A 115,343-nucleotide genomic window follows, 5' to 3' on the forward strand; every position below is an offset into this window, starting at 1 on the left:
ATTAGGGCAGTGAATGAGCGTCATTCCATGACCCAGCATACAGGAGGCGCTTTTTGTTTTGCAAACCGCAAATTAATTCATTACAGGAATATCTCCCTCAATTAATTAATGTTTTCTTCGTTTTTCTCGCTTTTTCTCATGATTTCATCTTTGACGCACGAAGCGCTTAAGGATAATATTTGACGAAGAGTGAATATATGGGATTGATATGTTAGCGGGTTTAATTCATTACAGGAATAGCTCCTTCAAAAGATTATTTGTCCCCTATCTACCCTACCCCATTATAAAGATTCTTCCCAAAGACTTATTTACTAATTAAAAAGCATAAGTTGGAATACATATTGTTAACTTGTCAATATCGTTTTTACCAAAGTAAATGCTAGTAAACTACACTAGAGATTATATTCATTTTTCTACCAATTTTCAACATCAAGTTTTAAAACTTTACTACTTATAATTTTCAAATTTTTAAATTGTTCCGTTTTAGAATCGGTTTCGGTCGATATATGCCTTGTTTTAGTTAGTATATCGATCGTCTCATCCAGTAGGTTCTCTTCTCCTACGATATAATCAATCGTTAATTGGTTGATCCCAGCGCTGCTACCGTTTACTTTTACCTGTTTCCATAGCGTATGCATGATATCATTTCAGTATATCTTGTCAAACAGTACGTAAAACCGTCTATTCGAGTTTCCCTTAACCGCATAATCTTCGATGCCCTTCCCACCACCAAGTTATGCTATGCTGTTCTTACTTCAAAGAACAACTTAATGAAATTTTTTCTCCCCTCTCAACATTAAGGAAGGAAGTTCCAATGTTCTTCATATCTTCTTCCGTAATGACCATAGCACGGTTGAGAGATGTAAGATAGCGAATGTTTTTTGATCTTCCGTCATATGGGGGGGGCGATGAGGAGGGGGCGGAGGGTTTGGACCGATATGGAATCAATATATACCGAAGCCAGCCCGCTCTACCTTAAACTGCGCACGAATCTCCTTTTCAATTTTCCGATCGCTTACTTCGTCAAATCCACAAAAATCGTTTCCCTCAAGACCCACATGGCCGCATAAGCGACGGCCCCTATGGCCATCACAAGAAATTGCCAACCCGCCTTCACACCGAAATGGAACTGCTGCATGGAGCCAAACGGATACAAGAAATAAACGACGATCGACAACACCAGAGCTGATGGGTCGTTTACCGATCTCATCCATACTTCCGCCGTCATGATCTTGCAGATTTTTTTGCTGTACGACCGGAGAAGTACATAACCGGATAATGTATAACTGATCGAGGTGGCGTCAGGGCTAACCCTCCATGCGCCATGGGATGAACCAAGATTAGATTTAATCCGATATTGGCGAGGAAAGCGATCATCCCATTCACATCGTTTTTTGTATCTTGTAAAAATAAAAATGCGGGAATAAAATTCCCGCAAAGACGGCTCATCGCTTACGATCTTTCTAATGACTTTTTCAATTCTTCAATCTTCTCCAGCGGCAATTCTGTAATATCCCGAATAAAATTCACATCCATCCCCTTTAAGAGCATCTTCCGGGCATCTTCCATTTTTCCTTGCTCAATTCCTTTTTCAATCCCCTTTTCAATTCCTTGTTCAATCCCCTTTTCAATCCCTCTTTCATATCCTTTCTTCTCATAAGAGTTCATGATATTTAGAATCGCTGCACCTTCCTCTTGCGGCAGTTGCCCAATCTCTTCGCGCAATTTCCTCTCCTCCTCTTCGTTTAAGGTTAGATAAGTATCGAAGAATCCCGTAATCAGGTTGAGCCGAGCTGGATCTAGTTGTAGGCGTGTGATCATCCGTAGAAATTCCTTCTTCACTTCAACTCTCTCTTCTTTAGTATATCCCATTTTACTGAGAAGCGCAGCAGCGATTGGATGATCATAACGGAATTGAAGGACTTGAAGCTCCGGGAAATCAATGGTAAACGCATCCGGTTCATCATGTTTCTCATCATAGGAAAATACCGCAATGGGCAAAATCGGGCGGCGATGATTCTCATAAAGCCGGCTATAGTAAATGAACATCCGCTCATGAAAGTCATTCTGATAATAGGATTGGGCTTCAATATGGATGATGATGAGCCGATTCACCCCCTTGATCTTCGTTTCTACCAGAAGGTCAACCCTCCGTTCGCCTCCTTTCACCACATCGGTATAGACTTCCTCGGAAAGGAAGGTGACCGAGTCGAAGGAAATGAGAGGATGAAAATTTGGAAAGAACAACGAAATGAAATCTTCGAAAAAGATTTTAATCAATTCTTTAAATAAACGATCATGATGAATATACTCCGTCTTGCCCTGGTTGTCTTGCTTATGTTGTCTTGCTTATATTGCTGATTCTGTTTCTCCTCCACCGTTCATCACCTCACCGATACAATAGATAAAGCGAACATATATGCCTATATCGAGTATAGCGGATGAGGTGATGGATTGCAAACATATTTTCGGATTCTCGTCACATTCCCACTGTTCCTCCCGCTTTCCACTTTGTTGCGGAAATGGATAGTCACCGTTTCAAACATCAACTCCAAGGTAGGTTTCCGCTCTTCTTCATTGACGTTATCAACCTGGCACTGTAACTGCATAGTTCGTCCGAATGGTGGATGGATACTTCTTCAGCGACGTTATCAACCTGGCACGGTTGAGAGATGTAAAAGGAGGGTCGATGAGAAGGAGACGGCGAAGGGTTTGAACCACTATGAATCAAGATATTCCGAAGCCAGCCCGCTCTACCTTATACCACGCACGAATCTCCTTTTCACTTTTCCGAGCGCCTGCTTCGTCAAATCCACGAAAATCGTTTCCCTAAGGACCCATAACATGGCTGCATAAGCGGCGGCCCCTACGGCCATCACAAAAAATAGCCAACCCGCCTTCACAAGGAAATGGAGCTGCTCTATGGAACCAAGCGGATATAAGAAATAAACGATGATCGACATCACCAGACTGGATGCGGTCGTTTTACCGATCGTCATCCACACTTCCGCCGTCATGATCTTTCCGATTTTTTTGCCGAGCGACCGGAGAAGCAGATAACCGGATAATGTATAACTGATCGAGGTGGCCAGGGCTAAGCCCCCATGCGCCATGGGACGAACCAAGATAAGATTTAAAACGATATTTACGAGGAGAGCGATCACCCCATTCCACATCGTTGTCCTCGTGTCTTGCAAAGAAAAGAAAACGCGGGAAAATAATTCGTGCAAACCTAATCCCACAATACCCAGATTAAAAAAAATAAATGCGACCGTCGTTAGGTCCGTGTCCGCGGCATCGAATGCTCCTCGTTCAAAGAGAATTTGTATGATGGGACGGGCTAAAATGACCCCGCCAAACAGGATGGGAACGAGAACGATCATTAACACCCTCATGGCATATCTCGTTAGCCGCTTCAGATCATCCTTGCCCGCTTGACTCGCCTGTTCGGCCAGTTTCGGATACAAAACGGAAATGATCGATACCACAATGATGCCAAAGGCAAGTTGAGAGACTTTATTCGCGTAGTTTAAGGCCGAAATGCTCCCCTCCGACAGTCCGGAAGCAAGCATCCGGTCTACCAGCACATTGACTTGCCCTACCATGGTACCAATCAGAACGGGGCCTGTCATATGTAAGGTTTGCCTAAGACCCGGTTCCTTTAGATCAAACACGAATCGATACTTCCATTTCTCCTTCACCACACCGAATAACTGAAAGAGGGCCTGGATCAACACGGATAGAACGACCATCCAGGCGAACCCCTCGATGCCATAAGAGGAACCGGCGATGAGAAGATAAAAAATCACCACGAGATTGTACGGAATCCCGATCGCCGCAGGGATTAAAAATCTCTGGTTGCTTTGAAGGAAAGAGGTGAACAATGCATTGATCAACATAAATAGCAAAGACAACAACATGATTCTCGTGAGAACCACAGTGAGGGCCAAGGTATCGGAACTGAATCCAAAGGCGAACCATTTCACGATCTGAGGGGCAAATAGGAGGGAAACCCCTGTAATGATCAGGGTAAAAAACCCTAAGACGTTAAACATATTGTTAAAATAAACGGCCTTATGCTTTTCATCTAACCGGGTATAGACGGGAATAAAAGAAGTCCCGATTGCTCCGGCGACAACCGCAAATAAAATTCCTGGAATCGAAAAGGCGACAAAAAAAGCATCCGACTCATTGCTCGCGCCAAAATAGGCTGCAATGGCCGTCTCCCTTAAGAATCCCAGGATTTTGCTTGTTAACGTGATCACCATGATCCAGGCCGTTATTTTGATCGCTTTATTCCGATTCATAGGAGTGTATAACCTCAAAGGGGATTTTTTCCGCAAGAAATCTCTAAATGGATCTATCGCTTAGAAACATTAAGACGCTAAATTTCCGTTTCTTCTTTAATTTAGTCCGTATTGTACCTGTCATCGATAGATAAAAGGAACCGATGCCTTTTATTTTATCACATCGAAAAATCTCTTCAATCCATCCCGCCAATGGGGCATGGGAGGAAATCCATTGAGCCGCCCGGCCATATGATCCAGAACGGAATACTTGGGACGTTGAATTATCTCTTTATCTTTCTTACATATATATCACTTTTAAATATAATAACTAGGTCTGATTAAATTGAGAGAACATGTAGAGGTTTATGTTTAGAACTACTTGTATCAAATCTGTCTCATGTCCCCTTGAAGATAACCTGCCCCTCACACAACGATCATCATTTCCCTTATCACCCCATCGATCACCTCTTCGCTGGGAGGGATGGGATCGATATTTAAAACCTGATTCCTACCTTTCTCCATAATCTCCGTATCTATCATCAAATGTTTTAACTCCTCTTCCGTAATCACCATGGCGCGGTTCAGAGATGAAAGATGGCGGATCGTATTCTGATCCTCCATCATATGAGGACGATCGATGAGGAGAAGGGGACGGCGGGTTTGAACCGCTTCGGCGACGGTACCCCAGCCTGCCTTGGAGATAACAAGGTCGGATACGGCGATATAATGTTGGGTTTCCGTATATCCATCCGGAATGCGGATCACATGGGGGTGGTGAACCTGGGTATTGCTGGATACCACAAAAATAGTCCCTTCCGAATCCCATAGAGGGAGACTCCCCAGACCCACTTGATCGATCTTCATTCCGAGCCCAAAATAAACCACCTTTTTCTTCCCGTCCGGATTCAGTTCCCGCCGCAAGCGTGCCACTTCCCTGGGGCGGACGGATCGGCAAAAATATGGAAAGGGGGTCATCCTTTCCCTTCCCCAATCGGGTTCCTTCGCACCTGCAAGGGGCAGGAAGAAATCCATCTTTTGATACGCCTCCCGCATCCCCTGCAACTTCTCATCCGGAATGATCCCCTGATAGGCGGTATACCAGGTGAAATTGGAAATGCCCACGGAGGGAATGTGAAGATCCTTTGCCACCACAAAAGGAAAAGGGGAAATATCCGTAAGGAGGAGATCTACCTTGTGATCGGTGAGAAATCTTCTTTCCTGATCCAAATAAGCAGGAATTCCCTCCATATACCGGTCATAAGCCTCATTCATCCCGGCCATATCCACCTCAATGGAATCCTTTTGCAAAATGAAGCCCAGATCATTCCGCACACGACGAAAGGCAAGACGCCCCTTCTCCTCCCCATGCAATGAAGCCCGAATAAACGGAAGTGGAAAGGAAGTGGATATGATGATGTGAACATCTCGATCATGGGCCAAAAGTCTGCGAATGATCGCGATACTTCGAGCCGCATGACCATGCCCGTAGTCGGAGATGTAGTATGCAATGGTGAATATTTTAGTGCCCCCCTATTCTAAAAAATCCTGAGCTTGTCCGTTCTCATCATAGCCTTCCGTCCAAAATTTCCCATCATATCTAAACTTCATAATACAGTCCTCTGATCTCATTTCATATACTTTCCAGCAACGGGTAGGACTATAAAAAACCTGAACTTAAACAAAAGAATCAAGGATCATAATCCGAATATTCGATTTATCCGCAAAGCACAAAATCACAAAAAAAGGTGGGAATATCTCCCATACCGAATCTATTCAACTTGTTTGGATTCATCTTTTACCAAAGCCTGAACAACCTCATCCCACGTGGAGTAAATCCGCATAATATCCTCTTCGATCAATTCTTTCCCCTGTTGCACCTCGATCAATTCCATTTCGGTAAGGGCCCGAATCCCATGAGGTGTGCCTGGGGGGATCTGAATGACCTCTCCCGCTTGAACGGTACGAATCTCTCCCTCCATGGCCAACTCCCCTTCCCCACGGATCACCGTCCATGTTTCACTCCGTTTGAAATGAATCTGGTAAGTAATGTACTTCCCTTCATGAATCGCGATCCGTTTCGTTAGAACTTCCTGGCCGTCCTCGAAGTGAGTGTAATCCAAGATCCGGTACCAACCCCAGCGCCTCTCTTCATACATGGGCATTTGAACATGATCCTTCATCAATTCCTTCACCCTGGGGCTGGCCTCTTTGCTCGTGACCAAGATCCCATCGGGACTTGCGGCTACCACCACATCGGAGACTCCCAGGACGGCTACCGGCAAATCCAGTTCATTTACGATCCGGCTATTCTTCGAGTCCTCGCTTATCACTCCTTTTCCCAAAATGGGACTTCCCATCTCCTCCGTCAAGGTGTTCCATGTACCAAGATCCTTCCAAGCTCCTTCATAGGGAAGAACGACGATACGATCTGTCTTTTCCACAACCTCATAGTCGAAGCTAATGTTCGGGAGCCTTTCATATTGCTTCACCAGTTCCTCATACTGCAGCGGATAACTCCGCTCCGCAAGCCAACGAATCATCGTCCCCAGAGTAAAAGCGAAAACACCGGCATTCCAGAGGGCGCCCGCATCGATTAATTTTTGGGCCTCTTCTGCCTTTGGCTTCTCCCGGAAATGGCTGACAGAAAAATAATCCGATGCACTCTCTACCGTGAAGGGGTTTCTCCCTTCCAAACTTTTGCCAAACGGTACGATATATCCATATTTTTCGGAGGGAAAGAGTGGGCGAATTCCAATGAGGGCAAGATCCGCCCCGGAGCGTCTCAAGACCGGATCCAACCGTTTAACCTGCAGGAAGAATGATTCTTCCACATAAGGGTCTACAGGTAAAACGGCAACGGTTTCATCGGAAGACATCCTTTCTATGGAATAAAGATATACCGAAGCCAGGGCGATGGCGGGAAAAGTATCCCTCCGCTCCGGTTCTACGATGATGGAAACCTCTTCTCCCAAATGACTGCGGATCATCTCCCGCTGTACTTTGCCTGTCGCCACATAAGCAAATTCCGCTAAACCAACATTCTTTAGCTGACGCCAGACCCGCTGCACCATCGACTCCAATACCCCATCTCCCCGATCAAGGAGGCGCAAAAACTGTTTCGAACGGGAATCATTCGAAAGAGGCCATAGACGTTTACCGGACCCGCCGGACAATAATACGAGTTTCATCAGCATACTCTCCTAACCGGATAAAGACAGTTGTTTTGTTTCCAATATTGCAATGTTTTTATTCTCTTAAACTAAAACGAACCAGTTACCAACAACACTATAGTACTAATTTTTATGTCTTTATGTATGATGTTAAAAACCTCTTCAATCCATCCCGCCAATGGGGCATGGGAGGAAATCCATTGAGCCGCCAGGCCCTATGATCCAGGACGGAATACTTGGGACGCTTCGCAGGACGGGGAAAGGCTTCAGTGGGAATCGGTTCCACAGTAACCTGCATCCCAACCTCTTCAAAGATAGCCTTAGCGAATTCATACCAGGAACATGCTCCAGAATTGGAAAGATGATAGATCCCATACTTCTCCGTCTCTATCAAATGAAGGAGTGCCTCAGCCAGATCCACCGTATAGGTAGGGGAACCGATCTGATCATTCACCACCCGAACAGCGAGTTGTTCCTTCCCCAGTCGGAGCATCGTCTTTACGAAATTCGCACCATAAGCTCCATAAACCCAAGAGGTACGGACGATAAAAAAACGGGAGTGAAAATCCCGCACCATCTGTTCTCCCATCTCTTTGGAGGCTCCATACACATTCAGAGGAGCTGTCCGATCATATTCCAAATAAGGCTTTCCCTTCTCTCCATCAAAGACATAATCGGTGCTGATGTAGACCAGTTTCGCGCCCACCTCTTCGCTGGCCACCGCCACATTGCGAGTTCCCCAGCCATTCACTGCAAAGGCGAGATCCATTTCCTCTTCCGCTTGATCTACTTTTGTATAAGCAGCTGTATGAATAACTACATCAGGATGGACCTCCTCTATGCTCTTTTTTACCTCGAATTGGTCGGTAACATCTAATTCTTCACGTGAGAAGCCATAAACCTCATATGTTCTATCTTTTAACAGGAGCATTAGATCTTTTCCCAGCTGTCCACCTACTCCGGTAATAAGAACCTTACATTTCTTCTCAGATTTATTAGATGACATTCCTACTTTAATCACCTCCAAAAGTCTGATCAGAAAACCCAATTAATTCATATGTAATCTTTTTGTGATCATTGGCCCATCTCTTCGTTGTAAACTGCTTTTCTTGGATATATTGGAATGCTGTTTCACCCATGTATTTTCTTTTGCCTGGATTATTTAATAAATCTTCAATCGCTGTAATAAAGCCTTTCTTGTCCCCTACTTCAACCATAAAACCCGTCTCACGATCCAATACATAATCATCCATTCCGGGAACCTTCGTTATAATGATAGGTTTTCGTCTGGCTGCTGTTTCTAATACAGTAGTACATCCACTCACATGTTCATTATATTTCAAAGGAACGATAACAAGTATACTATTTTCATAAAGCCAGCGAATTTCCTTTAAATTTGCCTTTACGACTGTAATATTTTTATGCTCTCTCATTTCGTGAGCAAACGAGATATTTGCTGTAGCAAAGATAAAGTTTATTTTCCCCTCAAAATGATTTGCGATTTCCACTAACATATCTAGATCGCGATGCTTATCGGTTCCAACACTTAATACAAATGGAGTGGGAACATCCAAAGGTATTATATCTCCCTCGCTATATGAACTAATATTAATCCCAAAGGGGACATATTGAAGATGCTTTGAATCAATGCCAAAATAATTTTTAAATAAGTTCTTTTCAGTCTTGGCATGAAATATAATTTTATCAATGCTTTTTAACAACCAGCTAATGATTTTCTTCTTTAATGGTTTATATTCACGATAGTTATCTAAAAGCCAAACAAAACAAGAAATCTGTTTTGGCATTCTATGTTTTAAAATAGGTATTTTTTTATATAAGGCTATGGCTAAAGCATCTTTATCATAATGTGTCCATATAATATCGTTCCGATTAACTTTAAAAGGTAAGGAGAGAAAAGGATAGATTTTTTTTAATATAGGAATCCTTGAAAACCATCTCTTCTCAAATGAATCGGCCTCAATATATGTTATAGATAAATTATCATCCTCTGCCCATTGATATCCATAAGGGAGAGGATCATTCATCATATCTTGCTTATATTTCTCTCGCCAATCATCTAAATGAAAAAAGAAACTGCTAAGAAAGACTTTCACATTCTGCTTTTTTTTGAGATGATTTAACATTTTTTCTCTCTCCTTGTTGATCTTAAATCTCCTAATCTTGCTATTTCAAGGCCTAAACTTATTTTACCATCGTAATAATACTATACGCATCCAATTAGTTGATTCTTAATCATCACTTACTTCCCATCTCAAATGATCATTATAATCCAACCATAGTTTGTTTCAAAGGAGTGGTAAACATATGTCTGAGTCAAGTCATCGTGGGCACCTTCCCAAAATGATTTAAAACTTTTTTTGCCCTCTCTCACTTGGTAGCGCTTTCGTTTATCATCCTTTCATTTTCCATGCATGGTTTTCCTTTAATTTCCTCTTAACAATCCTTTTATAGCCCGACCCGTCGGATTGCTTTGCATAGGCCCCAGCAACAAGCGAATTGTCCCGTCAATACACCCTTTCGACTCTCGTTTCACTTCCCGTAACCACTGGCGTATCCGTAGACCACTTTAAAACCACCAACAGGGTGAGTACCATGGCCTGGTAATAAGAAGGTAACTCTCATTTAACTTAACTCCTCTCTTGTATTTGTAGCTTGGATATAAAAAATAAGTTTATAAGATAACGATAATTATTCTAATTTTAAAAAAATTTCTATTTTTAGTATTTATTTTGTTATACAACCTTCTGTATCTAATCCAATTATATTTCTGCATATTTATCAATGATTCCCGTATTGCTTCGCATAATACTCCTGATAATCCCCACTCTTCACCCGTTCCCACCATTCCCGGTTGTCCAGGTACCACCGGATCGTCTCCCGAATTCCCTTTTCAAACGTATATTGGGGTTCCCAGCCCAATTCCCTCCGGATTTTCGTGGGGTCGATGGCATAGCGGCGGTCATGTCCCGGACGGTCCGGAACAAAGCGGATCAGTTCCTCCGATTTTCCCAATTCCTTTAGAATCAATTTCACGATGTCGATGTTCCGCCATTCGTTATGCCCCCCGATGTTATACACTTCTCCCGGCTTTCCCCTCCTCAAGACGAGATCAATCGCCCGTGCGTGATCCTCCACGTGGAGCCAATCCCGAATATTTCCTCCATCTCCATAGACAGGCAAAGGCTTATTCTCCAAGGCGTTGGTAATCATTAAGGGGATTAGCTTTTCCGGAAAATGATAGGGCCCATAATTGTTGGAACAGCGGGTGATATTCACATTCATCCCATAGGTCTCATGGTAAGCCCTTACGATTAAGTCGGCGGAAGCTTTGCTGGCCGAGTAGGGGCTGTTCGGAGCCAGGGGAGTCTCCTCGGTAAAATATCCCTCTTCCCCCAGGGAACCATACACCTCATCGGTAGAAATCTGAAGATATTTCTTCACCCCAGTCTCTTTCGCCGCATCGAGAAGCGCCTGTGTTCCCAAGACATTGGTCCGGAGGAAGAGATCCGGCTCCATAATGCTTCGGTCCACATGAGATTCGGCCGCAAAATTAACGACCGTATCGATGTCATACTCTCGTAAAAGATATGCCACCAGTTCACGGTTCCCTATATCCCCCTTAACGAACCGGTAATGGGGATGGGATTCCATCTCACGGAGGTTCTCCAGATTCCCCGCATAGGTTAACTTATCCAGATTTAAGATGAAGAGATCAGGATCATTCCGTAGCATATACCGGATAAAGTTGCTTCCAATAAAACCGGCACCGCCTGTCACAAGAAGTCGCATCGTCATCCTCCAGATTTATCTATTTCCTTCATACCCACTCGTTTCAGTTAATATGAAGAGACGTTGATTATTAAAACAATTTCTCGACCTCACGCAGGAAAGGATGCTTCATATCCTTCTCCGATAAGACCGGATCCGATACCGGCCAATCGATGCCGATCTCCGGATCGTTCCATCGAATGCCCTTATCATGCTCCGGGGAATAAAATTGATCCACTTTATACAATACTTCCGTATTCCCGACCAACGTACAAAATCCATGGGCAAATCCTTTTGGAATAAGGATCTGGCGATAATTCTCAGCGCTCAATATTACCCCTACCCACTTTCCAAAGGTGGGGGAATCCTTCCTGAGATCGACGGCAACATCATAGATAGCTCCCCGGATCACCCGAACCAGCTTCGTCTGGGCCATCGGTTCCTCCTGATAATGAAGCCCCCGGATCGTCCCGGCTGCTACCGAAAGGGAATGATTATCCTGAACAAAACGAAAGGAGAAACCTAGCTCTTCCATCACCCGCTCGTTATAGCTCTCCATGAAAAAACCCCGCCCATCGCGGAAGACTCGCGGTTCAAATAGATAGACCCCATCCAATTTCGTCTCTAAGACCTTCATCATTCTCCTCCCAACAGGATTGAACTTTTTTCCCGCACCGGCAAAGTTAGAAGATATTTCCCGTACTCCGTCTTCTTCAACGGCTCTGCCAGACGAAGAAGCTGCTCCTCATCAATATACCCCATCCGATAGGCAATCTCTTCGATACAAGCCACTTTTAGGCTTTGCCGTTTCTCTATGGTCTCGATAAATTGGGAAGCCTCCAGAAGCGACTCATGAGTTCCCGTATCCAACCAAGCGAAGCCCCGTCCCAGAAGCTCCACATGAAGCTCTCCCCATTCCAGGTAAGCCCGGTTCACATCGGTAATCTCCAGTTCTCCCCTAGCTGAGGGGCGAATCGATTTCGCTACGTCAATTACCCGATGGTCATAAAAATATAATCCCGTGACCGCATAGTTGGACTTAGGGTCAGAAGGCTTTTCCTCAATGGAGACCGCCCGCATCTCCTCATCAAATTCGATCACTCCGAACCGCTCGGGATCTTTCACATAATAACCAAAGACCGTCGCTCCCCTCTCCCGGGAAGCAGCCCTCCGAACCAGATCGGTCAATCCATGCCCATAGAAAATGTTATCCCCCAAGATGAGGGCAACAGGATCCCCCGCTATAAACTCCTCTCCGATCAGAAATGCTTGCGCCAAACCATCCGGTGACGGCTGCACCACATAAGAGAGAGAAAGACCATACTCCCTCCCGTCTCCCAGAAGCTGCTCAAATCGGGGAGTATCCTGTGGGGTGGAGATAATAAGAATATCCCGAATTCCGGCCAACATAAGCACAGAGAGAGGATAATAGATCATCGGTTTATCGTAAATGGGAAGAAGTTGTTTGGAGACGACACGGGTTAAGGGATAGAGGCGTGTCCCACTTCCTCCTGCCAGAATAATTCCTTTCATGGAAATAGAAGGACTCCTTTCGATTAAATCGAATATGCACCCCTAATACAACAAACTCTTTCATTTCCATCTTCTTACTTTGTTTGACACTACATGCACCGTTAGATGAACAACGTAAATCTAAGACTTCATGGCTTTTCCTTACTTCCCCCATTTCTCTCTAATCACAAGGAAAAAGCTTCATCTCATCATGGTCTTCCTATCGTTTCTCAAATGATTCCCCTTTTTCTCTAACTGCTTTCATACACGCTCCACCATTGACACTAGTGTTCCTTCGACACGATCCAATACTCTCAAAAATGCTTAGAGCGGGAATAATTTGAGGGATGTTATAACCTTTTTTCCTAAACATCCTGATAATAAGATAAGTTTCACTAAAACTTCCTCCCACTAAAAAATATATTTTAAGTATACCTCTTGTTTACTTATATCCTTAAATATGGATCATTTACTTTTTAATAAATCCTATCTATACCTCTTTTTTTAGAATTTGAATGCATTTTATCTTTGGCATTGCTATAGAAATACCTGTTCCTTTCTCACAAATACGAAGTAAGTTAACATTGAGGTCACAATTAATCAAAAAATTTCATATTTCCAATTTAGATCCCAAATATACTATCATAATTTTTATAGACAGCCTCCTTGCTATAATATTTTAAATATAACTCATAGGCACCTTTCGATAATTTTTCATTCAACTCTCTATCTATAATTTTTTCCATTAGAGACGGATATTTCGATAAATTATCTTCAATTAAACAATTATCGCCATTCGTTACAGGAATTCCTTCTACACCATAACTAGTTGATATGATTGGTACACCTCTTGCAAGTGCCTCTAAGGTCTTTAGCTTTACACCACTACCGAATACCAATGGAATGATCATAGCACAACTCTCAGAAAAAAGAGTATCGAGATCTTCTACATACGTAAAATACTTAATATTAGACTTATGTTTGTAAAATTCTTCAAGAAGACGATTAGTAGGACTTCTCCCAATTACTAATAGCTCAACATTACTAATCTTTCGACATACTTGTGGAAATACTTTTTGTAAAAATTCTAAAAGGCTTACTTCATTATGCGGAATATTAAGTGCTCCGATAAAAATGAAACGAGGTTTACCATTATAATTTCTGTTTAATTTTTTCTTTATATCTACTAAAGGATAAGCGACTAATATTTTTGCATTATTTTTGCTAGATAATTTTTTTGCTTCTTCATTATTCAATAGAATAGACCTATCAAATAAAAGCGGTTGTTTATTTTCACTCTTTGTTATTAAATGCATTTCGGTTCTTAATAAATATTTTTGTATTAAATTGCTCCCATTAATTATGTCCCGCAAGAAAAAAGGAATAAATCGTTCAAAATTCCCTAAAACACTATTCCCAATAAATTTGCCATCTTCTATATTTTCAATCATTCTCTGATAACGAACAGAAAATAAATCATCCAGATAGAGAACGTTAGAACATTTATTTGAATAAAAAGAAAGAAATTGCCCCATACGTACCGTATCGTAAATAACTAGATTTGGATCAATAGATGCAATAAGCCGACGAATTTCTTCCTTAGTCTTAGGCGACCAAAAAACGGCTTCCTGTATCGATTTGGTTCTCAATATAAATGACTTTGTAATAACATTCCATATTTTCCGTAATATACCTATACCTTTTACAACAAAAACTTTTATTCCCTCATACTCAGTTTTGGATAAGTCTATCCTTAAAAAATCTCCAATTAGAATCCAATGTATATTTTGAGCACCGAATCTACTAATAAAATATTTTAAAAAACCTCTGAGTACAACTTTTTTTCCATTATCTACTGGATAAGGTATAATTGGTGAGATTATGACAATTTTAGTTTGATGAAGACCTCTTTTTGCTCTCATAATACACCTCCCTAAACAGCTCTACTAATTGATTTCTCAAACAATTACTATTAATAGATTCTAACCTCATTCTTCCTAATATTATAAGCCGTTTTGCATAATCAGGATTTTCTAAAAGATACTTTATTCCATTTGCAATAGATTCTATTGAAAATGGATCTACTAAATGCGCAGCATTTCCAGCAACTTCGCTCATTGGTGGGATGTTTGAGGTTATTACAGGAACTCCTGCACTAAATCCCTCTATAATTGGTAAACCATACCCCTCTTTCAAACTAGGAAAAACTAATATTGATGCTTTTGAATAAATAGAAACTATATCCTCGTCATTCACCCATCCTGGAAAAATAATATTATCCTCTTTATATCGCTTTGATATTGGGTTATCAGTTCCCATACCTAAGATAATAAGCTTTGTGTTTTTCAAGTTTAATAGTTTAAAAGCTGATATAACACGTTCAGTATTTTTATGCGGAGATATGCCACCAATATGCAAAATGATTTTCATACTATTATTACTCATTTTACTGTTGTTTGTATTTTTGTTTATTTTATTGTAATGATTTAAGAATAAAGTTTCAGCTGGTGTATTCACAACAATTGGTGATATTCCTATTTTCTTTTCAATATGTTCTTTGCTATGCATACTTACAGTAATAATAAATGGCCTTTTTTTCTTTATATTAATCAAAGATATTCTTCGATAAATATTCCCGATTTTTTGATACAATCCTCTTCCCAAATTTTCTTCAAAAATTAGATCGTGAATCGTCACTAAAACATACTTTGATAAATTGATAAAAGGGATGGTATTATTAGGACAAAATACAATATCAGGATTTACTTTTCTAACTGCTAACGGAAAGACGATTTGTTCCCAAATTGGATAAGGGGTATTAGTAAAGTATTTTATGGAAAAAAAGGAGGGCAAATCAAATCCTAAAGACAATTTAGTCTTATTGGGAATAGCTATGACTATCTCTAAATCATTTTCTTGATGCTTAGATAAAGCATATATTATTTCTTTTAAATATCTTCCAAGACCTCTTGGTTTATTGATCCAAATACCGTCAATTAAAATTTTCATTAGTTCATACACCCTTATCTATTGTATTTTTTCACTTAAAGTCTCACTTTTCTTATTATCTGAAATAAAAAATAGGTTAATATATCTACCCAAAAAAAAGTTACAAAAACCGCTATTCCGTTTCTTATGAGTTGAATAATGTTGATATAAATAATACTAAATAAAACAATTGATGAATAACTCCTTTTTGGTTTTTGATAAAGGGAAGTTAAGTAATATCCTAATGGTATTAGAAGAAAAAGACCAAAAAAACTAAAATTCGCATATAGTTCTGGGAGGATTCCAATTATTTGTTGCCCAATATCATTTCTAATTAATTCTTTTGTGAACCCAGCTAATAAATAATCTCCGACTATTGCGCTAGATCGTGGGATAATCTTAAAAATTGCTACTATAAACGATATCCCATAAAGATACCCTATCTGATCAGCAGTTTTTAAAACCTTGTACAACACATCAGCTCCATCGAAAAAATTTGTAGCTACTATCATCATTACTTTATTCAAATCTAATACGGTTAAATAATCAATGAAAGAACCTGCAAATTGACCATAATCTACAATGCCCTTATAATAACGATATAGTCCATAAACAAAAATAATAATAACTAATGCAAGCATCATAAATAAATAATAAATCAATTTGGGCCGCTTTTTACTAATAAAAGAATATATTAAGATCAATTGGGCCAAAAATTCTACTGCAAAAAATCTCCCGAAAAAGCTTAATATTATTAAAGCGAATATAAATTTTATTAATAAATTAAACGTAAACCTGTTGTGTTGATAATATTCATAAAAGAATATGTACTTTATTAAAAAAATAGGTGCTGTCAACCAAGTAAATCCTTGCATAAAAATTTGCCTTTTATCTAAATTATCCAGAAAATAGCTAACACTTCCAGCTGAAATTTGCATTATCATAAGTGTATAAATTCCAATAATAATATATACTAAATTAAAGATAATTTTACTGTATCCGGATGATTCATAATTTATTATAAGTGCTATTTTCTCTTCATTTGCTATTCCTCCTTTTTTCTTAATTACTAAACTCAATAAACATCCTATAGTAAACAAAAGATTGGATAATATACCAATCAAAACAATCCTCTCTGCATATGATTCTGGAATCCAACGAATATAAAGAAGAACAGGTAACAAAGCATATGAATATAGAGCTATTAAGACATTTATTAATACAATTGGACTTAGTATCTTTATCAATAAACCCACTCCAATCCTAGGCAATCAAATATCCTTTTTTTTAAGATGTACTTGTTCTCATGTAAGGTGATAGATAAACTTAAAAACCAATTTTTGGACTATGCCCCAAGATTTTTCTGACTAATTTAACTATGTAATCATAACCAGTTTTTTTTAGAATATAACCTATAATACAGTGAAAATAGAATATTGGCTCCTTACTCATTCCTACACTCCTAAAAGCTCTTATCATTTTTATATAGCTAGTAATTGGTAAACTTAATTGGTCTCTTATATAGGGATAAAAATAAATGCTAATATCCTTTTTTATAGCTTTATAAATGATTTTCTTCTCCGTATTGTCAATATAGTCCGCTATCTTTAATAGCCCTTGAATCATATGAACTCTTGATTCATATGTGTATTTCCCTGGTTTAAAGATTTTCTTTTCTACTTCAGAATTCCCAAAATCAGGTTCTATGCCATCTCTTGATAATGTTTGCACATCTGAGATATAATAACCACTGTGTGATTTTAATAACATACCTGCAAGATACATTTGATAATATAAATACCCATCAAATCTATCAGTTGCTATTTTGTTAGCTAGATCTCGTTTAAATACCAGTCCTGATAAAACCCCGACTCTTCGATAAAAAAATTTAATTGCATTTAATCCGGGGGAAAAAAGCTTGTCCTCTGGTAAATGCTTTATTGTATCTTGAATATTATCTGGTTCAAACAAAAAAATTTGATATGCTCTTGATATAACGGCTACATCAGGATGTTGTTCGACCACTTTTAGTATCCGCTCTATAGCTCCAGGCATCAAAATATCATCATTGCCCATGAATAAGCAATAATCACCAGAAGCTTTATCTAGGAGATTACGAATATTACCATCATAGCCAATATTTTTTTCATTTTCATAATACTTTATTTTATCACTATTATATCTAAGCTCTTTAATTTTATCCATAACGACATTACGAATTAACTCTCTCTCAGGTGATGCATCTTCACAAATCACTATTTCAAGTCCAGGATAGTCTTGAAATAAGATTGAATCAAGGAGTGGCTTCAAAAACTGATGTCTATTATACGCAGGAATACATACACTTACTTTAATCATCCTTTTAGCTCCTTTATTATTTTAGCAGGTATACCTGCAATTATACAATAATCTGGAAATATACCTCTTACTACACTATTTGCGCCAATTACGCATCCTTCTCCTATTTCTGTTCCTGCTAAAATTACAACATTGTCACCCACCCAACAGTTTTTTCCAATTTTTATCGCCCCAAAATCCCCTAATGGCCTTTTAGCGGGTGGTATAGACAACTGTTGAATGGTCAATTTTTGCTTGTAACTTCCATGGCTATGATCACCGATGTACACTTTACTACCAACTAGGGTTCCGTCCCCAATTACAATAGAGGTTACACAGCTTATATGAACAAAGTCACTAAATGATACGTTAGAACCAATTGATAACAAAGGTTCAAAAGATTGATTACCATAATTTATAACTGCCTCAATCCAGCAAAAATCACCAATTGAAACATTTTTACCAACTTTAAAATATTTTCCTCCTCGAATCTTAGAATGCACTCCGATTGATTTAAAATAAATACCAGACATAACAAAGTATAAAGAAGCCCTTATTCTCCTTTTTATAGAAATTATTTTTTCAAAAAAATAGTACAAGTGAATCATAATGTAGTACCTCCATTGGATTGCCGGAAAGGTTTATCTAAATTCATTTCATTTATTTATTATCTCTTTGTACAGAGTGAGGATTTCACTTGTATGCTCGGTTGGAGTCTTTGTGGGTTTTATCATTTTTGCCCATCTTAGACATCTTTCTAAAAAGTTTTCCGATGTGAAAATTTGTAAGAAATCCCGAATACCTTCAATAGACGGCTCAATGAGATATCCATTATAATCATGTTTTATAAAATCTGGAATACCGCCCATTTTTGTGCCGACAATAGGTATTCCAGCATTCAGAAACTCAAAAACAACTTGGGGCGCATTATCCTCCCATATCGGAAGAACGAGGCCAATATCGATTTTACTCAAAATATTTGATAGTTCAATTTGTTGATAGCTTCCATTGTAATATATATTACGTCTTTTTTTCAACTTTCTTTCGAAACCTCTTTCTAAACGCCCATTAATAACTATTTTATGCGGGGGAGGAAGTAAATCAGCAAGTGCAATTATTAAGTCAGCTCCTTTATGGCGACTAAAATATCCAATAAAGCCTAATGTTATTGACTCATGAATATTATTGCGCGGATAGGGAGAATATTGATTTCTAAATTCCTTTGTTGCACTTATGTTTCCTATATGACTTACGATAAATTTTTTATTAGTTAATCCATGTTGCATATAGATTTCTTTTACCCTAGATGAAACCGCAATTATAGCATCCATTTTAGGGAATATATTTTTCAAATACTCATGTTTTTCTTGATGTCCCGAAGTTTTTCCATTAAGTGGAAAGGGTATTTGATATACACTATCAGGTAATAATTTTCTGTACAGAAACTTTGAATATCGGTTAAGATCAGCTTTCTTTATACATATCTCGCAGGCTTTTCCATTAGCTGAATTAGTACATAAAGTTCCGTCAGGATGCATTAGATATATTCTATTACATATAAATGAATAATCATGCAAACTAATAATAACAGGAGCAAACTGTTTAAACGTTTCAAGAATTGACATTGGAAGATCTAGAATCATATGAACATGTATGATGTCTGGATTAATTTTTTTTAAAATCTTTTCGATAGTATGATTATCCTCATTAGCGGCAACAATGCTTGATAGATGAAATGGTCTTAATATAGTGTGCTCAAGTTTAATTCTTTTGAATTTAAAATTAGGATCGCCCAATGGTTTCGTTGAATCCAACACAAATACTTCATTTCCAAATTCTGTAAGCTCATCTGCTAAAGAACGAACATAATTTGTAATTCCACCATTAAAATTTATGTCAAAACCAGAACAGACGTGAAAAATTCTCATTCATTATCCTCCCGACTTAATCTCTCGAATGTAACTAAAGCTCTCTCAATGATATCATCCATATCATAATAACGATACTCTGCTAATCTTCCTAACAAAATAATATTCGTTAAATCTGCTGCATACTCTTTATACCTTTCATATTTGCTTTTTTCTTCATTCGTAAAGATGGGATAATATGGAATGTTTTTCCCGATTACAAAATCTTGAGGGTACTCCTTCAGGATTACGGTTTTATTACTCTTTATTGGGTGCATCTTTTTAAATTCGGTTATTCTTGTAAAATCATAATTATTAGGGTAATTGACTGTTGCGACTTCTTGAAAGGATTCCACATCTAATGTTTCAAATTTCAAATCTAATGACCGATATTTTAGTTGACCAAAACGATAGCTAAAAAGTTCATCAATCATTCCTGTAAAAATTACTTTCCCCTTAAATTCATTTCCAAACAAATAAAATTTTTCATCTACTAGATTTGCAACTTCTTTGTAATCTGTATTTAAAAGTAACTTTATATTCGGGTGATCTAACATTCTTTCAAAAATTTTTGTATAGCCTTCTTTCGGAAGAGCTTGATAGATATCATTAAAATAGCGATCGTCTCTTCCAATAAATACTGGAACCCTAGCGGTGACCGCTTCATCGATCTCTTCCGGGCTTTTCCCCCATTGTTTAGAAGTATAGTTTCGAAAGATTTTCTCATAAATATATTGAGCTAAAAATTGTAGATCCTGGTCTATAGACTTTTTCAACTCAAGGATTGGTACTTTCGTATTGTATTCAAAATTATCAAGAAGCTTTTTTTCCAATTTTACAGCTATTGTGTTAGGGAAGACTTCATATAGTGTGTTTAAATTAAATGGTAAGGTCACTTTTCTCCCGTCTACAAAAGCTTTCACCCTGTGATGATAAATTTCCCACTCTGTAAATTGGGAGAGATAATCCCAAACTTTTTTATTACTGGTGTGAAAAAGATGAGGCCCGTATTGATGAATAAGAATATTGTTTTCATCGCGGAAATCATAACAGTTACCACCTATATGTTTTCTTTTTTCTATGATGAGTACTTTCTTATTTAATTGTGTGGCAATTCTTTCTGCCATTACAGAACCGGCAAAACCCGCCCCAATAATTAGATAATCAAACATTTTTTAATTCTCCTTTGATAAAATTTATCCCTGATTTCTGTAGACATAGCAACATTGTTGAGGTAATAAATGTTTCCACTAATAATACAGATATCGCCGAACCGATATGCTGATATATTGGAACGAGTAAGATAGATAATATTAAATTTATGATACTTCCTGCTATAAGAATTCGGCTAAAGGTCTTTTTTCGATCAAAATTTAGCATCGTTTGGATTCCAAAGATATTACTTAGAAAAATAATAAATGGCAAAAACGAAAGAATTTTTACCACTATAATTGAGTGGAAATATTCCAGCCCAAGCAAAACGGTAACTAATGGTTCCGAAAATATAAACAGAAATAATGATATAGTGAACATTCCCATACCAAATAAAAGAGTAACTTTCCTAATAAATCGCAATCCCTCTATTTTTGATTGGTGAATTTTTTTACTGATATATGGATAGATAGATTGCGAAATGGGATTAAATAATCCTTGAACAGCTTGGATGATCTTCTCACCTGCTGCATAGTATCCCACTACCCTATTATTCGTGAATAACCCAAGGATAAATGTTGTGGATACGGTGTATAGGCTGACTGCAATATTTGATATAAATACGTGCCATCCTTCTTTCAGGTGATATACGATCGTTTTATATGACTGTAACTTAAAATGAATATCAAAAGTTCTTTTCACAATTATAAGTGACCAAAACCCGACAATGATGAATCCGATTGAGTTTAGTAAAGGAACAAGATAATAATCTTTTTTTTCTTTTACAAAGAAAAATATCGCTATTGTAAAAATGGTTTTTGCTAAAATATTTAAGTAAGTTATATACTTCATCCGCTCCATGCCTTGGAAAAACCAGACCGGAAAAAGGACTTGGCCGATTACCATTCCAAAGGTAAGATAATAAACGGGCCAATCTTTGGCAAACTTATTAAAACTAAAAACTAAAATTGTTAAAAGAATAAAGCTAACCATCATCAGCAAAACTTTAATCGTCATCACAGAGCTAAAGATCTCGTTAAGTTTCTCTTTATTATTTCTATGAATTGAGATTTCCCTTGTGGCGGTGAGATTGAAGCCATAATCGGTAATAATCTGAAAATAGGCGATTGTGGCGGTAGCAAAAGATAACAAGCCAAAGTTCTCAACTCCTAATACTCTCACCAGGTAGGGAAAAGTGACCAGAGGCAGAATGTAATTTGCCCCTTGGAGAATAGAGAGTGAAAAGAAATTGGCCAGTAATCTTTTCTTTTCTTCTGTGTTCACAAAACTCTTAACTTTAGCTAGCAAATCAATACGCTCCATCTCTTCTCAATACAGATGTTATTGTTTTGAGAAGTATTTTGATATCCATCACAATTGATTGATTGTATACATAATAGAGTTCTAGGTCAACTCGTTCAGGATAACCCACACCGCTACGGCCGCTTACCTGCCAGTAACCGGTGACACCTGGTTTCACGGAGAGGAAGTCTTCAATTTTTTCTCCATACTCCTTGAGTTCTTCGGTAACGACTGGGCGAGGGCCTACAAGGCTCATATCCCCTTTAAGAACATTGAATAGTTGAGGCAGCTCATCTAAGCTGGTGCGGCGTAAGAATCTTCCCAATTTCGTAATCCTCGGGTCTTCTTCCGGATCCAGCTTGTAGTTATTTTCAATATATTTCTTATAGAGAATCGGATCTTCTTTTAAACGTTGTTCTGCATTTGGGATCATCGAACGGAACTTGTACATATAAAAAACCTTCCCGTTTTTGCCTGTCCTCTTCTGTTTAAAGAAAACTGGCCCGGGGGAATCTATTTTGATGGCGATAGCGATAATGAGGAAGACGGGGCTGAATAGGATTAAGCCGATCAGGGAAAGGATCACGTCCATTCCCCTTTTCATAACCCTTTGCCATTCATCCATATTCCTCTTGTTCACTTCGACGAAGGGATAGGATTGTACCTGTTCGAAAGCAATCCGGGATGTAACCAGATCATAGAGTTCAGGAACGATCTTGATGGAGATCGGGGTGTTTCTTAAACTCTGAATCAAGCTTTGGATGTATTGCCGTTCAGAGGGGATAGATACTAGTAATTCATCGACTTCGTGCTGGAGGATGACCTGCCGGAAGTCTTTCAGGCTCCCTTTTATCTCCTCTCCAGTGACGGCATCATCTAAGAAACCCACCACCCGATATCCAAGGTGGGGGGTCTCTTTGATCCAGTCATATAGACTCCTTCCTACCTTCCCTGCTCCAATGATTAAGACGTTGTGAACCAATCTTTCCCGTTCGGTGAGGATGCGTAGAATTATGCGCTTTACTCCCTTCACCGACCAGGAGAGAAAAAGGAGGAGAAGAAAAAAGAGGAGGATGAGGGCACGGGAATAAACCACCGATACTTTTAGTAAAAAAAGAATGGCGATGGTGATCATAGCCGTGTTAAAGACCACTCTTGCCAAGCGGGTAAATTCCTCAACCCATCCATAAGGGGAACGGGTATGAAAGAGCCGCTGGTTCAAAGAGAATATCGTATAAAGCACCAGTATTAATGCAAATAGAGAGAGATACTCCTGGGTGATAGGTCCATCCATACGCCATTTAAAGAGCAAGAGGAAGAGGCCGGTTAGTAGAACGTACTCAATTCCAATAAAGAGGGCATTAACACTCGCTAAAAGTCTCTTTTTTTTCACTTTTTGTTTTGCCAGGGTATGTACCATCTTGACCGAATCAGGATAGACGGCCTGCGCCAGGGATGGTTCAGTTCTCATTCTCTCACCATCTCTTTCCGAAATGTCCTTCTCTTTATCTTCAAAAAAGCATACGGGCATTTTCGATCTGCTACATGATTCATATATTATGTTTCACCCGGTGAGGTGAAATAGAAGAATTTAATAATTTTATATAAAATAATCAATATGTATATGGGCATCAAACCCGCCCTCACGCTGCACCTTCGACGACCCGCGTCTAAGGTGAACGATGCACCCACAGCACAGCCGAGTGCCTCCCTTGATAGCGGTAAGGAGACATCACCGATAAGATGCTTTAAGATCATCTGCGATCATGTTGGTGGCGATTACCAGCCATGATCATTTCTATCATACCATCATTCTCGTCAAGTTTCTACAAAAATTTGATTCAAACATTTCTTTTTTGCAATATAACATATGGAAATCAATCACGGTCATTATTATATCATAACAGAAACGGCTCGGGGGACGAATCTCCATCCCGGCTAAAAAAATATGAAGTGGCGGCGGCGGCCTATCTTTTCCGGTTCGTTCACGGGGATGCTCTCCCCGGCAGCTACCTTCTCCGCGTTATCCTGAATTTCCCGGGCGAAGAGATCTCCCTCCCATTGTCTCAGCATCCGATAAGCACCGGATAACGCCGGGATGCGCGGGCCTGCCGCCTGGTGGGCATCGGAAGCGACGAGGTGAGCCAGGGAGTGGCTGAATAGATCCTGGGTGAAGCGTTGGGTCTCTTTGCCGAAGTGGCCTAGAAGACTGCCTGCGGTCACCTGGATAATCGCACCGGCCTTCGCCATCCGATATAACAAAAGGGGTTGGCGGCGGATCGCCATATTCCTCTCCGGATGGGGGATGACCGGTGTAATCCCAAGCATAAGGATCTCATAGATGAGCTTCTCCATATAATGAGGGACCGATTGGCTTGGAAGTTCCAGAAGGAGATAGTGGGAACGGGGATCCAGGGTGAGGAGATCCCTATTCGCCAGATCCTGCAAAAGCCCTTCATAAATGCGAATTTCTTGCCCCGGATAGATCTCAAGAGGAATCCCCTTGCTGCGAAGGATCTCGTTCGCCCACGCCGCTTCCTTCTCCACCTTATGCCTTGGGTTGAGATAGGTGCCGTTCTGGTGGTGGGGAGTGGCGACGATGCGGGTGATTCCATCCTGAACGGCAAGACGGGCCATCGCGAGAAATTCTTCCTCTCCCTTCGCTCCGTCATCCAGATCGGGCAGGATGTGCGTATGAAGATCGATCATCTTCCCCACCTCCTCATCGATCGTGTATTAAGCTTCTTTCCCATAATAGTAGTAATAATAATCCTTTTTTCGCTCCATTTTATTGTGGTTTAAGATCACGCCCAAGAGATTGGCATGGACGGTCTCTAAGAGTCCCTTTGCTTTCACGGCCATCTCCCGGTTTGTCTTGCCCGAATGGACGACGAGGATCACCCCATCCAGCTCGGAGGCGAGAATCTGGGCATCCGTTACGGCGATGACAGGGGGCGTATCAAAGAGGATGAGATCATAGGCGGATTTCATCTCTTCGACGGCCTGCTTCATCTTCTCCGATCCCAGAAGCTCTGCCGGATTGGGTGGTATAGGGCCGGAAGGGAGCAAGTGAAGCCCCTCCACGGAAGTTTCCCGGATAACCTCCTTCAAGGCAAATCCCCCCGCCAGGAGATTGGTTAACCCTAAGCTGTTTGGAACACGAAAGAAGTAGTGGAGCGTCGGTTTTCTAAGGTCGGTATCGACCAAGAGAATCTTCTTTCCGGCTTGTGCTAAGACAACCGCCATATTGGCGATGGTGGTCGATTTTCCTTCCCCCGGTCCTGAACTGGTGAACATCAGGGTATGGAGGGGTTTATCGACGCTGGAATACTGCAGGTTGGTGCGAATGGTCCGGTACGCCTCTGAAATAGGGGACTTGGGGAGAAGGAGAGTGACCAGTTTCTGGGCACGCTCCTTGTTCTTCCCCCGCTCCGATCTATGCCTCAATGGTTCTCTCCCCTTTCCTTGCAGGTTCCTCCAGGATTCGTCCCGACCGATTCGTCACGGGCGCCTCTTTCTCCTCGGAAGTATAACGGGGAGAGGGGGCTAAAGGTTCGATGATTCCTACCATCCCCAAGACAGGAAGACCCAGGTATTTCTCCACATCCGCTTCCGTCTTCAGGGTATTATCCATATACTCCAGAAGGAAGATCAAAAGGGTCGCAACCATGAGCCCTACGACAAAAGCGATCACCATATTGAGTAAGGGTTTCGGCTTCACGGGAGCGGGGTGATCCTCCACTTTTGCCGTAGCGAGAATTTGAACATTATCTACATTCATAATATTGGGGACTTGTTCCTGGAAGGTTAAAGCGATGTTATTGGCAATGGCAGCCGCTCTCCCCGGATCAGGGTCTTCGACGGTAATGGAGATGATCTGCGATTGTTTGACGGTGTTAACCTGGATCTTCTTCCTCAATTCTGCTGCGGTCAGGGGGAGATTCATCTGCCGGATCGTCTGGTCTAAGATGCGGGGACTGGTGATCACTTCGATATATGTCTGGATAATGTTCATGCTGAATTGGAGATCGCTCACGGTAAGAGGAGCCTTCGCCTCTTCTTTGCTGTTATTCACGAGCAGTTGCGTAGAAGACTGGTAAATCGGCGTCATGAAAAAGTAACTGATCATACCGGCAAACAAAGTGCTTAAGATAGAGATAAACCCGAGAATCCAGAATCTTTTTTTGATGATGTGGACGATTTCCCTGAGCTCAATTTCATCGTTCATCTCTCGGCCATCCTTCGTCGAAATTTAGGAACCTATCCCGTTAGAATGAATATAGGACCACGTGAAACTCCTAAATGGAGAGATTGGCCGGCCCGAGCGTCTCATCGGGCCGACGTTCACTCCACAGAACTCATTCGCTCAGGAATTTTAGTGCGGTAAGGAGACGTTTCAGGAGCGCGGCGCTCTCCGCCCGGGTGGAATTGTTTTTGGGATTGATCTTCCCATTGTCGCCCTTAAGAATTCCTTCTTTGGCGGCAAAGGCGATGTAATCCTTGGCCCATGCGCTTACCTGCGTGAGATCGGTAAATTTGGCCAGTTGAGATGCTTTCTCTTCATCGGTGAGAGAAATCTTCTTCCCTGCACCTTCATAGGCTTTGGCGATCATCTTGGCGGCTTCTTCCCTTTTCACAGGCGCATTGGGCCGAGCGGATTTATCCGGGTAACCATTCATGAGGCCCGCTTTGAAGGCCGCTCCCAAGTATCCGGCATACCAATCGGTTTCTTTGACGTCGGTGAATTGTTTTGCCGTGGCAGCATCTTCAGGAAGTCCCAGTGCCCGCACCAATAAGGCGGCGAATTCGGCCCGGGTTAAAGTCCCCTGAGGCACGAACGTGTTCTGGGTCCTCCCTTGGATCAGCAGTTTATTGGCCAAGAGTCTCACGTCGGCGGCGAACCATTGATCGCTTACATCGGTAAAGTTCTTCGTCGTTTGTACAACGGTATAGGCTTTATCGGTCTTTTTCAGGACGTGTACCGTGGTCTTCCCGTCCTTTACCTCGATGGTGGTTGGAACCGGGGTGACCTTAACGGTAGAGGAGGCAGCGGTTTGTACCGAATTGGCTTTAGCTGTTCCCCCTGTGTTTCCGCTGATTTCCACCCCTACAAGCTGTGCCGCCGGATAGGTACCCTCTAACGTGAGACTGCTTCCGAGATAGCCGGTAAATTGGCTGATCTCTACTTTCTTCTCTCCGGATACCACCACCAGTTTCGGTTGAAGCGGTGCAGCCAGCACGGCGGAATCCTTCCCCAACACACTCGCCACGGTCCCCTTCTCCGCATCGGTTCCTTTCACGAGAATCAGCCGAACCTGGGCGTTGGCGGGATCGATGCCTTGATTCATCGCAGTTTTTAATGCGAGGGCAAGTTCGGAGGCTTTGATCTCGATCGTGCCGCTCCCCGTCGAGAATGCGATGGAATTCTCCCCGTTATCCGCAGCCAGAGCCTGTATGGTTCCGGCCGTAATCACAGCCGTGGCCAGATCCGCCGTTTCCTTTGAGGTGAGAAGGAGGACGACGGGAGCTTCGCTGCCGACCGCCGCATTGAGAAGGGCGTTCTCATCTGGGAGAACCGTCAGCGTAGTTTGCCCGTTCTCATTGGTTTCCTTCTTTTCCGTTACAGGAACGGTTACCTGTTCGGCGGGAGTTTGGTCAGGGGTAGTGACACCTCCCCCACCGCCTCCTGCGGGAGGAGTGCTTTCACCGCCCGAAACGACGGTGATGGTGTCGGTGGCGATGGTGATATCATTGAAGACAAGGGCACGAACGGTGGCGGTACCTGCTTTTACGGCGGTTAATTCGTTTCCTGAAATGGTTGCAACAGAGGAATTATCGGAGACGAATTTCACCATCGAAGTGACCGATAGTTCGCCCACTGCCAATCGAACGGAAAAGTTTAGAGCGATCTTCTGCCCGACCGGAATGTTGGATTTGGAGAGATTGTCCGGATATACGATTCTAGCTTCCTTTTTTCTAGCAATTCCTTGAAGCACCGCGCTAATCGCACTATTATCGGGATCGATCTTCTCGGCGAGGCGGGTGCGGATATCAACCAAATCGTTTAAGCCGATCCCGATTCCCTCATACAGGGTCCCGTCCAGATTGGCGAAGGTTGATCCTGGTTTGGTAAGTTCGTTGATGGCATCTTTTATCACTTCGTCGATGGATTGCTTCCCTAATTCACCGGCAAGAAATTTATCGTCATTCGTCAATTTTTCTTCCAAAGCGGCGATGAAGCTTAAGAGTTGGTCCACCGTCAAGTCCTTGCCGAAAAGTTGATCGAATTCGTCGGCATAGTCCGAACGGAATTGGTTGATGTCATCAACCAACGTATCCGGATTGGTGTTGAGGACGAGACTGCCGATCTTCTTCGCCAGTTCAACGGTTTTACCTTCTATTTTCAACTTGCCGTCGACGGTGGAGATCAAGGTCTCTCCCAAAACGTAGGTCCAATCATCGTTCAGTCTTGCGAGAGCTTCCGAGACTGCCGTCACTTTCGCCTTTTCGTCTGCGTTTAACAGCCCATATAACGCTTTAAGACGGTTGGCCAATTCCTCCACGCTGGTCGAAGTGCTTTCGGCCGCATAGACAGGGTTGGTTACGTATGTAGGAGATGAGAGCGGCAATAGAGATGGCGAGGTTGAAAAAATGAGCCCCGCAGATAAGGTGAGTAAAAGTAACGATTTCTTATTACCCATGTTACCCCTCCGTTCAACTTTTTTTCTTAGATCTTAGGAACTAGTAATGAATTCACTAATTGACTTTTAGTATAAAGGTTTCTTAATAAATTTCAAGATATTTTTATTAAAAAAATGTAAAAATTTATTTTTGGTTGTCGTTTGAGAAAGCTTTTCCGAGAATTTCGTTCTTCTTTGCTTGGATTTTGTCGCGGTACGTTTTTTCAGCTTGTTCCGCCAGCGAAAGCGGGAGTTGGTTCGCTTTCAATTCTTCCCGCATTCCGTCAAGGAGTTTATAGAAGACCTTATCTACCTCCCCTTGTAACTTGTTCACTGCACTCATGTAACGGGAGGCAAACTCCGTCTTTGAAAAACCTGGGGTCCCTTGTTTTTCCCTGTATTCCAACTTGGCACCGGCAACCAATTCATCAATCCGTGATAGGGCGAGGCTCTCCAAACGTGAGAAAGCAGGATAGTATCGTTGATAGATTTGTTGTTCGGTGATCGGGTTTCCTTCAGATGATCCTGTTCCTTTACTCGAAGTTTCTTTGCTCGAAGAGGGGTTCTTCTCATTGTTTTTATTCTCTGAGAGGGAGGATTTCGTAGCAGAGGTTTCTTGGCTCGGGTTGTCCTTCGCATCTTTCATAGAACTTCCCTCATTTTCCTGCGCGGGTGCCGTTCCTGAATCGGATTGATTGAGGGATACCGACGATTCTAGAGGGGATCCCATCGGTGAAACCTCGGAGAGCACGGAGTCAAAATCAAAAAAGCCCATTTCCACACCCAAGTCCTTCTCCGTAACATCCCTGTGCGTCATACGGTCCAACCCTATCCAGGCGATTCCTCCCCCTATGAGTAGGAAAGCGAGGAAGGATATGCCCCAAAATTTCCACTTCTTCACCTTTTTCTTTTTCATTTCTTTACTCCCCATTTCGTCATTAAATCATTAAATCATTGTGTATGCATGGCAAGTGATGCCTTTTTTTAGAATAACTAAGAGAGATCTACCGTTCAATCTTTATTTTGCAGCAAAAAAAAGCCCGATGGCTCGATCCTTGTATTGCCATTCGGGAGCTTTGATCTTTCGATATAAAAGCTGATGAAAGTCAGAAATTACATGAGTACCATACACAGGTATGCCGCAAAAAACCAACACGAAAACTCTAGGAAGACAAGCCCATATTCTCCTCTTTCCCTCTCAGGCGGTGCATATTCTTGGAAAAATATTCGATGAGGAAGACGAGGAGAAGGGCGAACATGAGCCCCACCACGAAGGCGATCACGGCATTTAATGCCTTCTTCGGTGAGTCGGGCCGATCCGGCAAGGTGGCGTTTTCCACGAATTGGGCCTCTTTCATGTCGATCAGCCTCATCTCCGCATCCTGGATGCGGCTGATGGAATCTTTGATGTAAGCTTCGTCCCTCACGATGTAGTCGAGGAGGCGGACCCGGGAGATGTCCTTCTCTTCATTGGTGAGATTGCCGTTTGTTTCAATGGCGGTGAGGGCCGCCCGGTTCCGGTCCAGGCTCTTCGATGCGAGGTCCTTTTGCTCTTTCAAGGTCGCAAGAAGGTCTTCCACCAGTTTCTTTTTGGCCAGAAAGACCTGATCGCTCTTTTCCTTAAATACTTTCCCGATCTCCGCGGCGATGGCCTGGGCGGTTTTCGCATCGGAGTAGAAGACGTCCACCTGGAGGATGTTTTGATCCTTCTGGGCGGTTACTTCAATCGTCTTCTTAAATTCGTCCACCGTCTTATATTTCAGCTTGAGCCTTTCCATAATGGGAGTGAGGGTATCAGCGCTTAAGATTTCCTCTTTGGCTGCCAAAGGATTGGAATAAATCGGGTCTCCCATATTGCTTAAAACGATCTTTACGGTGGAGCTGTATGTAGGGGTCATGAAGAAGCTTATGCCATAGGCCAGTATCGCGGCAAAGATGGGCAGGAGTATCACCAGCCATTTTCGCTGCCAGATGATGCGGATCAGTTCAATCAGTTCAATTTCGTCGTCGTAGCGCTCCGTCATGATGTGCCTCCAAGGTTCGATCTTTTCCGTTTCCATTTTGCAGGAATCCTATTCCACCTTACATGGAAAACGGCCGGATGTCAATGCCCCATTCTCTTTTTTTAAGATTTTTTTATAAACGCGAACATCTAAAGAAATTTCATTAAGCATTGCATAAAGTAACTTTTCTCTAGATCAACTTGTTCGTTATCCCTTTCTTCTTCACCGACAATGCGGCCAATTAAAAAGATGAGTGAAGGGGCAGAGTGAAGTAGAAGGTGCTGCCCTCTCCCGGCCGGCTCATGACACCGATCGTTCCCCCGTGCCGTTCCACGATCTCCTTGCAGATGCTTAAGCCTAAGCCGTGGGATTTCATCCCGTTCCGGGGAGGAGTTCCCGCATAGAAGCGTTCGAAAATGCGGGACTTCTCCTTCTCGCCGATGCCGATGCCTGTGTCGGTCACCTTGACGAGCAGGTGCCGGTTGGCGTGGGGCATCTCCTCGGTCTGCGCCGAAATCCTGGCCGGTTGGTTCACTTCCTCCTCCACCCACTCGGCTTCCAGGGTGATGCTTCCCCCTGGGGGGGTAAATTTCACGGCATTATCGATCAGGTTCATCACCACCTGCCCGATGCGATGTTCGTCGGCCTCCACATATCCCTCCCTTTCCGGAAGGAGATACCGGAAGGCAATCCCCGCCTTCTCCACGGTGAGGGCGGCGCCGTCGCAGAGGGAGCGGAGCAGTTCCTTCGCCTCCAGCCGCCGCATGTTTAGAGGGACCTCCCTCATTTCCAGCTCGATCAGGTGAAAGAGATCGTCGATCAAACGGTTTAATCCCGTGAGCCGTTCCCGCATCCGTGCAAGATAATGAGCGGCCTCCTTCACATCCTTCACATGCCCCTCCAGGAGATAGTCCAGATAGCCCTGCACCATGGCCAAAGGGGAACGGAGATCGTGGGAGACGTTATAGAGGAGATGCTTCCGGAATCGTTCCATCTCCGTAAGGGTGAGATGGGTCTTCTCCAATTGCCCGTATGCCCGCTTCAGCTCTTCGGTCCGCATCCTCACCTCTTCCTCGATGCGGGCATAGAGGCGCGCCGTCTCGATGGAGATGGCCCCCTGCGCGCTTAATAGCGTCAGCACCTTCATCCCCTCTTCGGGAAAGGCATCGGTGATGAGATTATTCTCCAGATAGAGGAAGCCGATTCCTTTACCCCGGTGCTGGATGGGAAGGAGGAGAAGGGAGCGGCTGTCATGCTCCCGAAAGTAAGGATCGTCTGCGTAAAAGGGTTCTCTCCGGACATCGGCGGCGCGCAAGGGTTTCATGGTGTGGGGCTCTTTCAGCGAAAGGAAGCTTCCGAGAAAGGCGCGGGGGAGTTCCCCACACTCCGCTAAGGGACGCCCGGGGAGGAGGACCTGGACCGATTGGTTTTCATGTCCGGCCAGGGCGGCCACGATCCACTCCTCCCCATCTTTCAGGAGGAGGGCGCCCTTCCTCGCCGCTGCGTTTTTCAGATAGATCTCCATGAGCCGCCGGAAGAGGGATTCGGGAACCACCTCTTCCGAGATCGCCCGGGAGGCTTCCAGCAAGGCGTAAAGGTCGATCTGGGCGGAATCGTGCTTCACAGCGAAAAAATCCTGCGCCTCTTCTTCCAATTGCGATGCCTTCCTCTCCGCCCCCCACTTCCTGTAGGTGCTGATCGCCTCCCGGAGGAAATAGGAGGCCAGACGGCGGTCTCCCCTCTTCCTGTGGAAGCGGTAGGCCCGTTCCTTCGCGATCGCTTCATCCTGGATGATGCCGCTCCGTTCCGCTTCCCGAATCGCCCGGTCGTAGAGGAGAAGGGCGGGAATCTCCTTCCCCCGAAGCCGCATCCATTCCGCCTTTAGGAGGGTGGCCTTGTGGAGATAATTCTCCGGATTTTTCCTGCTCATGCGGGTCAATTTGCCCATGATCCGCCGGAGTTTCTTCCTGTAATGGCGTTTCTCTTTTCCGAGAGAGGAAGATGCTTTTTCGGCGTACAAGAGTCCCTGGTAGTAGAATATTTCAGGAATGTAGATAAAGATGAGGGATCGGCCGATCAATTTCTCCCCCTCTTCCGCTTCCCGAAGCGCTTCCTCCTGTTCACCCAGCATGTACATCATCATCAGATAGAAATAGAGATATGGGGGGTAAATGGAAGGTGACTTGGCGGGTGGGATGGCGGGTGGGGTTCCCCCCTGCCTCCCGGTGAGATAATCGATGCCGTTCAGCACAAAACGGATGTAATCCTTGCTTAAAGGAAATTGGAGCTGTTCGTCAAAGATCAGCTCTTCTTCCGCTTCCTGCCTCACCCTCTCTAAGGGGAACCCGCTCAGAAGGAGGGAGATGACCAGGAAGGAGGAGGTCGCCCCGGCGAGGGAGAAATAATCCGACTTCACGGTAAACTCTTTCGCTTTCTTCAAATACTCATAGCTTTCCCGAAAGGGATGGAGCCAATGGTTAATAAAGACCCCGTAGACGAAGTAGGTCCGGCCCAAAAGGGTATAATCTTCCCTCGATGAGGCCAGCCGGATCGCCAGGCGGCAAAACCGGTCCCCCTCCTGAAAGTCGCCGAGGCCTGCGCTGAGGAAGAGGGCATAATTATTGCAGGCTAAGACCGACATGTCGCTGTGGCCGTGAAGCATGGTGTAGCGGATCGCCTTCAGCATCAGGAGGCTCGCCAGATTCTGGTCCCGATGGAAGGCGGGGGAGTTCAGATGAATCAGAAGCTGCATGAGGAGCCGCTCCCTTTCCACCATCGGGGGGAGAGCGGGAAGATGCTCCGGCCTGCGCCAGAGTAGGACCGCTTTCGTCTTCACCCATTCCCGAACCACCGCCCATCTGCCGGGCTCGGCCGGGATCTTCAGGCCGAAAAGGGAGAGGCCGGTAATGCCCGCCTCCGCCGCTTCCCGATAATTCTCCGTATGGGTATGTAAGATGATGAGAAGGTGATAGACCCTCTGTTTTTCTTCCAGGGTGGACCCATGGGCCAGCGCCTCCTGAAAGAGGGCCTGCCCCTCCTCTTCCTCACCCAGGAGTATCGTTCCCTCCCCCAGTTCCAAGGCGAGCTCCATCGTGAGGGAGCGGTGAGGTTCTTCCCAACGATGGCCCGGGAGCAGCTCCCATCCGATCCGGAAAAACGTGACCGATTCTTCCAGGGCCGCCGCCCTCTTCGCCCGCCGTCCCGCCTCCAGGTTGAACCGGGCCAGTTCCAGGCGCTCCTCCTCCTTCACGATTCCTCTTCTTCCTGCGTTTAAATGGAGGATGGCTTCGTACCGCCGCTCCCCTTTTCCCTCCCCGGCGGTGAGGAGGAGCCTGCCGATCATTCGATGGATCTCTTCCCTCCTCTCCTCTTCCAAGAGGGAATAGACCACCTGGCGGATCCGGTCATGGAGGAACCGGTAGGTGGATTGAGTTTCTCCGCTTTCAGGAGAGTGCACGGGATGAATGATCCCCCCTTCGATCGCCTCTAAGAGGCGTTCTTCCACCTCCTTCACTCCTTCCCCCAGCGCGGAGGCAAGGAGCCCCACATCAAAACGAAAGCCGATGCAGGCCGCCGTCTTCAGCGCTTCCAAGGCGGCGGGAGAAAGGCGCTCCACCCGCCTGCCGATGAGGGTGAGAAGGTCATCCCCCACCGCGAGGGACTCCCACGCCACATGGGTCGCCCTCCATCCCCTCCCCCTTTCATCATAGGAGAGAAGCCCGTTCTGATAAAGATTCTCCAGAATCTGGATGATGTAGAGGGGGTTCCCGTCGGTCAGTTTCTTCACCCCGCGGGCGAGGGAATGAGATTCCTCCTCCTTGCAATGAAGCGTCTCGGCCACCAGTCTCCCGGTCTCCTCCAGCGTAAGCGGAGAGAGGGGGACCGGCAGGAGGGGAAGGGATTCTTTCTTCCCTACCTCGATCAGGCGGAGGAGGGGATGCTCCGGCGCAAGCTCATTCTCCCTGGCGGCCCCGAGGAGAAGGAGGGGGATTCCCTTCCCGTTCCGGAGAAGATGTTCCAGCAGATGGAGGGTGGCGGCGTCGGCCCATTGGAGGTCGTCGAGGAAGAGGACCAGGGGAGCCTCGGGCCGGGCGAGGAGGGAGAAGAGGGCTTGGAAGGCGAGATGAATCTTCTGCTGGCGCTCCTTCGGGGAGAGGTCGCTCGCCGCTTGATTGGTAAATGGCCTTTCTCCCTGATCCGCCGAAGGGCTTCCTGCCCAAGGATCTTCGCCGCGGGATCGATGCGCAAAACGGGAGGAGCCGGAGAGGGCACGAAGGCGTTCCCCCAGTTCAGGGAGATCCTCCAGGAAAACATCCAGGTAGCCCCCCAATCTGCTCTGCAAAATGCGAAGTTCCTCCACCGCCGGCTTCCTCGTCTCCCCCGCCTGCCCCCCCTCATCCATGAGCCGATCCAGCAGCCCGACGAGGGCCCGAAGGAGAGGTTCATAGGGGGAATGTCCTTTATACGGGTCAAATTTGCCCTCCAGGTAGACTCCCCTCTCCATCGCCAAGGGGGCGACGGTTTTCCAGACTAAGGAAGATTTCCCCACCCCGGCCATGCCGGTGAGGAGAAGCATCCTCACCCCTTTCTCGCCTGCTTCACGGTAGGCGGAGAGGAGGAGGTCCCTCTCCCTCTCCCTGCCATACAGTCGGCCGGGAAGGGAAAAATGGAGTCGGCGATCCTCCGCTCCTAGGGGGAAGGAAGAGATTCTTCCCTCCTCCTCCAAGAGGAGCTTCATCCGTTCCAGATCTTTATAAAGCCCCCAGGCGCTCTGATAGCGATCCTCCGGTTCTTTGGCCAAAAGCTTCAGCACCATCTCGGCTAGGGCGTGGGGAAGATGGGGCACCCGCTCCGTTGGAGGAAGGGGCGGGACGGCCAGGTGCGCATAGGCGTATCCGGGATAATCCTCCCGCTGAAACGGAGGCTCCCCCGTTAAGAGTTCATAGAAGAGAGCCCCTGCGGAGTAAAGGTCGCTCCGTTCATCGACGCTCCGCTCGATCCTCCCCGTCTCTTCCGGGGAGAGATAGGGCCAGGCGCTCTCCGGGATACGGGATTCCCGAAAGGAAGCCGCCCCTCTCGTGATGCGAGCCGCCGTCCCGAATCCCCCTACCTTCAGCTCATCCATCGGCAGGGAGACATAAAGGTTGCCGGGCCGGATTCCCCTGTGCAGGAAGCCCATCTTATGCAGGATATGCAAAGCCCTGGCCAGAGGGAGGGCGAGGGCGAAAAAGGTGGAAATGGTCAAGGGTTCCCCCTTTTTCAAGAAGAGGGAGAGGGGGAGCTTCCCCTCCTCTTCGTAGATGAAATAGGGGAGCCCTTTATGCCAAACCAGCCTTTTCGGGAGATAAAATCCCCCTTCCCGGGGCTCTGCCGGTCCGTCCGTCGGAGAGAGGCTCTCTTTGTGGGGATTGCTTTGCAGTGCCGTGCCGGTCTTTTCTTCCCGGAGGAATCCTTCGATTTCCTTCGGGGTAGGTTCCGTGAGCCAACCCCTCACCAAGACCGGCCGTTTCGTCCCCTTCTCCCGCCCCTGCCAGATCCCTTCTTTCCCCTCCCTGAGGATGAGCCGGTCCAACGTATATTCGGGCAACGCGATTGGATCGATCATGGCTCCTCCTTATTCCCGGTTCAGCTTATATCCCCAACCCCGGACGGTGAGGATAAAACGGGGGTTCTCCGGATCGGTCTCGATTTTCCTGCGAAGGTTGCTGATATGTACGTTAATCGTCCGGGTATCTCCCAAACTCTCTTTTCCCCAGAGGGCTTGGTAGAGTTCCTCCTGGCTAAAGATTTGTTCCGGGTGCCGGGCCAGGTAGACGAGAATTTGAAATTCCTTCGCCGAGAGGGGGATGGGATTGCCGTTCTTCATGACGAGATTTCGGATCAGATCAATCTCCAACTCTCCGAAGCGGAGGTAGGTCCCGTTCTCTTCCTTCTCCTGATCCTTCTCCTCGATTTTTTCCCGGAGGATGCGGTTTCGGCGGAGATGGGCCCGGATCCGCACCAGAAGTTCCGCCATGCTGAAAGGTTTGGTGACGTAATCATCCCCACCGGTGCTGAGGCCCATGATCTTATTCATTTCATCCTGGCGGGCGCTGAGGAAGATAATAGGAACGTCGGTAAATTTGCGCAAGGATTGGCAGAGTTCAATCCCGTCCACGCCCGGCATCACCACATCGAGGATGATGAGATCCGGGTTGTAGGTTTTGGCTGCGGCCACCACCTTTTCCCCTTCCGTTACGGAAAAGGTCTCATACCCGTTTTGGGTCAGGTACAACTTGATCAATTCTTGAATATCCGGATCGTCGTCCACGATCATGATCCGTTCTCTGGCCATCTCATTTTCTCCTAATCTTAACGTACTAGTGAATTTTCTATCACAATTTTATCATATGTAAGGGGTTCATTCCATTGTCAAATAGATCTTAAAATGAATTTTCATTCTTTTTATGTTTGAAAAGATGGTTGAGGTGCGTTTGGCGCTATGGGAATGATCCGCTGCGAGAAGAACGCAAAGAGAAGGCCAGCCCCTTGCGGGGCTGACCCGGATTTGATTCCTTCGGTCGTTCCGATCCGGATTTCATTTCTGAGGAAAACTTTACTTCCCGATCAGGGCTAGCGCCTTCAGGATGACGGAGGTGGCTTCGGCCCGGGTGGTGTAGGCGGCCGGATCAAAGCGGTTGCCGCTGCGTCCTTGGATGAGGCCGTTTTCGACGGCGGCTGCCACCGCCCCTTTCGCCCACGCCGGAATCCGATTGGCATCGGAGAAGGTGAGCATCGCTCCGTCATTGGCCGGAAGTCCCAATGCCCTTACGATCATGACGGCCATCTCCACGCGGGAAATCGGGTTGTTTGCCTTGAAGGTGCCGTCGCTATACCCATTGATGACTCCTTTCTCGACGGCTCCGGCCACATAGGTGCGGGACCATGTGGGGATCGACGGAAGGTCGTTGAAGGAAAGATTTCCTTCATCTCCGGCAAGTCCCAGGGCTTTGCCGATCATGACGGCAAACTCTGCCCGGGTGACCATCCCGTCGGGATGGAAGGTGTTGTTGGGATAGCCATTGACGAAGCCTTTCGCAACGCCTTCCATGATGGCCGCTTCCGCCCAGTGGCCTTTTACATCCGTGAACGATGGAACGGAAGGTTTGCCTTCGCCTTCTTTCTTCACTTCGGCGAAGACGGCAAAGTAGGTAAAGTGGTTTACTTCCAGGGTAATGCGGTTTTCCTTTGCCTCGCCTCCCAGCTTCACCCATTTCTTCTGCACTTCGTCGAAGTAATAGACCCCTACCGGGTGGTCCGCCGCTTTCGCCGTGTCGTAGGCGAACGTTAGGCGAACCGGATGGTTGAACGTTACAGCCTTGTCCGTGGTGATATCGTAGATGGGGCTTACCAGGAGCAGTTCGTCTTCCGGCGGGAGGGCGGGGAAAGTATCCACTTTTTCGACCGTGACCTCCACCGTCCTGTCGAACGTCCCCTTCGGCACCTCCACGGTGGCTTCATCGTTTAGGGATACGGTGCCGCGATCGCCGCTCACGATGGTCTGGGTGGCCTTCTGAGAGGTGTTGGTTCCGCCGCCTGCAGAGCCGCCTCCGCCGATGATGCTTCCTCCACCGCCGCCACCGCCTCCGCCGCCACCGGTACCGCCTCCGCCGCTTCCTCCGCCGCCGCTACCACCGCCGCTGTTCGGAGGTGTGGGCTGTTTCACGATGGTTAAGGTTCCGCTGATGGTGGGGAGGTTGACTCCCGATGCGACGGTGATCTCTTGGATCGTTCCCTTCGATCCTTCGATCACCACGCCGCTCATGTTCACCGCGATCTGGTTCAGGCTGCCGGTGGTGTTGATGGTGAACTTACTTGCCTGGTTCACCGTGGCGGTTCCCGTCAGGGAGGTGCTGCCGTCCAAGACGATATGGACATTCTTTTTGTTCACTTCCATATCGTTCAGGATGGAGTCGGTGAAGGTGACGGTATCGGGCGCCCCGCCGTTTACGATCACTTTCCCTTGTACGGTGACATTCCGGGCGGTGAAATCTTGGTCCACCTGTTCGTCAATCACCAGGTTGCCGGTGATGGTTACGTTTTTCAGGATGGCATTTTCGCCGGTTACCGTCAGATTCCCTTGGATGGTGACGTTTTGCAGGGTGATGTTATCTCCCGTGAGGGTGACGTTGCCGGTCACCTTGGCCGTCTTACCGTCGGTTGGCCCGTAGGTGGTCTCCCCATTATCTAAGACGACATCCCCCGTATAGTCGCTGCCGTTTAGAAGCGCCGCCTCTCCTGGGGTATCGACGCGGACGGTCGCCTGGGAAACCTCGCTTTCGTTCCCCGCTTGATCCACCGTCTTCGCTTCGATCAGGGTGGTGCCGCTTGCGGTGATGGAGATCTTGTCCGTTTCGCTATAGGGCTGCCATGCGGTCCAGTCTTTATCCCCCGTCTTGGTCCGGTAGAGGACTTTGTCCACTTCGCCCAGGGGATCGCTTCCTGCCGTGAGGGTGACTAGGACGTTTCCGGAGGACCATCCCGATGGTGCCTGTATCGCAGGCGCTGTCGGCTTCGTCCGGTCGATCTTCACCAGGATGGAGTTGGATAGATCGCCGATATTTCCTGCGTTGTCCAAGGTGCGGGCGATCACTTCATGAATACCTTCGGTGTCAAGGAGGATTCTTACTCCAGGATCGTAGTCGGTCCAGGTGCCGTCCGCGCCGATCTTGTATTGGCTCTTCGCCACACCGCTTAAGTTCGGTTGATCGACGCCATCGGTGAGGGTGAGGATCACGGCCTCTTTCGTCCAGACCCCCGGGGTGTAGGAACCACTCTCTAGAGTGGGAGACGTAGGCTTCGTCCGGTCGATCCGGACGGTGTAGGCGGCGGCAGCGCTCTCGTTGCCCACCTGATCCACCGTCTTCACGGAAACAACGGTTTCCCCTTCCCCATCGACGGGAATGGTAAATTTGCCTGTTCCGACGACCGTCTGTTCCGATCCATTCCCTACGGTATATTTCGTCCCGTAGGTCCCGCTTCCATTATCCGTTCCGGGGGTGATCTCCACCAAAACGCTTCCCGGCTGGTTGGTCCAGCCATAGACGGCGGAGGTTACAACGGCCGGTGGAGGCGCGGTCTTGTCGATCTTGACGGTGACGGGGCCTGCCTCGGCGCCGATATTTCCTGCGTTGTCCAGGGTGCGGGCGTAGATCTCAAAGCTGCCGTCCTGGTTTAACGGGATTCCATCCGTTGGATAGTCGGTCCAGGTGCCGTCTGCGCCGATCTTGTATTGGCTCTTCGCTACACCGCTTAGGCCCGGTTGATCGGTTCCGTCGGTGATGGTGACGGTCACGGCCTCTTTCGTCCAGGTTCCGGGCGCATAGCCGCCGGTGCCGATCGTCGGTTGAGACGGAGCCGTCTTGTCGATCCGGACGATGTAGGTGACAGGATCGCTTTCGTTCCCCGCTTCATCCCGGGTCACGGCGGTTACGGTGGTCTCTCCTTCGGTATTGAAATCATACCGAATCGATGGCGTTGCCTTCGGGAGAATGGAGGATTGGCTTCCCCAACCGGTTACCGTTTCCTTGATGCCGCTTAACGCATCGGTGCCATGCGTCACCGTGAGCTCTACCTGCTGATTGGCCCAGCCGGTCGGCGTGAGCGTCAGAGTGGGCGATGCCGGTTTGGTCTTATCGATGTTGATGTGCAGGGGACCTGCTTCCACACTCGAGTTGCCGGCCTTGTCCAAGGTTCTGGCGTAGAGGAGATATTGGCCTTCCTGATTGAAGAGGATGCCACCTGACGCAGGATCATAGTCGGTCCAGGCGCCTTCTGCGCCGATCTTGTATTGGCTCTTCGCCACACCGCTTAAGTTATCGGTTCCATCGGTCAGCGTGACGGTCACGTCGCCGTTCGTCCATTTGCCGTCGGGATAAGAGCCTCCGCCGTATGCGGCGTTGATCGCCGGCGCATTGGGGCGAGTCGTGTCGATCTTCACCGTATAGGAAGCGAGGCTTTCATTGCCCACCTGGTCCACGGTGCGGACACGGATGTTGGCCACGCCGTTGATGTCGGCATCTTTTCCTGCGATGGAGATGCTGCCGTCCGCGCCGCTGAAGGTGACCCAATTTCCTCCATTCACCTGATACTCCGTCCTGGCCACGCCGCTTCCGCCGTCGGTTCCGCCGGTGACATCAAGAAGGACGGGAACGGTGTTGGTCCATGCTCCATCAGATACCGTGGATGCAACGGAGGGTGCGGTAGGCGATTTGTTATCGATCTTGACGGCGACGGAAGTCTCCGTCTCGTTCCCGGCATTGTCTTTCGTCCGGGCGTAGAGGGTGAGTGAGCCTTCCGCATCGGCGGGAAGGTCGGCGGTTAGATTCCCTCCCGTATAGGGAGTCCAGGTACCGCTTGCTCCCACCTTATAAACGGTTTCCGCCACTCCGCTTAAATCATCGGGGCCCTGGGTGATGGTGAAGGAGATCGGACCCTTCTGCCATCCGGTCGGGGCATTGATGACGGGAGCGGGGGGCGCGGTCTTGTCGATCCTGATCGTAACGGGAGCGGAAGATGCGACGGTATTTCCCGCTGCGTCCGTAACCCTGGCGTATATCTCCTGCACTCCCGGGGTGGAGACGGTTACCTCTCCGGTGTACTCGGTCCAGGTGCCGTTCGCGCCGATCTTATACTCCAGCTTGGCGATGCCGCTTCGGTCGTCGGAAGCTCCCTCGAGGGTGAAGGTTACATCCCGGTTGGTCCAGCCGGTTGTGCTCGGCATCACGGTGGGCGGAACGGGAGCGGTCTTATCGATCTTCACCTGGCCGGTGGCAAGGGAGCTTTCATTCCCGGCGTTGTCCACCGTCTTGGCCTGGATGGCGGTGATCCCTTCCGTGGCTACGGAGAAAGGAGTGGTATACGGGGTCCAGGTTTTCCCGCCGTCGGTGCTGTAGAGGGTCTCCTTCACTCCGCTTTTCCCATAGCCTAGCGTGTCGGTTCCTGGGTTGAGGGTGACGGTCACATCCCCATTCGTCCAGTTTTCCGTACTCGGCTGGATGGAAGGGGGGGTCGGAGCGGTGATGTCGATCTTCATGGTGTGTTCCGACACAGGGCTTAGATTTCCTGCTTTATCCATGGTGATCGCCTTAATCGTCACCGAACCTTCAACGCCTTCCGGCAAGGTGATGTTTCCTCCGGTGGGAACATCGGTCCATTGCTCCACATAGCCATTCACCATATATTGGCTCTTTAACACTCCGCTGGACTTGGTTTCATCCGTCCCGTCACTGCCGTCGGTAATGGTGAAGGAACGCTGATTGGTCCATCCGTCGGGAGCATTGATGGTTGGAGCACCGGGAGGAGTCCGGTCGATCAGAACGACACGGTTGGCCGTTCCGCTGATGTTGCCGGCTCCGTCGATGGCTTGGGCATAGATGGTGACGCTCCCCTCGTATGGGTCAGGTACGTTGATGCCTACCGCGGGATCGGAGGGGACATAGTCGATCCATGCTCCATTTACATCGAAGCGATATTGAAGCTTGGCCACGCCGCTGTTTTTCCCGGTCGGAAGGTCTCCCTGATCGGCCAGAGTGAAGGCGACTTCGTTTGCCCAAGAGGTAGTGCTGGGAGTAATCAGCGGAAGCTTGGGAGCGGTCTTATCATACCGGGCGATGACCGGGGTGCTAGGATCCCCCACATTTCCGGCATTGTCGATCGCCCGGGCATAGACCATCGTCTCTCCTTCTTGATTGATGGAGACGGCGGTTCCGGGATAATCGACCCAGTTGGTGCCGTCGAAGCTGTACTGGTATCCTTTGATGCCGCTTCCCCCGTCATCCGTCCCCCCGGTTATGGTGAAGGCGGGGATGGTATTGCTCCAGCCGTAGGTGATGCCGGAGACGGTGGGAGGGGTCGGTTTTACCCGATCGATCTGGACTGTGATGATGACCGGTTGGCTCTCGTTCCCGGCTTTGTCCACCCCGATGGCCCAAATCGTCGTCGTGCCGGCATTGGTTACTTTGAGGGGACTTTTCGGATCATAGGGTAGAAACGATGCGCCATCCCAGCTGTACCAGCTTTTGTCATAGCCGCTTAAGCCCTGCTGATCCGTCCCGTCCGTCAGGGTAACGGTTACTTCCGGCGCATTGGTCCAATCGGAGGCGGGCGATTTGACGAACGTGGGCGCACTTGGTGCGGAGGTATCCACCTTCACCGTCGCCGTGGCGCTCTCCCCCACGTTCCCTGCCTTGTCCACCGTATGGGCTTCGATGGTGTGGAGCCCATCGGACGTTACCTGGAAGGGCGTGGAATAGGTGGTCCATGGGCCATTGTCGATCCGGTATTCCGTCTTTTCCACTCCGCTGCCGTTCTCGTATCCATCGGAAATCGTGACGGTTACCGGATCCTTCGTCCATTCCGCCGTGGACGGGGTAACCGTCGGTTTCCCGGGAGCGGTGGCATCCACGCGGATGACGTGTTCCGTCCAATTTCCCCATGCTTCCCATTGGTCCTTCACCCGCACATAGAGATAATGAGTCCCGTCGCTAAGGTCTTGTCCAAGCGTATAGGGAACGGTACTTCCGCTCGCCCAATCGCCTGTGATCTCTGTCTTCGATGAGATACTCGGGTTTATTTTCGCGTCGGACAAGACGATCTGGTACGCCCTCAATCGGTCTCCGTTCGGGTCACTTACCGTAAAGGAGATGGGAGGGCGTTTCTCCTTTTGCCACACGGTGGAATCCGGAGAAAAATTGCCGGGCGGATCGGGTGAATCATTGTAGGTGGGGCGGAGTAAATAAGGATCGGCAGAAGTTCCTGAACCGCTCGCCACTTCCAGCCCGTTCTGCAAAGTGACGGCGGGACGCACCCCATAGGAGGTGGTGCTCATCTTCTCCATCACCTTTCCGTCGGTACCTACATACCAAGCCTTCGATCCGTTTGAGGGGGTGGCGGTCCAGTAGGAGGAGGTCCCCTTAAGAACCAACGTGGAGGATAACGTCCCTTTCGGGGTATAGACCACCCCGCCCACGGTGTTGTCGTAGGCGTAGGTCGCTTCCGTCACCGTGACGATTTCATCCAGGGTGAGAAGGCTCTCTCCCGAAGGATCTACCAATGTGGTGGGGAACCCCCCCACAAAGGTATCCGCCGCGTTCTGGGCGGTGGACCAAGTATTCGCCGGAGGTATTCCCTCATAGAGAAGCCGTCTGGAACTCACGTCGAAGATCCGAAACTTCTCCCACTTTCCATCCGAGGTCTGAAGGGAAACATAATCGCCTACGGCGAGGGAGCCGAATGCCGTCCCTTGCGCCTCGGTTTTGGCCACCGATATGCCGTACATGGCGGCCAGGCTCACGGTAAGCAAGGCAACCAGCAGGCCTTTCCAAAAAATATTCAATTTCATTTTCTTCCTCCTATCCCTTCTTCCTATTGAAAAATGGATCCCATGAGAGCGATATTTCCCATGCAGAGGCTCATATCAACATCGCCACCTGCGATATAAGAATCGAACCGGGCGGATCTTCGGCAGAGTCTTCATGCTCCTCACCTCCTTTAAAGGACTCTGCCCGTTTCGCCAAAACCAAAGGCTTGTTGAAAATACGGATAGTTGGCTCGCCTTTGGTTTGTCGGAGAGAATATGAGCTTTGTAGGAAAAAGGGAGTCGTAGAAAGAAAAATGGTTTGCATTTGTACAGATATAGCATAGCACATCCATCTGAAGTATTATTCTAAATATTCCTTCTTTAGTTTAATTTTTGTTTGAAAGGTTCATCTTTTTTTTGTGAATTGAATCTTTGTTTTATGAATCGTTAAGCCTGTTAAAGGTTTATTAACCTCGGTAAGAAATCGATTGAACTGAGAATATAACGGTAAGATGCGGGCAAGCCTTCGGTAAGGTCTATCGGATCGATGAGAAATGAAGATGATCTATTTCCTCCTCGATGCATTAAATGATATAGCGGTGATTCCTATAGGCAGGCTCTCGCGCGAAAGAGAGCCTTTTTTGTCCCTTTGCGACATTTTTTTGAAAGAACCCAAAGATACCCTATGATATTCCATCGACCTAACGTATAATGAAGTAAAGCGATGATTCGACAAAGGCAAAATCATCGAAAGATGATGACGCAAAGCTACAGGGGCTAAGGTCTTGACGACGATGCCAGCCAGTTGCCGGTATAAGAGGGATGAAAACCTATCCGGCAGGATAGGTTTTTTCATCCATAACTCCCCTCAATGCATCAAGGGCAACCTGGAACCGATCGCCTGATTTCCGCTTAGAATCGTCGATTTTCGCCTTTTACATTTCGTTAAGGAGGGATTGTGAATGAGTAAAAAAGTGATGTCGGTGTTGTCGCTGTTTGTCGCGCTCTCTCTCATCCTCGCAAGTTCGATCTTTGCGGCTCCGTATGGGACAAGCACTCCGGCCAAAGGGGCGTTCTCCCTGGCGAACCCAATGGATGATGGGAAAAATAAGGGGGACGAAAGCGCATACCAGTCGAACACCGAAGAGGGAGATCAAGGAGAAATCGATCAAGAAGATCAGCCGGATCAAGAAAATGCCAACCAAGAGTTAAACCAATCGGATGATGGCAACTCCAATGATACGAATGGAACGGATAAGGAAAAAAAGAAGAAAAAAGAGAAGGAAGCGAATGAAAATGCCCGCCAGGGCCTCTTAAACGCCCTTACCCACCTGAAGGGAACTCCGGCCGAGAAAGTGATCTTAGACCTGCTCAATCTGGAAGATGTAGATTTGGAGGAATTGCTCAGCCAGCTCCAAGCATATCTTGGGGAAAATGGGCAAACGAGCGTTACGGAGGATACCTATGGAGAGAATGTTCAGACGCAAACCCGACTTCAACTTGAGGCGCTGACGAAAGAACAACTCTCTGCCTTCGCCGATGCGTTGGGAGCCAAATTGGAGCTGCAGGCACAAGTAAAAGAACAGACCAAATTGAAGAAACAGCTGCGGGAAATTTATGAGAAGATGGGCGAATCGAAGAAAGCGCGTGATGTCCAATTATCCGTCGTTCAAGAGGTGTATCAAAATCTGGACGAGTATGAAAAACTGGGAGAACTATACGAAAAATACAGAATAAAGGCGTGAAGGCCTTCGTCAACGGGGTACAACCCGCGTTCGAGGTTCCCCCCATCATTAAAGATGGCCGGACCCTCGTTCCGTTCCGCGCCATCGCTGAAGCCCTGGGCGCAGACGTGAAGTGGGATGCGGAGACGAGGACGGTCACGGTAAGTAAAGGGGATAAAACGGTTCAGCTTCCCATCGGAAGCAATGTGGCGCTCGTGAATGGACAAGAGATCTCTCTCGATGTGCCAGCGAGCATTATACAGGGACGAACCCTTGTCCCCGCCCGCTTCCTGGCCAATGCATTAGGCGCGAAGGTGGACTGGGTGCCGGTCGGCCAAATCGTGGTGATTAACGCATCACCCGACACCACCACGACCAAATAAGTCGGCAGCGTAAGATGAAAAGACTCTATCGCCAAAAAGCAGGTTCCCATGAGGGAGCTTGCTTTTTCTTTGCCCAACGGCCCAGGCTGCCCGTTCATTACCTGCATATGAAATGAGATTACGGAATCCGGTCATTCTCATCCAAACCAGTTCCTCAAATCCATCCCAACTCATACGCTTCCTTTCAGGTTTCATCGATCATGGGCAGGCCTTATTCGATTCATCGATCGCCTCCTTAAAAAAAAGAAGCCTTTCGGCTTCTTTCCATGAGGATGAGAGCAAGATTGCGCTTATTGTTTTTCTCCTAGATTCAATGCCCGGAGCAGGAAGACGACGGTCTCGGCACGGGTGGTTTTTCCGTTCGGGGCGAGCAGCCTATCGCCTCTCCCGTTCATGAGTCCGTTGGACCAGGTGGTGAAGAGGTAATCCTTCGCCCATCCCGGTATTTCCGCATGATCGGAGAATCTTGTGAGATCGCCTTCCGTGCCGGGAACAAGCTTCAGCGCACGAACGAGGATGGCCGCCATCTCACTGCGGGTGATGCTTCGATCCGGTCGGAAGGTGAGATCGGGATACCCTTCGATCCAGCCCGCCCCATAGGCACGGGTCAGAGCATCCTTTGTCCACTCGGGAATCTGATTCAGGTCCGTAAAGGGAAGTTCCTTCGATCCCTCCGGCAGGCAGAAGGCATTGGCCAACATGAGGACGAATTCCGCCCGGGTGATGGAGCGGTCCGGTTGGAATGTCCCGTCGGTATAGCCGGTAACGATTCCCTCCGCCGCCCCTTGGTTGATCTCTTTTTCAGCCCAATGTCCGGAGATATCGGTAAACTGGGGCGGCTTTTCCGGCTTCGTCCGGCAGCAGGCGCCCTGAGAGAGAATCTCGTCGGAATATGCAGGGCTCACATTTCCCGCACCATCCCGGAACCGGACATACACCTTTTTCAATCCCGGACCGGGAGGTAAGGTGTAGGCCTTGGTGTGGGAATAAGGCTCCCACTCGGTCCAATGCTCCCCATCATTGGAGAAACGCATCTCCTTCACCCCGGTTCCCCAGTCGGTCGCCGTCAGGGTCAGGGTGACCCGGCAGGTGGAGGTGCTTTCCTCTCCCCCATTGATGAGGATGCTGCCCGTTGGGGGCGTGATATCCCGGTTTCCGGAACTACCCGATCCCGGATTCGGGGCGGGGGGAGCCTCACGCTTGATGATGGTAAAGCTCTTTTCCGCGTTGAATTCCGTTCCGGGGATCCGTGCGGTCATTGTAACGGTGCCTTGACTCCCTGGGATGTTCTCCGGAGCCGTGTAGGTGAGGGTGTAATTCCCTGCGGCATCGGTGTAGACATCCTTCACCACCGCAGGTGGACTCCCGAATCCACCGCCTCCGTACACTTCCAAGGTGACGGGGATATGGGCAAGTCCCAGGCCGTCCTTCCCGTAGACCTGGCCGGTTATGGTGGTCGATTCACCGGTTTCTAAGGTATCTTTCGCCGCGGAAAGGGTTAATCCGGCCAGCTTCAGCCAATTGGAACGATGGAGAAGCCATGTGTCTTGGTAAACCACCCACTCTTCCTGCGGATTCCATCCCTCTCCTCCAAAGAGAAGAAAACTTTGGTTTGCCGGTGAGTAGGCCATGCCGGCTCCTACCCGGGGAGAAGGATTTGGGCTTGTGAAGGCGGGAATGATGGTCGGAACGCTGCCGTCTCCGGGATATAGACTTGTCCATTCCCTCTTCTCCGGGTCCCACATCCATAGATCGTTTAATACCTGTTCATTCTCACCAAATCCTCCAAAGAGGAAAGTCTTTCCCGTAAAGGGATCGTAGGCGAGGGTCGCCCCATAACGCGCGGATGGGGTTTTTTCTGGAGTGGTCTCCACTTTTGTCCACTTATCCCCATCGAAGAGCCAGGTCTCGTTGGAGGTTAAACCAGCTTTCGTAAATCCCCCGAAGAGGAGGATCTTCTTCCCGTCAAAAGCGAGGGAGGCGCCATATCTAGGGGAAGGGTCCCCTTCCCGTGGATCGACCCGGTTCCATGCTTCACCGTTCCAGACCCAAGTGTCTCCCAGGGTATCAATCTCTCCATTGCCTCCAAACATGACCACCTGCCCTGTTAGGGGATTATAAGCCATCGCCGCACTGTAGCGGCCAGGAGGGGTAGCACCCGGTTGAGTGTCTATCTTTCGCCAATCTTCCCCATCCCAAATCCAGGTATCGTCGTAATAATGTTCGATATCTTCAACGCTATCGTAATTGTACCCACCGAACAAAAGGACGTCCCTTCCGTTGAAGGCCATAGCGGCTGAATGGCGTGGAGATGGGGAAGTGGAAGGTCTCTTCTTAATCCATTCTACTCCATTCCATGCCCAGGTATCCCCCATTGTTTCCCAATAATCTTCGGTTCCTCCAAAGAGGAGAACCTGGCCGTTCTTTTCATCAGTGGCCATTGCTGCAGAAGATCGGGGAGAAGGGGAAGGAGGGTCGATCTCTTCCCACAAATCGGAGACACTATCGTACTTCCATAGATCGTTAAGAGAATATTTTCCGCCAAACAAAAGCAGGTTGCCGTCAGGACCCTCGGTAAAGAAGGCTTCCGCTCTTCCTGTTAGGTCTCTTACGTTCTCCGCAACAAGGGTCCAAGTCCGCTCCTTACCATCCCATGCCCATAGATCGTTGAGAAAATTGCCGTTACTGTCTTCTCCGCCAAAGAGATAGATTTTTCCGCTCTTCGGATCATACGACATGGCGGCACCGGCCCGGGGAGATGGACCATAAACCTCGCCGGTCACGTTCTGCCATCCATTTCCGTCCCACAGCCAGGTGTCCCCCAAGGGATTCTCATATGGACTATACCAATACTGTTTTGTACTAAATCCACCAAAGAGAAGCACATTCCCGTTCTCCGGATCGTAAACCATGGAAGCGACAGTCCGGGCTGGCGGGTTCTTCCCTCCGGGATCGGTTTTATTCGTCCACATCTGAGTCTCCGGATCCCAGACCCAGGTTTCGTCTAGGAATGTATCACTACGTATTCCGCCAAACAGGAGGAGTCCTCCAGACGGATCGGTGGCCACCGCTTCATCATATCGGGCAGGGGGGATCGGGGAGTATACACTTCGAGCGACCTCGGTCCACCCCTGCTCATCCATCTGCCATATGGCCGATTCGGTTTCAGGTGGGGTCCCGTACCATTTTGTCTTTCCTCCATATAACAGGATCTTCCCCGCTTTTGGGGAGTAAACCAGCCTGGCGTTGCTCAGATCACCATCCGGTTTAACATAGCCTAAATTCGTCCATTCCGTTCCGTCCCATGCATAGGTAATATCGTTACGAGCCTCTCCACCTTCATGAAACAGCGCGATAACCCTGTTCGAAATCGGATCGTAAACCAGCGATCCTTCCGATGTGGCCGGCCAGACAAAGGCCAATTCCTCCCACCAATAGGGTTTTTCCGTATCACCTCCTTGCGCTCCTGCCAGGGATGGCATCAACCCTAGGAGCATCATGATGAGGAGGAAGAGCGAAATCCCTCTCTTCCCCAACGTTTTCCGTTTCTTTCCCTCCGTGATCTTCTTCTCCTCCCCTCATTGTTTTGATCACTCTTTCATCCTGCATCCTTTGAAGTGCAGGCTTAACATTAATGCTATCATAGGGATGAGGTCGAATCGTTTAAAATCTGCTTTATCTAAATAAAATATTCTTTAATTTTCGCATAATATAAAAAGAACCATGCCTTCTTCGGCATGGTCCTTATTTGGTGTAGGGTGAGTCCACCCCAAATCCTCTATTGGAGATTAAAATTCTTCGTCTTCTAAATCGAAGGCATCGGTCGCCGCATTGTTTGCGGTGCCGGCGGTCCTGCCGGCACCGCGGGCCAAGGCCTCAGCCGCATCTCCCGCCGCATCTGCGGCATTCTGGGCCGCCTCAGATGCTGTTTCCACCGTATCCTTTGCCGCATCGGCCGCATTCTCATTGGCGAAACGATCTTTTTCTGCCATCTCCATTCTCCTTTCTCTTTCTTATAGTGGTCGTTTACAGGTTTATTGTTCCAATGATCCTGCCGAATTATACACCTTAATTTTCCACAGGGTCCGTCTCGTTCCGATAGAGGGCATACTCGCCATAGGTGGATAGGATGCTGTTAAATTCAGCCAGAGAGTGAACCGGGATTCCTTGACGCAAGAGTTTTACTTCCTCCTGGGGAAGGCTGGATTCCATTCGTTTTACGTCGATCCGGAAGAAGGTTTCGATCACCTGTGGATCGATCTCCGAACCCGTATAGAGCATCAACATGCCGTCTTTGGTTAGTCCCAATTTTCCCCTTTCCTTGATAAAGGGGGAGAGATCTTCCACTCTTTTTTCCACGATGTAGCGTTCCCTTACCGCTCCGTAAGGTGTTAGGTTCCCATATTGTTTCTTCAGATTCTCCAATTCGGAATAGGGGAGCTTCTTCACCTCTTCTTCCACCGGGCCCACTTCATAGATGGTTCGAAAGATCACCTCCGCCATATTCGGGGCTAACGCGGCGGTAATCTCCTCCCCTCGTTTACCCCCTCCCTTGGACGGGGTGAGGGAAGAAAACTCCCGGTTAAAGAGAACGGAAAGGGCGAGGAGGAAGAAAAGGAGGGAGGCAAGGAGTTGGGCCGGCCGTTTCACCCGAAGCTTTCGTAAAAGGCGTTTGAGCCAGCTGGACATCATATCCCTTCTTTCTGGTAGCCTAATGTTACGATTAGTCTGCCCCAAAAAAAAGGAACTATTCGCCAAATCCGCGTTAAATTATTTAGGCATTAAACCTACCGTATATAAAATGGGTTTTTTACGCTAACATTAAGAAAAAAGAAAAATCTCGCCGTGAAAGGCGAGAAAAACTGACACCTTTATTTATTCAAATTCAATTAACCTCCGCAAATGGTCCAAGATCGTATGAATAACTTCTATTTTGCCGTTAGTCCTAATCTCCGCTTTCTGCGATATCTGTCGCTCAAAACGTTCAAATTCAAGTCCTATTTCCTCCTGTGTCCTCCCTTCGCTAAACATCTTTACAAAGCGTAACCAATGACCAATCTCAATCCCAGAAATACGCTCACCATATATATTCTTTTTGTATTCATCCATAATTCCCGTTCTTGCAATACGCCCAAAATTATTTCCACTATCTGATACCGGTTTATCGTTAATCGCGTCGCTCTTCCGCGGATAGGGGTGAACATTTTCTGGAATGATGATTCTCGTATCACCCCTCGTTTCGCGAGATCGCTGCCAATAATAATTGCGCCATTCTGCCAAAAACCTTGCATTCTCCACAAACGGCTTGAGCAATTTCGGTCGTCCGGAAATAACTTGGGATAAAATCCATGGCACAATCACCACCAAATCTTGAAGCGCGCATGCGTCCTTGGTGGCACGGAAGCGAAAGTTAGGTTCCTTTTCCTTCGCTAAAAGATACCAGCTCTTCAGTTCAATACCAAGAATGGGTGAATTGTTCTCACCGCCGGGTTTCGAAAGAAGAATATCTGGAAACGTCTGCGCTTGGCGTATGAATGCATACTCGGAGTATTTATCTTCAGGGTCCCAAACCGACCGCATTTGATTTAAGTTATCCACCAATTGTTGTTCGATTGTCGCACCCACAGCTGAAGATAACGTTGAAAGATCCGTAAGATCAACACCTTCAATATATGTGTCCGTACGAAATTGATAGGGAAGGTTGTAAATGGCTTCCTTAGCGTTGACCCACAACTTGTAATGTTCCCACTCAGAAGATGGTTCCTCGCGAAACGGAGGTTTAAGAACGTTCATCGGTTTTCAACCTTTCAACCGCTATTTCAAAGTATTCGCGGTTTATTTCCGCCCCATAATGTATTCGTGCCAAACGATGTGACGCCACAGCTTCGGTTCCCACACCCCCAAACGGTGCCCACACGACATCCCCGGGGTCAGAACTTACTCGAATGATCCGTTCAGCCAGCTTAAGTGGTTTCTGGTTGGCATGTAACGCTTTATTTGTTCGTCCTGGAACTTTAATGCGTTCTCGCCCCCGAACGGTGGGTTCATCCCAAACGTTCGTAATACCAGGCTCGCAATAAAATTTGGCGCGCATCATAGCCCATTCTCTTGCGGTCAGGGGACGCTTACCGTCAAGGGAGAAATAGGGACGCCCGCTAGGATCGCCGTGCTGATTGGCATAAGAGACAAGGCGTTCAAAAGCTTCAGGTGGCGGATAATACCAAAGATGGTCCTTTGTTAAATATTTTCTGGTTGCCGCACTCTTCGTACCAGTCGCTTCATTTGTCTTCGATAAGGGAAGTCCGCTACGTTCCCATTCGTAACGCAACCATTCCTGCATGTTCATTAGCAGGTTGCCTACACGGAATTCTGCTTTCCGGACATATTGAACGCAAACCTCTGTCACGATGGGAAATTGACGAAGGGTCTTCGTATTGGAATTTCCGGCCACATGCCCAATACCCTTATTCCAAATATGGCAATTCACGAAAGACCATCCGTATTTCTGAAGTAACCCGTGGATATTTGCCCACCCATGTTCAGAATTCCAAAACCAAAGAGTTGTCAAGGGAGTGGCCGCCTTGGACCAGGCCGCTATATGCGGTTCATACCAGTCCACCAAGGCGTCTGGTGTTGGCGGATCACCAGGAAAACCTGACACGCCGTAAGGGCCATCCGAGATAATCACCGTCGGTCTCGGCCATTGATCATACCAGTTTAATGCATCGCCAAAAAAAATATGGACCTCGTCCCGCACAAACATATGCCCTTCGTTGTCTGATGAGGAGAAAGCTGGGTTTATCATATTCGTCACCCCTTATTCCGGCTCGTAATACTCCGCCGGAGGTTCAAACCACGTGGCTTTTTCGGGCATCCATGCGAAGTGGTGATCCCGGATCATACCGTTCGGATTGTACGGATAGAAAATATGTCTTCGTACCAACAGTATAACATAGATCAATAAGTGAAAACAAGAGTTCGCATCCATCAAATGTTGGTCAACCGTTCACACGGTCTCCGTGGAAGCATCCGCCGTTTGCAGAGCTTGCTCCCCCCTTTTTGCGTAGCGGGGCAGGGTGAGGGCATAGAGAACGGCGACGATCAGGATGGCCCCGCCCACCATGAGGAAGAGGCTCTCAACGGAGATCCATTTCGGGTAGATGAGGGCGATCAGCCCCAAGGTGGCGGTCTGGGCCAGCATCATGAGCGGACTGATCCACCCCTCCACCCTCCCCATCATCTTCGGGTCTACAATTTGGGGCAACCAGCCCCCCAGGGCCACATTAATGGGGGCGATGAAGATGGAGGCGAGGGTCAGAACCGCCAGATAAATCGCCAGGGTGGGAGCGTATCCCCCGACCACGGTGAGTATTCCGGTGACGAAAAGGCCCATGATCAGGAGCCGGTATAATTTCATCTTGTTCGCCAACATGGGAGAAAAGATGCTGCCGATGAGAATACCTAGGCCGAACAGGATACCGTTTAAGACCGAGGTGGCTTCGTACCCTGCGGGGTCCAGCTTATATTTCAACATGTACATCATCATCACAGCGAAGCCTCCGTTGACGATCCCAAAGAGAAAGAAGCCAAGAATGAGAAAGAAAAGAAGCCGATTTCCCAGGATGTAGGTGAAGCCTTCCCCGAAATCTTTCAGGATCATGGCAGGGTGGATCTGTTTCCAGGAGATTTTTCCGTTGGGCAAGCGAACGCTTTCGGAAAAACGGTTCATCCGGATCAGGAGGGCGGAGACGATATAACTAATGGCGTCGATGAGGATGGCCCCTTCCACCCCGATCCAGACGAAGGCGAGAAGGCCCAATCCTGAGCCGAACAGCATGAAGATGCTCTGCACCATCTGGTTCAAGCCTGCGGACATGGTGTACTCTTCCTTGGTCAGGATTCCCTGCACCAGAGCGGCTTCCGCCGGGAAGAAGAACTTATTCACCGCGCTTCGGAGGAAGAGAAGGGCGAAGATGAGGGGCATCCAGCCGGTCATTACCGCACCCAGCAAGAGAAGGGTAAGTGCCGCACTGATCCAGTTGGAATAGATGGTGATCTTCTGCCGGTCCATCCGGTCGGCCGCCACGCCGACGAGGAAGAAGACGGCCAACGTGGGCATGGAATACATCATCTCCGTAATGGCGGTATAGGCCGGCATATGAGCATACCGCTTCAGGAGAAAAAAGGTAAAGGCGGTCATGCCGATGACGGATCCCAGATTGGAGGTAAAGGAGGCGAGAAATAATTTAAGAAATGCCCGGTTTCTAAAGATGGATAAGATGGAGGCACTTGCCATTTGCTCTCCCTGCTTTCATCGAATTTATCTGCGTAAATTTTACCATTTTACAGAGAGAGGAAATCCGTCGCGAGACCTATTTCCCCTCCTGCGAGAGGAGGGATTTTTAACAAGACGTTTTATTTCTCTTAAAAATGTTAAATTTTCGTAAAGATGTATTCTTCGCCATAAAAGTATGGTACATCTAAGGAGGAAGGGCTTCTCTCCGAAGGATGCCGTACCGGAAAGCCTGCGGATATGATCCCTTGGCGGGATGCCCCCCATCGAAGTTATGATCGCCTGATCAGAAATCATTCGAAGAAAATTGCTGCCGGAAAGGAGAGCTTTCATGAACACCCCGTCGATGATCGAACGTCATGAAAAACCGCCCCGGACAGGGTTCGCCCTCTTCTTCGCCTTTCCCATCTTCGCCTGGGCCCTGTACGATGCGGCCAATACCATTTTCTCTTCCAACATCGTCACCATATTCTTCCCCTTTTACATGACGGAGGTCGTGGGGGGGAATGAAGAGCTCAATCAGTTGGCCAGTACCTTCATCAGTTACACCAACGCCGTCGCCAGTTTCTTTCTCGTCCTCTTCTCCCCCCTCTTCGGCGTCTGGATGGACCGCACCGGGAAAAAGATGGCTTATCTCCTGCCCTTCACCCTGATCACCATCATCAGCACCTTTTTGATGGGGGTGGCCGCGTTGTACCGGTTGCCCGGTTCCCTCTTCGGCCTTCCCCTTTCCGTCGCTCTGGTCCTCCTCTTCTTCATGATTGCCAAGTTCTTTTATAACTCCAGCCTTGTCTTTTATGACACCACCATTTCCGATCTGGGGAATCCAAAGGAGATTCCCCTCATCTCCGGCTGGGGGGTGGCCATCGGTTATGTGGGGACCTTGATCGGCCTTCTCGTCTATCCCCTGGCCAAAGATCATTCCGCCCTCGCCTTTATCCCCAGTGCCCTCCTCTTTCTCCTGCTCTCCCTTCCCTTCTTCCTAAGTTATAAGGATAAACCCTCCGAGGAGAAGAAGGATGCCAAGATTCCCTGGGTGAAGGGGTACCGGGAGATCCTTACCACCTTTCGGGAGATGAGGAATTACCGGGGAATCTTCACCTTCATGTTGGCCTATTTCTTCTTTAACGACGCCATCGCCACCGCCATCGCCATGATGGCCGTCTACGCCAAAGCGGTGGTCCATTTTTCGAGCAGCCAATTTATTTTCCTCTATCTGGTCTCCACCATATCGAGCATCGTCGGCTCTTTCCTATTCGGCTTCATCGCGCGGAAGACCGGGGCGAAAATGGCGGTGGTGAGCGTGGCCGTCCTCCTGGTGGTCGCCCTGGCGATGGCCACCTTTGCCGTAAGCAAGGCGATGTTCTGGGTGGCCGGCAGTCTCTACGGGGTCGCCATGGGGTCCATGTGGGTCACCTCCCGCACCCTGATCGTGGAGCTCTCCCCTCCGGAGAAGCGGGGGGAATTTTTCGGTCTCTTTGCGTTTTCCGGCAAACTATCCGCCATCGTTGGCCCCGCCCTTTACGGCACCGTCACCCTGCTCCTCAAGGATTTGGGGAATGTGGCCAGCCGAACCGCACTCGGTTCCCTCATGATCATGGTTTTTATCGGACTCGTCGTCATGTTCTTCGTCAGGACAAATCCCTCCAAGGCGGAGAGGCATTCCACCTCTGTATAGCACGAAATAGAGATGGGACATATGGCACCAATATCTCCAGCCGTGGACTCCGTTCCGCCCTTTTATAACACAAAAAAGAATAGGTCTTCTTCAATCTCTTAACGATTACGGTTGAAAACAAGATCGGGAAGCTCTCAAAAGAGGGCTTTTTCTTTTTTTAAACCTATTGATCAATTTACTTAAATCACATAAAATATTCAATAGGAGGGATGAACCATGAAGAGACTCAGCGCGACCGATCTCCGACGTCGTTTCGGCGAAGTGATAGAAGATGCGAAGCTTGAACCGGTATTGATTGAAAAAGGCGGACGGCCTGTGGTCGTCGTATTATCATATGAAGATTATCAACGATTACAGGATCTAGAAGATGAATGGTGGGGAGAACAAGCGCGAAAGGCGGCAGCTGAAGGATTTTTAAGCGCGGAAGAGACGGAGGCCTGGTTAAAGGAGAAGATCCATGAAACTGATTCTGAGCCGAGCGGCACGTGATTACCTCGAATCCCTCCCATCCAAACCTTTTCGCCAAATCGTTACCGCTATTTTTCGCCTTCTATCCGAACCCTACCCTCATGATGCGAAGCACTTCAAAGGCTATCCATATTTCCGCATCGACGTGGGGGAATTTCGGGTGGTTTATGAGGTAAAAAACGAGGAAGTTCGGATCTTGATCATCGGCAAAAGGAATGACGATGAGGTGTACCGCCTTTTGAAGCGACACTGATGGAGAGCCAACGCCTCTATGTAATGAAAACCCGCCTCCAGCCCGGAGACGGGTTCTTCTTCGTGATCAGGAGCGCACCTCCTGCCGCATAAAGAGGAGGAAGGAGACCGCAAAGAGAAGGACGGAGAGGGCGATCAGGCCCACCACATGGGGCCAGATGAGGAGCAGGCTCTGGGTGAGGGGTAGGGGGCTCGGGATGGTGCCGTATACTTGCTCCATGGTGAGAGGGCCCAAGCTCCTCACCCCAGGGGTGAGCAACGTAGTGGTCGCCTCGGTAAAAAGCTGGCTGGGGGATAGGCGGGATAAAAACTGGTACCAATAGATCTGGTTAAGCACCGCCTGCGGATCGGCATTTTGATCGGGTGTGCCCCCCGCCAACAGATCGATGATCATCCCGTAAAAGAGGGTGAAGAAGAGCCAGATGGCCATCCCTGCCATCACCGAGGTGGCCGCCTGCCGGAAAAGGATAGAGAAGAGAATGGATAGGGTGAGCCAAAAGGCGATGTAGACGACGGTGACCATGAGAAAGGAAAGGACCCGCAAAAATTCCTCGGCGGAAGGCGGTATGCCGAAGAGCAGGATGCCCAGTCCCGTCACCAGGATGCCCATGGCAAAGAAGAAGACGGCCAAAAGGATCAACGCTCCCACCCATTTTCCCAAAATGATGTCATCCCGGTAGAGGGGTTGGGAGAGGAGGCGGATGAGGGTGCCTTTGTTCCGCTCCGAATTGATGGCGTCAAAGCCCATGCCGATCCCCAGAAGGGGTCCCAGGAAACCGACGAAGGTGATAAACGAGGGTAAGGTTCCATTGGAGACGGTAAAGATCTTTAGGAAGAGATCGTCGGGAAGGATGGTATTGCTCTTCGGCACCGCATCCCGGATGGAAAGCCCCGCCGTGTAGAGGGAAGCGATGGTTGTCAAAAGGATGAGGAGGAGGAGGATATTGAACCGCCAGCTTAAGATATGGTCGGCCATCTCCTTCTTGACGATGACCCAAAAGGGCCGGTTTTTCGTTCCTTCCATTTACTGCACCCCCTCAAAATAGCGGTGGTAGATTTCATCCAACCCAAACTCTTTTTGTTGGAAATGGCGAATCGTCTTTCCGGTCGAAAGAAGATAGGATAAGATCTTCCCCCCCGACTTCCGCCCGCAGCGAATCTCAAGCCGCTCCCCTTCCCGTTCCACCTGGGTTACGCCCTCCACCTTCCTGATGGCTTCAAGGATCTCCTCCTCCACTTGGTCGATCTCCACTTCCAAGAGGGAGTCTTCCTCCGGGAAGAGCTGCCGGGAGAGCTCTTCGACGGTGCCCAGGGCGATAAGGCGTCCCCGGACGAAGAGGCCGACCCGGTCGCAGATTCTCTGCACCTGGTGCAGGTGATGGGAAGAGAGGAGGACGGTAATCCCCTCTTCTTTGCTTAACGTTTGAATTAAGGCGAGAAAATCCCGCACCCCTTCCGGGTCTATTCCCAGGGTGGGCTCATCCAGGATGATCAGCTCCGGTTGTTTCATGAGGACATCGGCCAATCCTAACCGCTGCCGCATCCCCCGGGAGTAGGTGCCCGCCTTCTTTCCCTGGGCTTCCGTCAGTCCCACCCGCGTGAGGAGATTATTGGCCCGTCTCTCCCCTTCGTCTCGGGAGAGGCCGTTCAGCTCGGCGGTGAAAAGGAGATTCTCCAGACCGGTCATCTCTTCATAAAAGCCGACGTTGTCCGGGAGGTATCCCACCCTCCTTTTTACTTCCAAAGGTTCCCGGGTGGCGTTGTATCCCAATACATGGGCCGTTCCTTCCGTCGGTTCCACGAGCCCGAGAAGCATCAGGATCGTGGTTGATTTGCCGGCACCGTTGGGCCCCAAGAAGCCGAAGATCTCCCCTTTCTTTAAGGAAAGGTCCAGGTGGTCGACGGCGGTAAATTCCCCATATCGCTTGGTTAATCCCTCCAGCTGAATAACGTTCTCCATCCTTACCTCCTCCCGTACTTCCGGATCACCCAGTAGAGTCCGGCCAGGATGAGGAGGATGAGGAAGATGCCCACCCACCCCCACAGGAGAGAGGTTTTTACCGCCACCCGGAAATCGGCCCGTGAGGAGATCTCCGGCGCCTGGGCGGTGATGCTCACGGCGTAGTCTCCGGCAATCGCTTTCTTATCGGCCTTGATGGTGGCCGTCACCTCTTTCGACTCACCGGCGGCGAGCTGGTCGATCTTCTCCGGAGAGAAGGTGACTTCCCAATTGATGGGAGTATCCGGCTGGAAGGTGATGTTTTTAAGCGGCGCCGATCCGGAATTGGTCACCTGCAGGGTAAGGCTCCTCGTCCCTCCTGCCGTAATATCCGTGCTTAAAAGCCCGGAGGGGGTGGAGAGTTTCATGTCAAAGGTTCCGGTGACGACCGCCTCCAACTCCAGGGAAGCGGAGGTGCTCTTGGTGGTTGCCTTGACCGGGATCTTATAGCTGCCCGCCTTCACCTGGTCCGGCGGGTCCAATTGGACGGAGATGCTTTTGGTTGAGCCGGCCGCCACGCTCACCGAGGTAACATCTTTGCCATCGACGGAAAAGGTGGTGTTCCAACCTTCCGGTGCCGTCGCCGTGAGGGCGTAGAGCTGCTCGTCGGCCGTCCGGTTGCGGAGCGTTAATTCATATTGGAAGGTCGATTTGGAGTTTCCCTCCATGTTGGGTTGATCGGCGGTCAGCTCCGTCTTGTAGGTTCCCTCCTCGGTGACGGTAATGGCCAGGGGAAGTGAAGCGCCCTGATTGGTATCTACCAGAAAACGATAAGTTCCCTTGCTGATCTGTAGAGGCACATTCACCTGCAGGGAGAGAGTTTGCTGGTCTTTCGGCATGACGGAGATTTCATCCACCTTATATCCCCCCGCCGTCGCCTCATAATCCCAGTTGGCCGGCGGTTTCATGGTGAAACGGACCGTCTGGATCGCATCGGTGTTGTTCACCACCTGAATCGAGTAAGAGACCGATTCTCCAGGGGTGACGGAGAGGCTGGTATAGGGGGTATACAAGGTGATCGGGGCAGGGGCTGCTTTCAGGAGGGCCCCTCCTCCAAAGCTAAGAAAGAAGAGCAGGGCGATGAGCCCGGTGGCGAAGATTCGCCGCTTCATAAAAAGATCCCTCCTTTTATTCATCCAAATCTAAACTCAGTACGTAGTAAAGATAGAGATGGATTTATTCTTTCTTTGCATAAAATGGGATTTTTCTTGCACCGATTTTTTTGTATAGTAGAAGCGGGAGGTACTTTTCGCGGTGGATACGGAGGATAAAGGGAGGAAGTAGAATGATAGAACGTGAAGAATCCGGGCGGAATCCGGGAAGCCCCGATGAAGCGCTGGTGAAGGGGCTGAAGGAAGGCCGTCTATCATCCTTCCAGCAATTTTATGAAGAATATAGCCCTTTTCTCTATCAAATCTCCTTAAAGATGTTGCATGATCCCATGGAAGCGGAGGATCTGACCCACGATCTCTTTATCGAAGTGATGGAACGCATCCATCAATACGATCCGGAGCGGGGCAGTTTTCAAGCATGGCTGGCCGTCCTCTCCCGCAGCCGTTCCCTGGATCGCCTGCGCAAGAAAAAGCCCCTTTTGGTGGAGGATATCGGGGGGCTTTACCGATCCCAGGCGTCGGCGGAACGAACCGAGGAGAAGGCGATCCGCCGTCTGGAACAGGAAATGGCGGAAGAAGCCATCCACAGGTTGCCGGATTTGCAGCGGCAGGCGATCGAGCGTTTCTATTTTGGATCGAAGACACACCAGGAATTGGCCGAGGAGTTGGGACGACCTCTGGGCACGATTAAATCGCTGCTCCGTTACGGGCTAAAAAATGTCCGGAAGCAGCTGAGCCAGGTAGGCTGGCTGGAGGTGACGAGCGGTGAACCGAAACGGTAACACCTGCCTACAGCAGGAAGAGATGGTCGATTATGTGGTAGGCAAGCTTCCCCAGAAAGGGAGGATTCGGGTCGAACAGCATCTCACCCGCTGCCTTCAATGCCGCCGGCAGGTGGAAGGATGGCGAACTCTCCTCTACGCCCTTCCGGCCGCCCAAAGACCTCCGCGCCGCCTGAAACGGAGGCTCATCTTCTCCTTTCTTCTGCGAAAGGGGATATTTCGGAACGGCAGGAGATGGGTCACCCGCTTTTTCTCCTTTCCCTTGAGGCATAAACGTGCGGTTCTCTTTTCCTTTCTCCTCTTCTTCCTTGCCTCCGGGAGCCTCTTGCTCTGGCAAAACCGCCCGTCCTTCACCCCGATCACCCTGAAGGAGCCGCCTTACGTCTCGACCGTCCCACAGGGCGGCGGCAATTCGCCGTATACAACGGTATCCTCCCTTGGAAAGGAAGAAGCACCCTTTACTGCCGATTATCCTTTTATCTTTGATCCCCTGACGGTCCGCTATGACGTCATCTCCCTCCAGGATGAACAGGTGCATGGTTATGTATGGATCAACAGCAATTCTCAAGAGGTGCTCCTCATCATGGAGGAAGTCCTCCCTCTCGCGGAAAAGGATTACCAAGTCTGGATGAGGGAGAAGAGAAACGCTTCCAATCTGGGCCTCTTACAGATCGAAAAACGGGGGGCTCATCTCTATTACCAGGGAGAGGCTTCTCAACATGGAGAGGGCATGACGATCTCTTTGGAACCGAAAGGCGGGAGCCTCATCCCAACCGGTCCGGACCAGTATGTGGTCCATTTCCGCTAATCCGATTTTGCAAAATTTTGCTGTATTGACAAATCGACAAGATCTCTATATACTCTTCTCATCATCTGAATAGCACTTTCTTATCCAGAGTGGTGGAGGGACTGGCCCGATGAAACCCGGCAACCGTTCTTGGCGAAGCCAAGAAAAGGTGCCAATTCCTGCAAGGCGGAAAGACCTGTCTTGAGAGATAAGAAGGGACCGGCGTGAATCGTTCCCCCTCTTTCTCCGAGGGGGTTTTCTTTTGTCGCCTTCTCTCCAAGAAAGGAGCACCGGCGGGATGATGGATGGAACGCTTCGCTCATTCAGAAAAAGAGAAGAAAAGGAGTGGAATATTGCATGAAAAAAGGCCTCATTGTGATCCTTCTTACCTCCATCCTGGCGATCCTCGCAGGATGCGGAAGCCAAACCTCCGGAAAGGCGTTAAGCCCCGACAAGTTATTGGTAGGGGTAACGGCCGGCCCCCATGAGCAGATTATGGAAAAGGTAAAGGAAGTTGCGGCGAAGGATGGGCTGAATATTACCTTGAAGGTATTTAACGAATATGTGATGCCCAATGTGGCCCTGGCCGAAGGGGAATTGGATGTGAATATTTACCAACACAAGCCCTTCTTGGAGCAGATGAAAAAAGACCGGAATCTTGATCTCACCGATATTGCTCCCACCGTCAATTTCCCGATGGGCATCTATTCCAAAAAGGTGAAGGATGTGAAGGAGATCCCCGACGGCGGAAAGATTGGCCTCCCCAACGATCCGACCAATGGGGCACGGGCCCTCATCCTCTTCCAGCAGGCGGGTCTCATTAAGCTGAAGGATGGGGTCGGGGTGAAAGCGACGGTGAAAGATATCCAGGAGAATCCCCATAACTACCAATTCGTCGAATTGGAAGCTTCCCAGATTCCCCGCCAGTTGGACGAGCTGGATGCGGCGGCGATCAATACCAATTTTGCCATCGAACATGGGTACCTTCCCAGCCGGGATGCCATCGTGCTCGAACCGAAGGATTCTCCCTGGGTAAACGTGATCGTGGTTCGCACGGAGAACAAGGATGATCCGGTGCTTCAGAAATTGATTAAAGCGTACCATTCCGATGAGGTGAAGAAGTTTATCGAGGAGAAGTTCCAGGGGTCGGTCGTCCCTGCGTGGTAAACGAGCAGATGAGAGGAGAATGCCTGAAAGGGGTGAAGTGTATGATCCGATTGGAGAATCTCTCCAAAAGCTATGTGAGCAAGAATGGGAATGTGGAGGCATTAAAGGATGTATCTCTCCATGTGAAAAAGGGAGAGATTTTCGGGGTGATCGGTTACAGCGGAGCCGGAAAGAGCACGCTGATCCGCACCGTCAATCTCCTGGAGAAGCCTACAGCGGGCAAGGTTTATGTAAACGGGGTTGAGCTTACCTCCCTTCCCCCGCATGAATTGTTGAAAGCTCGTCGAAAGATCGGCATGATCTTTCAGGGATTTAACCTCCTGAAAACGGCGACGGTGGAGGAAAATCTGGCGATCCCGTTGAGATTGGCCGGCCTCCCCCAGGAGGAAGTAAGAGCCCGGGTGGACCGTTACCTTTCCGTGGTGGGCTTGGCGGAGAAGAAAAAAGCTTATCCGGCACAGCTTTCCGGCGGGCAGAAGCAGAGGGTCGCCATCGCCCGGGCCCTCTCCTTTGAACCCGAAGTTCTCTTAAGCGATGAAGCCACCAGCGCCCTAGATCCGGAGACCACCGAGGCCATTCTGGATCTTCTCTTGGAGATCAACCGAAACTTCGGAATCACCATCCTCCTGATCACCCACGAGATGCATGTGGTCCAAAAGGTGTGCGACCGGGTGGCGGTGCTGGAGGCGGGGAAGATCATCGAGGAGGGAAGCGTGGTGGAGCTTTTCACGCGTCCTAAGGAAAAGACGACACGCAAATTTGTGGAGAGTCTCTTCCAGGTTAACCCCTCGCCCCAGATTCTTGAGCAATTTTCATCCTATGGGATCCTGGCTACCCTCTCCTTCGTAGGGGGAACTTCGGGGGAACCGGCCCTCGCCAAGGTGAGCAAGCAATTTGCCGTCTATCCCAACATCTTGGCAGGCCACGTCACCACACTAAAGGACTTTCCGTTCGGAAAACTGCTGGTCCATTTTGAAGGAGAAGAAGAAGAAATCCGGAACGCCTTTCGCTTCTTAAAGGAAAGCGGCGTAGAGATCGAGGAGGGAAGAGCCCATGTTCGAAAGCTTGAGGCAATTTCTTGAGGATTGGGGGGGATCGATCTGGGAAGCGACGATCCAAACGTTTCAGATGGTAAGTATCTCTCTCCTGATCTCCATCCTGTTGGGATTACCGTTGGGCATTCTCCTGGTGTTGACCCGGCCTAGGAGAACCTACGCCAATCCCGTGTTGTATCAGTCCCTAAACGCGCTCATCAACGTGATCCGTTCTTTGCCTTTTATCATCCTGCTCTTCTTCATCCTCCCCTTTACGAAATGGGTCGTCGGGACGACGATCGGGGTTCAGGGAGTGATCGTCCCTCTGGTGGTTTATACCGCTCCCTACATCGCCCGCCTGATGGAAACCTCCCTCCTGGAGGTGGACCGTGGGGTTATCGAGGCGTATGAGGCGATGGGGATTCCCACGCGTTCCATCATCTGGCATGTGATGGTCCGAGAGGCACGCCCCTCCATCATATTAGGCCTTACGATCGCCACCATCACCTTGATCGGTGCCACGGCGATGGCGGGACTTGTGGGAGGCGGTGGATTGGGGGATCTCGCGTATCGCTTCGGATTTCAGCGCTATGAACCTCAGGTGATGTATGGAACGGTTCTCCTCCTCATCCTGATCGTCCAGGGACTGCAATCGCTGGGAAACCTCCTCTCCGCCCGCCTGAAGAAGGATTAATTTAACCTCTCCATCTCTTCGTCATCGATCTCAAAATTGGCGTAGACGTTCTGGACATCATCCGATTCTTCCAAGCGGTCGATCAGTTTCAAAACCTTCTCGGCCTCTTCCCCCGCCACCTTCACCGTGGTGGTGGGAACCATCGTTACTTCGGCGGAGGAGATGGGGATCCCGGCGTTCTCCAATCCCTCCCGAACTTTTTCCAATAGGTCCGGTTCCGTATAAACGGTAATCTCGTCTTCCTCTACCTCGACATCCTCCGCTCCCGCGTCAATGGCGGCCAGCATGACCGCTTCCTCATCCACCTCTTCTTCTTCGCGATCGATCAGGATCTGTCCTTTCCTTTGAAAGAGGAAAGAAACGCATCCGCTCTCTCCTAGATTCCCGCCGTGGCGGGAAAAGATATGCCGCATCTCCGCGGCGGTTCGGTTCCGGTTGTCCGTCAGGGTGTCGACCATGACGGCCACGCCGCCCGGGGCATATCCTTCATAGGTAATCTCCTCATAGGTGACCCCTTCGATCTCCCCGGTCGCTTTCTTGATCGTCCGCTCTATGTTATCGTTCGGCATATTTACCTCTTTTGCCTTCTGTATGGCTACTTTAAGGCGGAAGTTGGTATTGGGATCGCCCCCGCCGTTTCGGGCGGCCATGTAGATCTCTCTGGATATTTTGGTGAACGCATTTGCCTTGGCGGCATCCTGGCGCCCCTTGCGATGTTGTATATTTTTCCATTTTGAATGTCCTGACAATGGAGTCCTCTCCCTTCTAACCAATCGGAAGCTTTACGGTGTGCCATCCTTTAGTTTAGCAAAAAGAAAAAAGAGCGTCAAAGACCCGCTTTTAATACTCTACCAAGGAGAAGGGCCCTTTTCTATATCCGGGAATTATTTTTTATTCATTTTCTCATTCCCTCTGCCCACGAACATTTTACTCTAACATTTCGAGAATCAATGATTAGAAAATAACAACCTTATTCCCCTTTTGTAATTCCACCTGTAATTTTCCGTTTGAAACAAAAATATACTCTTCCGCTTGGAGTGTCGTCGTTTAAGAATAAGGGCCGGCCACATATCACGGGAGAGTGACCAGAATCAGAATTCCTGCCAAAAGATGGAACAACCATCCGATGAAAGGAATCCAAGATAAAAAAACAGCGATTAATCCCACGATTGATCCGTAGTAGTCATTCTTGTTATTAATCGTGATGACCAACGTTACAAGATGCAATACAAACATTACCACCGCAGGCAGAAACAAAAAACCGTAAATGATCGCAATGCCCAACACGGGAACCGCAAGGATCAATTCCAAGAGCCCCGTTACCATCTTGAGCGCTTTCTCTCCCTCCATACACTTCACCCCGCTAGGTCTTGATTTATATCCTCTGCTTTATCCTCCGCTTTTCACTATTCCGTTTAGAGAATGAAGAATTTTCATTTTCCTTAATGCTCATCTTATCACATTTTTATATTTTTAATCCGGTTTTTCGATTATACATTTACTTTGGCATTGGCAATTCTCAAGGAAGTTATTTCTCTTTCGGCTATCTGGAGCTTTTCAGCATCCCTGATGCCCAGCTAGTTGATAAGAACATCGGAATGAGGGTAGCTGTATTCATAATTGCTGTTCATGGCTATAGCTCCTGGCAGCCGTGTGCTTTTTAACGAGCTCAGTTATGGTTTTTTCAACCAGTTTATCATTCCCGACACACTGCATGAGGTTCCTTCGGCCGCGAGTCGGAAGGGAGAATCTAAAGGTTAGGGCTTATGTTTTGTTCCCTTCGATGGATAGATACTGATCGAGCAAATATTGAGTTTGACCGGTCCTCTTTCTATATTTTTTGGGATTTTGCCCACAAACATTTTACATAAAGATTAGAATAACCTTAAAACGTAGATCAACCGCAACTTCCCTTTCCATATTTCGTCTCAATTATGTGGGAGGGGAGTTTTTGTGACAAAGAAAAAGTTTATTCTACTTATGTGTCTCATCGTGTCGCTCTTCGGTTCAGGAACATACGCCGCGGCGGAAAAGGCGACACCCGTCCCGATCAAGGTGGTGATCGATCCGGGCCATGGCGGAAAGGATCCGGGAGCCATCGGTGTAAACGGCTTGCGGGAAAAAGATGTAAATCTGGACATCTCCTACCGCCTGCGGGATCTTCTCATCGCCCAGGGATATCGTGTGGTGATGACCCGGGAGGACGATCGGTTACTGGTCGATTATTCCCGCTCCACGGATCAGGACTTGGATCTTCAAGCCCGTGTCGATGTGGCCAAGCGGGAGAACGCCGATCTCTTCATCTCCATTCATGCCAATTTTTATCCGTACGGCAACAATGTCCAAGGCACCATGGTCCTCTATTTTGATCCGGCCAACTACAGCTCCGTTTACAAACCCTCAGCCGAAATGATTCAGTGGGCTCCGGAGAGCAAAAGGCTGGCCCAGCTCGTACTCCAATCGGTCACCTCAGAGGTGGGCACCAAGAATATGGGGATCATTCCCCGCAACGTTTATGTTGTTCGCATGGGAACCGTCCCCAGCATCCTGGTGGAAACGGCCTTCCTATCCAACTGGGAAGATGCGCAAAATTTGGCGGACCCAGGGTTTAGGCAAAGAATGGCGGAAGCCATCCGGGATGGAATTATTGCTTATCGCCCCTACCGTTATGTGGATATCGTAAATCACTGGGCGAAAGAGGAGATCTCCGCCCTATCGTTGGAAGGGATCGTGCAGGGGTACCGGGACGGGAAATTTCACCCTGATCAACAGCTTACCCGTGCGGAACTGGTTGCTCTCCTGGATCGGGCCACAGGTTTTGATGGTCTCGCCAGTGTAAATCCTATCTTCTCCTTTCCTGATGTGACTCCCGATTTTTGGGGCTATGATGCGATCATGAAAGCCAGCGAAAAGGGCGTCATCCAAGGGTATCCGGATGGAGGATTTCATCCCAATGATCCGGTGACCCGGGAAGAGATGTCCGCCATCATCTATCGCTATTTCGTCGCCGGAAAAGAGGGAAATGATCCCTCGAAGACGCCTCCCGCCGAGACGGCACCGTCCGTTTCCGACGATGTCTATCAAAAAAATCTCTCCACCTCACAACCCGCTCCGGATAAAAGCTCTGCCTCTACCGTTACGATCAGCGCTTTAGCTTTTCAAGACATTCCTTCCTCCAGTTGGGCCCTGGAAGCCATTCAATCTTTATATGAAGCCGGGATCGTGGAGGGGATGAGGCCGGGATTCTTCGGGTTCGGCCGACCTGTCACGAGGGCTGAAGCCGCAACGATTCTTTATCGTATTTTGCAGGAAAATCAATCCTAAGCCGATGATGGTTGAACGATCCATTTACTAGCTTGACCACGTTGTTCGCGAAATTCACGAACAGACAAACATAATAAAAATAAAGGGGCTGTCCAAAAAGTAGTCAGCTTACTTTTTGGCCCCCCTCCAAATACATCCATATGAACTCACCCAATTTGAATCGGAACACGATTTTTGAAGAAATGAAAGAAAAGGCGAACACAGTCCTTGCAGGGGAAGAAAAAGCCGCCATCTACGTTCGGCGCAAAGTAAGAATGTTTGGTCACATCAAGGGGAATCGATCGTTCCGATGATTTTCATTTCGGGTCCAACTTTTTACCCCATATTTCTGCCGATTTTGCAAGTAACCGCAATATTTCGAGCGGTCTGAGCAACATAATCCGCAGCGTTTTCTAGCGCTTTTTCCAGCGGAATCACTCCCGGCACGACACTATAAAGAGCATCAATTCCGTGGCTCAGCACGAGTTCACTGTCGTCGGACAAGGAGCCGGCAAGCGAAATGACCGGAATTTGGTACCGCTTTGCTGCTTTTGCTACGCCGATCGGCGTTTTCCCGAATATCGTTTGTCCATCTATGCGTCCTTCTCCCGTAATCACCAGCGACGCACCTTGAATTCTCTCTGAAAAATGTACCGTTTCCAATACAATCTCAACACCTCGCTTCAGCTCCGCCTGTGAAAAGGTTAGCAATCCGGCGCCGAGTCCTCCGGCCGCACCGGCACCGGGAATATCTTTCACTTGCTTTCCAAGCACCCGTTCAATGACATCGGCATAGTGTTGTAAATTTCGATCTAGCGTTTCAACCATCTCCTGCGTCGCGCCTTTTTGCGGGCCAAAAATTGCTGAGGCGCCGTTTGCACCTGTCAACGGATTATCAACATCGCACGCAACCTCAATTTTTACGCGGTTTAGCCGCGCATCGAGCCCTGACAAGTCCATGTCGGCCAATTCGGACAAACATCCTCCTCCAGGACCGATCTCCTTTCCATACCGGTCTAAAAGGCGGCCGCCCAGCGCCTGAATCATGCCGGCTCCACCGTCATTCGTCGCGCTTCCTCCGATACCGATAATAATGCGCTCGGCCCCTTCGTTTAGCGCGGCGAGAATCAATTCCCCTGTTCCTCTCGTTGTCGTCACAAGCGGATTTCGCTTTTCTCGGGGAACGAGGTGCAACCCAGAGGCAGCAGCCATTTCAATGACTGCCGTTTTCCCGTCACCAAGCATGCCGAAAAAAGCTTGGACACGGTCCCCGAGCGGTCCTGTCACTTCCGTGGTCACAATTCTCCCATTTGTCGCGTCGACTAAAGATTGAACGGTTCCTTCCCCGCCGTCCGCCATCGGTATTTTCACATATTCCGCTTCGGGAAATATATCGCGAAACCCTTTTTCGATCGCATTCGCGACCGCAAGCGCCGACAAACTTTCTTTAAACGAATCAGGCGCGATAATGACTTTCATCTCATTCACCATCCCCCATTGCGATCATGAAAACAAACGAAAGACCCCAAAAATAAGCGTCGACATGACAGCCATCATCAATCCAATGAGCGACTCATATGGAATTAGCTTAAGCCGTTCCTTGATCTCCATATGGACACTACCGGCAGTAGCGTGGAAGAAGCTTCCATGCGGCAAATGATCCAGCACGGTCGCGCCGGAATGAACCATCGCGGCTCCGGCTAATGCGGAAATCCCCAAACTCATAATCGTTTCACCAAACACATTGCTGGCAACGGCCGTTCCCGCCGTCGTTGAAGCCGTCGCACCAGACATCAAAATTCCCGAGATCGGCGCCAAAACGAACGCCGGCAACCCGAAATGATCCAAACCGCTAATGATCGTATCTTTGAGAGAAGAATTGGCCACAATGCCCGCTAATGTCCCTGTTCCGACTAACATAATCGCGACGCCGGACATTTTCGATAGTCCAGATATCGCGTAATCATTCAACTTCTTCCTTTTTTGCATTACGATCGCGCCAACAATGCCGCCGACTGGAAGGGCAATTATTGGATCAATCGCAAGATTAAACAACGGTCGTAACGCAAGCAACACTATCGCAACGAGCGGACCAACGATAGCCGTTAATATCGAAGGCCCCTCCCCGCCGCTTTCTCTTTCCTGTACACCATAAACAAGTGTTCCTTTCCGCACGAGTTTTTTTGCGATCACGTATGTAACGATCAGGCCAAATGCCGCCGGGATGATACCAGCAGCCATTAATGACGTCAGCGGAACATGAAACGCATCCGCTGCGGCGATGGCATTCGGATTCGGCGACATAATGTTTCCCGCCTTCCCGCCGCCTATCATCGCCAGCAAAATCGCCGTTTTCGATAAGTTGGCGCGGCTTGCGATCGCCAACCCAATCGGAGCAACAGTAATGACCGCAACATCAATAAATACGCCGACTGCCGTCAGCAGCAGTGTCGCCACCGCAAGCGCGAGCAAAGCACGCGTTTCCCCAAGTTTTTGAACGATTGTTTCGGCAATCGATGACGCTGCCCCTGATTCAATTAATACTCCCGCTAATACCCCCGCCGCCAAAATACGCAACACGGCAGGAATCATGCCTTTCGCTCCATCCATCATAAGCGTAACCGTATCTGCCACGTTCACTCCGCCAACAATTCCACCAATGAAAGCTCCTGCAATCATTCCGTAAGCAGGGGAAACTTTCCGCAAAATCAGCACAATGGCAACAACTAGTGCTATGGTTGCCCCTAACGCGCTTACTTGAATATCCATAATCAGCCCTCCTTTATGCACTTTATTGTAAGCGCTGCCAGGTTCCGTTTCATTGTGGTAGAATTTAAAATTTCCGATTGCCTAGCTTTCCTGCCATTGTGCAAATGAACAATCAACGCAAACGATAGATGATCAAAGCTGCATAAAGCTGCAATAAATCTTTTGCGTTATAAGGGTCTTTTCCTGTAATGCGGCGAATCTTTTCTAAACGATAGCGCAGCGTATTGCGGTGAATGAATAATTTGTTCGCCGTCTTGTTCAATTCTCCTTTTTCCTCGATATACGTACTGAGCGTTTCTTGTAGTTCCCCTGTTTCATCTTGACAAAGAAGTTCTTCGTAAAATGAAAAAAATTGTTTTGCCAACGGTAGCTCCCCGATATGTGACAAAACCATTTCCAAGGCAATGTTTTCATAATAATAGACACGTTCATTGGGGTAGATTTTCCTTCCTATCTTCACCGCTTGCTTTGCCAATGTGTATGAATATCTGAATTCGCCAATATTGGCACCGTAAGGACCAATACCAATTTTTCCTCCAGGCATCTTTCGAGCCCATCTTTCCGCCGCATGGATTACGTCTCCAATGCTTTTTTCCTTGTGAGGCGCCCATTTCAACACGGCGATTTCGGAAGCGTATGTAAATGCAGCCACATCTTCCTGCTCTAATTCGTACGTAAGCACTCGAAAAAAACGTATTTGCTGTTCGGGAGTTTCGATTACCACCATAAACCGTGGAAGAGATAAGTCGATGCCGAGCGTCTTTGCCCGTTTGAGAAAACGCTCCTCTTCAATATGGTCATCAAAAATGAGCTGGTTGATCAGCTCTTCCGTGAGGCGCTGCTTCCACTGTCCTTGTTCTAAAAAAAATGATTGCTGCAACACAAGTTCAGCCGCCATTTTCACTAAGTGCGCATACTCCCGAATGTCGTCAGGATGCCCAGTAATGCCAATTACTCCTACCGTTTCCCCTAGAAAATGAATTGGCAAATTAATCCCCATTTTGACTCCGTTTAGCCGCCATACGGACCGTTCGTCAATTTCAACAGTCTTATTTTCCTTTAGTACTAGCAATGCCCCTTCATGAACATCACCGATTCTCTCTTTATCGCCGGAGCCAATAATAACTCCTTCCCGATCCATCACATTAATGTTTCTTCCTAAAATCTTCATGGTCCGTTCGACGATTTCTTGCGCTAACTCTTTCGTAAATGGATACAACACTTCTCCCTTCTTCCTCACAAAATTCATAAATACTCGCAATTACATTTTACACATCATCTCTGACATTGTTGTTTTTATTATCGTGTAAGATAACGCAAACATCGCACTGATGCTATCACCGCAATACGGAATTCAAAAAACCAATTTGAACATAAATTGAGTTGTAAAAAGCAAGCTATATCACCTCGTAAAATCACTTTTTCCGGTACTTTATTCACAAGTTCATGAACTCCTATGTCAAAAGTCGATTCAACCAAAAAGAAGGGATAAAACGCCAAATTTAATCGGGGAGCCTGTTGAGATAATGGATCCGTTATGGATGAGTGCATGGAGGAGCAGCGAAGGAATGAGCCCATAAAGGGGAGAGGGGGAATGGTTGTTCACACCGGATGTGGAAGAAAAAACAAAGAGAAGATTTCCCCCGGCTCTCCGCACGGCAGGAAACCCTCTCTTTTGGAGCCTCTATGCCTGGATTTAAATCCCCGGCATCAAGCTTCGTTTATGTTCCGAAATGCGGTGCAGGGTATCAATCCTCTCCTTCACCCTGGGATCCGCCTCGCCGGTGATGATGTAGCGGTCTAAATCTTCATACGTAAAGCCCATCTCCCCTTCATCGGTCTGATCCGCCCACAGGTCGGCGGTGGGGGGTTTTTTGCGGATCGATTCCGGAATTCCCAGGTATTCGGCTAGGATGCGAATCTGGGTTTTGGTCAGCGTGGCGATGGCGTTGAAATCGGCCAATCCATCCCCCCCTTTGGTCATATAACCCACATAAATTTCGCTGGCGTTACAGGTGTCCGCCACAAGATACCCCTTCTGATTGGCGATGGCATACAGGGTCGTCATGCGCAGCCTGGCCTTGGTGTTCCCCCTTGCCATATCGTTCAGGGGGAGTACGGCTTCCTCGATGCTTTGGATGATCGCATCATACGCTTTATTCAAATTCACGGTAACGAGGTTTAACCCGATGGCCTCCTTTAGCTTCGCCGCATCCTCCCCGTGCACCTCTTGGGAGTAGGCGGGCATCCAAACCCCAACCACCCGGTCTCGTCCCAGGGCACGGATACATAGCGCCGCCGTTACGGCACTGTCGATGCCTCCGGAAATTCCCACCACCGCTCCATTTAACCCGTTCCCCAAAACCTGTTCCCGGATAAAGTGTAATCGTCTCTCCAGATCCTCCTCCAGGTTCTCCCTGTATTCTTGGATAAATTGAAGAAAACGGTCCATGACGTCCGCTCCTTTCTTTTCTTTGTTAATCATTATAACAAAAAATGAAAGGAAACTCTACAACGGCGCCCGGACCCGCTGAGCGAAACCGTTCATCACCGTTCTTTTTTTTTCATGAGGAAGTGGATCATGCGTATCCCCATTACTTATATCCCGCCTCTTCTTCCTCCTCCCATTTTTCTGCCCAGTGCTCCAAATCGAAAAATTTCTCCTGGGTTCCCTGCCAGAGACCGTAAGGGGAAGGCGGCCTCATCATCCCTGCCGGAGGATAAGCCATGGGGGCGATGCTGTATGAGAAGAAGGGCAACCCCATTCCAGGAAATCGATCATAAGCTGAACCATATGCCGGGCGGATGGGATAGGGCGTCCCAATGCCGTACGAACCGAACGGATGATTGGGGAACACCCCCGGGGTTGGGGAAGGGAACCCTGAAAATCCATAGGCCGATGCATAGATTTGCGGCCCGTGCGCCGATGGGAGTTCGTGTGGCGGGGCATCCATCCAGGACGCACCGGCTTGCGGGGAATCGATCGGTTCCGGACGGTGAATGCCCGGCGGGGTGAAGAACTCCGAGTACGTATGCGGCCAATCCCAGGCAGCGCTCCCGCCCTTCACCGCAGGAGGATCCATCGGACTTGATTCGTCGACCGCATTCGGCATCTTGGAAAAAAGGTTCTCGGGGACCTTTTCTTTACCGGCGGGTTTTTCTAATCCTTCCTTTGGTTTCAGCTCAATCTTTGGTTGTATCTTTTCTTTCGGCTTTAGTTCTACCTTTGGCTTCATCTCTTCCTTCGGTTCTAGTTCTTCCATCGGTGCCGGGGGGTAGGAAGGAGCTTTTTCTTCCGCCGCTTCTCCCCTTCCTCCCCCTGTCTCCTGGTTTTCGGGAATCTCGGCAGGCCGCGCAGGTCGCCCCGCGAGGATTCCGTCTCGTGAGAGAGACATGCGGACCCCCTGGGACGGTATGCCTAATTTCATCCCAGCGATAATGGGGGTTCCTTCGATCAGACCATTCGCCTTTACGATCTCCTTCTCATCCACTTCATAGATTTTCGCCAACAGGGATAAGGTTTCCCCAGGACGTACCATATGAATGCGCACAGGCATAGCCTCCTATCTGGATGCATTAGTCACTATAACCTATGCACCCAAATCGGCAACGTGTTATAGAAGAATGCCTATTCTTTCGATTCATATACCGGATAGCTTCCTAGAAAGCGGACCTTGCAGCCCAGGGCTTCGATCTCCGCAAAGGTGGAGGGGAGGAGAATCGCATCCATCGGCCGTTCAATATCGATGAAAAAATGGTAGCTCCCAAGTCCCTTCTTCGTGGGGCGGGACTCGATGCGGGAAAGGTTAATCTTACGCCAGCTAAAACAGGAGAGCACCTGATGGAGGGCTCCCGGAAAATCGGCTCCCAAGGTGACGAGAATGGTGGTCTTCCTCTTGGGGGAAGGGGGAAGGGAAGGCTCCTCCCGCCCTACCATGAGGAAACGGGTATGATTCTCCTCATAGTCCTGAATTTCTTCCGCCCGAGAGACGAGATGATAAAGGTTAGCTGCACGTCGATTGCCGATGGCTGCCCACGGTTTGTCCGGGGATTCATAAACGAGACGGCAGGCTTCACTGGTGCTGGGCATAAATTCGACTTCCGCGTGGGACAATTCCTTTCGCAGATAGCGATGGGTTTGGGCGATGGCCTGGGGATGGGAATAAATCTTCTCAATCTCGGAAAAAGGAAGCCCCTGGTTCCTCGGATGAACGTAAAGGCCATGGTGTATGGGTAAAACCACTTCCGCCCAGATGGTTAGGTTTACTTCATGGATGAGCCAGTCGATCGATTGATTCACCGATCCTTCGATCGAGTTTTCGATGGGGACGATGGCATAGTTTACCTCTCCCCGGTCGGCTGCTTCCAAACAGTCAGGGATGGTTCGGTAACCGATGCGCTCCCCTTCATACGGAAGGGAGAGGGCCGCCTCTTCTGAAAAAGAACCGGACGGCCCCAGGAATGCCAACGTTTCTTTCAATGGTTTTTCCTCTCTTTCTCAATCAATGGTTCCACTCCATGGTATGATGTTCAAGATAAGTCACTGCAGCATCCGCCGGAAGAGGCGAATAAATCATGCGGAAAAATCTTTCCGGTTAGACCCGTTCTGTGATGGGGAGATGTTCTGCCCGGGCTCCTACCCGATCCATCTCCAGAGATAGGAAGCGGACTTTTTGAAGCCATTTTACCCCTTCTTCGTGGAGCAGGGATTGAAACGCCTCTCTCTCCCCCCGTCCTTCAAAAAGGGCCATGAAGGTGGGACCGGCACCGCTAAGATAAATCCCTTTGTTCCCCTTACCGCTCCAGGCCATGATCTCTTCTCCGAAAGGAATAAGGGGAAGACGGTAAGGTTGATGAATCTTGTCCGTTAAAGCCTGCCTTAGGTAGGAGGGATCTCCTCCCGTTAAGGAGGCGATGAGGAGAGCGGTCCTTGAGATCGTATGAATGACATCGTTTCGTTCATAGTGTTCCGGAAGAGCCGATCTAGCCTGGATGGTGGAGAGGGGAGTCTCCGGAACGATGGCTAAAAAGGAGAGGGAAAGTACGACCGGAACCGGAACGGCAAAGGCTCTCCCCTCCTCGACAAAGGCCGCCGTCATTCCTCCATAGAGGGCTGCCGCCACGTTATCCGGGTGTCCCTCCATCTCATAAGCGAATTGGAGGAGTTCCTCCTTCGTATACGGAGAGCCGCTCCATTCATTCCCCAGGAGGAGGCCGGCCACAATGGCGGTGGCGCTGCTGCCCAATCCCCGGGAGAGGGGGATCTGGCTGTCCAATTCGATGTGAAGGGGAGGTGCCGTCTCCCCCTTTTTCTCAAAAATATAGGAAAAGGCACGATAGACCAGGTTGGTTTCATCGGTGGGCAGGCGATCTTTTAAGGCCGGAGAGAGGTGGATCACCGTCTCCAGACTCTCCTTCGCCGTCACGGTGAGGTAGAGATTTAAGGCGATCCCTAAGGAATCGAAACCGGGACCTATATTGGCAGAGGTTCCCGGAACTTGAACGCGGATTCTCCTCTCTTTAGGCACGGCTCTTTTCCCCCTCCATCTCTCTTTGGCGCAGGGCTCTGATGAGAGAGGTGAGATCCGCATCGATGGATTGGGTCACAGGCGGGGCAACTTCCATGGCCGTCCCCGGATCCTTTAAGCCATTTCCCGTCAGAACGGCGACGACTCGAGATCCTTTCCGTATTTCCCCTGATATGACCTCTTTGCGGACTCCCGCCACGGAGGCGGCGGAGGCGGGTTCAACGAAGATCCCTTCCAACCGTGCCAAATCCTGATAGGCGGATACGATCTCTCGATCGGTCACGGAGTCAATCTTCCCCCCGGATTGCCGCATCGCTTCTACCGCCCCTGTCCAACTCGCAGGGTTGCCGATGCGGATCGCCGTTGCGACGGTCTCCGGCTCTGCGATGGGTTCCCCTCGGACGATCGCTGCAGCCCCCTCCGCTTCAAAACCGAACATGCGCGGCCGTTTCCCATGTGGAAGATACTGGACAAAACCCTTCCAATAGGCGGTGATGTTTCCCGCGTTACCCACCGGGATCGCCAGGATATCCGGAGCGCTTCCCAACTCGTCCACGATCTCAAAGGCAGCCGTTTTCTGCCCTTCGATCCGATAAGGGTTAACCGAATTGACCAGGGTGATGGGTTCTGATTCGGTGAGCTGCCGGACAAGGCGGAGCCCTTGATCAAAATTGCCGCGGATCTGATACACCTCCGCTCCGTAGAGAAAGGCTTGCGCCAGTTTACCCAGCGCCACCTTTCCTTCCGGGATGATCACGATCGCCCGGAGCCCGGCCCGGGCCGCATAAGCGGCTGCAGAGGCGGAGGTATTTCCGGTGGAAGCACAGATGATGGTCCGGCTCCCTTCCTCCATCGCTTTGGCGACGGCCATCACCATCCCCCGGTCTTTAAACGAACCGGTGGGGTTTAGCCCTTCAAGTTTTACATGCAGTTCAACCCCCAGACTCTCCGACATACGGGGGAGAAAGACCAGGGGGGTATTTCCCTCGTTTAGGGTTAACAGAGGGGTTGATTCCGTCACAGGGAGATATGCTTTATATCTTTGTAATATGCCTTGGGCCATCTGCTCCACTCCTCTCACTTTTTGACGTCCCTTCACGCGGCGTGCCGTTCTTCATACTCTGCTCATCCTAATCGTTCTACCATCCTCTCTAAATCCTCTTTTCCCTTTATCATTTCTTCGCCCCGAACGTCGCGGAAAAGGGATTTACCCCCTCCCGACGACGCTCGCTTTGGAAACCCCCTCCATTTGATTCAATCCATCAATGAGTTCACTCACACTACTCTCCAAGGTAGAAGTGTCCAGGGTAAGCGTTACATTGGCTACCCCCTGCAGGGGAATGGCTTGATTGATGGTGAGAACGTTACAGCCCGTTTCTGCAATATAGCGCAATACTTGGGATAGAATCCCTGTCTTGTGAACCAGATTCATGCTCACCACGATGATCTTCTCTTTCACGACCGCCTGAAAAGGAAAGACACCGTCCTTATATTTATAAAAGGCACTCCGGCTTAATCCCGTTCTCTGTACGGCCTCCATCACCGTTTCCGTTTTCCCGCTGGCCAACAATTGTTTTGCTTCGATGGTTTTCACAATCGCTTCTGGGAGGAGATCACCGCGAACTAAATAGAAGGTCTCCTCCGGTTTTCCCTTCAAGTCCATATTCCCCCTTCAATAAACACATGTGCATCCGATATAGACAGTATAAAGAAGAATTCTGTTTCGATCAACCCTTTTTTGCCGAAAAAAAACCGGCGCTTACTCCCCTCCGAATGAGTAAGGCCGGCGTTCGTTCATCCCTTGTTTTCTACCCACATTCCTTGCACCAATTGACCGTAGCCCTGAAAACGGATGTTGATCGATTTCATCTCATCCAGATGAGGAGAGTCCATCACCTGGAAATGAAGGTGGGGCTCCATGGAATCCCCGGAGTTTCCCACATAACCCAGCAGATCCCCGCGGGAAACCTTATCCCCTATCTCCACCGCAACGCTCCCCTTTTGCAATTGGGACAGGAGGCTGTATTCCCCGCTTCCATGTTTTAAAATCACATAGTTTCCAAACGGGTCGTCAAGATTGGGGATTCCCGGCTGATTTTCCTCCACATCCTCCTCCACAGCGACAACGCTTCCCTCGGCAGGGGCATATACCGGCTCCCCATAGCAATAATACTCTTCATTCGTCGCCCCGGTTCCTTCGTATTCCACCCCTTCCTCCATCTGGACGAAGTCCACGGCATACCGCTCCTGCTCCGATTTATAGTGATAATTGACCACCTCATCGGTGCCGCCCGAGAGGACAAACCAGACCCCTTCGAAGGGAAGGGAAAAAATGGTTTTGCTATATATTCCGTCGTTGGCCGAATAGGTCTCGAGCGGAGTAATGAGGAGGGCCTCCAAACGATTTTTCTCATTTAAGACCGCGGTAACCGATTTCCTCTTTGAGTCGTCGATCCAAATATATTTCCATCCATCCTTTGTTTTAAATTTCGTCTCTAATCGGTATTCTTTAACCCCTTCATTAAAGGCTTTTCCCAACTCGGCCAGACTTTGATAAGGGAGCTGTTGCTGAAAGCTCTTCGTGGCATGTTCGTAGATGTAGGCAAAGTCGTTCCGATGAAAATGGGAGATGATCTCTTCGGGAGTGGTAGGAAGATCGGATGCAGGAGGAGTTTCCACTTGAGGCGGAGAGACGGAATTGCCCGCTTCTTCCCCACAACCGCTGATGAGTACGAGCAGGCTTCCTAATAGAAGTATCGTAATCGTTTTTTCTGTCCTTCGCAGGATCTTCCCATTCATCTGCCTTTTCCCCTTTCTCCGTCCTTCTTCCCATATCTTCAGGAGTGCGTGTAAAAATGACAGAATCTATTTTACACTCTTATAAACGGATAAGAAGAGAAAAAGTTTCACCATTCGTAGTTTGAAATTGGGGCCCTACCGTCATCTTCCATTGCACAAAAACATACATCCCGTTCCACGACGATTGTGGTCCGGGATGTTTTCAGTTTCAAATTTGGGATCGGCTTTTTCGACTATACGCTTTTGAAACAGCCCTTCTCCAGTTGATCTCCGAAACGTTTACATCTCCAGAAGTTCTCCCTCTTTCACCGTCGGTTTCCTCAGGTTAAAGAGCGCGCGAACCGTGAAGATGAGGAGGGGAACCACTCCCAGGAGGATAAAGGCGGAATCGGGAATCAACCGAATCCAGAGAAGGAAGCGAACCGATCCATCTTGAAAAAATGCGGCGGAGCGTGAAAACCAGTACCCGGAATCGTAGGCCATTTTTAATTGAACCAACCCCACGGGAAGGAGTGTGAAGAGAATCATGCCCGCGAGTCCTAAGTTTAACCCCCACACCGATACCTTCAGCCACTTGTCGTTCCACCACTCCGGTTTCACCACATTCCGGAGGGAGAAGAGAAGGACGGCGATGGCAAACATCCCATAGACCCCCATCATTGAGCCATGCCCATGGGCTGCAGTCAACATTTGCCCATGTTCAAAATAGTTGACCGCCGGTAGATTGATCAAAAAGCCCAAGACGCCCGCTCCAAGAAGGTTCCATATGGCGGTGGAGATAAGGAACCAGAATGAGGCACGGTAGGGGAAGTTTACTCCCCCATGTCGCAACATCCTGTAGTGTCCGTAAGCGTCGAGAATAAGGAGGGTGAGTGGAATCACTTCCAAGGCAGAGAAGACCGCTCCCAGGGCAACCCATACCTCCGGTGAACCGTTATAGTAATAATGATGTCCAATCCCGATCACGCCGGAACCTAGCAAAAGGATGATCTGAAAGTAAAGGGCTCGTATCGTGGAAGCTTTGGTGGTAAGTTTCATCTGCACCATGAGAAAACCGATGACCACGACGGCAAATACTTCGAAGATGCCCTCCACCCAGAGATGGATGATCCACCAGCGCCAGTAGTCGGCAAAAGTAAAGCTGGTTCCCGGATTTATGAGAAAGGCGAAGAGGTAAAAGAAGGGAACGGCGATGGCTGAATAGAAGAGAAGGTGAACCAGACCGCCCCGGTCTTTTTCCTGCTTTAGCCCATCTCTTAAGCCTCGATAGACGATGATCAGCCAAAGGGTCATTCCGATCGCCAAAATAATCTGCCAGATCCTTCCAAGTTCCAAGTACTCCCATCCCTGATGACCGAGAAGAAACCAGACATTTCCCAGGAAGCCTTTCGCTCCTAACCACTCTCCCACCATGCTCCCGCCAACCAAAACAACGAGTGCCCAAAAGAGGAAGTCTACCAGTAACCCCTGATATTTCGGCTCCCTTCCGCCGACGAGGGGAGCCACATAGATCCCCATGCCCAGCCAAGCCGTGGCGATCCAGAAAATGGCCAATTGAAGATGGTAGGTTTTCGCCAACGTAAAAGGAAAGAGATTAACGATCCAATCCAATCCATAGAAAGAATCGGGTTCCAAATAATAGTGGGCCAGGAGTCCTCCAAACATGACCTGTACAAAGAAGAGAGCTGCAACCACGGCAAAATATTTTCCCGTCTTCCGTTGGGAAGGAGTTAGCGGATCTGCCGCCAGATTGAATGAGGGGAAATGCCCAGGGAGATAAGCCTCTTCCATCTCCAGTTTGTAGCGATAGTAGACAAACATGATCAGGGCTAACATGAGGATGAGTACTGTGACGGAGATGCCGCTCCACAAAATGGCGCCAAAGGAAAGTTGATTGCCCGCTTCCGTATAAAAAGGCCAATTGTTGGTATAGGTGATCGTTTCTCCAGGCCGCAAGGTACTGGAAAGCCATGCGGTCCAAAAGAAGAAATCGGAGAGTTGATCAATTTGGTCTCCTGATGCGACGTAGGCGCGATCCCCACGAGGCATGTGCGCTTCGGAGATGAAGGCGGGTAGAATCCCATTCTCATCCCCTTGGGTAAAGGCTTTCTTGTAATACACCCTCACAGCTTCCAATCCGGCGGTCTGGGCATCTGTCAAGACCAATTGCTTTTTCGCCGCATCGTAACGGTTTTCTTTGATCTCCGCAATCACCTTTTCACGGATCGCCGCCTGTTCTGTAGAGGATAAGGCGGTAAATGCTTTCTTATAATCGACTCTTGCGTAGAATTCCTGCATCGCTTCCGTATACACTCGGAGGGTTTCCGCCGTGTAATCCGGGCCCAAATAGGAACCATCCCCGAGCACCGTTCCATAATCCATCAACCCATACTTTTGGAAAACCGCCTGTCCACCGATGAGCTGCTCCTTGGTAAAAACAATTTCCCCCGCTTGATTAACCACCTTCTCGGGACGGGGAGCTTGGTCTTTAAAAACCCAGTACCCCCCCATGAGGAGAACCGAAAAACTTAAAATGAGCGTAAAAATGAGAACCGATTTAAGAAAGGAAATCCGGGTGGTTCCCGCCTCTTTCATCGCCGAATGGCTGGCAGGCCGTTCCTTCGCCATCACACATCCTCCCTTTTTTCTTTGATTTAACGACCTCATTGTACGAGGCTTGAAAAAAGGGAGGCGTGACGGAAATCACAGATTTGAATGCCGCTTGTTACAATTCTGTTACAGCTTCTCTTTCATCTTTTTCCTTCCTCATCTCTTCCCATCTCCTTGGTTTTGCTCGTTCCCTTTTTCTTTCTCTCCACCTTTTTTCTTCTCATGTTCCGCCTTTACATCCTTTCCCCCTTCGTTCTTTTTGCCGGACCCTTCCTTATTTCCCGATTCCTTATTTCCCGATTCGTTATTTCCCGATTCGTTATTTCCCGATTCGTTCGTTTCTTTTCCTCCCGTCTTTTCTCCTACTTGCTTTATCTCCCCGCTCTGTTTTATGCCTTCCCCGGTCCGGCCGCTCGCATTCTTCCCCGCATCATCTTTCTTCTGACCCTTCTTCTCCCCTTCCGCCCGCTTCACTCCGTCGATCCCATTCACTCCCTGATCCTCCGTGTTCTCGTCCTTCTTCCCCTTGCCGTTGTCCCCTTTTTGGGGTTCTTGTCTCAAGATTTCCCCGTCGTTCAGGATATCGTTCAGGTTGATCTTGAATTCCTCCATCAGTTGTACGGTCGGCGTTTTTTTCTCTTTCTCGGAAATCTTCGACCCACTTTTTTCTAAATATTGGAGAACGGCATATTTATAAACGGGAAGATTTTTTTTGTGGGCCTCGTCCAGATTTTTCGGATCGGCGGAAGTGAGGATCACTTTCCCTTTCTCTTCACCTGCCGTCAAGACCTCGCCGATTTTCGCAAGGATTTCTTCTTTTTTGACCTCACTTTTTAGCGGAACAACGGTAGCGACGACCCAGGCATCCGGTTTTTGAAGATACCCTTTCTCTTTCGCTCTGGCCGTAATCTCGCCAACCGCCTCCGTTATGTTCGCCCCTTTTAACAGAAGCCCTTCTAAGAAACGGTTCGTTTCCTCATCATAGGCAATCACCTTTTGCACCCGATCTTGGCGGTCCACATAAAGCTCCAGGTTGGGATTGATGTCCAGGGCAACGACATAGGCGGCCTCCGGTGTGATCGGTCGAATCAATATGGACCCTGCAATGATGAGGAGGATCAGGGCGGCCACCGCGAGGCGGCGCAGGGGGAATCGTTGTATCCCAGGAAATCCCTTCTTGCCGGCGATGCCCTCGTTCGAAGGAGCCAACTCCTCTTCGATCTCATATTCCAACTCCTCGCCGAGGAGGGGGAGGGGATGGGGAAGAGGGCGGCGGTAAAATCCTCCATCTTGCCCCAGAAGGATCATCCCGTCCTGTTCCAGCTTTAAAACGATCCCTTTTCCCTTTTTCATGTTTCATCCCCTCCTTTTCGTATGTATTCTTTCAGGCGTTCCAAATCAGGATGAAGAAGAAGGATAATGACCGCTAATATATATTTACGGTTTTTCTCGATGGTTTTGGTGGGGGTCCCGGAGTAGCGGGCCAGATCGGCGATCGGAAGCCGCCTTTTTTTTCTCAATTTCTCCACCAGTTCAGGGGAGGTGGCGAAGGTTTGGGCCAGTTTAAAACAGTTTTGCCGGGTGTCCTTATGTTTGGGGGAGATGTCGGGAAGTTCATGGAAGGAGAGGTGATATTTCTCCAATTCCGACTCATAGAGGAGAATCTCTTGGATCAGTTCCGCGCGCCCTTCTTCCCATTGATGCCGGCGCAAGGCTTCTTCCCACTCATAGGGAGAGGTTTCCCCTTCTTCTCCCTCCCCGTCGATGGGGCGCCCCTCCTCCAGGGACAGGTGGTTAAACTTTCGCTCCTTGCGAAAGAAGTCGATCAATTCCCTGGAGATGAGGAGATAGCTGTAGCTTAGAAAATGCTTGCCCATCTTTTCGTCGTAATGATCGATGGCTTTGTTTAAGGCGTTTAAGCCGATGCTGCTTTCGTCGTCGCTCCAAGTGAGAAAGCGATGGGTAATTCTGGAGGCCACATTTAAAACAAAGGAGCGGAAATGGCTGAGCACTTTTTCCCGGCTTACCTGATCTCCACTCTTCGCCTTTTTGATTATTTGACGCAATTCTTCCTCGTTCATCCTCTCCCCCCTTCCCCGTAGGAGCGGTTTCGCCCTTTTTCTCTTCCGGTTTAGGGCGTTTCTCTTAAACCTCACTTGCAGCAAGCTGCATCCTGCCGGATCGGTTTTATTATGGACGGGACCCTTTTATCAGTACGCCCTACCTCTTCATTTTCGGAGGGGTTTTTCCGTTTTCCTAAAACTTGCGGAAAGGGTGGCGCGCGCTCTGCCTCAGTTCTTCTTCCGCCAAACGGTAGAGATATTCATGGGTGTAAAGGGGTTCCTCCCCTTCCGCAGGCTTCACCCGGACATAAGTGCCGTCCGTCATCAGCTCCCGCCGCTTCACGTTATCCATCAATTGGATCTCCAAAAATTGGATGATGCGTTTCTTCAATCGGGGGTTAAGGATGGGAAAGAGGGCTTCCACCCGCCGGTCCAGATTCCGGGTCATCCAGTCGGCACTGGAGACAAAGACCTTCTCCCGCCTCCCGTATTGAAAGTAGTAGACGCGGCTATGTTCCAGGAACCGGCCTACGATGCTAAAAACCCGGATATTTTCGCTTATCCCGGGTATACCGGGGCGAAGACAGCAAATGCCCCGGATGATGAGGTCGATCTTTACCCCACAGGAAGAGGCGCGATAGAGGGCTTTGATCATCTCCTTATCGGTGAGGGAGTTCATCTTGGCGATGATATGCCCCGGCCGCTCCGGCGTGGAATGGGAGATCACCTCTTCAATATTGGCGATGAAGGTTTCCCGAAGCCCCGTCGGCGCCACGCTCAGATGGTGCAGTTCAGGCAGGGAGGAGTAGCCGGAGAGTTGGTTAAAAATCGAGGAGACATCCTCCCCGATCGCTTCGTTCACGGTAAAAAGGCTAAGGTCGCTGTAGATTTTGGCGGTATTCTCGTTATAATTGCCGGTGCCCAAATGGACATAACGGCGGAGCCGATCCCTTTCTTGCCGGACGACCAGGATCATCTTCGCATGGGTTTTTAGTCCCACCAAGCCGTAGATCACATGGCAGCCGGCCTGCTCCAGCTTTTTCGCCCATTCGATGTTTTTTTCTTCATCAAAACGAGCTTTAAGCTCGACCAAAACGGTCACCTGCTTTCCCCTTTCCGCCGCCTCCGCTAAAGCGGCTACGATGGGGGAATCGCCTCCTACCCGGTAGAGGGTTTGTTTAATCGCCAACACGTGGGGATCTTGGGCCGCCTGCCGAACGAAATGGATGACCGGTTCAAAAGATTCATAGGGGTGGTGAATCAAAAGATCTTTGTTGCGGATCGCTTCAAAGATGTCCTGTTCTCCCCTAAGATCCACCGGGGGAAGGGGGGGAAGATCCGGATACCGAAGGGATTGAAAACCGGACTGGCCCACGAACCGATAGAGGAAGGTGAGATCAAGAGGTCCTTCAATCTCTACGAACTCATGGGGGCTGATCTCTTCCCATTCTTCCAACACCCCCCTCAGGAAGGGGTGCATTCCCTTCTCCACCTCGATGCGGACAGCGGCCCCCATCTTCCGCTTCTTCAGTTCTTTCTCGATTTCTTCCAGGAGGTCTTCCGCTCCCTCTTCATTCAATGTGAGGTCGGCATTCCGAGTAATCCGGAAGGAGCCTGCGGAGAGGATCTTCTTTCCCCGGAAAAGATCGGTCAGATGATTGCGGATCAACTCTTCCAAGAGGATATAGGTTCGTTTTCCCTCCTGATTGGGAACCTCGATGAAACGGGGCAAAACGCTCGGAACCTGAACGAAGGCAAATAGGTGCTTCTCCTTCTCCGCCTCTTCCGGATCGATCAGGATGGCCAGGTTTAAGCTGCGGTTTAAGAGCATGGGGAAGGGGCGGCTTGCATCGACCGCCATGGGGGTGAGCACCGGGTAAATGAGCCGGTCGAAGAGGTCGGATAGGTAGGCTTTCTGGTCTTTGTTTAATTCTTTAAATTTCAAAAAAAGGATCCCCTCTTGGGCCAGAAGGGGGAGGAGCTGATCGTTCCAGGCAGACATCATCTCCCCCATGAAGATCTTGCTCCGCTCCAAAGCCGCTTCCCACTGCTCTCTGGCACTCATTCTCGTCTTATTGTCAATGATGTTTCTCCCTGACTTCACCTGATCCTTCAGGCCCGCGATGCGGACCATGAAAAATTCGTCCAGGTTGGAGGCGGTGATCGCCAGGAATTTTAACCTCTCAAAGAGGGGATTCTTCTCATCCCGGGCTTCCTCCAGCACCCTCTCGTTAAAGGAGAGCCAGCTTAACTCCCGATTGATGTAGTAGGATGGATGGTCAAAATCTTTCGTTTCATTCTCTAATCCCATCCCGATTCACCTCCAACGAAAAATCCCTGTGATAGGCTTTCGAAAGCTTCTTCACCCATTCAGAGGCCAGTTCCATCTGCAAAAAGGAGTCTTCCGCGGCTCTCACGCGGATCGTGCCCCCCTTCTCCCCTCCGATAAATTCAATTTCCTTTATATCTCCGGTTTCTGTCCGGTCCAACGTGCGGACAAAGCGAAGCAGGACGCCCAACTGGATCACCAGAGGGAGATCTTCTTCATGGAGGAATTCTTCGTAACGGGATAGCTCCGTGCTCACTTGTTTCGTGCTCTTATACGAGGCGATGGCGGCGATTAAGACCCGCTCCCGATGGGTGACGCCGTACAAGGGAGCGTGAAGAAGGAGGTAAAAGGTATGCTTGCTGGCGTCGTAGATGCTGATGCTCCGGCCTACATCGTGGAGGAGAGCGGCCGTTTTTAGCCACTTCAACTCCTCTTTTCCAAACGCGTGAATCCCCGCTTCCTTCATCGCCGTAAAAAGTCGCTCTGAAAAACAGGCTACACGCCAGGCATGCGCACGATTCATATGAAAATGATCCAGGTTATTCTCGATGCTGTGGAGGAGCATGTCGGAGAGGAGTTCCTCATTCTTTGCTTTTAAGACCTCTTCCATGAGGATTCCGTCTCTCAGCCCCTTATTGCTCAAAATAAATTGGTTGGCTTCCGCTCTCCTTACCACCAGATCCAGGATGGCGGCACCGGCGATGATGATGTCGGCCCGGTCTGCGGAAAGGCCGCCCATCTCCTTTCGCTTCGTCAGAGGGGTGGAAAGCAGGAGTTCAAGGATGCCGGTTACCTCATAGGGCCACATCTGGTAGGCATGCAGGATGCTTAACGGATACTGGCGCTGAGCTTGGTGAATTTTGGCGATGGTACGGGCCGCTCCGCCCATGCCGATGACGGGGCAACGCCTTCCCGCCGTCCATGGATACTTCTCCAATTCGGTAAGGAGGGTCCGCTCCAGGCGCTTCATCTCTTTGGATGTCGGGGGATCGCCCTGCAGGAATTCCTTCGTTGCGTTGACGCCTCCATAGGGAATGGAGATTTTCTCCAACACCTTTCGATCTTTAAAATAGGTGATTTCGGTGCTTCCTCCGCCCACATCGACGGTGAGGGCTTCCTCCAAGGGAATGGTGTTTACCACAGCCAGGTATCCGTAACGGGCTTCTTCTTCCCCGCTTAAGATGCGGACGGGAATACCGGTCTCCCGGTAAATCCTCTCCACCAATTCCTCCCGATTCTTCGCGATCCGCACCGCCTGGGTGGCAACGCAGATCACCTCTTCCACCTCATACGCTTCGCAAAGTTGTTTAAACTGGCGCAACACATGAACGGTGATCCGTATCCCTTCATCCGAAATCCGGCCTTCCCGGTTGATGTGGTTGCTGAGGCGAACCACCTGCTTTAAGTTATCTACCTCTTTTTGGGTTCCGTGGGGGCCCTGCTGGTAGACCACCAACCTAACCGAATTAGAACCTAAATCGATCACCGCTTTTAACATGGGTTGATACTCCTTTCCCCTTTATGTTCAAATCGTAGGCATAAGACCGGTTACCCGATTTACAGGATGTGAATGAGCCGCTCCATGTCGATGATCATCCTCCCATCCTGGCTATAGGAAAGGAGCCCTTCCTGTTTTAACTGGTTTAAGGAGCGACTCATGGTCTCCCGACTGGTCCCGATCATGTTGGCCAATTCTTTATGGGTAAAACGGTTGCGTATTTTCCTCCGCCCATCCGGGAGCGGATCTCCGTAGTTTTTCGCCATACGGAGCAGAAGTAGGTAAATCTGCTCCTGGGTGTCGTGGAGCAATTTTTCTTCGAGGCGTTGGTGCAGATCCATGAGACGATCGGACAGCTCCCGGAATAACCGAATGGTAATGCTGGGATGGCGAAGGAGAACTTCTTCAAAATCGGCGATAAACAAAACCATCGCCTCGGCTTCTTCCGTCGTTTCCGCATTGGCCGGATAGCTGCCCCGCTTAAAGAAGCCGATATGGGGAAAAAGGTCCCCTTCCTCCATGAGGTTTACCATCTGTTCCCGGCCATCTTCTCCAATGCGGTAGATTCTTACCTTTCCGGAGAGGAGGAAAAAGATCCGATCGAGGGGATCTCCCTCGTAGAAGAGATGGGTATGCGCCGGATAATGCCTTCTTTGGGAGACCTCGGCGAACTTTCCGAGCTCTTCATCGCTTAGGGTTTGAAACCATTCGATTTTTTTTAGCCGGTCCGAATCATCTTTTTCTATCATCACTTATTTTCCCTCTATGGAATGGTGTTCTCCTCTTTATTATTCACTTGTTTCTTATGTTAGGCAAGGTGAAATTGCGGACCGTCCAATGGGGATGGCCATCGCCACCTGTGCTTTCCTGGAAGGAACGATTCTCCTCGGGCTTTTCTTGGGGGGAAATCTTTCAATTGGGTGGGGACTGCCCCACTTCTCGAGAGGTGGTATGGAATCTTCCTTTTAGTCCGGAAAGGGGTGACGGAAGAAGGAAAGTACCACTTAGGGATGAGTTAAAGACAATCGAAAAAAATCCCCTGTTTCACTCGGACAGGGGATTTTTGCTTCTCTCTTCATATGGCCTTCTCCCGAAGAGCTTTTGGGATATAGATGCAGGTGGGTTCACTCGCCAGGTAATCCCCGGTCACCCCATATGCCCTCGCCCTGGAGCCGCCGCAGATCTGATTAAATTCGCAGACCCCGCACTTTCCTTTAAACCCGGAAGGATTCCGGAGGCTCTTAAAGATGGGAGATTCCCGGTAAATTTCCGCCAAAGGCTGTTCCCTCACATTCCCTGCTTTAATGGGCAGAAAGCCGCTGGGATAGACGTCCCCAATGTGGGAGATGAAGAGAAAACCGTTCCCATCCCGTACTCCCTGGGGAGCACGGCCCAGGAGGTCTTTGATGCCCCCCTCTTTCTGGGCGATGTAATCCTCGTAGCTCGCTGTCCCCTTTTCCTTCTCCAATTGTTGCAGATAGAAACGGCGGTAATGATGCGCTTCCGTCGTTTTGATCTGGAACGGGACCTCTTTATTCTTCCGATAGAGCCAGGCGAATACCTCTTCCGTCTCTTTCGCCGTGATCATATCCTTCACCTGCCCCCGTCCGGTGGGAACGAGAAAGAATACGCTCCAGAGGACGACCCCCTTTTTTTCCAGAAGGGCGGCGATGTTGTCCAAATCCTGCAGGTTATAGCGGGTGACGGTGGTGTTAATCTGGAGGGGCATTCCTAATTCGCGCAAGTAATCGATGGAGCGCATGGTGAGGTCAAAGGAACCGGGTACCCCGCGAAAGGCATCGTGTATCTCCGCATTGGACCCGTCCAGGCTAAAAGCCCAGCGGGAAAGGCCAACCTCCTTCGCCTTTCTCATCGCTTCTTTCGTCACTTTCGGCGTGGCACTCGGCGTCATGGAGACGCTTAATCCGATGTTGACGGCATACTCGGCGAGGTCAAAGAGGTCGGGCCGCATGAGAGGATCTCCCCCGGAGAAGACGAGGAGCGGCTTATCCAGTTCCAAGATCTGATCGAGGAGCCTCTTTCCTTCTTCGAAGGTGAGCTGCCGTGGATCCGCTTGGTACTGGGCTTCGGCCCGGCAATGCAGGCATTTTAAGGCGCACGCCCGGGTTACTTCCCAGATGACAATAAAGGGATTTACGTTATAATCCCGGGGTTTTACGGAAAGGGGTGTTGTCGGAGAGTCCATAGGTATTCCCCCTCGATTCTCTTTTTCCTCATCTTATCATTTCTTTCTCCCCAAAAATGTGACAGAAATCATACGTTTCACGGGGAAAGCGGCATTTCACCAATTTGTAACATTTCCGTTTCCTATTCACACCCTATGGATGAACCGTTTATCCACAATGACACAGGCAAAAGGGAGAAAAAAAGCTCTCCTGCCGATGGCAAGAGAGTCCAAAGTTCATCGATTTGGAAAGAATTGATTTGGAAAGAATTCCGACTATCGGGCCGTCTTACCTTTTTCCTGCCGTATTGATTCGAAACAGGGAATACAGGGGACAATAGCCGAACAATCCCGTCAAGAGAGGAATAAGTCCCAGCCAAGCCCAGGGCGTCTGTGGAGGAAGGAAAAGGAATGCAAGAAGGATAAGGCCAACCACAACCCGGATCACCCGATCCACCGTACCCACATTTTTCATCATCACACCTCCTATATACCTATACTACTTATAGTATACACCTTAAAAAAAAGAAAAGCAGAGGGATTTGTGACGGTTCTTTGAAGGATGGAAGGAGGAACGGTGTAGATGAACTTAGGGCTAGGGTGAGCGACCTAAAACGCGCAACATGTCGGCGACGAAGGATTGGGTCCCCATCAGCACCAAAATCCCGTTCCCATCAAGTCCCTCTTTTGTTTTAACGAGTGCTCTCTGCGGATCCGGAAGATGGCCTCCCCTTCCGCCCGCCTTTTGCAGCAACTCTTCGTAAGGGGCTTCGTAGGAAAGGGAAGGATTGGTCGTCTCCGTGGTGACGATGAGGTCGGCCGTCTCAGCCCATACCTGAAGGACCCCTTCCACATCCTTGTCTTTCGGCAGGGAAAGGAGGACGTGAAGGCGGGAATGGGGAAGGGAGGCGACGAGGCGGGAGAGGGATGCGGCGGAGGAACGGTGAATTCCCCCGTCTAAGATGATGAGGGGGTTCCTGCCCAGGATTTCACCCCTTCCCGGCCAGCGAAAGCGGCCAAAATCGCTCTTCTCCACGATTCTTTTTCCCTTCTCCCCAGTCCAATCCTTCACAACCCTTAGGGCGAGAGCCAGGTTTTCCCCTTGGTATTCCCCTAAGAGGGGAAGAAGGATGGGAGGAAGGCGTTCTTCCCCCAGACGAACCGTCGCTTCCGTCCCGGCCAGGGTGACATTCACTTTTTCAAGGGAAAAGTCCCTGCCGTACTCCCTCCAATGGATGAGGGAGGGAGGGGAAATCCCCCGCTTCTCTTTCCAATTCTTCATCTCTTTTAACGCTTCTTCCCCTTGGCGGCCAATGTAAACCCGCTCCACTCCCTCTCGGATGATGCCCAATTTATGGCGGACCACATCGGTCAAAGTAGAGCCCAATTGGTCCAAATGTTCCTCAAAGAGAGGGGTGATGACCGCCACCTGATGGAGGACTTGATTGGTTTCATCCATGAGGCCCCCGCGTCCTGCCTCCAGTACGGCGACCTCCACCTTCTCTTCTTGAAAGTGGAGAAAGGCGAGGGCTAGACTAACGGCGATGGGGCCGATATATTCCCCTTGAAGGGGCCGGACAGGAATTTTCTCCAGCTCCTCTTTTACCCGCTCCCCGTGGCGGTGAAAGGCATCTTTCGGAATGGGCAGACCGTTAACGCGAATTCTCTCCCGAAAATCGAGCAGATGGGGACTGGTAAAAAGCCCTACCCGAAACCCCATACTTTCCAAAAGAAAGGAGATCATCCGGGATACGGAACCTTTTCCCTTGCTTCCTGTTACCAGGATGACAGGGATTCCCCGATCCGGACTTCCCAACTTGTCCAAGAGGATGCGGGCAAATTCCGGCTTTCGCACCTCCTCATCCCGCTTGGAGCGAAGATGAGGGAGAGCCGCCATATAGGAGGCGTAGATGAAATCTTCTTCCAACATGCGTTCCTCCCCCTTTCTTACAAAAAATGAAAATCCCAGGCTTCTTGTCCATGAAACGGGCGGAAGGAGACTGCCTGGCGAAAAGATTCCACCACCCGGTGAAGAATGCGTTCCTCCTCCTCGTGAAGTTCCTCTCCCATGATGAGGACAAAACGGGTAACTCTCCCTTGCCCCGTCCTTAATAAAATCTCCCGGACGAAAATCTTCTTCTCCGTTACATGCTGCCGATAGGCGAGGAAATAACCGGAATAGCCTCCCGATGCATAGGGGAGGACTGAGACGGCATCGATGGAGGGGGCGGAAAGGAGGCTGGTGTCGATAAAGCCTTTCAGATCTTTGATCTTCCACCCCTGTACCAGCATGGTGGTACCTTCCCCCGCAGCCATGATCGTGTAGTAAACCTCTTCCCCGGTATAGGGTTGAAGATCCACCCTCCACGTGGAGGGAAAGGAGAGACGGACTCCCAACCGCTTAAAATGGTATTCCGTAAAAGGAGGGTTCCGCTCCCATGCCGGTGAGGAATGTTCCGTTCCGCTCACGAGGAGGAGGGGAAGCAAGGTGAGAGTCAAGAGTATGCCGTTGAGGAGAAAAAAAGGAACGGTTTTATGACCGCCGATGGGAAGAATTCGTTTCATGGAAAAAACTCCTTTCCCTACTACCCTATGTGAAGGAAAGGAGATTAGACATGTCTTAGTCGATAAATTCAAAAATGAGCTCACCGATGCGGACGGAATCTCCATCTTTCGCCCCCATCTCCCGGAGCGCATCATCGACGCCCATGCGCCGTAGGATGAAGGCGAATCGTTCCGCCGCATCTTCAAAGGAGAGGTCGAGGCGGCTTACCATCTGCTCCAGCCTGGGGCTTACCACCACAAACATCTCATTCTCCCGTTGGACGGTAAAGGCAGGTTCCTCCTCTTTCGCCCGGTAAATCCGCCGTTCCGGCTCCTCTTTCTTTTCCTCGACAGGGGTTTCTGCCGGTAAGGTTTCGAGGCGTTCGGCAATGGCAAAGATGAGTTCTTTTATCCCTTGCCGGGTCGCAGCGGAGATGGGATAGACCGGAATCTCCGGAGGAATCTTCTCTTTGAAGCGAGCCAGGTTCTCTTCCGCCTCGGGGAGGTCCATTTTGTTGGCGGCGATCATCTGGGGGCGTTCCGCCAGGCGAGGGTTATACCGGCGAAGCTCTTCCTTGATCACGAGATAATCCTGATAGGGATCCCGACCTTCTACGGCCGCCATGTCGATCACATGGAGGATGAGTCGGGTCCGTTCCACATGGCGGAGGAATTGGTGGCCCAAGCCCACCCCTTCATGGGCCCCTTCGATAAGCCCCGGCAGATCGGCCATCACAAACCCACGTCCCTCTTCGATCTCCACAACGCCCAAATTGGGGGAGAGGGTGGTAAAGGGATAGGAAGCGATCTTCGGCCTTGCCCCCGATACGACGGAAATGAGAGTTGACTTCCCCACGCTGGGATAACCGACCAAACCCACATCGGCGATCACCTTGAGCTCCATCCGTATGTAGCGTTCTTCCCCGGGCTCTCCTTTTTCCGCAATATAGGGGGCTGGGTTTTTCGGCGTGGCAAAGCGTACATTCCCTCGACCTCCCCGGCCTCCTCGGGCTACAACCACACGCTGACCTGGAGTAACCATATCGGCTATCATTTCCCCCGTATCGTCATCATAAAGAACGGTGCCTGGAGGAACCTTGACCACCAGATCTTCCGCACCTGCCCCATGCTGGTTTTTGGTCCTGCCGTTCTCCCCCTTGGGGGCTTTAAAATGCTTTCTATATTTAAAATCGATCAAGGTGCGCAGCCCTTCATCCACCACAAAGACGACATCTCCCCCTTTGCCGCCGTCTCCGCCCCAAGGTCCACCCCTGTCCACATATTTTTCCCGGCGGAAGGCAATGATGCCGTTTCCTCCATCTCCCCCCTTCACATAGATTTTCGCTTCATCCACGAACATCAAACTTCACCTCACTCTTCTTCTCCACACGTTTGCCCGTTTATCTCAACCAATCTTTTCTTTCTTCGATTCGATGGATGCTTCTCGCCCATCCGGGCTCTCTAGTTTTCTTTCCAGTTAAGGGAAAGAGCCCATTCTTTTTCGTTTTTTCCCATCTCTTCCACATCGAAACCCTTTTCCAATCTCCCTTTTATCTTTTCATACTCATCGATCCGGTCCCCGCCGATGGGAGGACAGAAAAGGTCGATGGTGATGCGGGGAAGATCATTCAACCCTTTCTCGAAACGGAGCATGAGGCTGCACTCCTCCTCGCAGTTTTGAAGATAATTTTTCCCGATCCATTGAAGGAGATCTCTGATTTGTTCCCCTCCTTTTCGCTCGCGGAAAGAGCGGGGAAGGGAAACCGATTCAGAGATTTCCACCTCAAACTGAATGTTGGGATAGAGAAGGGGATATCGATAAAGGAAGATCACCAGATCAGGGTCACCCAATCGGGAGAGGAGATGTTCCTGCTTGAAATGTTCCACCAATCCATAAAGGCTTTCTTTAGCCTGTTCCTCTTTTCCCAGGGAAAGGTAACCAAGGGCGATCTGCAGATGATTGAGCAGCAGATGGCGCTTCCACGTCAAGATATCCAGGAACGTTTGGCTGTCATGCATGAAAAAACGATCTACGGTTTCCGCCTTCACCATGTCCACGCGAAACTCCCCCCATTAAGAGCCTATTTTCCGGATCGACGCTGACTTTCTTATTATACTCTTCATATGGTATACTGCCTAGTAAATTCCGGATAAAGTGAGGAAAAAAACCATGAACGGATTCTCTCCCCATTCAAGGACCGGATCCATACCGGTTTATTTTATGTATTATCCGTTTCGTTTTACAGACTCTAAAAATATCGTACGGGGAGTGCCCTATCCCTTCGATCCCATCCTTCCCCTTGTATTATATCCCCTCTTGGTTTACTCTGCCATGCCTAAAGGGACTCCACCTTATCCGGGTCCTCCTATCGGCAAAGGGGGGCTTCCCTGGGCAGATCCGTCCCCTCCGTCGCCCGGCTTGGGAGGAGGACCTCTTTTTGTGCCTCCGGGAGGAGGGGGCCCTTTCCCGAGCTCCGGCGGCATCTTTCCTCCCCCTTCTCCTCTTAGCGGCGGAACCCCACCTCCTCTTTTCGGCGGTTTAGGCGGAAATCCATCGTCCTCTTCCTCTACAGGGCCCCCTTCTTCTCCCTTGGGAGGGCTCTTCACACCGCTTCTTTCCCCTTTCGGCGGTTTAGGCGGAAGTCCCTCGTCCTCTTCCTCTGCAGCCACCCCCTCCTCTCCCTTGGCGGGGCTTATCACCCCGCTTCTTTCTCCCTTTGGAGGGGGGGGAACGCCGGGGCAAAACTGGTTTTGGTAGCGGGACTTTACTCCCGGCGCCAAAAGACCCGACTCAGGCTGAGTCGGGTCTTCCAGGATCATCTCATGAACTTACGCTTGAAGAGTTTCTGTCTCCACCGCTCTTTCGACGGGATAGATGGAGACCTGTTTTCGGTCACGACCTAAGCGTTCAAAGCGGACAATCCCGTCTGCTTTCGCATAGAGGGTATCGTCACCGCCACGTCCCACATTAAGGCCGGGATAGATGCGGGTTCCCCGTTGACGGACCAGGATATTTCCGGCCAAAACGAATTGACCGTCAGCCCTCTTGACACCAAGACGTTTTGCGATGCTGTCACGTCCGTTCTTGGTGCTTCCTACCCCTTTCTTTGAGGCGAAGAATTGTAGATTAAGCGTGTATTTCATGCGGAACACCTCCTTTAACGGTACGAAATCATCACTCGCTCATTTCTTCAATGACTCGAATATATTTTCCATAGCTATCTTCCAGGGAACGAAGAGAGAGCAGCATGGCTTCCAACAAAAGATGAATCTTTCCCTCCACATCCGCCGTGATTCCCTCCGGAAGATGAAAGTGGAGAAAGCCGCTCTTCCCCATCCGTCTCACCGGATCTACCCCGAAGAGTTGATGAATCGCATTCGCCATGCCGATCGTAACAGCGGAAATCCCGGCACAAACCAGATCCTGCCCGGAAGGGGCGTATCCGGCATGTCCCTCGATCTCAATCTCGGCGATCTTCCCCTCTTCCTTGCGGTAAACCTTTACCGTCACCATGGTTACGCCCGAATCGCCTCAATCGTCACTTTGGTATAGGGCTGACGATGGCCTTGCTTGCGGCGATAATTCTTCTTCGCCTTGTACTTATAGACGATGATTTTCTCTCCTTTGCCCTGCTTATCCACTTTGGCCGTCACGGTGGCTCCCGCTACATAAGGGGTACCTGCAACGACACCATCCTCTTTGGAGAGAAAGAGAACTTTATCAAAGGTGACGGTCTCTCCCACCTCCACCGGAAGCTTCTCGATGAAGAGGACGTCCCCTTCCTGGACGCGGTACTGCTTCCCGCCTGTCTCAATAATGGCATACATGAACTTCGCACCTCCCATAGACTTAGACTCGCCGCCGCAGGTGAGCCGAAAAGACTACTTCATAACCTGCTCGGAGCGGTTGAAGTGCGGGGGCACATTCAACAAATTCCACTTTACCACAGGGAAAGGGAGGATGTCAACTGGGAATTTCCTTCTCTTCTTCCACTTTCCCGATGGGTAAGAAAGGAGTCTTTTTCCCAAAGATCTCATCTAAGATGCGCTCCTCCCGAAGATAGCGGGAGGGAGAGCCTGTTTCATAAAATTTCACCTGAAAAAGGTGATACCGATAACGATACATCCCTTCTGCCGCTTTACGCAGGCTCCTCGACGCAGGAACCGAAAGGATTTGGAGAGGATAAGTTCGCTCTTTCCTATAGAGGTATCTCATAAGGAGAAATTTCATAAGACGGTAAGGGAGGTAACGATATTCCCGGTATAAGGTGAAAAGGAGATAGGGAAAGATGAACCAGAGGGAGAGGGAGAAGGTCCATCCCAATTGCGTGAGAAGGAGCATGACGAGGAGCAGTCCCCCCCCTGCGTAAAGAGTGAAGAGGATGGCTACGCGATAAGGCAGGCGCAATGCGGCGAGAAGTTGAAAAAGACGGCCGCCGTCCAACGGATAGAGGGGGAGAAGATTAAAGAGGGCGAGGGCGAGATTGCCTTCGATCATGAAACGGCTCCAACCGGAGCTGATCCATCCTGTATGATTTAAAAATGATGCCAACAGGATCAAAAGGAAATTATTACAAGGTCCGCCCAGCACGACAACCGCCTCTTCTCTCGCATCAGGAAGCAAAGGGGAAGAAACCTCCATCAGGCCACCAAAGGGGAGGAGGCGGATCCGTTCCACGTGCCACCCGAAATAGCGAGCCCAAAATAGATGTCCCCATTCGTGGAACAAGAGGATGGCAAAGAGGGTAAGGACCTGTAAAAATTGCCCGGTCATCAGAGCTAAGAACAAGAAGACGAAAAAAAAAGGGTGAATTTCCATCCTCATTGTTAGAAGGTGTAAACTCTTATTCAAAAGGGATCACATCCATGGGATTGATCGCCTGATCCTTCTCCCGAACGGAAAGATAGAGCGATTGTTCCGCCACGAGGGCGATGACCATATCGGGATAGACCCAATCCTCTGTATTCACGTAGATCTCCCCTAAATAGCCGTAAATGCTCACCTTCCCATCGCCATGCTGAATCACGATCGCTTTTCCCAAACCTTTCGTCTTTCCCACAAATCGTACCCAGCCTGTACCGATGGGATGAACGGGACTCCTCACCCCCGTTTCCAGGATCACCCCGTTTCCGTTGCTCTTAAAATCTTCGACGATCGTTCCCTTGAGGGGAAGGGAAAAAACCGTGACCGTCTCTTCTTCTTTTTTCTGCAGGAGGGGAAGGAGGGTCAGAGAGGATGAACCCAGCTCCCGTTCCACCCATCCTTTGACGACCTCAAATGGGAATTCTTCCGCAAATCGCTGGGTTAAAAAGGAATGTACGGTTTCTGACCAAGGAAGGGGAGTATGCATCGAAAAAATAATGAAAAGAAGGAGAAGGAAACTGATCCCACTTTGGAAAAGGAATCGCCTCGTCCAGGAGGCCCATGGTTTTCCATGAAGGCTTCCACCTCGTTTCCGGTAGGACCGAAGCCATGCCTTTCTCCTTCGTTTGATCCCATCGCCCGTGATCCGCATCAAAATCCCCTCCTCGGAAGAGGCCTCTTTTTCATTCCTATGACCTGTCCCAAGGGGGTATTCCACTTCTCCTAAAACATAAGCTTCTTTCTCCGAAGCCCAATGTTTAAGACAATCGCGATCGCGATCATATTGGTAAGGAGTGAGCTGCCTCCATAACTGATAAAGGGAAGGGTAATCCCGGTAACCGGCATAATCCCGATGGTCATGCCGATGTTCTCAAAGATCTGGAAGACAAACATGCCGACAAAACCGCCGATCACATATTTCCCATAATCATACTCCGTTTCCATGGCGATCCGAATCAAACGATAGATGAGGAGGAAGAAGAGGAGGATCAGGATGGAAGAACCGATGAAGCCAAACTTTTCCCCAATGACGGAGAAGACGAAATCGGTCTGGGCTTCCGGAACCCAGTTTGTCTCCGTCAAGGTCTTTTGGGTAAATCCTTTCCCCTGCAATAGTCCTGAACCGATGGCAATGAGGGATTTGCTTACCTGGTACCCTGCATCCGCGGTTGAAGCGGCATCCGGATTGAGGAAGACGGTAATCCGGTTCCACTGGTACTTCTTGATGATCTTATCGAAGAAGAAATCGTTGTGAAACAGATAGATATAAGCGAGGACGGCGATGCCGCTAAGACCGATCATGGCGACGTAGAGAATGTGGCGCCAGCGAACTCCGGCGACGATGAGCATGGCGAAGAGGATGCCGATCAGGATGACGGCATTCCCCAGATCAGGCTGTTTTACGATGAGGAGGAAAGGGAGGCCGAAGAAGAGAAAAACAGGCCAAAGCTGGTAAAAGGCCCTAATTTCCACTTCCTTTTCCTTCATCCGGGAGAACCAGTAGGAGACGGCTAGGATCGTGAATAATTTCATGAATTCGGCAGGCTGGATTTTAATCCCTCCGAACTCAAACCAGCCCGTTGTATTATTGGTAATCGGCCCAAAAAGAAGAAGGGCGAGCAGGGATAAAACCCCGACCCCCCAGAGTGGATAGGAAAGATAGGTGAGCCAGCGGTAATCGATCCACTGGAAAAGGATGAGAACCCCAAAGCTTATCCCATACCAGAGAAGTTGCTTCATCGCTTCTCCATGGGTCGGATTCGCCCCTGAGATGCCAAAATAGCTAAAAAGGGCCAATCCCCCCAGAATGAAAAGGATGGACCAATCAAAATAACGGATGAAACGAATTCGATCCGGATTCATCAGTTAACCCTCCTTTCCTTTCCACGCAAAGACATGATGTCAAGGGTTGTTCACAGACCGAACATTTTCTTCATCTTCCCAAAGACCGACTCTTTCGCCTCAAGTCGCATGAGGGGGACGGTCTCTCCCAGGATGCGGCGGGCGATGTTTCGGTAAGCCTGGGAAGCACGGGAATGGGGATCCATGACGGTGGGCACCCCTTCATTGGTCATCTTGATGATCGCTTCATCATCGGGCACAATGCCCAAAAGGTCAATGCCTAAAATCTGGACGATCTCATCGACTCCAACCTGTTCCAGCTTTTTCGTCATGTGGGGGCGGATGCGGTTAATGATCAGCTTGGGAGAAGAAAGCCCCCTCTTCTCTAAAATCCCGATCACCCGGTCGGCATCTCGAATGGAGGAGACCTCCGGGGTGGTAACGACGATGGCCTGATCGGCGCCGGCGACAGCATTATTAAACCCTTGCTCAATTCCCGCCGGCGAATCTAGGAGGATATAATCATAGGAAGGCTTTAATTTCTCCACCAGTTTCTTCATCTGGTCCGGAGTCACCGCACTCTTATCTTTCGTTTGGGCAGCGGGGAGCATCACCAACCGGTCCTCAAAATGTTTGTCCCGGACAATGGCTTGTTCCAAGCGGCAACGACCTTCCACCACATCGACAAGGTCGAAGATGATCCGATTTTCCAGTCCCATGAGAACATCCAAGTTTCTAAGGCCGATATCTGTATCGATCATGCATACTTTTTTTCCCAACATGGCTAGGGCCGTTCCAATATTGGCAGAAGAGGTGGTCTTTCCCACTCCGCCTTTCCCTGAGGTGATAACGATCGCTTCCCCCATTCACCGATTCCTCCTTGCTTCTTCTATATGATGAGGTCGTAACTGTTTTAGTAATTGAATCCGCGCCAATTTGATCAGCCCATCCTCCAGGTAGGCGAACTTCATCTCCTCCCCTTCCTCCCGAATCGGAAACTCCTCCACGATCACATCGGCGATGCGAAGCTGCATCGGCTTAAAGAGGCTTGCGGCGATGATCTTCCCTTTATCCCCGTTTTTGCCGGCATGGGCGATTCCTTTTAGGGAGCCTAACACATAGATGTTTCCATGGGAGACCACCCAACCGCCCGGGTTTACATCCCCTAAGACCAAAATGTCCTGTTCGCTCTCCAGGATTTGGCCGGAGCGGACGATCCCCACTTCGATCTTCAGGGACTTTTTCTCCAGGAGCCCCTCCACTTCCTCTTTAGAGAGGACGTCGGTATAAACCTCCTTCACGATCAGGTTTCCTGCCTGTTCGATGAGACGGATGATCCTCTCTTTCTCTTCCGGTCCGAGATAGCGGTTCCCAAAATAGAGGGATACGTGGGTTAAAGGGCCCTGGAGGAACCGGGCATGGCTCACCCGGATCTTTTGTTCCAATTCCTCAAGAAGTTCCTGATAGGAGCAGTGTTCATCCATCAGGAATTGAAGCCCCTCTTTATTTCCTTTGATGAGTATATGCTGTCTGGTCATGGTCATGGGCAACTCTCCCCCTCTTTACCTATTCGGCAGACCTCCCCTTTTTCCTGCCGTACGATCTATCGTTTTCTTACGAATACGGAGAGTTTCTCCCTTTGCATGCATGACGTACTTCCTCCTGGAGAGTTACCTGTTCATTCAGGGCGACTTACGGCGTTTTCTTTCCTCCTGCAGGATTCTCGGCAGCGGTTGGCCCTGTGCTCCCCGATGCAGGTCGGTCCAAGCCAAAATAGGATTCAACGAGGCGGCGGGCGATGGGTCCCGCCGAGTCCGATCCCCCTGCCCCTCCCGGAACGACAACGACGAAGGCCATCTGGGGATCTTCATAGGGAGCATAACCCACCATGAGTCCATTGGTATTATTGCCGGTTCGCTGTACCGTTCCCGTTTTGGCGGCCACATGGATGGGCAACCCGGCGAAGGTGGAATAGGCGGTTCCACCCGGTTCGGTCACCATGCGCATCCCTTCCTGGACCAATTTAATCCATTCCGGTTTGATGTCCACCTGATTTAACACTTCCGGTTCTTTTCTCCAGAGGAGTTTTCCGGGCCCATCCAGATTGTCGTCCGGCTCCCGAATCTCTTGAACCACATAGGGGCGCATCCGGTACCCTCCGTTGGCGATGGTACTTACATATTGTACCAGTTGGATCGGGGTATAGTTATCGTACTGGCCGATCATGGCATCTGCAAGTCGGCCCAACTCCTCCGTCTCCGCTCTCCACGCGATGTTCTCTCCGGGGAGATCGATCCCTGTTAATCTTCCTAAACCGAACTCCCCGTGATAGTGATCGATCACTTCAAATTTTTGCTTATATAAGGTCTTCGATTGGGGGTAACGGGCGAGGCGCATCGCCAGCTCGTACATGTAGGTGTTGACCGACTTCTGTAAAGCTTGCCGGGCGTCCACCCAGCCAAATCCCCCCGGTTTATAATCTCGTTTGATAAGATTTCCCACTTTATAAGAACCGGTGGAGAGGATTTTCTCGTTGGGGGTGACCAAGCCTTCCTGCAGCCCGATCATGACGGAGAGCATCTTAATGGTGGAACCAGGGGCGAAATAGCCTGCGATCGCCTTGTTTTGTTCCCGACCGAATACTTGCGTTTTATACAGCTTTCCAAAATCGGGGCTGTTATAAATGTTCGGATCATACTGCGGGTAATTGGTTAATGCTTTGACGGCACCGGTTTTCGGATCCATCACCACGGCGATGGCGGAATTGACTTGGGGCAGCGGATTTACTTTCCGGGTTTGAAGATTCTTCACTTCTTCCGCCAGGATCTGTTCCACCTTCTGCTGATATTTCGCATCGATGGTGAGAACCAGATTATTCCCCGGCTTTTGGGCGACCACCTCTTTGGTCTCCAGGGTTTTGGCCACATTATTTACCCTCACTTCCTGTAAGCCATTCGTCCCCCTGAGCACCGATTCATACGATTTTTCCACCCCTGCATAGCCTACCTGTTCGTTTAAGCTATATCCTTTCGCCAGGTATTCGTCTGCCAAATTGGAAGGAATTTGCCGCATGTAGCCTAAAATATAGGTGGCAAACGCCCCTTTCTTATATTGGCGCATCGAATCGACAATCACATTCACGCCGGGGAGGTCAACTCGGTTCTCTTCGATGGTAAACATGATCTCTTTCGGGATGTCTGAGACGATACTCCGGGGGAGATAACGGGGCATGTTGGGGGTATAACTTTTCACTTCCCATTCCTCGGGGCGAAATGTGAAGGTCCCATTCTCCTGTTCCTTCTTCACCTTATCGGCGAACTCTTTCTTCGGCTCATACACATAGCCGCTGTCCATCTTTTCCAGCAGGTAGACCCGGTTGTACGCAGGATTTAGGGGCAGGAGGATCTTCTCCAACCGTTCGGCAACGGCGAGAATCTCATCCTTTTTAAGATTTTCATCCAGAAAGGTAATGGTATAAACCGGTTTATTATTGACCAAAACCTCACCGTTCGCATCATAGATCCACCCCCTGGGTGCCGGCGTGGAGATGGTACGGATGCTCAGCTGTTCCGAGGCGCGGACGAACTTCTCCCCTTCGACAAGTTGCATGTAAGCAAGGCGCAGGACCAAGATGACGAAGAGAAAAAAGGTGATTAAAAAGATGATATTAAAACGCCGGATGAAGCGCCTCTCTTCCAGTTGTTTCTGTTCCTCCATTTAAATCCCCCTCTCCTCATCTTGTAACTCTTCCACCGTAAAAAGAGAGGAACGAGTCACCCATGGATAAACGGCCAACGCAAACCCCATATTGACAAGGACATTGGGAAAAGCTTCCCGGAGAAAAAGGTAGGATGGCGAAATGTCGGTCAGGAGAAATAAGGCATGGAAACCATAGAGCCATAGATCGAGAGATAAAGAGGCTATACCGCTCATGGTAAGGGCAAGCCACAGGTTGTGATGCAGGATCCCTGTTACATTATGAATCATGCTGCCAAGAAGGGTATAAATGAATAGATTTAGGCCAAAAATGCTACCAAAAGCAATATCGTAAAAGAGTCCGAAAACGGCTCCGAAGAGAAGCCCATCCTTGCTCCCCAGATAGAGGGAGATATAAACCACCAGGATGAGGACAAGGTGGGGATGAATCCATAGATCGTTTCTTAAGGGGGAGGGAAAAAGGAGGGGAAGGACCGTACCTTCCAACAGAAAAAGGAGAAGAAGGAGGAGAAAAAGTTTGAAGCGCTTCATGGATTTTCTCCCCCTTCCTTCAACTGGTCTTCCCTCATCACCAGAAATACCTCATCCAATTGGTAGAGATTGGCAGCCGGCTTTACATAGGCCATCTTGGTCAGGCCATCCTCTCCGGGGAGAATCTCCGTCACCTTACCGATGAGCAACCCCTTTGGAAATACCCCTCCCAACCCGGAAGTGACAATGGAATCCCCCACCAACAGGTTTGATTCCAGGGGAATCTTCCTCATGATGAGTTCTTTCCGCTCTGCATCATACGACTCGACAATCCCGAAGGTCTCCGATTTCCCCACGCTTAAGACGGAGATGTGCCGAGTTCTTTCGATATCGGAAATCAGCCGGACGTTGGAGGTAAAATAGGAGACATTCTCCACCATCCCCACCAACCCCTGAGGCGTGATGACGGCCATGTCCGGTTTGATGCCGTCCTTCTCTCCCTTATTCACGGTGAGGACGTTGTACCAAGTATCATGTTGACGGGCGATCACCTCCGCCGCAGCCAGGCGATACGCCTTTAAGGTGGTGGGGAGGTTCAACATCTGCCTTAGCCGCTCATTCTCCTTCTTTAACAGCTCATACTCTGCCTCAAGCTGGGCGAATTGGTTGAGCGCCCCTTTTAATGCCTTGTTTTCCCCATAAAGATTAAAGATCTTCCCCGCATCGGTAACGATTCCCATCACTTTTTTGACCGGTATGGAGACCGCCTCCTGCATGAGGGCCAGGCTATCCTTCACGAAGCGTTCCGGCCAATTTAGCGAACCTCTCCCCCCCAGCGTGAGTCCGGCCACGATAATGAGGAGGATGAGGGCGATTAAAATCAAGATAAAACGACGGTAAATTTGATTCATCGGTAAGCCCCCCGAATAGGGCGGTTTCTACATTCTCCCCACTCGTTTATCGTTGTTTTTCTTAAACAAATGAATATGCTCCAAGGCACGGCCTGTACCGATGGCCACGCAGTCCAAAGCGTTTTCCGCCACGAAGACGGGCATCCCTGTCTCGTTGCTTAAGAGCCGGTCCAGATTTCGGAGGAGCGCTCCTCCCCCCGTAAGAACGATTCCCCGATCCATGATGTCGGCGGCTAATTCAGGAGGGCTCTTTTCCAAGGTCACTTTTACTGCGTCGACGATGGTGATCACCGTATCGGAGAGGGCTTTGGCGATTTCGGTGGAGGTGATTTCCAAGGTTTTAGGAAGTCCGGAGACCAGATCCCGTCCCCTGACCTGCATCGTCTCTTCTTTTTCAGGAGCGATGGCCGAGCCGATCTCCATCTTCAGGATTTCAGCGGTCCGCTCTCCGATGAGGAGGTTATAATTTCGTTTTATATATTGAATGATGGCATCATCCAGTTCGTCTCCGGCAACACGAATGGATCGGCTCGTCACGATCCCTCCCAGAGAAATAATTGCCACTTCTGAGGTCCCTCCGCCAATATCCACCACCATGCTTCCGGTCGGCTCCCAAACCGGCAGATCGGCCCCGATGGCGGCGGCAAAGGGCTCTTCGATGGTCATCGCCTCTTTGGCCCCTGCCTGGCGGGTGGCATCTTCGACCGCCCTCTTTTCCACCGCCGTTATTCCTGAAGGAATGCCTACCATCACGTTGGGACGACGGTGGATGATGCCCTTTGTCTTTTGGGCCTTCTGGATGAAATAGCGGAGCATCGTCTCGGTCGTTTCAAAGTCGGCGATCACCCCGTCCCGCATAGGACGTTTCGCCACGATATTTCCAGGGGTGCGTCCGATCATGTTCTTCGCTTCGATTCCCACCGCCTCTACCGTTCCGGTTTTGGTGTTTACCGCTACGACGGAGGGCTCCCGCACAACGATCCCTTTTCCCTTTACGTAAACCAGGGTATTTGCGGTTCCCAGGTCGATTCCCATATCCCGCGTCATGCTAAAAAACATCTATGATAACCCCTTTCCGGTCATTCGCCGCATAGATTGATGTGATACAACTTTTCTATTGTACCACGGATTAATGAAGATGTATCGAATCAATTACAGGAAATTATCGTATATTTCATGGATTTTCATTGGAGTCCTATGGATTCCTCATAGCCCCGAATGAAAGAGAGGGTTTGGGGTTAGATCAGGCCTCGTTCCTTAAAGCTGATGAAGGTCCCGTCACCGATCACCAGGTGGTCCAAGACCTCAATGCCGAGGAGCTTGCCGCTTTCCACCATACGCTTTGTCACCTCGAGATCTTCCCGGCTTGGCGTGGGATCCCCACTGGGATGATTATGGAGAAGGATGAGGCTGGCGGCGCTTTTCCGGATCGCTTCCCGGAAGATTTCCCGAGGATGAACCAACGAAGAGTTTAAGGTTCCCACAAAGAGGGTCTCCTGCCCGATCACTTGGTTCTTCGTATTGAGAAAGAGAGCGACAAAGTGCTCTTGGTGAAGGTAACGAAGGCTATCCATCATATATTCCGCCGCATCTTGGGGGCTGTGGATCCGGACTTTCTCCAGGAGGTTTCCCCGGGAAAGGCGGCGTCCCAATTCCAGCCCCGCCTTGATTTGGATCGCCTTCGCCTCTCCCACCCCTTTGATGCTTTTCAGTTCTTCCAAATCCATCTCCAAAAGCGCCCGTAGGGAACCGGCACGATTGAGCACCTGATCGGAGAGGTGCATGACCGATTGTCCCTTCACGCCGGTGCGAAGAAGAATGGCCAATAATTCTGCATTAGAGAGGCTTTCGGCCCCAAAACGCTTCATTCTCTCCCTGGGACGTTCCTCCTCCGGAACATCCCGAATCATCAGACGGTACTCTTCATCCATCGTACCTCTCCCCTCTACCTCATCCCTTTTAAAGCGATCGCTCGTTCTTACATTCTTTGTTTTATTTTCTTTTCTCTCGGTTATCCGGCCGATTTCTCCTCTCGCCTCGAATCTCACTTCACACGATCTCTTTTCAGCACATCGATTCCAAATTCCCGCAGCATCCGGGCAAACAGTGGGAGGGGGAGTCCTACGACGGTATAATAGTCGCCATGGATCCATTCAATCAGCGTCGCTCCCAACCCTTGAATGGCATAGGATCCTGCTTTGTAGTGCTAAATGGTTCTTTTAAGGGGTGAAAACCACCATTTATTGACATTACCAAAGCAGAATGTCCCGCTTTATTCTCCATAGCTACAATTGATACGAATGATTTCGTCACAGCCCCTGCCTTGTAGGTAACGGTGGCTTTGTTGTCCCCACCACCGGAACCATCTGGATCATCACCTCCATCGTAATGAAGTAATTGCTCAATATTGGCTTTCAAGTATATTGTAGGTTCCCCATCTTTACTAACGATTATTTTGTCAATAAGGATCTCAAGGTCTTTACGATTTAGTGTATCCTTTGCTATGATATCATCAAATACTTGAAGTGCCGTTCTTGCGCCTTCCTTGAACATACTCGACTTCTCTCTAACAGCGGTCAATTCCTCAATCTGCTTTGAAACAGTACTAATATGTTGGCGTTTTTCTGCTTCTAGCTCAGCGTAGGTTTCAGAGATCATATCCTCCATGTCAGGATTTTTGGCAATGTCCTTAATTTTTTGCGACAATGTAACTTTGAGTTCATCTGAAAGTTGCTGAAGTTCTTTATTTAACCTCTTTAAGGATACCTCAAAATTATCTTCTCGTTCAACACGATCTTTCAATTTAGCATCAAACGCCGCGATTGCACTTGATAACTTTTCTCGAAGCACAGTAAGATGGGCTTTAATTGCAAGCACAAGAGTACGATCTAAGATGTAGTGCGTTGAACAAGCAATTTTACCGACTCTCCTATAAGTCCCACAGATGTAGGACTTATGTTTGCCCTCCTTGTTAAGAGCAACCATACCATGACCACAATCAGCGCATTTCAGAAACCCCGAGAAAAGATTTATATGTTTATGACCAGTACCTCTATAGTTTCCATCTAAACGCTTATTGGCTATTGTTTGAGCTAACTCAAAATCTTCTTTACTTATAATCGCTTCATGATTGTTTTCAAAGACATATTGCTTAGCTGGATCAACTTTTGACGCTCTACCATTAATCTCACTAAGTAGGAACTTTCCTTGTCTAAGTGTTCCGATATAAAAATCATTTCTGATGATTCGTTGAACCATTCTTTGAACCCAAACATTTGTAACACTCTTCTTATATACTTTACCCGCTTCAATCTTCTCACGCTGTATTATCATTGAAGGAGTTGGAATCTCATTTTCAGTCAGGTAAATACATATCTTCCTATAACCATACCCTTGCAAATACATATCAAAAATTTTTCTAACAACCCAAGCTGTTTCTTCATCAATAATAATCTTCTTACGATCCATTGGATCTCGCTTATAACCATATGGGACTGGAGCTAAAAATACGCCATCTTTCATTTTTGTCCTAATATTGTCTTTGATCTTTTTACTTATATCCTTAACATACCTTTCATTATACCACGTTTTTATACCAAGAATCGAATCATCGTCTTTCTCTGAATCATAATTGTCACTAATCAATATTAACCGGACACCTAGACGTTTCATGTCTTCAAGAAAAAGCAAGGTCAATGCATTATGTCTACCAATACGAGATAAGTCCTTGGTTGCCAGAATAACTTTATACCCATTCTCAATAGCTATATTAATTTCCTTTAACATACGATTAAAATCAGGTCTATCAAAGGTATATCCACTTACGTTATCATCTTCAAACATTACAATATTCGAAGAAGAGTCCTTAAACACTTCTGCAAAGTAATTTTTTATCAATTTCTTCTGCGCAATAATTGTCGCATAGTTCGACCTATCTTCATCTCGGCTGATGCGTGAATAACCGAAATATAGAGTCCTGCTTCCAATATTTTGAACCATTGTTCTATACACCTCATTCCAAATTAAGTAGTGCTTATTATAACTTAACTAACCATGTCGGTTCAACACTGTGTTGTTGGAGAGCATTTTCAAGAATTAGCTTTTCAAGACCAAATCTCACATCCTCATCTCCAGAGATAAAAGTAACGATCTTAAACTTCTTCGAATTCGCATTTTGCTTCAATTTGACAAACTCCTCAGAATCCTTTTGACTTTCAGTCATCCAAACGAAAACCAACTTATTTTCGCTATCCACTTTAACTTTCAATTGGCTGATTCCGACAGACAATGAACTAGACATGTGATTCACGACTCCTCATCAATATTTGGAGCGATAACCCCATGTCTATGTAAAAAATCTCTTGTTCCAACTCCGTAAGAAGAAGAATTTCAGACCCCCATAAAGCTGAAAATACCCCTCCCGCATTTACCAACTCCATCGTCAGAAATCAGATTAGCCAAGTAGCTAGTAATACCCCGGCATTCAAACAATTTCAATCATAGGTAAACCTCAAATTTTTACGGATTAAGATCACAAGTGCAATACAAATATGCATTGGTGAACAATTACATCAGATTTTTTAACTTACATCGATAACAAATGTTCATCAAAACAAAAATAGCCCAACCCTTCGTCACAAGGACGAAAGATCGGGCTGCTTCAACATAATTCAAATAAAGTGATAAAGCATCAAGTCACCAACACTAAATTATCTCTGATAACAGTTACCTCAATTTTGCAGAAAGAATATTTTTCATGGGAGTCATCCGTTACATATGCATTAAGGATGCCTTGTTGAGCCTCAAAAAGTGTTTGATCAATATAATTTTGAATTGTTTCTTGACGAGTACTTCCTTCATATCCCTCTTCATAAAGTGCTTCTTCATAAATATTTGTCGGAACGCAAAGATAACATTTCTTCGAGATTAACTTATCAAAAACATATGTAGGATACTCACTCGAAATGTCGATTTCCTTTCCGTCCATATCAATTGAAAGCAAGATGTGATACACAAGTTGTCCTTGTTCCAGCAAATCAGAAATTACCTCAAAATCCTGTTCAGTTGGTTCGGATTGAAAAATCTTATTGTAATGAATGTAGTTCGTCCTAAGAACACGACCTTCTTTGAAGAATTCAATGATACTCTCTTTTATCCCGAAAATTCTCATGATATCCTCAGCCAGTCTTTGACTTCTCGTGACAAAAGGTATTATTTTCCTGCTTCTGACTACCCTCGGTTCAACTTTTCCATTATCGTCCGCCATAAAAAATCAGCTCCTTCATATAGATTCCAACTCAAAATCCGATACACATTAAAATTGCCTGAAAGCAAGGATAATGGTTGGTTATACTATATAAAAAAGCTCTGCTTTACACTCCAAATTCGGAGGGTTTCTCGATTCTTTTCAAAAATTTATCTGTAGAAATTTTACGAAGTGCCTGTAAATGAACATAATCCTCATATACAAAGCCTTCAAATTACACAAATGAAAAAAGTCGGATTTCAATATCCGACCGAAAATCAGATTATCTGATCTCAATTAAAAATAACTATTGATAGTGCCGCGGCGCATCCAAATCATTCATAACTCACACCATGAAAAATTTACAATTCATTCTCAAGTAATAACTACCATCAATCATTTTTACAGAATCAGCAGTGAACGATTCGATTTTGCCAACAGTACTCAATTCTCCAGCGACCCAAACTTCTAATTTTCGTTGGAATATATTCGCTCGTTGAAAATCTGCATCATTAGTGCATACTCTTCTCTTCATTATTTTGAAACCTCCCGAACATAACTTGAAGGGATGATACCCCAACAAGGAGTCAAGCCTTGAAAAATACTCCATCTCGGTCATTGTGAAAGAATGCTTACCGTGATGGACGGTCATGTTGAAAGTATGATAATTACGAACGCAGCCTTCAAACAGCTTCATTAGGTCTAATTTCATATTATTGCTTCCTGCTTCGTTTCTACCGAATATACTTCGACATTCACTAAGATTACCCTTTTGTTCTGATAAAGAAAAAGCACTTATCAATCATCCTTCATCTCGATAGGGATAAGTGCTTGGTTCATGGGACAATTAATTGATTCTTACTGGAAGTCCATCGGATGCTATACAAATCGCTTTAATAAATCTTTGGCTTTTAACAATACTTTTCTCGTCAATTATAACCTCATATCCATTTACTCCAAAGTCATGAGCATCATTTATAACCTCAATCATATTATTCAACACTGGAGAAACATCAGTCTCTTCTTCATAAAATCCGCATTCCTCAGTGAAATCAGTTGTAACATAGAGATAAGTAAGTTTACTATCAGTTCCCGTTTCGTGGTACACCTTACTTAATAAAACTTGATAAACCTCATAACCTTTACTTCGTAACTCTGCAATAATCTCCTTATCTTCTTCTGTCAAAAAGGGGACTTCCATAATATTGCAATCTGTTACAACACTCTTCGGAATATTTCCATTATCAAACCACTTAATCAAATCTTCGTTAATACCGATTATCTTCATTAAAGCTTTTGCTAGTTCCTTACTACAAGTCGATTTATCCACATTGGGATTTTTCTTAAACAATTCAATAAATGCCACTAAAGCTTCAAGATGCGCTTTTGCCCTTCTTTTATTCTCCGGACTCAATCCTTCATGCAACTCTTCGAAATTCTCCAACTCATAAATCATTTCTACTTACCTCCTGAGAAATTTATTTACCTTTGTAGGCTCTCGTTTAATATCTCAATCTCTTAAACTAACATAACATCTTCATCACGAATATACTGAGAACGAACAGGCATGATCTATTCATGAATCGGCACCTCCAATGACCTCAATTAACAGTGTAAAACTTTGACTTGGTAGGTGCGATGGTATGGGCTCAACCACACCATCGCACAACTAGCTAGGGACGAATTCCGATCCCTTTTACATGGTAATTCCCGTCAATCTTTACTTCCTCAAGGTCAGTGATTCCATTATCCTTAAGAACTTTCTTAAATAAATCCCAAAATCTTGTTGCGCCAATCGATTTCATGTTATCGAAGCCATTTGCTTCTGCCCATTTACAAAAATCTTTTCTAAAGCTGGATCGAAGGGTAGGGTATATCGTTGGATCGATAATCACTTGTTCGTTAAAATATTCAGCTATCGGGTTTAACCTTCCCTCATATTCTTCCAACGCCCGCCTACAAGCCTTGCTCTCCGTAAGATTAAAATTATTATTAATTAATCGGGTCAAGCCACGCAAAGCAAACTACGCAATTCCCGGCAATCTTGCAGTAGTTTAGTTTCAGCGACTTATCCAGTAACTTACCCTTCTTCTGGCTCTTAGCACCTTTCAACTTTTATAAAATTGAAAGAATGAATTGAAATCACGGCCAAACATCGAAAATCATTCATATCAATTGTTACAAAAAACTCTTCGGTACTGAACAGTATAAGCAGCAACTTTCCTCTGTTTTTTCACATCTTAAAGTGGGCGAACTTTTGCGAAAGGCCGGTATCCGCAAGGCCTCTGGCATTTCCAGTTTTGCTGTTTTTCAAATCATCTTTCTGCTGGTCTTCCAAGGACGCAATCTATTTCGGTTACTAGGAAGCGGGAGAACGGAATCTCTCCCCGGAAAAGATGTGGTTTATCGATTCCTTAATGAAACCCGTTTTAACTGGAGACGCTTTTTGCAATCCTTAAGTCTTAGGATTGTATCTGGCTTTGAGAAACTCATCTCCTCCCATCGCATCCGCGTTTTTATCATCGATGACTCTGTCTTGCGCCGGGAACGGAGCAAAAAGGTAGAACTGTTGGCAAAAGTCTTTGATCATGTTTCGGGACATTTCGTTCGGGGATATAACCTATTAACGCTGGGCTGGTCTGATGGGTATAGTTTTGCGCCGATCGATTTTACCTTGATGAGTTCTGCAAAAGCTTCAAACCGCCTTATGGAAATGCGTGAGGACTTAGACAAGCGCTCCAGTGGCTATAAGCGGCGGAAAGAAGCCGTGATGCACAAACCGGATGCGGCTATACAAATGCTTGACCGAGCACTCAAAGCCGGATTTACAGCGGACTACGTACTCATGGACAGTTGGTTTACCCACGAACCTCTTCTTCAGGAGATCATGAGCAAAGGTCTTCACGTCATTGGAATGGTTAAAGCGCTTAAACAGCGGTATATATTCAAAGGGAAGAAAGTAGGTTTGCATGAACTTTTTGAGATGATTCCTAAAAATCCAAAAGCAGAGATTCAAGGCTCTGTTATGGTTAAGACGCCTCAAGGCTTATCGCTTAAGATCGTCTTCGTCCAGAATCGGAACAACCGGAGAGAATGGCTCGCGATTTTGACAACAGACCTCTCCCTAGAGAATGCTGAAATCGTAAGGATTTATGGCATGCGCTGGAGCATTGAGACTTTCTTTAAAATGGCAAAATCGTATTTGAAATTAGGTTCTGAATTCCAAGGCCGCTCTTTTGACCTGATGATAAGCCATACAACCATTGTTTTTTCCCGTTATCTCGTTCTTGAGTGGGAACGAAGGCAAAATACAGATGAGCGATCCTTCGGAGGGATGTTTTATCTTTTTGCTGATGAAGTAACGAATATAGACTTAAAAACGGCATTACGTCAGTTAATGGCTTTTGTTCAAGAGTTGCTCAAGAATCAACCGAAGGAAAGCACCGCTCTGCTATGTCAATTACAGAAGTGGATTAGCGAATTGCCCGGTTATATCAAGCGTTTATTCGTAATTCCGGGGTGCGAAAGTTGAGTTATTAATTAATCGGGTCAAGCCACGCAAAGCAAACATCGCAATTCCCGGCAATTCTTGCAGTAGTTTAGTTATCAGCGACTTATCCATGTAACTTACACCTTCTTCTGGCTCTTGACCGGCTTTCAACTCTTTATAAATCTTATTGAAAGGAATGATTAGAAATCTACGGAAATAACCATTCGATAAATCATTCGAATCCATCATTTGATTCAATAAAACTATTGACTTAGCGAACAGAACCGTATTTACTGGAGCATGGTACTTGATATTCACTTCCACTGCATCACCGCTTGTTATAACTTTAAAATTTTGAGTCCCGAATTTACGGTCAAATTCGTTTTCAGTTGAGATGTTTGCCAACTTGTTCAGTAGACTCTGCATACCAAAACTACCACTCAAATTATTTAAAGCGACATTTGATACGTTCTGGGTGCCAAGCATTTGTCTAATCACTTCGGCTAAAACACTCTTTCCATTCGACCCAACACCAAAGAAGAAGAACGCCATCTGAATCTTAATTTCAGGTAAGAAGCAATAACCCATAATTTCTTGAATCAAGTTCACACGTTCCTCATCACCCTCAAACACGTCGTGTAAAAAGGCTTCAAAAATGGGGCAAGTAGCATTCACATCGTATTCGTAAGGAACTTGAATAGTCGATAAAAAATTAGGGCTATGTTCCGTGAACTCCATCGTATAAAGGTTAAGCATACCGTTCTTGAAATTAATGTAATCCCTACGCGGATTCATGGTTTCGACATAAGGAATCTGCCTTTTCAATGCTTTGAAATATTCTCCTTCCCAACTGCCCTCCCAAGAATTAGGTTTGGCTTCGTGAAGGATATTGTAGCAGAAGCTTTTCAGAACACCTTCCTTGATCTCCTCAAATACCCCATCTTTACGATAAGCAAATATCTGTTCATTATCTAACTGTACAAGTGTCATTCTCTTTAACATATATGATGCGAACACATTGGGATTTAGTTCAAGCTTCCCCCTTGTTCTCGTTGTTAGCCCACGGTTTTTAAGCATTGTCCGTTTAATACCATCTAAAACAGATTTAACCGGACTATCAAATCCACCATTCGATACCTCACCCGTATAACCTAACTTTATAAGTTTATCGTAAGTGGCTGGTTGCGATAGCTTGGGGCTATTCCATAAATCGCGTGCAAGATCAACTAAATGTTTGGTATGTTCGTTCGAACCTAACGCCGATTCAACATCGTTCATAAATTTTTGACCAGCCTCACCAAATGGCTTCAGATTCGAAACCAACGCTTCAGTCAATTTCTCATCCAACTTAGCGACATTCTCTAATACCCAAATATAAAATGGTTCTTTCTTCAAATTATAATCGATGGTCTCGTTAATCGCAGGTCTTGTGAAGTCACTACTAGATTTGATTTGAATATTCAACATTAAAATAACCTCCCATAACTGTTTTTTGGACTTCCACCATATTGGCGGTGCTCAGAAAATGCTAGATTTAGCATGGAATCTTTTCGGGCAGGTATATATGCATACACCGGTTGTCCAACCTTCCCCTGCCCGACTTTCCGTCTAACCGTAATTTGTTACCAAAATGGTTCGCCTTCCTTCTTATTGGTATTTATTACCGCCTAGAACCTTCTTGTCGTCATCCGCATCATTTTTAACTGTAGTTAACCACCTCGTTTCTTGCCTAATTTGAAATTCCTTATTCAATTGTCCAAGAGCAATCTTCCGGTCGGACTCATATGCACCTTTGTCGGGTGCAACTGATCGACTTATAACTAATATTTCATCTCTTGAAATTCTCGAAAAAAATAATTCAACTCACCCAAGATGAAAAAATGTCAAAAAAAAAGTGGTGTAGACCCCACTCAAGGATCTACACCACTTTTACGGTTGTTGTGAAACCACTAAACTTTCTTACGAGCTAAGCTACTCTGTTTCTTGATGACCTTCACAGTATCCGTCTCTGCATTACTGACTCCCCTGGCTTTCCGTTTCCTGCCCTTATCTGATCTCGTCTTACGCTTTAATAACGGTTCAAATCGCTGATATTCAGGTTTGATCACCCAACCATTTTCACCTTTATGATCTATATCCACCATACTCGCTTTGGGTCCGCCCGTTCCTCTTGCAAAGTAATTTACCGATGGTGTGGGAAGAACAAAACTCTTATTTCCTGATTCGTCAATTTTAGACTTCAATTCCCAAGTACCATCGGAATAAAATTGAATTGAATTCACCCACTTGAAGGTGATATTTACTCCCCAGTCATCATCGTAATCATCACGTCTC

Annotated in this window: 95 protein-coding genes, 1 pseudogene, 2 riboswitches and 1 other annotated feature (1 of these 99 only partly in view); of the genes and pseudogenes, 12 read left to right on the top strand and 84 right to left on the bottom strand. The window is 48.5% G+C overall.

The genetic code is table 11. The annotated features are described in order from the left end of the window. Positions 1-1,015: 1,015 nt before the first annotated feature. The 28 genes from THEAE_RS22990 to THEAE_RS0109980 form a co-directional block, all read right to left on the bottom strand. The gene (locus tag THEAE_RS22990; protein ID WP_156920593.1) at positions 1,016-1,210 is read right to left on the bottom strand and encodes a hypothetical protein; all 195 of its coding nucleotides are present in this window, start codon (positions 1,208-1,210) and stop codon (positions 1,016-1,018) included. A 242-nt stretch (positions 1,211-1,452) separates the two neighbouring features. Beyond that, complete coding sequence (locus tag THEAE_RS0109840) at positions 1,453-2,307, bottom strand: Rpn family recombination-promoting nuclease/putative transposase (RefSeq protein ID WP_028987328.1); 855 nt, start codon at positions 2,305-2,307, stop codon at positions 1,453-1,455. Positions 2,308-2,753: 446 nt separating this feature from the next. After that, on the bottom strand, positions 2,754-4,307 hold the full coding sequence (murJ, locus tag THEAE_RS20625; RefSeq protein WP_052329905.1) for a murein biosynthesis integral membrane protein MurJ: 1,554 nt from the start codon (positions 4,305-4,307) through the stop codon (positions 2,754-2,756). 405 nt (positions 4,308-4,712) lie between these two features. Beyond that, on the bottom strand, positions 4,713-5,729 hold the full coding sequence (locus tag THEAE_RS20630) for a glycosyltransferase (RefSeq protein ID WP_156920594.1): 1,017 nt from the start codon (positions 5,727-5,729) through the stop codon (positions 4,713-4,715). Positions 5,730-6,058: 329 nt separating this feature from the next. Further along, positions 6,059-7,477, bottom strand: a complete 1,419-nt coding sequence (locus tag THEAE_RS0109860; RefSeq protein WP_028987329.1) for a sugar phosphate nucleotidyltransferase — start codon at positions 7,475-7,477, stop codon at positions 6,059-6,061. A 112-nt stretch (positions 7,478-7,589) separates the two neighbouring features. Next, positions 7,590-8,465, bottom strand: coding sequence for a dTDP-4-dehydrorhamnose reductase (rfbD, locus tag THEAE_RS0109865; RefSeq protein WP_028987330.1), 876 nt, complete (start codon positions 8,463-8,465; stop codon positions 7,590-7,592). Between the two features lie 7 nt (positions 8,466-8,472). After that, positions 8,473-9,603: a glycosyltransferase family 4 protein gene (locus THEAE_RS0109870; RefSeq protein ID WP_028987331.1), complete on the bottom strand. Its 1,131-nt coding sequence runs from the start codon at positions 9,601-9,603 to the stop codon at positions 8,473-8,475. A 655-nt stretch (positions 9,604-10,258) separates the two neighbouring features. Next, positions 10,259-11,269 carry a dTDP-glucose 4,6-dehydratase gene (gene rfbB, locus THEAE_RS0109875; RefSeq protein ID WP_028987332.1) on the bottom strand — a complete coding sequence of 337 codons (1,011 nt, stop codon included), beginning with the start codon at positions 11,267-11,269 and terminating at the stop codon, positions 10,259-10,261. Between the two features lie 70 nt (positions 11,270-11,339). Beyond that, entirely contained in the window at positions 11,340-11,885 is a 546-nt protein-coding gene (gene rfbC, locus THEAE_RS0109880; RefSeq protein WP_028987333.1) for a dTDP-4-dehydrorhamnose 3,5-epimerase, read from the bottom strand. Continuing rightward, positions 11,885-12,781 (bottom strand): glucose-1-phosphate thymidylyltransferase RfbA, encoded by an 897-nt coding sequence (gene rfbA / locus THEAE_RS0109885; RefSeq protein ID WP_028987334.1) that lies wholly within the window; start codon positions 12,779-12,781, stop codon positions 11,885-11,887. Before rfbA ends, rfbC begins: the two co-directional genes overlap by 1 nt. 602 nt (positions 12,782-13,383) lie before the next feature. After that, positions 13,384-14,682 (bottom strand): glycosyltransferase family 4 protein, encoded by a 1,299-nt coding sequence (locus THEAE_RS0109890; RefSeq protein ID WP_028987335.1) that lies wholly within the window; start codon positions 14,680-14,682, stop codon positions 13,384-13,386. Next, a complete protein-coding gene (locus THEAE_RS0109895; protein WP_028987336.1) occupies positions 14,651-15,769 on the bottom strand; it encodes a glycosyltransferase family 4 protein in 1,119 nt (372 codons plus the stop codon). The genes THEAE_RS0109890 and THEAE_RS0109895 overlap by 32 nt, the downstream gene beginning before the upstream one ends. A 35-nt stretch (positions 15,770-15,804) precedes the next feature. Beyond that, positions 15,805-16,995 carry an O-antigen polymerase gene (locus THEAE_RS0109900; RefSeq protein ID WP_028987337.1) on the bottom strand — a complete coding sequence of 397 codons (1,191 nt, stop codon included), beginning with the start codon at positions 16,993-16,995 and terminating at the stop codon, positions 15,805-15,807. A 79-nt stretch (positions 16,996-17,074) separates the two neighbouring features. Continuing rightward, on the bottom strand, positions 17,075-18,106 hold the full coding sequence (locus THEAE_RS0109905; RefSeq protein ID WP_039944415.1) for a glycosyltransferase family 2 protein: 1,032 nt from the start codon (positions 18,104-18,106) through the stop codon (positions 17,075-17,077). Further along, positions 18,103-18,693: a DapH/DapD/GlmU-related protein gene (locus THEAE_RS0109910; protein WP_084213515.1), complete on the bottom strand. Its 591-nt coding sequence runs from the start codon at positions 18,691-18,693 to the stop codon at positions 18,103-18,105. Before THEAE_RS0109910 ends, THEAE_RS0109905 begins: the two co-directional genes overlap by 4 nt. Positions 18,694-18,741: 48 nt before the next feature. After that, complete coding sequence (locus THEAE_RS0109915) at positions 18,742-20,013, bottom strand: glycosyltransferase (protein WP_028987340.1); 1,272 nt, start codon at positions 20,011-20,013, stop codon at positions 18,742-18,744. Continuing rightward, positions 20,010-21,164 (bottom strand): UDP-galactopyranose mutase, encoded by a 1,155-nt coding sequence (gene glf, locus THEAE_RS0109920; RefSeq protein ID WP_028987341.1) that lies wholly within the window; start codon positions 21,162-21,164, stop codon positions 20,010-20,012. The genes THEAE_RS0109915 and glf overlap by 4 nt, the downstream gene beginning before the upstream one ends. Continuing rightward, a complete protein-coding gene (locus THEAE_RS0109925; protein WP_039944417.1) occupies positions 21,157-22,467 on the bottom strand; it encodes a flippase in 1,311 nt (436 codons plus the stop codon). Before THEAE_RS0109925 ends, glf begins: the two co-directional genes overlap by 8 nt. Then, on the bottom strand, positions 22,454-23,977 hold the full coding sequence (locus THEAE_RS22595; protein WP_084213516.1) for an exopolysaccharide biosynthesis polyprenyl glycosylphosphotransferase: 1,524 nt from the start codon (positions 23,975-23,977) through the stop codon (positions 22,454-22,456). Before THEAE_RS22595 ends, THEAE_RS0109925 begins: the two co-directional genes overlap by 14 nt. Before the next feature lie 407 nt (positions 23,978-24,384). Then, positions 24,385-25,155 (bottom strand): tyrosine-protein phosphatase, encoded by a 771-nt coding sequence (locus tag THEAE_RS0109935; protein ID WP_028987344.1) that lies wholly within the window; start codon positions 25,153-25,155, stop codon positions 24,385-24,387. 27 nt (positions 25,156-25,182) lie between these two features. Continuing rightward, positions 25,183-25,893, bottom strand: coding sequence for a CpsD/CapB family tyrosine-protein kinase (locus THEAE_RS0109940; protein WP_028987345.1), 711 nt, complete (start codon positions 25,891-25,893; stop codon positions 25,183-25,185). Next, positions 25,883-26,674 (bottom strand): YveK family protein, encoded by a 792-nt coding sequence (locus THEAE_RS0109945; protein ID WP_028987346.1) that lies wholly within the window; start codon positions 26,672-26,674, stop codon positions 25,883-25,885. Before THEAE_RS0109945 ends, THEAE_RS0109940 begins: the two co-directional genes overlap by 11 nt. Positions 26,675-26,804: 130 nt before the next feature. After that, positions 26,805-29,147 (bottom strand): S-layer homology domain-containing protein, encoded by a 2,343-nt coding sequence (locus THEAE_RS22035; RefSeq protein ID WP_028987347.1) that lies wholly within the window; start codon positions 29,145-29,147, stop codon positions 26,805-26,807. A gap of 124 nt (positions 29,148-29,271) precedes the next feature. Beyond that, positions 29,272-30,042, bottom strand: a complete 771-nt coding sequence (locus THEAE_RS0109955; protein ID WP_028987348.1) for a hypothetical protein — start codon at positions 30,040-30,042, stop codon at positions 29,272-29,274. A gap of 247 nt (positions 30,043-30,289) precedes the next feature. Next, positions 30,290-31,150 carry a YveK family protein gene (locus THEAE_RS0109960; RefSeq protein WP_169729982.1) on the bottom strand — a complete coding sequence of 287 codons (861 nt, stop codon included), beginning with the start codon at positions 31,148-31,150 and terminating at the stop codon, positions 30,290-30,292. 220 nt (positions 31,151-31,370) lie between these two features. After that, complete coding sequence (locus THEAE_RS0109970; protein ID WP_028987350.1) at positions 31,371-36,734, bottom strand: AAA family ATPase; 5,364 nt, start codon at positions 36,732-36,734, stop codon at positions 31,371-31,373. 9 nt (positions 36,735-36,743) lie between these two features. Continuing rightward, positions 36,744-37,463, bottom strand: coding sequence for a response regulator transcription factor (locus THEAE_RS0109975; RefSeq protein ID WP_028987351.1), 720 nt, complete (start codon positions 37,461-37,463; stop codon positions 36,744-36,746). Positions 37,464-37,724: 261 nt separating this feature from the next. Next, a complete protein-coding gene (locus THEAE_RS0109980; RefSeq protein WP_028987352.1) occupies positions 37,725-44,510 on the bottom strand; it encodes an OmpL47-type beta-barrel domain-containing protein in 6,786 nt (2,261 codons plus the stop codon). A gap of 685 nt (positions 44,511-45,195) precedes the next feature. Beyond that, positions 45,196-45,281, top strand: a riboswitch (cyclic di-GMP riboswitch). Positions 45,282-45,430: 149 nt separating this feature from the next. Here THEAE_RS0109980 and THEAE_RS0109995 point away from each other — a divergent pair. After that, positions 45,431-46,213 (top strand): hypothetical protein, encoded by a 783-nt coding sequence (locus THEAE_RS0109995; protein ID WP_005583920.1) that lies wholly within the window; start codon positions 45,431-45,433, stop codon positions 46,211-46,213. Next, positions 46,210-46,575 carry a copper amine oxidase N-terminal domain-containing protein gene (locus tag THEAE_RS0110000; protein WP_028987354.1) on the top strand — a complete coding sequence of 122 codons (366 nt, stop codon included), beginning with the start codon at positions 46,210-46,212 and terminating at the stop codon, positions 46,573-46,575. Before THEAE_RS0109995 ends, THEAE_RS0110000 begins: the two co-directional genes overlap by 4 nt. A 290-nt stretch (positions 46,576-46,865) precedes the next feature. Here THEAE_RS0110000 and THEAE_RS0110005 read toward each other — a convergent pair whose 3' ends face one another. The 6 genes from THEAE_RS0110005 to THEAE_RS0110030 form a co-directional block, all read right to left on the bottom strand. Next, the gene (locus THEAE_RS0110005; RefSeq protein WP_028987355.1) at positions 46,866-50,111 is read right to left on the bottom strand and encodes a Kelch repeat-containing protein; all 3,246 of its coding nucleotides are present in this window, start codon (positions 50,109-50,111) and stop codon (positions 46,866-46,868) included. A 252-nt stretch (positions 50,112-50,363) separates the two neighbouring features. Then, entirely contained in the window at positions 50,364-50,567 is a 204-nt protein-coding gene (locus THEAE_RS0110010) for a hypothetical protein (protein WP_156920595.1), read from the bottom strand. A 76-nt stretch (positions 50,568-50,643) separates the two neighbouring features. Beyond that, positions 50,644-51,264 (bottom strand): BofC C-terminal domain-containing protein, encoded by a 621-nt coding sequence (locus THEAE_RS22040; RefSeq protein ID WP_052329909.1) that lies wholly within the window; start codon positions 51,262-51,264, stop codon positions 50,644-50,646. A gap of 186 nt (positions 51,265-51,450) precedes the next feature. Then, on the bottom strand, positions 51,451-52,368 hold the full coding sequence (locus tag THEAE_RS0110020) for a hypothetical protein (protein ID WP_028987357.1): 918 nt from the start codon (positions 52,366-52,368) through the stop codon (positions 51,451-51,453). Continuing rightward, entirely contained in the window at positions 52,355-53,380 is a 1,026-nt protein-coding gene (locus THEAE_RS0110025; protein ID WP_211233497.1) for a DNA methyltransferase, read from the bottom strand. Before THEAE_RS0110025 ends, THEAE_RS0110020 begins: the two co-directional genes overlap by 14 nt. Before the next feature lie 201 nt (positions 53,381-53,581). Further along, the gene (locus THEAE_RS0110030; protein WP_028987359.1) at positions 53,582-54,871 is read right to left on the bottom strand and encodes an MFS transporter; all 1,290 of its coding nucleotides are present in this window, start codon (positions 54,869-54,871) and stop codon (positions 53,582-53,584) included. Between the two features lie 328 nt (positions 54,872-55,199). On the opposite strand from THEAE_RS0110030, the gene THEAE_RS0110040 reads away from it, so the two are divergent. The 3 genes from THEAE_RS0110040 (at position 55,200) to THEAE_RS0110050 (ending at position 57,267) form a co-directional block, all read left to right on the top strand. Beyond that, positions 55,200-56,546, top strand: coding sequence for an MFS transporter (locus THEAE_RS0110040; RefSeq protein ID WP_039944419.1), 1,347 nt, complete (start codon positions 55,200-55,202; stop codon positions 56,544-56,546). Positions 56,547-56,762: 216 nt separating this feature from the next. Next, positions 56,763-57,035, top strand: coding sequence for a type II toxin-antitoxin system Phd/YefM family antitoxin (locus THEAE_RS0110045; protein ID WP_028987362.1), 273 nt, complete (start codon positions 56,763-56,765; stop codon positions 57,033-57,035). Further along, positions 57,004-57,267 carry a type II toxin-antitoxin system RelE family toxin gene (locus THEAE_RS0110050; RefSeq protein ID WP_028987363.1) on the top strand — a complete coding sequence of 88 codons (264 nt, stop codon included), beginning with the start codon at positions 57,004-57,006 and terminating at the stop codon, positions 57,265-57,267. The genes THEAE_RS0110045 and THEAE_RS0110050 overlap by 32 nt, the downstream gene beginning before the upstream one ends. Positions 57,268-57,333: 66 nt before the next feature. Here THEAE_RS0110050 and THEAE_RS0110055 read toward each other — a convergent pair whose 3' ends face one another. From THEAE_RS0110055 to THEAE_RS0110065, 3 genes are read right to left on the bottom strand one after another with little or no spacing between them, the layout of a single operon-like run. After that, positions 57,334-58,290: an ABC transporter permease gene (locus THEAE_RS0110055; RefSeq protein WP_005583935.1), complete on the bottom strand. Its 957-nt coding sequence runs from the start codon at positions 58,288-58,290 to the stop codon at positions 57,334-57,336. Further along, the gene (locus THEAE_RS0110060; protein WP_028987364.1) at positions 58,291-59,226 is read right to left on the bottom strand and encodes an ABC transporter ATP-binding protein; all 936 of its coding nucleotides are present in this window, start codon (positions 59,224-59,226) and stop codon (positions 58,291-58,293) included. Positions 59,227-59,228: 2 nt separating this feature from the next. Further along, positions 59,229-60,377 (bottom strand): COG1470 family protein, encoded by a 1,149-nt coding sequence (locus tag THEAE_RS0110065; protein WP_028987365.1) that lies wholly within the window; start codon positions 60,375-60,377, stop codon positions 59,229-59,231. Between the two features lie 173 nt (positions 60,378-60,550). Here THEAE_RS0110065 and THEAE_RS0110070 point away from each other — a divergent pair, with 173 nt between their 5' ends. The 5 genes from THEAE_RS0110070 (at position 60,551) to THEAE_RS0110095 (ending at position 64,841) form a co-directional block, all read left to right on the top strand. Next, positions 60,551-61,159 (top strand): RNA polymerase sigma factor, encoded by a 609-nt coding sequence (locus THEAE_RS0110070; protein ID WP_052329911.1) that lies wholly within the window; start codon positions 60,551-60,553, stop codon positions 61,157-61,159. Continuing rightward, positions 61,143-61,967: an anti-sigma factor gene (locus tag THEAE_RS0110075; protein ID WP_028987367.1), complete on the top strand. Its 825-nt coding sequence runs from the start codon at positions 61,143-61,145 to the stop codon at positions 61,965-61,967. Before THEAE_RS0110070 ends, THEAE_RS0110075 begins: the two co-directional genes overlap by 17 nt. A gap of 77 nt (positions 61,968-62,044) precedes the next feature. Next, positions 62,045-62,161, top strand: a riboswitch (SAM riboswitch). A 142-nt stretch (positions 62,162-62,303) separates the two neighbouring features. Next, on the top strand, positions 62,304-63,113 hold the full coding sequence (locus THEAE_RS0110085; protein WP_028987368.1) for a MetQ/NlpA family ABC transporter substrate-binding protein: 810 nt from the start codon (positions 62,304-62,306) through the stop codon (positions 63,111-63,113). 41 nt (positions 63,114-63,154) lie between these two features. Beyond that, on the top strand, positions 63,155-64,195 hold the full coding sequence (locus tag THEAE_RS0110090) for a methionine ABC transporter ATP-binding protein (RefSeq protein WP_028987369.1): 1,041 nt from the start codon (positions 63,155-63,157) through the stop codon (positions 64,193-64,195). Next, on the top strand, positions 64,167-64,841 hold the full coding sequence (locus THEAE_RS0110095; RefSeq protein ID WP_028987370.1) for a methionine ABC transporter permease: 675 nt from the start codon (positions 64,167-64,169) through the stop codon (positions 64,839-64,841). Before THEAE_RS0110090 ends, THEAE_RS0110095 begins: the two co-directional genes overlap by 29 nt. On the opposite strand, the gene THEAE_RS0110100 is transcribed toward THEAE_RS0110095, so the two are convergent. After that, positions 64,838-65,590, bottom strand: a complete 753-nt coding sequence (locus tag THEAE_RS0110100; RefSeq protein WP_005583946.1) for a YebC/PmpR family DNA-binding transcriptional regulator — start codon at positions 65,588-65,590, stop codon at positions 64,838-64,840. The two genes, THEAE_RS0110095 and THEAE_RS0110100, sit on opposite strands and share 4 nt — an antisense overlap. 322 nt (positions 65,591-65,912) lie before the next feature. Next, on the bottom strand, positions 65,913-66,191 hold the full coding sequence (locus THEAE_RS0110105; protein ID WP_005583947.1) for a hypothetical protein: 279 nt from the start codon (positions 66,189-66,191) through the stop codon (positions 65,913-65,915). 603 nt (positions 66,192-66,794) lie between these two features. Here THEAE_RS0110105 and THEAE_RS20645 point away from each other — a divergent pair. Next, positions 66,795-68,165 (top strand): N-acetylmuramoyl-L-alanine amidase, encoded by a 1,371-nt coding sequence (locus tag THEAE_RS20645; RefSeq protein ID WP_052329913.1) that lies wholly within the window; start codon positions 66,795-66,797, stop codon positions 68,163-68,165. A gap of 315 nt (positions 68,166-68,480) precedes the next feature. Here the strand turns inward: THEAE_RS20645 and THEAE_RS0110115 are convergent, their stop codons facing one another. From THEAE_RS0110115 to THEAE_RS0110340, 43 genes and pseudogenes are all read right to left on the bottom strand, one after another. Next, complete coding sequence (locus THEAE_RS0110115) at positions 68,481-69,623, bottom strand: glycerate kinase (protein WP_028987371.1); 1,143 nt, start codon at positions 69,621-69,623, stop codon at positions 68,481-68,483. 24 nt (positions 69,624-69,647) lie between these two features. Next, a complete protein-coding gene (locus tag THEAE_RS0110120; protein WP_005583951.1) occupies positions 69,648-70,913 on the bottom strand; it encodes a GntP family permease in 1,266 nt (421 codons plus the stop codon). Between the two features lie 112 nt (positions 70,914-71,025). Beyond that, positions 71,026-72,162: a CdaR family transcriptional regulator gene (locus tag THEAE_RS0110125; protein WP_051430707.1), complete on the bottom strand. Its 1,137-nt coding sequence runs from the start codon at positions 72,160-72,162 to the stop codon at positions 71,026-71,028. 447 nt (positions 72,163-72,609) lie between these two features. Next, positions 72,610-73,365, bottom strand: coding sequence for an NAD(+) synthase (gene nadE, locus THEAE_RS0110135; RefSeq protein ID WP_028987373.1), 756 nt, complete (start codon positions 73,363-73,365; stop codon positions 72,610-72,612). Positions 73,366-73,507: 142 nt separating this feature from the next. Further along, positions 73,508-74,464, bottom strand: coding sequence for a LysM peptidoglycan-binding domain-containing protein (locus tag THEAE_RS0110140; protein ID WP_028987374.1), 957 nt, complete (start codon positions 74,462-74,464; stop codon positions 73,508-73,510). Positions 74,465-74,541: 77 nt separating this feature from the next. Continuing rightward, positions 74,542-75,393, bottom strand: coding sequence for a prephenate dehydratase (gene pheA, locus THEAE_RS0110145; protein ID WP_005583956.1), 852 nt, complete (start codon positions 75,391-75,393; stop codon positions 74,542-74,544). 115 nt (positions 75,394-75,508) lie between these two features. Further along, the gene (gene thrB, locus THEAE_RS0110150; protein ID WP_028987375.1) at positions 75,509-76,441 is read right to left on the bottom strand and encodes a homoserine kinase; all 933 of its coding nucleotides are present in this window, start codon (positions 76,439-76,441) and stop codon (positions 75,509-75,511) included. Continuing rightward, complete coding sequence (thrC, locus tag THEAE_RS0110155) at positions 76,434-77,504, bottom strand: threonine synthase (protein WP_028987376.1); 1,071 nt, start codon at positions 77,502-77,504, stop codon at positions 76,434-76,436. Before thrC ends, thrB begins: the two co-directional genes overlap by 8 nt. 144 nt (positions 77,505-77,648) lie before the next feature. Next, complete coding sequence (locus THEAE_RS0110160; protein WP_028987377.1) at positions 77,649-78,104, bottom strand: ACT domain-containing protein; 456 nt, start codon at positions 78,102-78,104, stop codon at positions 77,649-77,651. 131 nt (positions 78,105-78,235) lie between these two features. After that, complete coding sequence (locus THEAE_RS0110165; protein ID WP_005583964.1) at positions 78,236-79,240, bottom strand: M23 family metallopeptidase; 1,005 nt, start codon at positions 79,238-79,240, stop codon at positions 78,236-78,238. Between the two features lie 279 nt (positions 79,241-79,519). Continuing rightward, positions 79,520-81,835 carry a nitric-oxide reductase large subunit gene (locus tag THEAE_RS0110170; protein WP_028987379.1) on the bottom strand — a complete coding sequence of 772 codons (2,316 nt, stop codon included), beginning with the start codon at positions 81,833-81,835 and terminating at the stop codon, positions 79,520-79,522. 171 nt (positions 81,836-82,006) lie between these two features. Continuing rightward, the gene (locus THEAE_RS0110175) at positions 82,007-83,203 is read right to left on the bottom strand and encodes an anti-sigma-I factor RsgI family protein (RefSeq protein ID WP_028987380.1); all 1,197 of its coding nucleotides are present in this window, start codon (positions 83,201-83,203) and stop codon (positions 82,007-82,009) included. Next, a complete protein-coding gene (locus THEAE_RS0110180; protein ID WP_028987381.1) occupies positions 83,200-83,931 on the bottom strand; it encodes a sigma factor in 732 nt (243 codons plus the stop codon). The genes THEAE_RS0110175 and THEAE_RS0110180 overlap by 4 nt, the downstream gene beginning before the upstream one ends. A 175-nt stretch (positions 83,932-84,106) precedes the next feature. Further along, the gene (locus THEAE_RS0110185) at positions 84,107-86,224 is read right to left on the bottom strand and encodes an RNA degradosome polyphosphate kinase (RefSeq protein ID WP_028987382.1); all 2,118 of its coding nucleotides are present in this window, start codon (positions 86,222-86,224) and stop codon (positions 84,107-84,109) included. Beyond that, positions 86,208-87,740, bottom strand: coding sequence for an exopolyphosphatase (gene ppx, locus THEAE_RS0110190; RefSeq protein ID WP_028987383.1), 1,533 nt, complete (start codon positions 87,738-87,740; stop codon positions 86,208-86,210). The genes THEAE_RS0110185 and ppx overlap by 17 nt, the downstream gene beginning before the upstream one ends. Positions 87,741-87,799: 59 nt before the next feature. Then, positions 87,800-88,489 (bottom strand): Crp/Fnr family transcriptional regulator, encoded by a 690-nt coding sequence (locus tag THEAE_RS0110195; RefSeq protein ID WP_028987384.1) that lies wholly within the window; start codon positions 88,487-88,489, stop codon positions 87,800-87,802. Positions 88,490-88,815: 326 nt separating this feature from the next. Beyond that, on the bottom strand, positions 88,816-89,946 hold the full coding sequence (locus THEAE_RS0110205) for a TIGR04053 family radical SAM/SPASM domain-containing protein (protein ID WP_052329915.1): 1,131 nt from the start codon (positions 89,944-89,946) through the stop codon (positions 88,816-88,818). Between the two features lie 268 nt (positions 89,947-90,214). Further along, complete coding sequence (locus THEAE_RS0110210; protein WP_005583971.1) at positions 90,215-90,400, bottom strand: YgaP family membrane protein; 186 nt, start codon at positions 90,398-90,400, stop codon at positions 90,215-90,217. Between the two features lie 120 nt (positions 90,401-90,520). Then, the gene (locus THEAE_RS0110215) at positions 90,521-91,855 is read right to left on the bottom strand and encodes a bifunctional folylpolyglutamate synthase/dihydrofolate synthase (RefSeq protein WP_028987387.1); all 1,335 of its coding nucleotides are present in this window, start codon (positions 91,853-91,855) and stop codon (positions 90,521-90,523) included. Positions 91,856-91,872: 17 nt separating this feature from the next. Further along, on the bottom strand, positions 91,873-92,490 hold the full coding sequence (locus THEAE_RS0110220) for a hypothetical protein (protein ID WP_028987388.1): 618 nt from the start codon (positions 92,488-92,490) through the stop codon (positions 91,873-91,875). A 55-nt stretch (positions 92,491-92,545) separates the two neighbouring features. Further along, positions 92,546-93,829 carry a GTPase ObgE gene (gene obgE, locus THEAE_RS0110225; protein ID WP_028987389.1) on the bottom strand — a complete coding sequence of 428 codons (1,284 nt, stop codon included), beginning with the start codon at positions 93,827-93,829 and terminating at the stop codon, positions 92,546-92,548. 101 nt (positions 93,830-93,930) lie between these two features. Then, positions 93,931-94,521, bottom strand: coding sequence for a Spo0B domain-containing protein (locus THEAE_RS0110230; protein WP_245605620.1), 591 nt, complete (start codon positions 94,519-94,521; stop codon positions 93,931-93,933). A 300-nt stretch (positions 94,522-94,821) separates the two neighbouring features. Continuing rightward, positions 94,822-95,289 (bottom strand): hypothetical protein, encoded by a 468-nt coding sequence (locus THEAE_RS23405; RefSeq protein ID WP_028987391.1) that lies wholly within the window; start codon positions 95,287-95,289, stop codon positions 94,822-94,824. Between the two features lie 9 nt (positions 95,290-95,298). After that, on the bottom strand, positions 95,299-95,613 hold the full coding sequence (gene rpmA / locus THEAE_RS0110240) for a 50S ribosomal protein L27 (protein WP_005588828.1): 315 nt from the start codon (positions 95,611-95,613) through the stop codon (positions 95,299-95,301). Positions 95,614-95,644: 31 nt separating this feature from the next. Further along, a complete protein-coding gene (locus THEAE_RS0110245; protein ID WP_211233498.1) occupies positions 95,645-95,980 on the bottom strand; it encodes a ribosomal-processing cysteine protease Prp in 336 nt (111 codons plus the stop codon). A 5-nt stretch (positions 95,981-95,985) separates the two neighbouring features. Continuing rightward, positions 95,986-96,297 carry a 50S ribosomal protein L21 gene (gene rplU, locus THEAE_RS0110250; protein ID WP_005588826.1) on the bottom strand — a complete coding sequence of 104 codons (312 nt, stop codon included), beginning with the start codon at positions 96,295-96,297 and terminating at the stop codon, positions 95,986-95,988. A gap of 14 nt (positions 96,298-96,311) precedes the next feature. After that, positions 96,312-96,388: a sequence feature (ribosomal protein L21 leader region), on the bottom strand. A gap of 45 nt (positions 96,389-96,433) precedes the next feature. Further along, a complete protein-coding gene (locus THEAE_RS0110255) occupies positions 96,434-97,288 on the bottom strand; it encodes a site-2 protease family protein (RefSeq protein WP_156920596.1) in 855 nt (284 codons plus the stop codon). A 25-nt stretch (positions 97,289-97,313) separates the two neighbouring features. After that, the gene (locus tag THEAE_RS0110260; RefSeq protein ID WP_156920597.1) at positions 97,314-97,985 is read right to left on the bottom strand and encodes a peptidoglycan DD-metalloendopeptidase family protein; all 672 of its coding nucleotides are present in this window, start codon (positions 97,983-97,985) and stop codon (positions 97,314-97,316) included. A 71-nt stretch (positions 97,986-98,056) separates the two neighbouring features. Then, positions 98,057-99,196, bottom strand: coding sequence for a rod shape-determining protein RodA (rodA, locus tag THEAE_RS0110265; RefSeq protein WP_028987395.1), 1,140 nt, complete (start codon positions 99,194-99,196; stop codon positions 98,057-98,059). 50 nt (positions 99,197-99,246) lie between these two features. Next, positions 99,247-100,041, bottom strand: a complete 795-nt coding sequence (gene minD / locus THEAE_RS0110270) for a septum site-determining protein MinD (RefSeq protein ID WP_028987396.1) — start codon at positions 100,039-100,041, stop codon at positions 99,247-99,249. After that, positions 100,042-100,719 carry a septum site-determining protein MinC gene (locus THEAE_RS0110275; RefSeq protein WP_028987397.1) on the bottom strand — a complete coding sequence of 226 codons (678 nt, stop codon included), beginning with the start codon at positions 100,717-100,719 and terminating at the stop codon, positions 100,042-100,044. It abuts the gene before it with no gap. Positions 100,720-100,867: 148 nt separating this feature from the next. Further along, entirely contained in the window at positions 100,868-102,892 is a 2,025-nt protein-coding gene (locus THEAE_RS20655; protein ID WP_028987398.1) for a peptidoglycan D,D-transpeptidase FtsI family protein, read from the bottom strand. After that, positions 102,893-103,423, bottom strand: coding sequence for a rod shape-determining protein MreD (mreD, locus tag THEAE_RS0110290; protein WP_028987399.1), 531 nt, complete (start codon positions 103,421-103,423; stop codon positions 102,893-102,895). After that, a complete protein-coding gene (gene mreC / locus THEAE_RS0110295; RefSeq protein WP_028987400.1) occupies positions 103,420-104,274 on the bottom strand; it encodes a rod shape-determining protein MreC in 855 nt (284 codons plus the stop codon). Before mreC ends, mreD begins: the two co-directional genes overlap by 4 nt. Positions 104,275-104,301: 27 nt before the next feature. Then, a complete protein-coding gene (locus tag THEAE_RS0110300; protein WP_028987401.1) occupies positions 104,302-105,333 on the bottom strand; it encodes a rod shape-determining protein in 1,032 nt (343 codons plus the stop codon). A gap of 179 nt (positions 105,334-105,512) precedes the next feature. After that, positions 105,513-106,205 carry a RadC family protein gene (gene radC, locus THEAE_RS0110305; protein WP_028987402.1) on the bottom strand — a complete coding sequence of 231 codons (693 nt, stop codon included), beginning with the start codon at positions 106,203-106,205 and terminating at the stop codon, positions 105,513-105,515. A 113-nt stretch (positions 106,206-106,318) separates the two neighbouring features. Then, positions 106,319-106,474: pseudogene (locus THEAE_RS22610) on the bottom strand (Maf family protein); the annotation flags it as partial. After that, the gene (locus tag THEAE_RS20660; RefSeq protein ID WP_052329917.1) at positions 106,432-108,273 is read right to left on the bottom strand and encodes a recombinase family protein; all 1,842 of its coding nucleotides are present in this window, start codon (positions 108,271-108,273) and stop codon (positions 106,432-106,434) included. The gene THEAE_RS20660 and the pseudogene THEAE_RS22610, both read right to left, overlap by 43 nt. A 37-nt stretch (positions 108,274-108,310) precedes the next feature. After that, entirely contained in the window at positions 108,311-108,574 is a 264-nt protein-coding gene (locus THEAE_RS0110320) for a hypothetical protein (RefSeq protein WP_028987403.1), read from the bottom strand. A gap of 390 nt (positions 108,575-108,964) precedes the next feature. Next, complete coding sequence (locus tag THEAE_RS0110325) at positions 108,965-109,540, bottom strand: hypothetical protein (protein ID WP_028987404.1); 576 nt, start codon at positions 109,538-109,540, stop codon at positions 108,965-108,967. 325 nt (positions 109,541-109,865) lie between these two features. Continuing rightward, the gene (locus THEAE_RS23410) at positions 109,866-110,054 is read right to left on the bottom strand and encodes a hypothetical protein (RefSeq protein ID WP_211233499.1); all 189 of its coding nucleotides are present in this window, start codon (positions 110,052-110,054) and stop codon (positions 109,866-109,868) included. 312 nt (positions 110,055-110,366) lie between these two features. Next, positions 110,367-110,975 (bottom strand): hypothetical protein, encoded by a 609-nt coding sequence (locus THEAE_RS0110335; RefSeq protein WP_028987406.1) that lies wholly within the window; start codon positions 110,973-110,975, stop codon positions 110,367-110,369. A 217-nt stretch (positions 110,976-111,192) separates the two neighbouring features. Continuing rightward, a complete protein-coding gene (locus THEAE_RS0110340) occupies positions 111,193-111,468 on the bottom strand; it encodes a hypothetical protein (RefSeq protein WP_028987407.1) in 276 nt (91 codons plus the stop codon). Positions 111,469-111,689: 221 nt separating this feature from the next. Here THEAE_RS0110340 and THEAE_RS0110345 point away from each other — a divergent pair, with 221 nt between their 5' ends. After that, the gene (locus THEAE_RS0110345) at positions 111,690-113,051 is read left to right on the top strand and encodes an IS4 family transposase (protein ID WP_028987408.1); all 1,362 of its coding nucleotides are present in this window, start codon (positions 111,690-111,692) and stop codon (positions 113,049-113,051) included. Here the strand turns inward: THEAE_RS0110345 and THEAE_RS20665 are convergent. Together THEAE_RS20665 and THEAE_RS0110355 are read right to left on the bottom strand one after the other, a co-directional pair. Beyond that, the gene (locus THEAE_RS20665) at positions 113,022-114,476 is read right to left on the bottom strand and encodes a DNA primase family protein (RefSeq protein ID WP_028987409.1); all 1,455 of its coding nucleotides are present in this window, start codon (positions 114,474-114,476) and stop codon (positions 113,022-113,024) included. The genes THEAE_RS0110345 and THEAE_RS20665 overlap by 30 nt on opposite strands. 482 nt (positions 114,477-114,958) lie before the next feature. Beyond that, positions 114,959-115,343, bottom strand: partial view of a hypothetical protein gene (locus tag THEAE_RS0110355; RefSeq protein ID WP_028987410.1) — the 3' portion only. It continues 530 nt past the right edge of the window; only the last 385 of its 915 coding nucleotides appear in the window; its start codon lies off the right edge, out of view; it ends in the stop codon at positions 114,959-114,961.

The organism is Thermicanus aegyptius DSM 12793, assembly GCF_000510645.1.
Taxonomy (GTDB): Bacteria; Bacillota; Bacilli; order Thermicanales; family Thermicanaceae; genus Thermicanus; species Thermicanus aegyptius.

Excerpts from the sequence above, each read along its gene's own strand:
- THEAE_RS22990 (WP_156920593.1), bottom strand. The coding sequence starts at position 1,210 with ATGAGATCGGTAAACGACCCATCAGCTCTGGTGTTGTCGATCGTCGTT.
- murJ (WP_052329905.1), bottom strand. The coding sequence starts at position 4,307 with ATGAATCGGAATAAAGCGATCAAAATAACGGCCTGGATCATGGTGATC.
- THEAE_RS0109860 (WP_028987329.1), bottom strand. The coding sequence starts at position 7,477 with ATGAAACTCGTATTATTGTCCGGCGGGTCCGGTAAACGTCTATGGCCT.
- rfbD (WP_028987330.1), bottom strand. The coding sequence starts at position 8,465 with ATGTCATCTAATAAATCTGAGAAGAAATGTAAGGTTCTTATTACCGGA.
- THEAE_RS0109870 (WP_028987331.1), bottom strand. The coding sequence starts at position 9,603 with ATGTTAAATCATCTCAAAAAAAAGCAGAATGTGAAAGTCTTTCTTAGC.
- rfbB (WP_028987332.1), bottom strand. The coding sequence starts at position 11,269 with ATGCGACTTCTTGTGACAGGCGGTGCCGGTTTTATTGGAAGCAACTTT.
- rfbC (WP_028987333.1), bottom strand. The coding sequence starts at position 11,885 with ATGAAGGTCTTAGAGACGAAATTGGATGGGGTCTATCTATTTGAACCG.
- rfbA (WP_028987334.1), bottom strand. The coding sequence starts at position 12,781 with ATGAAAGGAATTATTCTGGCAGGAGGAAGTGGGACACGCCTCTATCCC.
- THEAE_RS0109890 (WP_028987335.1), bottom strand. The coding sequence starts at position 14,682 with ATGAGAGCAAAAAGAGGTCTTCATCAAACTAAAATTGTCATAATCTCA.
- THEAE_RS0109895 (WP_028987336.1), bottom strand. The coding sequence starts at position 15,769 with ATGAAAATTTTAATTGACGGTATTTGGATCAATAAACCAAGAGGTCTT.
- THEAE_RS0109905 (WP_039944415.1), bottom strand. The coding sequence starts at position 18,106 with ATGATTAAAGTAAGTGTATGTATTCCTGCGTATAATAGACATCAGTTT.
- THEAE_RS0109910 (WP_084213515.1), bottom strand. The coding sequence starts at position 18,693 with ATGATTCACTTGTACTATTTTTTTGAAAAAATAATTTCTATAAAAAGG.
- THEAE_RS0109915 (WP_028987340.1), bottom strand. The coding sequence starts at position 20,013 with ATGAGAATTTTTCACGTCTGTTCTGGTTTTGACATAAATTTTAATGGT.
- glf (WP_028987341.1), bottom strand. The coding sequence starts at position 21,164 with ATGTTTGATTATCTAATTATTGGGGCGGGTTTTGCCGGTTCTGTAATG.
- THEAE_RS0109925 (WP_039944417.1), bottom strand. The coding sequence starts at position 22,467 with ATGGAGCGTATTGATTTGCTAGCTAAAGTTAAGAGTTTTGTGAACACA.
- THEAE_RS22595 (WP_084213516.1), bottom strand. The coding sequence starts at position 23,977 with ATGCCCGTATGCTTTTTTGAAGATAAAGAGAAGGACATTTCGGAAAGA.
- THEAE_RS0109935 (WP_028987344.1), bottom strand. The coding sequence starts at position 25,155 with ATGATCGATCTTCATACGCACATCCTGCCCGATCTGGATGACGGAGCG.
- THEAE_RS0109945 (WP_028987346.1), bottom strand. The coding sequence starts at position 26,674 with ATGAACGATGAAATTGAGCTCAGGGAAATCGTCCACATCATCAAAAAA.
- THEAE_RS22035 (WP_028987347.1), bottom strand. The coding sequence starts at position 29,147 with ATGGGTAATAAGAAATCGTTACTTTTACTCACCTTATCTGCGGGGCTC.
- THEAE_RS0109955 (WP_028987348.1), bottom strand. The coding sequence starts at position 30,042 with ATGAAAAAGAAAAAGGTGAAGAAGTGGAAATTTTGGGGCATATCCTTC.
- THEAE_RS0109960 (WP_169729982.1), bottom strand. The coding sequence starts at position 31,150 with ATGACGGAGCGCTACGACGACGAAATTGAACTGATTGAACTGATCCGC.
- THEAE_RS0109970 (WP_028987350.1), bottom strand. The coding sequence starts at position 36,734 with ATGATCGATCCAATCGCGTTGCCCGAATATACGTTGGACCGGCTCATC.
- THEAE_RS0109975 (WP_028987351.1), bottom strand. The coding sequence starts at position 37,463 with ATGGCCAGAGAACGGATCATGATCGTGGACGACGATCCGGATATTCAA.
- THEAE_RS0109980 (WP_028987352.1), bottom strand. The coding sequence starts at position 44,510 with ATGAAATTGAATATTTTTTGGAAAGGCCTGCTGGTTGCCTTGCTTACC.
- THEAE_RS0109995 (WP_005583920.1), top strand. The coding sequence starts at position 45,431 with ATGAGTAAAAAAGTGATGTCGGTGTTGTCGCTGTTTGTCGCGCTCTCT.
- THEAE_RS0110010 (WP_156920595.1), bottom strand. The coding sequence starts at position 50,567 with ATGGCAGAAAAAGATCGTTTCGCCAATGAGAATGCGGCCGATGCGGCA.
- THEAE_RS22040 (WP_052329909.1), bottom strand. The coding sequence starts at position 51,264 with ATGTCCAGCTGGCTCAAACGCCTTTTACGAAAGCTTCGGGTGAAACGG.
- THEAE_RS0110020 (WP_028987357.1), bottom strand. The coding sequence starts at position 52,368 with ATGAACGTTCTTAAACCTCCGTTTCGCGAGGAACCATCTTCTGAGTGG.
- THEAE_RS0110025 (WP_211233497.1), bottom strand. The coding sequence starts at position 53,380 with ATGATAAACCCAGCTTTCTCCTCATCAGACAACGAAGGGCATATGTTT.
- THEAE_RS0110030 (WP_028987359.1), bottom strand. The coding sequence starts at position 54,871 with ATGGCAAGTGCCTCCATCTTATCCATCTTTAGAAACCGGGCATTTCTT.
- THEAE_RS0110040 (WP_039944419.1), top strand. The coding sequence starts at position 55,200 with ATGAACACCCCGTCGATGATCGAACGTCATGAAAAACCGCCCCGGACA.
- THEAE_RS0110045 (WP_028987362.1), top strand. The coding sequence starts at position 56,763 with ATGAAGAGACTCAGCGCGACCGATCTCCGACGTCGTTTCGGCGAAGTG.
- THEAE_RS0110050 (WP_028987363.1), top strand. The coding sequence starts at position 57,004 with ATGAAACTGATTCTGAGCCGAGCGGCACGTGATTACCTCGAATCCCTC.
- THEAE_RS0110055 (WP_005583935.1), bottom strand. The coding sequence starts at position 58,290 with ATGGAAGGAACGAAAAACCGGCCCTTTTGGGTCATCGTCAAGAAGGAG.
- THEAE_RS0110060 (WP_028987364.1), bottom strand. The coding sequence starts at position 59,226 with ATGGAGAACGTTATTCAGCTGGAGGGATTAACCAAGCGATATGGGGAA.
- THEAE_RS0110065 (WP_028987365.1), bottom strand. The coding sequence starts at position 60,377 with ATGAAGCGGCGAATCTTCGCCACCGGGCTCATCGCCCTGCTCTTCTTT.
- THEAE_RS0110070 (WP_052329911.1), top strand. The coding sequence starts at position 60,551 with ATGATAGAACGTGAAGAATCCGGGCGGAATCCGGGAAGCCCCGATGAA.
- THEAE_RS0110085 (WP_028987368.1), top strand. The coding sequence starts at position 62,304 with ATGAAAAAAGGCCTCATTGTGATCCTTCTTACCTCCATCCTGGCGATC.
- THEAE_RS0110090 (WP_028987369.1), top strand. The coding sequence starts at position 63,155 with ATGATCCGATTGGAGAATCTCTCCAAAAGCTATGTGAGCAAGAATGGG.
- THEAE_RS0110095 (WP_028987370.1), top strand. The coding sequence starts at position 64,167 with ATGTTCGAAAGCTTGAGGCAATTTCTTGAGGATTGGGGGGGATCGATC.
- THEAE_RS0110105 (WP_005583947.1), bottom strand. The coding sequence starts at position 66,191 with ATGGAGGGAGAGAAAGCGCTCAAGATGGTAACGGGGCTCTTGGAATTG.
- THEAE_RS0110115 (WP_028987371.1), bottom strand. The coding sequence starts at position 69,623 with ATGAAAGTCATTATCGCGCCTGATTCGTTTAAAGAAAGTTTGTCGGCG.
- THEAE_RS0110120 (WP_005583951.1), bottom strand. The coding sequence starts at position 70,913 with ATGGATATTCAAGTAAGCGCGTTAGGGGCAACCATAGCACTAGTTGTT.
- THEAE_RS0110125 (WP_051430707.1), bottom strand. The coding sequence starts at position 72,162 with ATGAATTTTGTGAGGAAGAAGGGAGAAGTGTTGTATCCATTTACGAAA.
- nadE (WP_028987373.1), bottom strand. The coding sequence starts at position 73,365 with ATGGACCGTTTTCTTCAATTTATCCAAGAATACAGGGAGAACCTGGAG.
- thrC (WP_028987376.1), bottom strand. The coding sequence starts at position 77,504 with ATGGCCCAAGGCATATTACAAAGATATAAAGCATATCTCCCTGTGACG.
- THEAE_RS0110160 (WP_028987377.1), bottom strand. The coding sequence starts at position 78,104 with ATGGACTTGAAGGGAAAACCGGAGGAGACCTTCTATTTAGTTCGCGGT.
- THEAE_RS0110165 (WP_005583964.1), bottom strand. The coding sequence starts at position 79,240 with ATGAATGGGAAGATCCTGCGAAGGACAGAAAAAACGATTACGATACTT.
- THEAE_RS0110170 (WP_028987379.1), bottom strand. The coding sequence starts at position 81,835 with ATGAAAGAGGCGGGAACCACCCGGATTTCCTTTCTTAAATCGGTTCTC.
- THEAE_RS0110175 (WP_028987380.1), bottom strand. The coding sequence starts at position 83,203 with ATGAAAAAGGGAAAAGGGATCGTTTTAAAGCTGGAACAGGACGGGATG.
- THEAE_RS0110180 (WP_028987381.1), bottom strand. The coding sequence starts at position 83,931 with ATGAACGAGGAAGAATTGCGTCAAATAATCAAAAAGGCGAAGAGTGGA.
- THEAE_RS0110185 (WP_028987382.1), bottom strand. The coding sequence starts at position 86,224 with ATGGGATTAGAGAATGAAACGAAAGATTTTGACCATCCATCCTACTAC.
- ppx (WP_028987383.1), bottom strand. The coding sequence starts at position 87,740 with ATGTTAAAAGCGGTGATCGATTTAGGTTCTAATTCGGTTAGGTTGGTG.
- THEAE_RS0110195 (WP_028987384.1), bottom strand. The coding sequence starts at position 88,489 with ATGATAGAAAAAGATGATTCGGACCGGCTAAAAAAAATCGAATGGTTT.
- THEAE_RS0110205 (WP_052329915.1), bottom strand. The coding sequence starts at position 89,946 with ATGGACTCTCCGACAACACCCCTTTCCGTAAAACCCCGGGATTATAAC.
- THEAE_RS0110210 (WP_005583971.1), bottom strand. The coding sequence starts at position 90,400 with ATGAAAAATGTGGGTACGGTGGATCGGGTGATCCGGGTTGTGGTTGGC.
- THEAE_RS0110215 (WP_028987387.1), bottom strand. The coding sequence starts at position 91,855 with ATGTTGGAAGAAGATTTCATCTACGCCTCCTATATGGCGGCTCTCCCT.
- THEAE_RS0110220 (WP_028987388.1), bottom strand. The coding sequence starts at position 92,490 with ATGAAACGAATTCTTCCCATCGGCGGTCATAAAACCGTTCCTTTTTTT.
- obgE (WP_028987389.1), bottom strand. The coding sequence starts at position 93,829 with ATGTTCGTGGATGAAGCGAAAATCTATGTGAAGGGGGGAGATGGAGGA.
- THEAE_RS0110230 (WP_245605620.1), bottom strand. The coding sequence starts at position 94,521 with ATGGTGAAGGCGGAAACCGTAGATCGTTTTTTCATGCATGACAGCCAA.
- THEAE_RS23405 (WP_028987391.1), bottom strand. The coding sequence starts at position 95,289 with ATGATCCTGGAAGACCCGACTCAGCCTGAGTCGGGTCTTTTGGCGCCG.
- rpmA (WP_005588828.1), bottom strand. The coding sequence starts at position 95,613 with ATGAAATACACGCTTAATCTACAATTCTTCGCCTCAAAGAAAGGGGTA.
- rplU (WP_005588826.1), bottom strand. The coding sequence starts at position 96,297 with ATGTATGCCATTATTGAGACAGGCGGGAAGCAGTACCGCGTCCAGGAA.
- THEAE_RS0110255 (WP_156920596.1), bottom strand. The coding sequence starts at position 97,288 with ATGGAAATTCACCCTTTTTTTTTCGTCTTCTTGTTCTTAGCTCTGATG.
- THEAE_RS0110260 (WP_156920597.1), bottom strand. The coding sequence starts at position 97,985 with ATGCGGATCACGGGCGATGGGATCAAACGAAGGAGAAAGGCATGGCTT.
- rodA (WP_028987395.1), bottom strand. The coding sequence starts at position 99,196 with ATGAATCCGGATCGAATTCGTTTCATCCGTTATTTTGATTGGTCCATC.
- minD (WP_028987396.1), bottom strand. The coding sequence starts at position 100,041 with ATGGGGGAAGCGATCGTTATCACCTCAGGGAAAGGCGGAGTGGGAAAG.
- THEAE_RS0110275 (WP_028987397.1), bottom strand. The coding sequence starts at position 100,719 with ATGACCATGACCAGACAGCATATACTCATCAAAGGAAATAAAGAGGGG.
- THEAE_RS20655 (WP_028987398.1), bottom strand. The coding sequence starts at position 102,892 with ATGGAGGAACAGAAACAACTGGAAGAGAGGCGCTTCATCCGGCGTTTT.
- mreD (WP_028987399.1), bottom strand. The coding sequence starts at position 103,423 with ATGAAGCGCTTCAAACTTTTTCTCCTCCTTCTTCTCCTTTTTCTGTTG.
- mreC (WP_028987400.1), bottom strand. The coding sequence starts at position 104,274 with ATGAATCAAATTTACCGTCGTTTTATCTTGATTTTAATCGCCCTCATC.
- THEAE_RS0110300 (WP_028987401.1), bottom strand. The coding sequence starts at position 105,333 with ATGTTTTTTAGCATGACGCGGGATATGGGAATCGACCTGGGAACCGCA.
- radC (WP_028987402.1), bottom strand. The coding sequence starts at position 106,205 with ATGGATGAAGAGTACCGTCTGATGATTCGGGATGTTCCGGAGGAGGAA.
- THEAE_RS20660 (WP_052329917.1), bottom strand. The coding sequence starts at position 108,273 with ATGGTTCAAAATATTGGAAGCAGGACTCTATATTTCGGTTATTCACGC.
- THEAE_RS0110320 (WP_028987403.1), bottom strand. The coding sequence starts at position 108,574 with ATGTCTAGTTCATTGTCTGTCGGAATCAGCCAATTGAAAGTTAAAGTG.
- THEAE_RS0110325 (WP_028987404.1), bottom strand. The coding sequence starts at position 109,540 with ATGGCGGACGATAATGGAAAAGTTGAACCGAGGGTAGTCAGAAGCAGG.
- THEAE_RS23410 (WP_211233499.1), bottom strand. The coding sequence starts at position 110,054 with ATGAAGAGAAGAGTATGCACTAATGATGCAGATTTTCAACGAGCGAAT.
- THEAE_RS0110335 (WP_028987406.1), bottom strand. The coding sequence starts at position 110,975 with ATGATTTATGAGTTGGAGAATTTCGAAGAGTTGCATGAAGGATTGAGT.
- THEAE_RS20665 (WP_028987409.1), bottom strand. The coding sequence starts at position 114,476 with ATGTTGAATATTCAAATCAAATCTAGTAGTGACTTCACAAGACCTGCG.